Here is a 113,122-nt window from a genome sequence, read left to right as displayed (position 1 = left end):
TTCAACCCGACGGGCACGGCGAAATTCACCAGCTCCTGCGACGTTGCGACGGCGTTCCTGACCAAGAACTCGGTGCCTTATGACGTCGTGCCCGGCCCCGCCGGACAGCCGGCGACGGTGAAGGTCGGTAACGCGACCGTTTCGAGCTTCGACGCCGCTGCCGCCGGCGACAAGGCAAAGGGCATGACCGCTGCTTTCGAAAAGGGCGTCAACATCGCTCTTCACGATGCCGGTTACCCGCTGAAGCGCGGCGTCGCCAAGGTGCCGGATGCCAAGCTCGATGCCTTTATCGCCGCCAATCCGGAACTGGCGCTCAATGCCGAGGCCGTGCGCGCCGGCGAGAAGGAAACCATGCCGGCAGCCAAGTTGGTCGAAGGCAAGCTGCTGACGGCGGATGAGGCCAATGGCGTCACCGACATGGCGGTCTACAACATCGCCAACGGCGGCACCTTCGCCATGGTTGCCGACTCGGCCCGCGTCAACTGGATCGGTACGATCGCCATCCTGTTCGTCCTGGTGATCTATGTGACGATGGTCTATGGCCCGATCGCGGCCCTGCTGGTAGAGCTCTTCCCGACCCGCATCCGCTACACTGGCATGTCGCTGCCTTATCATATCGGCAACGGCTGGTTCGGCGGATTGCTGCCGGCGACGGCCTTTGCGATGAGCGCTGCGGCAGGCGATATCTATTACGGTCTCTGGTATCCGATCGTCTTTGCGGCGATCACCCTGGTGATCGGCCTGATCTTCCTGCCGGAAACGAAGAACAGGGATATCCACGCGATGGATTGATCCGCCGCAGGTGAGACGCTTGAATAAACAGCCCGGCGCTCACAAGGCGCCGGGCTTTTCTATGTCAGGGAAAAGCCGTTTTGCGATCGGCCAGCCGTCCGGAGCCTGCTTGAAGAGCAGGCCGCAGCGGGCATAGACGATCGCCGTCAGCAACGAGAACCAGCCGCCGAAGGCAAGGCCGGCGATGACATCGCTCGGATAATGGGCGCCGACCATGACGCGCGTCATGCCGAGCCAGATGGCGCAGGCGATGAACAGGACGCGGTAACGCGGGAGCAGCAGGGCGGAGGCGGCGAAGAAGGCGCCAACCGTGGTGGAATGGCCGGAGGGAAAACTTTCGAAAGCGGCATGGCCTGAAAAAGGCGTGAAGGAAAACATGCCCAAATCGTGGAAATGATCGGGACGCGCCCTGCCGATCGCCCGCTTCAGCAGATTGGCGAGGAGACCTGAGAAGACCACGGTAGTGAAGAGATAGGCGCCGATCCAGCTGACATAGAGCGCCTGAGCCCTGGAGCGTGCCGTCTTCAAAAGTTTGTAGCCGGCCCTGCCCTGAAAGAAGAGCAGGATGCTGGTGTAGATAAGCCAGGCGGAATCGCCGAATCCGGTCAGAGTCTGGCCGAGTTGTTTCACCGGCGCGGGAAATTCGCTGGCGCCGATCGGCGCATCGAAGAGCAGCATGGAAAGGATCACGGCATTGAGCGTGATGAAGAGGCAGGCCTGCCAGCGCAAAGGCGGCATGCCGACGCCGTTGCGGCGCCAGCGCCTGTCCAGGGAAGCCCAAAATGCCCGCATTCCATCGTCCGTTCGAATGTGCATGGCCGAAAATCGATGCCAGTTCTCGGTCGTGCGCTCGTGAAATCCGGCGCAAAAATACACGAGATTGTGGCCGAGGATAGTCCGCTTCGGAGAATTCGACCAAGCGGTGCGGCCGCCGACCTCAGATAAAAGGCCCTCCGCATGGAATGCGGAGGGCCGGTACTGTTTCACGTGAAATATATCAGGCGGAAAGCGTCTTGAACTCGGCAAGGATCGCATCGCCCATCTCGACGGTGCCGACCTGCCTTGCGCCCTCGGCCATGATGTCGCCGGTGCGGATGCCCTTGTCGAGCACGTTGGCGATGGCCTTTTCCAGGTCGTCGGCTTCCTTGACCAGATTGAAGGAGTAACGCAGGCACATGGCGAAGGAGGCGATCATGGCGATCGGATTGGCGATGCCCTTGCCGGCAATATCGGGGGCCGAGCCATGCACCGGCTCGTAAAGCGCCTTGCGCTTGCCGGTCTTGCCGTCCGGCGCGCCGAGCGAGGCCGACGGCAGCATGCCGAGCGAGCCGGTCAGCATCGCGGCGACGTCGGAGAGCATGTCGCCGAACAGATTGTCGGTGACGATGACGTCGAACTGCTTCGGCTGGCGCACCAGCTGCATGCCGCCGGCATCGGCGAGCATATGTTCGAGCTGGACGTCGGAATATTTCGCCTTGTGCGTCTCGGTCACCACCTGGTTCCAGAGCACGCCCGACTTCATGACATTGCGCTTTTCCATGGAGCAGACGCGGTTCTGGCGCGTGCGGGCCATTTCGAAGGCGACACCGGCGATGCGTTCGATCTCGTAGGTATCGTAGACCTGCGTGTCGATGCCGCGCTTCTGGCCGTTGCCGAGATCGATGATTTCCTTCGGCTCGCCGAAATAAACGCCGCCGGTCAACTCGCGGATGATCAGGATATCGAGGCCTTCGACCAGTTCCGGCTTCAGCGACGAGGCTGAGGCGAGCGCCGGATAGCAGATGGCGGGGCGCAGGTTGGCGAAGAGCTGCAGGTCCTTGCGCAGGCGAAGCAGACCGGCTTCCGGGCGCACCTCATAAGGCACGCTATCCCATTTCGGGCCGCCGACGGCGCCGAACAGAACGGCATCGGCGGCAAGTGCCTTCTGCATGTCGGCTTCCGAGATCGCCGCGCCATGTGCATCATAGGCGGAGCCACCGACGAGGCCTTCGTCGGTGACGAAACCGGCATTCATCGCCTCGTTCATATAGGCGATGATCTTGCGGACCTCGCCCATCGCCTCGGGACCGATGCCGTCACCCGGCAGCAGGAAAAGATTGCGCGCTGTCATGGAGCCCTCCTGGAAAAACAAGCTGCGGCTTCTTAGACCCCGGAAATGGGCATTTCAAGCGAGAGAACGGGTGAATCGGTACGCTTCGCTCTCAGCGCCGATGGTTGCTCCGACGCCTTCAACTGGAATAGAACGGTAGGCTCCAGCATTTATTTCGGGAATGTTTCCATGCCTTCAGCGCCTCTTCATCTCGACACGCCTCTGGCTCGAACAGCGCCTGATTACAGCGCCAGCGGCAAGCCGCTCTGGCTGAAGCTCGATGCACTGCAGCCCTCCGGCAGCTTCAAGCTGCGCGGCGTCGGCCGGCTTTGCCGGCACGAGGTGGACAATGGCGCGCGCGAGATCTTCTGTGCTTCCGGCGGCAATGCCGGTATTGCCGCGGCCTATGCCGGCCGGGCGCTCGGCGTGCCGGTCACGATCGTCGTGCCGGAGACGACGGCGGCCGATGTCCGGCAGACGATTGCCGCAACCGGCGCCAATGTCCTCGTGTACGGAGCCGTTTTCGACGAAGCCAATGCCCACGCGGTCGAACTCGCCCGCAGCCGCAAGGCAAGTTATGTGCATCCTTTCGACCATCCGCTTCTGTGGGATGGCCATGCGACGCTGATCGACGAAGTGGTGGCGAAGGGTGCAAAATTTGACTGTGTCGTCACCAGCGTCGGCGGCGGCGGGCTGCTTGCCGGCATTGTCGAGGGGCTGAAGCGAAACGGGCTGCCCGACGTGCCTGTGATTGCCGTCGAAACCGAAGGGGCAGCTTCGCTGCATGAGAGCCTCAAGGCAAATGAGCGCGTCGCCCTGCCCGCAATCACCTCGATCGCTACATCGCTCGGCGCGCGGCAGGTGGCCCCGCATGTCTTCGACCTGCCGAAACGGCATCCGATCGAAAGCGTTCTCGTCAGCGACGCCGACGCCATTGCCGCTTGCCTGAAATTTGCCGATGCGCAGCGCATCCTGGTCGAGCCGGCCTGCGGTGCCGCCCTTGCCGTTGCCGATGTGCATGCCGGGCTGCTTGCTCGCTTCGACAATCCGCTGATGGAAGTCTGCGGCGGCATCGGCGTGTCGCTGGAAAAGTTGAGGCTCTGGAAAGAGAAATTTCTCTGATCTCTAAAGCGCGTCGCGTTTTCTCAGATTCGCTCCTCGCGCTTTAGGTTCTGTGTTGCAGCAGGTCGTTGCCGCAAAACCGGTGGGGACTTTTGCGCGGCATGCTTTAGAGCAAAGAAAAAGCCGGGCGAAAGCCCGGCTCGATCGATCGTCATCCGTTCGGGTTTTAAGCGGCCCAGGGGTGCGAAGCGGCGTTCTTCTTTTCGAATTCGTCGATCGCCTTGCCCTTTTCCATGGTCAGGCCGATATCGTCGAGGCCGTTCAGCAGGCAGTGGCGCTTGAAAGCGTCGAGATCGAATTTGATCGAGCCGCCGTCCGGACCGGTGATTTCGAGGTTCTCCAGATCGACGGTCAGGATGGCGTTGGAGCCGCGCGACGCGTCGTCCATCAGCTTGTCGAGATCTTCCTGGCTGACCTTGATCGGCAGGATGCCGTTCTTGAAGCAGTTGTTGTAGAAAATGTCGGCGAAGCTCGTGGAGATTACGCAGCGGATGCCGAAATCGAGCAGCGCCCAGGGAGCGTGTTCGCGCGAGGAACCGCAGCCGAAATTGTCGCCGGCGACCAGGATCTTGGCATCGCGATAGGCCGGCTTGTTCAGCACGAAATCGGGATTTTCGGAGCCGTCTTCGTTATAGCGGGCTTCGGCGAAAAGGCCCTTGCCGAGGCCGGTGCGCTTGATGGTCTTCAGATAGTCTTTCGGAATGATCATGTCGGTGTCGATGTTGACGACCGGCAAGGGCGCTGCAACGCCCGTCAGCTTCACGAATTTATCCATGACCATGCTCCATTTCAGCAAACGTACTTTCCTGAATTTGCATCTAGTCCAGTTTTTCGCCGAAATGAAGGAGAATCTTTCGAAAGTGGCGGCCACGCGGCGTTTCGCGCGGCCCACCCGTTGAATGGGGCCGTTATTTGCTGGGCGCGTTCAAGCCCCAGAGGACGCCGAACGGATCGCGAAGCTGGCCGTAGCGGTCGCCCCAGAACATCAGTTCGATCGGCATGACGACTTCGGCGCCGGCCGCCACCGCGCGCTCCCACCAGAAATCGATATCGTCGATGACCAGTTGGATGGCGAAGCCTTCATGGCCTTTGAAGGGGTGTCCGTATTCGGGATAGGCATCCGCCAGCATCAAGGAGCTGCCGTTGATGTAGAGATGAATATGCATCGTCCGGCCGCTCTCATCGACCGGTACCCGATGGGCCTGTTCGGCGCCGAAGGCCCTCTTGTAGAATTCCGCGGCCTTCACCGCGCCGTCGACCGTCAGATAGGGCAGCAAGCCATTCTTGACCGGCGGCAGCTTGGCCGGATTGTTTTCCGTCGTCGTATCCATGCTCATCCTCCATCGTGTTCAAGCGCCGGCTGAATGCCTGGCTGCTTCAAAGACGTATCAAGGACGCATGATGCGACAATGTCGGTCGGTTTTTTTTAAGTGAAGCTGCTTAGAGATCGATGATCGTGCCGCGACCGTCGTTCCAGATGCGCATCTCGCGTTGGCCGTTATTTGCCTTGGCACGGACTGGAGCGGGCTTCATCTTCATCGAAAGGGCGCGGCCGACCATGAGCACGGTCAGGATGCCGCCGACAGCAAGCGTCACCGAAAAGGTGAAAAGCAGCATGGCGACAAAAACGGTGGCGCCGGCAAGCATGAAGAAGATGGAGCGAATGTTCTGCATGGGTTTGATACCTTTCTACAGAAAGGAATGTTGTCCTTCTTTTTTCTCTCTGCAAGGCAAGCATGGCTTTTTGTTGTCTTGCCGGGCTTTGCGAAGCTTGGCACTAATGATTGATGAGCCGAACAACCCCTCTCCGTTCCTTCAATCTGCGCCGCTCGGTGCTGAGCGTGCCCGCGATCAACCTGCGGGCGCTTGAAAAAAGCCATTCCCTTGATTGCGATGCGGTTATTTTCGACCTGGAGGATTCCGTGGCGCCCGAGAAAAAGGGGCAGGCGCGGGAAAATCTGCGGGCCTTTTTTGCCGGGCCGCCGCTTGAGGGCAAGGAAAGGATTATCCGCATCAATTCTTTGTCATCCGAATTCGGAGCGGCGGATCTCGATCTGGTCAAGGCGCTTTTGCCCGACGCCGTGCTGCTGCCGAAGGTGGACGAGCCTCAGGATGTCACTGACGTCAGCGATCTGCTTGCCGCTGCGGATGCGCCGGAGGAGCTGCGCATCTGGGCGATGATCGAGACGCCGCGCGGCGTGCTGAATGTCGGGTCGATCGCCGGATCCGGCCGCACGGCGGGTTCAAGGCTCGATTGTCTCGTCGTCGGGCTCAATGACCTGCGCAAGGAAACGGGCGTGCTTCCCCAGCCGGGGCGGACCTATCTCGTGCCCTGGCTGATGCAGGTCATTCTGGCGGTCAAGGCCTATGGGCTCGATGCGCTCGACAGCGTCTTCAATGATTTCCGAGATGGCGAAGGCTTCGACGCCGAATGCGGGCAGGGCCGCGCCATGGGTTTTGCCGGCAAGATGCTGATCCATCCCGCACAGATCGAAGTGGCCAACCGGCATTTCGGGCCGAGCCTGGAAGAGATTGCGGAAGCCGAGGCAATCATATCGGCCTTTGCCGATCCTGACGCCAGTGGCCTCAATGTCATCAATGTGAACGGGCGAATGATCGAACGGCTACATCTTGTCCAAGCTGAAGCTCTGGTTCATAAAGCTCGCCTGATTTCTGCAAGAAGGCCCGCCTGATGAAACTCTACCGCTTCCTGACCGGTCCCGACGACGCCTCGTTCTGCCACAAGGTCACTGCCGCCCTCAACAAGGGCTGGTTGCTGGAGGGTTCGCCGACCTATGCTTTCAATGCCGCAACCGGCGCGATGCAGTGCGGCCAGGCCGTCGTCAAGACCGTCGAAGGCAAGGATTACGATCCGGAGATGAAACTCTCCGAGCAGTGAATCCTACTTGCTTGAAAGTGATGGAGCGTCCTTAGCCCGGCCGAGGCGCGGTGCTTCAGCTCTTTGTTTTATGCATGTCATTATCCCCGACCGCTGCACACGTCCGGGCGATATGCATTAGCGCTCGGTGGCTTCCTCAGCGCTGGCCTCGATCCGCTCCATGTCCTCGTCGCTCAGCCCGAAATGGTGGCCGATCTCGTGGATCAGGACATGGGTGATGATATCGCCGAGCGTCTCGTCGTTCTCGGCCCAGTAGTCGAGGATAGGTCGCCGGTAGAGGCGGATGCGGTTCGGCATCTCGCCGGTTTCCAGCGTGAAGCGTTCGGAAATGCCCCTGCCCTCAAAAAGGCCGAGCAGGTCGAAAGGGGTTTCCAGCGCCATGTCCTCGAAAACGTCGTCATCGGGGAAATCCTCGATCTCGATCGTGAGGTTGGTCGTCAGCTGGCGGAATTCATCCGGAAGATGGCTGTAGGCCTCCATGGCCAGCGACTCGAAAGTGCTGATCGTCGGCGCATGGCGGTCCCGCCAATCATCGCTCTGGTCTATGCGGGCCATGAATATTCCTTCCTTTGCGGGCCCATATAGAACCTTTATCGCCGATTTTCGAGTGCGGAATCAAAGGCAGGAATAAATTCATAGAAAATGGTTGTTGACTCTTCTTCCGCTCTCTGGAATCCATAAGAACATAACAGGAACAAGACGGATCGGAGTAAACGCCATGGCGCAGAACGCCCTGGCGCGCGAGCGGCTTTTTGCGCTCCGCGAAACCATCGCCAGACTGGAGGGAAAGCCCGCGCCGGCACTTGCGGCGGCGGAGCAGGAAGCCTTGGCGCAAGGGCGCAAGACCCGCCAGGAACGCGTTCTGCCCCTCTTGCCGTTTGGGGTGGAGTTTGTCGATCGGGCGCTGGAAGGCGGCCTGCCCCTCGATGGGATTACCGAATTCCGCTCCGCGCTGTCTCGCGATGCCGGCGCGGCAAGCGGGCTGGCGATGGCTGTTGCCGCGCGGCTGCAGAAACAGGAATCAGCTGCCGGCAGGCTTATGCCGTTGCTCTGGATCGGCGATGCAGTCGGCACGTTGGAGGCAGGCCGTCCCTATGCTCCCGGACTTCGGGATTTCGGGTTGAGCCCGGAACGATTTCTCCATGCCGCGCCGCGCAAGCTGGACGAAGCGCTCTGGCTCGCGGAGGCGGCGGTGGAAAGCGCTGCTTTCTCGGCCGTCATCCTCGAAGTGCGGGGCAACCCTGCGCATTTCGGCCTGACCGAAAGCCGCAGGCTCAGTCTCAGGGCACATGCTGCCCGCCGTCCGCTCTTTCTTCTGCGGCAGGCCGGAATGGAGGAGGCCAGCAGTGCGGCCTTGCGCCTGCATGTCGAACCGGGACCGTCAGGTCCGCGGCCGTTGCCGGATGGATCGAAGCTTGCCGGCAGTATCGGCAATTCGATTTTCCGTCTCACGCTGGAGAAGAGCCGCAATCCGGCCCCGCTCTCCTTTCTCCTGGAGTGGAACCCTCATGAACACGAATTTTTCCCTGTCACCGAACCAAACCTCCTTCGTCCTCCAGGCGAACGGTCAGCGTATTCTGGCGCTCAGCTTCCCGCATCTGTCAACCGATCGTATCGCCCGCAGGCGATGGGGGCCCTCCTGGCGTTCGAAAGGGCGTCCTGAGGCGCCATCCATCGTCTGTTCGGGCAAGCTCAACAATGCCATGCGGCTGACGGCACTGGACGAATTGGCCGAGCGGCTGGGGCTGAAGAAGGAACAAGGCGTGGCCGAAGCGCGCGCCATGTACCCGACTCTCGATGTGGTGGAAGAGGATCCGGCGGCCGACCGCCGGCTGCTGGAAGCCATTGCCGACTGGTGCGACCGGTATACGCCTTTGGTGGCGTTCGACGGCAGGGACGGCCTGTTTCTCGACATTACCGGCTGCACGCATCTCTTCGGCGGCGAAAAGGCGCTTCTCAAGGATGTTCTGTCGCGGCTCTTTCATATGGGGATCGATGCGCGGGGCGCGATCTCATCGTCGCCGGGTCTTTCCTGGGCGGTGTCGCGCTTCGGGCAAAGCGGCGTGATCGAGAATGAGGAGACGGAGCAAGTGCTGATGTCCTTGCCGATCGCAGCTTTGCGGCTGCAGGGGCAAACCGTCGATGCGCTGAAGAAGCTCGGTCTGAAATATATCGGCGACGTCATCAATGCGCCGCGGGCGCCATTGACCCGCCGGTTCGGGCCGGAATTGCTTCTGCGTCTCGACCAGGCGCTGGGACATGAAGAGGAAGCGGTTTCGCCCCGTCGTCCCGTCGCCAGCCTTTCGGCCGAAAGCCGCCTGATCGAGCCGATCGGAACGGAAGAACAGATCCTTGCCGTCACCCGGCAGGTCGCTGTGTCGCTGCAGCCGTCGCTGGAGGCACGCGGCGCCGGCGGGCGAGTGTTCGAATTGGTGCTCTTCCGCGTCGACGGCAGGGTCTTCCGTATTTCCGTCGGCGCTTCGCAGCCGCTTCGCGAACCGAAATTTATCGCCGGGCTTTTTTCCGAGCGCCTGCAGGCGGTCTATGACGATCTCGATGCCGGTTATGGCTTCGAGATCGTGCGGCTGAATGTGGTGCGGCATGATCCCTTCAATGAAGCGCAGGCTGATTTCGAAGGCGATCGTCAGGGAGAAATCTCCCTTTCGGCTTTCGTCGACCGTGTCTCCGCCCGGCTGGGTGAGGATTGTCTGCAAAGTTTCCAACTTCGGGAGAGCCATGTGCCGGAACGCGCCGTCATCGCGGTTCCGGCGATGGACAATCTTTCCAGACGGGGGAAAGCCGAGCCGAAGGGGGTTCTTCCTTTCCGCCAAGAGCGCCCGTTGCGGCTTTTTGCAACGCCGGAGCCTGTCGAGACTGTGCTCGCCGAAGTGCCCGATGGTCCGCCGCAAATCTTTCGATGGCGGCGTATGCAGCATCAAGTGGCAAAAAGCGAAGGTCCGGAGCGGATTGCCATGGAATGGTGGATCGACGGAAGTGACGCGGAGGCGCGCGATTATTTCCGCATCGAGGACGAGAGCGGCCATCGCTTCTGGATCTATCGTCGAGGTTTCTATGGCCGGGAACTCGATCCCCGCTGGTTCATGCACGGGGTGTTCGCATGAAGGGCGAGCGCGCATTTTTCGAGATCGGCGCGAGGACGAATTTCTCGTTCCTCGAAGGCGCCTCCAGCCCGGAAGAGATGGTCTTGCAGGCCGCTTATCTCCGGCTCGGCGGTCTCGGAATCGCGGACCGGAATTCGGTTGCCGGCGTCGTGCGTGCGCAGGCGCAGGCGGAACAGATCGAGGAGAGATACAAGAACAGAGATGCGATCCTGGCCGAAGCGGAGAAGACCGGAAAAAAGGAAGGGATTTTCCATCCAATCCGGATACAGCCGGGCGCCCGTCTCGTCTTTTCCGACGACACGCCGGATATCCTCGCCTACCCATGCAATCGGCGAGGCTGGGCAAACCTCTGCCGCCTTCTCAGCGCCGGCAATCTGAAGGAGGAAGCGGTCAAGGGAAGCTGCATCCTGACGGAAGCGGAGCTCATGGAATGGGGGGACGAGATGATGCTTGCCCTCGTTGCCGATCGTACCCTTGTCGAGAGCCAGGCGGGCCAGACTGCGCTGGAGGATTATCTGGAGCGGTTTCGCAGACGTTTCCGCAAGGCTCTTTTTATGGTGCTGGCGCCGGCCTATGACGGTCGCGACAGGCAGGTGTTTGCAGTGCTTGCCATGCTTGCCGCCCGAAATCGCGTGCCGTTGATTGCGACTAACCAGCCGCTTTACCACCATCCCGAACGCCGGCCGCTTTCAGATGTCGTGATCGCGATCCGGGAGCATGTGCAGATATCACAAGCCGGATTCCTGCTGGCGCCGAATGCCGAGCGCTACCTCAAGGATTCACGTGAAATGGTCCGGATCTTCGGCGACTATCCCGATGCGGTCGAAAATACGCAGGTCTTTTTCGGCAAGCTGAGCTTTTCGCTGAAGGAGCTGCAGCACAATTACCCGTCTGAAAACGATCCCGGCGAAACGCCGCAGGAGACCCTCGAGAGGCTGACGAGGGCGGGAGCCGCAAAGCGCTATCCGCAGGGTGTCCCATCCAAGGTGGCGAAGCAGATCGATTATGAACTGAAACTCATCGGCGATAAGAACTACGCCTCCTACTTCCTGACGGTTCACAGGATCATTCAGCACGCCCGTTATGACCTCAAGGTTTTGTGCCAGGGACGCGGATCGGCGGCCAATTCGGTCATCTGCTATTGCCTTGAAATCACGGAAGTCGACCCTCAAAAGAGCACACTTCTCTTCGACCGTTTCATTTCCATGGACCGGGACGAGCCGCCGGATATCGACGTCGATTTCGAGCACGACCGGCGTGAGGAAGTCATCCAGTTCATCTACCGACGATATGGCATCGACCATGCCGGGCTGACGGCGGGAGTGACCACCTATCGCACCCGTTCGGCCGGCCGCGAGGTCGCCAAGGCTTTCGGCCTGTCGGAGGATGTTCAGTCGGCGATCAGCAGCCTCGTCTGGGGTTGGTCGGAGGACAATCTTTCCGAGAGGGATGCCAAGGCGGCCGGTCTCGACGTCAAGGATCCAGTGACCCAGAATGTGCTGCAATATGCCTCCGAGCTTCTCGGTTTCCCGCGCCACCTCACCCAGCATGTCGGCGGCTTCGTCATCACACGGGACCGGCTCGACGAGGTCGTGCCGATCATGAAGACGGCGATGCCGGATCGCTACATGATCGAATGGGACAAGGACGATCTCGACAACGTCAAGATCCTCAAAGTGGATGTGCTGGCGCTCGGCATGCTGACCTGCCTGCGGAAGGCTTTTTCGCTGCTTGAACTGCATTATGATGTCAAGAAGACGCTCGCAGACCTCGGCAACAGGGAGCATGGGGACGAGGGAAAGCCGGTCTATGAGATGATGGGCCGGGCCGATACGCTTGGCGTCTTCCAGATCGAAAGCCGGGCGCAGATGAGCATGCTGCCTCGCCTGAAGCCGAAGATATTCTACGACCTCGTCATCGAGGTGGCGATCGTCCGGCCGGGGCCGATCCAGGGCGATATGGTCCATCCCTATCTGAAACGCCGAGAACAGCGCGCCAGGAACATCCCGATCGAATATCCGAGCAAGGAGTTGGAAGCGGTCCTCGAAAGAACCCTCGGCGTGCCCCTGTTTCAGGAGCAGGCGATGCAGATCGCGATCACCGCTGCAGGCTTCAGGCCGGCAGAGGCCGACAAACTTCGCAGGGCGATGGCGACATTCAAGCGAACCGGTACGATCGGCGATTTCGAGAAGCGCTTCATCGAGGGAATGGTCTCAAAGGATTACGAACCCGAGTTCGCAAAACAATGTTTCAATCAGATCAAAGGTTTCGGTGAGTACGGCTTTCCGGAAAGCCATGCCGCGTCCTTTGCACTGCTTGTCTATGCCTCTTCATGGCTCAAGGCCTATTATCCCGATGTCTTCTGCGCGGCCATGCTGAATTCCCAGCCGATGGGATTCTACGCGCCGGCTCAGCTGGTGCGGGATGCACGCGAACATGGGGTGAGGATCCTGGCGGTCGACATCAATGAATCTGAATGGGACTGTACGTTGGAAGAGGCTGTCTTCGACCGAAAGACCGTCGATTTCCGGCATGGGCAGATGCGGGAGATCATCAAGACCCGGCATGCGGTGCGGCTGGGTTTCCGGCAGATCAAAGGTCTCTCGTCAGACGATATGAAACGGCTCGTCGGCAATCGAGGGCAAGGCTATGGTTCGGTGCGCGATCTCTGGCTGCGATCCGGCCTGCCGAAATCCGTCATCGAGCGACTGGCGGACGCGGATGCATTCCGATCCATCCATCTGTCGCGCCGCGATGCGCTTTGGGCTGTGCGGGCACTGGATGTGAAGAGTGCGGCCGAAGAACTGCCTCTTTTCGAACAGGTCCGTCATATCGACCTTCAGCCCGAACCCGCGGCGAAGTTGCCCGATATGCTACCGGGCGAACAGGTGATCGAGGACTATCGTTATCTTTCCCTGTCGCTGAAAGCGCATCCCGTCTCGTTTCTGCGGGAAGAATTGCGAAAGGCGGGCATCACCCGCAATGTCGATCTTCTCAGCGTGCCCAACGGCAAGAGGGTGACGATTGCAGGTCTGGTGCTGGTGCGGCAGCGCCCGGGTTCGGCCAAAGGCGTGATCTTCATGACGCTGGAGGACGAAACCGGCGTTGCCAATGCGATCGTCTGGAACGCAATGTTCGACAAATACCGGGCAGTCGTCATGGGAGCCAGGCTCGTGAAAATCCGCGGCAGGCTGCAAAGCCATAGCGGGGTGATCCATACCGTCGTCGAGCATATCGAGGACATGACGCCGGCGCTTGGCATCCTGCAACGCGAGGCCCGCCGTTTCGGCGCCTGCGAGCGGTCGGACGAGGTGTTGAGACCGGGAGGCGACCCGCGGCAGGCGGCAGAGGTGCGCAAAGGGGCGGGATTGGAAAAACGCATGATTGCCGAAGGCCGTCATGCGGGCGTGGCGGAAACCGCCCAGGTCATGCCGCGCGGGCGCAATTTTCATTGAACTTGTCGCGTCGATCGAAATCATGCCGCATGAGGATCATGCCCGCACGATCGGGATCATGCGAGCACGATCGGGATCGTCTGGTCATCGTTCGTGACCATACAATTCGCAACAGATTACGCCCATCGCTGCTGCCGACGGCGTCGGACTCGAATTTTTTCTTGACAGCCACCGTCTTCTTTAGCAGAAAACACGATAGTCAGTGTCATGTTTGGAATGAAGACGTGCTTGTCTGCAGCTGCAATTATATAACCGACAAGGAAATCCGGGAGGTTATCACCAACCTTCTCGACGAAGATTGTTGGCAGCTTATCGTGCCTGCAAAGGTCTACCACGCGATGGAAAAACGCGGCCGTTGCTGTGGCTGCTTCCCTAATGTGGTCGATATCATCATCCAGACGACCGAGGAATATCACGCCCGTCGCCACTCGACTGAGACGGAAATATTTGATTTCATGTCACGCTTGAAGCAGTTCCATGAGGAAAACAGGAGAGCGGACATTGAAAGGCGACAAAAAGGTCATCGAGCGGCTTAACGAGGCACTGTTCCTCGAGCTCGGGGCTGTCAATCAATATTGGGTTCATTATCGGCTGCTCGAGGATTGGGGCTACACCAAGCTCGCCAAGAAGGAACGCGCCGAATCCATCGAAGAGATGCACCATGCCGACCGGCTTGTCGCGCGCATCATCTTCCTCGAAGGTCATCCCAACCTGCAGACACTCGCGCCCCTGCGCATCGGCCAGAATGTCAAGGAAGTGCTGGAAGCCGATCTGGCCGGCGAATATGACGCCCGCACGGCCTACAAGAAGTCGCGCGATATCTGTTCCGAGGCCGGCGACTACGTTTCCATGAAACTTTTCGAAGAACTGCTGGCGGATGAGGAAGGCCATATCGACTTCCTCGAAACGCAGCTCGACCTGCTCGAGAAAATCGGCGAGAGCAAATACGGCCAGCTCAACGCCGATTCCGCCGACGAAGCCGAATAATTCGAACGGGAATGCCGGCCGCTCCGCGCGGCCGGTTTTTTCAATCTATCTTGCGGCGGCAAGCAGCCGGTCAGTCTTCCGACTGCAGCGTCGCCAGATGCCGGAACTCGCCGATTACCTGGTCATAGACGGCGCGCTTGAACGGGACGATCAGGCCCGGCAGTTCCTGCATCGGCTTCCATTCCCAGGCATCGAATTCCGGATCATGACCGCCCGGCGGCGGGTTGATGGCGATCTCGCTTTCGTCGCCCTCGAAGCGGAAGGCGAACCAGCGCTGCGTCTGGCCGCGGAATTTCCCTTTCAATCCGATGCCGATCAGCGCCGGCGGCAGATCATAGTTGATCCAGTCTCTTGCTTCCGCCAGCAGGGTCACTGTTCGGATGCCGGTTTCCTCGTAGAGCTCACGATAGGCGGCATCCAAGGGATCCTCGCCTTTGTCGATGCCGCCCTGCGGCATCTGCCACAGCTGCGGCGAGCCATCATATTCGGAATTGCCGTCCGGGATCCTCCGCCCGGCCCAGACCAGGCCATCGCGGTTCAGGATCATCACGCCGACGCAGGGACGATAGGGCAGATCCTCGGCTTTCACGGTCGCCTGGCTCATCTTCTTCTCCGTTCAGAAATTATCTCAGGGGCTTCTCGGGTCGTTGGAAAGCGCCGCGACGCCGACGATCTCGATGCCGCGCATGGACGCTTCCTCGCTCCATTTGGCGATGGCGTCGACACTTTCGTCGAAAGCCGAGGCGATGCCGATCGCCTGGCCGTTCTTGCGGGCGATGCGCTCGAGTTCGTCGAGCTTTTCCAGAATGGCATTGATATCGAGCTGGCCGTCCAGCTGCAGGTCGGCAAAGGCATAGGGCAGTTCAGCGCCCTTGGCGACCGTCGCCGTTTTCGACTGGGCCGACGTGCCGTCGTCAAGAAAGAGCAGGCCGCGCTTGCCGATATCGCGCATAACAGGTTCCATGGCGGCGGGGTCGGAGAGGAAACGGCCGCCGAGATAGTTCATGACGCCGGTATAATTGGTGATTTCCCCCATCGCCTTGTGCAGGTTCTCGATGTTGCGGGCGACCGGCTTCGACGTCAGTAGCGTCTCCGGACCCGGATCATTGGCCGGGTAATCAAATGGCTCGAGCGGCACCTGCAGCAGAATCTCGTGGCCGCCGCGGCGGGCCTCCTGCATCCAGCGCTGCAGGCTGTTGCCGCTTGCAGCAAAGGCGAGGGTGATTTCCTCCGGCAATTCGGCGATGGCGCGCTGCGTCCCCGTCTGGCTGAGCCCGAGGCCGCTGACCACGATGGCAATGCGGATGCCGCGTACGCCGGACGAGGGACGAGCATATTGGTCCATCGGCCGCCTCCCGTCGGGGCCGACGATCGGCAGCCTGCCAAACGCGGTGTCTTCGAGCAGCGCTTCATTGGGCTGGGCTGCCATGCGCGGATCCTGGCCGATCTGCATGGCATCGACCAGCACCGGTCCGCTGCCGTCGCGCGGGCGGGGACTGTATTTGGTAACGACGGAGCCATCGCCGGTGATCATCTGTTCGACATTGGCGCCCGAGCGCGGATCGGCGCGTGGCATGCCGTTCGCCGCCTGGTCGGCAGTGGCCGTCGGCGGCTTGCTGAGAGTCTGGCTTGCGGCCTGTTCGGTCGCCGGCGGTTTGGCGCGCTCCAGCCCCTCGCCCCGAAAGGCGGTATAGAGAGAAAAGCCGCCTATCGCGAAAAGGCACAGACTGGCAGCAATGCGACCGAGGCGCAGCACACCAGGACGCCGGCTGCCGGTTTTGCGGTTGCGCCCCAAAGGCGCATGCAGGTCCGTTCCCAATTTTCTCGCCCGCTCCAAAACCGGGAAACAGCAGAAAGGGTCAAGGCCGGACGACTGCCCGGCCTTGCGATGATCAATTACTTGGCGACGACGGCCTTATCGGGGTTCGGCGGAAAGGCCGGATCGGTCTTCTTGCCGCGCAGGAGGTCGAGCGCGTAGTTCAGCTGGACGTCATCCTTCGGATCCGGCGGCACATAGGCAACGGAGCCCGAACCTTCATCGGTTTCGCTCTGGCCCTTGATATGACCGCGCAGGCTGGATTCGCCTTCGGTCACCATCTTGCCCTGCAGTTCTTCCGGCAGCGGCTCTTCGACCTTGATGTCAGGCGTGATGCCGGTGCCCTGGATCGAGCGGCCCGACGGCGTGTAATAGAGCGCCGTGGTCAAGCGCAGCGCGCCGTTCTCGCCAAGCGGGATAATCGTCTGGACGGAACCCTTGCCGAAGGACCGGGTACCGAGCACGGTGGCGCGGCGCAGATCCTGAAGCGCGCCGGCTACAATTTCCGATGCGGAGGCGGAACCGCCGTTGATCAGCACGATAACAGGCTTGCCGTCGGTCAGGTCGCCCGGGCCGGCATTGAAGCGGCGGGTTTCATCCGGGTTGCGGCCACGGGTCGACACGACCTCGCCACGCTGCAGCAGCGCGTCGGAGACATTGATCGCCTGGTCGAGCAGGCCGCCCGGGTTCAGGCGCAGGTCGAGGACGTAACCCTTCAGTTTGTCGGCTGGAACGGTGTCCTTGATCTTCTTGATCGCCTTTTCCATGTCGGGATAGGTCTTCTCTGTGAAGGAGATGATGCGGAGGTAACCGACATCGTCCTCGACGCGTGATTTGACCGCCTGGACGGCGACGACGTCACGGACGATCGTCAGCTCGATCGGCTTGTCAGCGCCCTTGCGGATCAGCGTCAGCTTGATCGGCGTGTTAACGGCGCCGCGCATCTTCTCGACCGCGTCTTCCAGCTTCAGGCCGCGCACGGACTGGCCGTCGATCTCGGAGATGTAATCGCCCGCGAGAACGCCGGCCTTGGCGGCGGGCGTATCGTCGATCGGGGTGATGACCTTGACAAGCTCGTCTTCCATCGTGACTTCGATGCCGAGGCCGCCGAACTCACCCTTGGTCTGGGTGCGCATGTCCTCGGCGTCCTTCGCATTCATATAGCTCGAATGTGGATCGAGCGAGGAAAGCATGCCGTTGATGGCATTCTCGATCAGCTTGTCTTCGGCCGGCGGCGTGACGTACTGCGCACGCACGCGTTCGAAGACGTCGCCAAATACCGAGAGTTCCTTGTAGGTAGAGGATCCGGCCGCTTCTGCCGGCACACCTGCCGAGTAAATGACGCTCATCGCGGTCGCACCCATCAATGCGCCGACCAGAACAAGAGAAGCCCTACGAATCATTGCGTGCCTTTCCAGTGTCCTTGGCGGTCCACCACGGTCGGGAATCGACCGGTTTACCGTCTTTTCGAAATTCAATGTAAAGCGTTGGCCGGTCCGTTTCCAGCGCCAATGCAGTTGCGCTTGCCACTCTTTTCGCTCCCATCACGGCGAGCGGCTCGCCGGCGAAAACGAATTTTCCCTGGCGGGTATTGATCGTATCCATTCCCGAGAGAACCAGGTGATATCCATCGCCCGCGTCAAGGATGATCATCTGGCCGTAACTGCGGAAAGCGCCGGCAAAAACCACCAGGCCGTCTGCAGGCGCCGTCACCACTGTCTCCGGGTTGGTGGCGACCGTCATTCCCATGGCTTCGTGCCCGGTGCCGTCGGCATCGCCGAACTGGCGCAGGATGTCGCCTGCCACGGGCAGCTCCAATTTGGCCCTCAATTCTCCGAACGGATATGCGGGCGCAATGCGGTTTTTATCGGGCACGCCGCTGTCGGCCAGAGCCTTGGCCTGAGCTCGCTGCTCGTCGGTCAGAAGCTTGCGGTTCTCTTCGGCCTGGCGGGCGGCGGCAGCCGCTTCGCGCACCGAAGCGATCTCGGATTCCATCGAAGCGACGAGGCCTTCGAGGCTGGTCGCCTTGCCCGCCAGCTCCTCCGAACGCTTCCTTTCGGCCTGCAGTTCGGTGGCGCTGCTGCGGCTGAGCTTGTCGTTTTCGGCAAGAAGCAGGTCCATGCGCCGCTCTTCCTCGATGCTATCGGTCATCGTCGCCGTCAGGCCGGCCTTTTCGGCCGCACTTGCCGTCTGCAGCGCGGCGAGGCTTGCAAGGTCTGCGGCGAGCTTGTCGGTTTCCTTGCGGATGCCGGGCACGACGGCGCCGAGCAGGATGGCGCTGCGCACCGAAGCGAGCGCGTCATCGGGAGTGACGAGCAAGGCGGGCGGCGGGTTGCGGCCCATGCGCTGGAGTGCGGCCAACACCTCGGCCAGTAGGCCGCGGCGCTCGTGCAGCGAACGGCGGATGCCATCCTGCTTGACGCCGAGATCGGCGAGTTTCTTCTCGCTTTCGAGGATCTGCTTCTCGAGCCCCTTGCGGCGGCCGGCAGAATCGATCAGCGCCTGGCGGATGCTCTCAGTGCTTTTTTCCAGATTGGCGATGCTTTGCTGGAGTTCACTCACCTTGTCCGAGTAAAGGCTGATCGATTTCGACAAGGTTTCGAGCTCGGCGCGGGTCTGATCGCGTTTGGCGGCTAGCTCAGCGGCCGGATCGGGTGGCGGCGGCTCGGCTGCCGGCGGCGGCGTTGCAGATTGTGCCGCTTCCGGCGCGGCTTCCTGAGCGCGGACGGTGACGGTGTTTGCGGACACGACGGTGACGGCGATACCAAAACCGGCCACAAGTGCCGGCAGAATCATGCGGTGTCGCCTGGTTGGTGTCGTCGTCATGCGTGTCGGAGCACTCTCTCAAATCGCGCGGAGACTAAGCTGATTTGGCACGCTTTGCCAGAAAGTTTGCAAGCGAAGGGCGGCCACACGAAACACGGCTGCGTGACAATGCGACGCATCGCCAAGGGCATGGGTTCCACGTGGAACAGGTCAAACGCGGTGATAGGGATGGCCGGACAGGATGGTGACGGCGCGATAGAGCTGTTCGGCGATCAGCGTGCGGACGAGCTGGTGCGGCCAGGTCATTTTGCCGAGGCAAAGCGTGACGTCGGCACGATCGTAGAGCGCGGGATCGAGGCCGTCGGCGCCGCCAATCGCAATCATCAGATCGCGTTTGCCCTGGTCGCGATAGGCGCCGAGCAGATTTGCGAAGGCTTCGCTGTCGAGCGCCTTGCCGCGTTCATCGAGAAGAATGAGGACGCTGCCTTCGGCAAGCGATTTCAACAGTATCGCTGCCTCCTCGCGTTTGCGGGTCTCTGCATTGGAGGCGCGGCTTTCGGCAGTTTCGGCAATACGGGCAAGTTCGAGGCCGACCGCAGGGCCGGCCTTGGCGAAACGATCAAAATAACGAGCCGCAAGATCCTTTTCGGGGCCGGATTTCAGCCGTCCCACCGCAAAAAGACCAACTCGCATTCACCCGCTCCCGCTTATCAGGCATCTGCGACGCGCAAAGCGCGCCTACCGGCCGGTTTCGATGTTTCCCGGCCAGTCAATGCCACTTTCAGGTACCGGTCAGAATGCCGGCCCGCCTGTCAGTGCCGTGTCTCTTCATCCATGTCAGGAGCCGCCCACATCTTTTCGATGTTGTAGAACTCGCGGATTTCAGGACGGAACACATGCACGATAATGTCACCGGTGTCGATCAGGATCCAATCACCGCCCTCCTGACCTTCGACGCGGGCCGTACCGAAGCCTTCGTCCTTCAGATCGGTGAGCAGGTGGTCCGAGATCGCCATGACATGCCTGTTCGAACGACCGGAGACGACGACCATGTAGTCTCCGAGCGCCGATTTTCCGGCAATGTCGATGGTGACGATATCTTCAGCTTTGGAGTCCTCGAGGCTGGCGAGGACGGCTTCTAGGGCGCGGGCAGCGGCATCGGCGCCACGTTCTGCGCTCTTCGGGAGAACGGCGAGCGTTTTTCCCTTGGCGTGTACTGTTGTCAGTGCTTTCCCTTTCCTGGAATGACAAACCATGCACAACACGAGATCCGATCACGACCGGATCATGGTTAAGATAGGCATCAAACCATTAATGTTTCAAGACGTGCTAACGTACGGAGCGGCGGAAAATCCGATCTGGCGACCGATTTGAACACTATTGCTGCCCTCGCTGCTTGTCCGGGCGGTGTACAGTTTTCGGGCCGGAGCGTAAAGTGCCGGAAATTCCACCATCTGCAGATTCGAATGACCGATACAGCCGCAAAAACACTCGTTCCCATCTTGCGAATCAGCTTCCCGGATGAGGATCGGCTCGGACGCGGCAAGATGGAACTGCTGGAACATATCCGCACCACCGGATCGATTTCCGCAGCAGGGCGGGCGATGGACATGTCCTATCGCCGCGCATGGCTGCTGGTCAGCGAGATGAACCGGATGTTCTGCGAACAGGTGGTGGAATCACAACGCGGCGGCCAGAAGGGCGGCGGTGCGGCGCTGACGCCGTTCGGCGAGCAGTTGCTGGCGCGTTTTCGCCGGATGGAAAGCATATTGAAAGCGAGCCTTGCCGAGGATCTTGCCTGGCTTGAAGCAAAGCGCAACCCGCGGCAGGACGGGCAGGGCTGATCAGGCCTCCAGGGCAACCGTCTTGATGACGGCGAAGACGGTCTTGCCGGTTCGAAGGTCGAGGCGCTCGCAGGAGAGCGCGGTGATGCGCGAAAGGATGGCATCGCCGCCGCAGTCGAGCTGGATTTCAACCGTTCCGTCCGCATCCCGCGATAGCTGTTCGATCTTGCCTTCGACAATGTTGAGGGCACTGAGCCCCTCCGGTCTTGCCGTCGCCAGCATGACGTCGCGCGACGGGATGCGGATGCGGACCGGCGTGCCGGGCGCGAGTGCGGCGCCGGGAATATGCAGCCGGCCGGATTTGAGGGCGACGGTCGAGAGATGGTGACGCGCGTCGAAGCTTTCGACGATGCCTTGCAGCAGCGCGCCCGCCTCTTTCCGGTCGAAGGCCGCAGAGGCGCGGCTCAAAATGTCGCCGGCCGGGCCAACCGCCTCCACCCTGCCATCGCGCATGACCACCACTTTGTTTGCGAGCCGCGCCACCTCGGCGATCGAATGGCTGACATAGACAATCGGGATTTCGGTCTGATCGCGCAATCGCTCGAGATAGGGCAGGATCTCCGCCTTGCGCGCCTCGTCGAGTGCGGCCAGCGGCTCGTCCATCAACAGCAGCCGGGGCGAGCAGAGAAGGGCGCGGCCGATCGCGACCCGCTGCTTCTCGCCGCCGGAAAGTTTGGCGGGGCTGCGATCCAGCAGCATTTCGATGCCGAGCAGGTCGACGACGTGATCGAAGCTCTCGCCGCCTGCAGCTCTTGGCGCGAACCAGCGGCCATAGGAAAGATTGGCACGGACGCTGAGATGCGGGAACAGCCGCGCCTCCTGAAAGACATAACCGAAACGACGGCGGTGTTTCGGAACGAAGAGACGGGCTTTGGTTTCGGTCAGGGTTTCGCCGTCAAGGATAACGCGGCCCTCGTCCGGGCGGGCGAGGCCGGCGATGATGCGGATCAGTGAGGTCTTGCCGGAGCCGGAGCGTCCGAACAGCGCGGTCACGCCGCCGTCGGATGTGAAGGCGGCGTCGAGAAAGAACCCGCCGAGCCTCTGTTTTGCCTCGACGATCAACGTCATTCCGGATCAATCCTTCGGCCGGCGAAACGCGCGAGGAATTCGGAGGCGAGCAGGGCGGTCATGGAAATGATGATGGCGACGAACGTCAGGCGCAGCGCGCCGGCATCGCCGCCGGGCACCTGGGTAAAGGTGTAGATCGCCGACGATAAGGTCTGGGTCTCGCCGGGAATGTTGGAGACGAAAGTGATCGTCGCGCCGAATTCGCCCATCGCCTTGGCGAAGGACAGGATCATGCCGGTGATGATGCCGGGCAGCGTCAGTGGCAGCGTCACCGTCAGGAAGACCAGGATCGGGCCGGCGCCCAGGGTTCCGGCCGCCTCCTCGAGCTTGCGGTCGACCGCCTCGATCGACAGGCGGATGCTGCGCACCATCAGCGGAAAGGCCATGACGGCGCAGGCCAGTGCCGCACCCGTCCAGCGGAAGGAAAAGACAATGCCGAAATGCTGGTCGAGCAGGCTGCCGATCGGACCACGGCGGCCGAAGAGGATGAGGAGAAGAAAACCGGTCACAACAGGGGGCAGGATCAGCGGCAGGTGAACGATGCCGTTCAGCACCGACTTGCCCCAGAAGCGCCCGCGGGCAAGCAGCAGCGCGACGAGAATGCCAAGCGGCAGGCTCGCCAGCATGGCGACGACCGAGACGCGCAGGCTGAGCAGGATCGCGGTCCATTCTTCAGTGCTCAGGCCGAACATATCCAAACGCAGTTGTCTCCCTGGAAAATCCGGTGTCACCTGATGCCTGCCCCTCATCCGCCTGCCGGCACCTTCTCCCCGTAAACGGGGCGAAGGGGATATGCCGCACCCTCTCGGTCCCCACCAACGTCTCGCTGGGCACGTCCGCTCGCCCCGTTTACGGGGAGAGGGTTAGGGTGAGGGGCAGCTTCACGCTAAGCTGTCACCATCGATTCCGCAATCAATTCAGCCCATCATTTCAAGACAGTAAATCCCTGCGCCGTGAAGAAGGCGGCTGCCTTGTCCGATTTCAGGAAGTCGAGATAGGCCGTCGCATCCGGGGTCTTGCTCGCGGCAAGGATGGCGATCGGGTAGATGATCGGCGGGTGGGATTCGGCCGGGAAGGTGCCGACGATGGCGACACCCTTATCGGCGGCGGCATCCGTCTGGTAGACGATGCCATAGGGCGCTTCGCCGCGGGAGACCAGCGCAAGGGCGGCGCGCACGCTTTCAGCGCCGGCGACCTTGGTTTCGACCGATTTCCAGACGCCGAGTTTGTCGAGGGCGGCCATGGCGTATTTGCCGGCCGGAACCGATTTCGGCTCACCCATGGCCAGCTTGCCGTCACCGAGCAGACCGGCAAGATCGAAGCCCTGCTTGATCTCGACCGGTTTGGCTTTGTCCTTTTCGGCAACAAGCACGATCCGGTTTCCAAGCAGGTTGGTGCGGCTGTCGGCCTTGATCAGGTTTTTCTTGGCGACGTAATCCATCCAGTCGAGGTCGGCCGAAATGAAGATATCGGCCGGGGCCGCGTTTTCGATCTGTTTGGCGAGCGCGCCGCTTGCCGCATAAGAGGCGACGGCTTCCTTGCCGCTCTCCTTGGCCCAGGCAGCATTGGCGGCATCGAGCGCGTCCTTGAGGCTCGCCGCGGCAAAGACGGTCAGCTTTTCGGCGGCGTCGGCCGGTGTCGGCAGCGCTGCCGCGCCGAACCAGAGAGCTGCGATCGCGGCGGTTGCCAGTTTCATCCATTTGCGGCGGTTCTGCATGATTCTATCCCCGGGGTTCGAAATATTTTGACGAATATAACGAGACTGCTGTTTTGGCCAGGGATATATCCATGGAAATATAACCCTATTTGCCTGGCGATAAGCATCCACGCGTTCATGAAGCGCATGGCTGTTCCGAGAACAGGAGGTTCGGCGGTGCTGATATGCCTGGGAAAGCCGGCGACAAACCACAAGACCTGTCGTGACGATGAGCATTTTCGTTCGCCTTGCCGATAAAATCGGCAGCAGTCGAAGCCTCTCGCCTTCAGCGTTGCATCGCTGGCATTGCTGCATTGCACAAATCGATATTCACCTTCCTCAGGAATATGGTACAACACACTCATCGAAACGGCTTTCTCCTCCTCCCATAAGCCGTTCGACAGGATCGACAACACTCCTCCTCCCAGTTGTCGATCGAGTTTATAAGCCCGACGGATCTCCTCCCCCGTCGGGCTTTCTCATTTCTGAGATTTCCCTGAAAATCAGCCTATTTGACTGCGCCCGGCACAGCGCCGTTGCGGATCGCCGTCGAGCTCAGGCCGGAGCGCGGTCCGTGGATGAAGGTCCAGGCCGGCGCCGGTTTCCTCCAGAGAATGCGGGCGTCATCTTCGTCGACGCGGGCAAAATCGAAGGTCCGCGTCATCTTCGAGGAGAGATAGGAGAGTGTGGCGCCCGGGCGGTCGACCACGGCGATCGGGAAGGTGCGGGCAATCTCCTGCCACTTCTGCCATTTGTGAAAGGTCTGCAGGCTGTCGGCGCCCATGATCCAGATGAAGTGCACATGCGAATTGCGGGCTTTGATGCGGGCCAGCGTATTGGCGGTGTAGCTGACGCCGAGCGCCTGTTCGAAGGCGGTGACCTTGATGCGCGGATCGGCAGCCACACGCTCGCTTTCGGCAATGCGTTCGGCCAGCGGTGCGAGCTGGTTGCGGCTCTTCAGCGGATTGCCCGGGGTCACCATCCACCAGAGCTGGTCGAGACCGAGGCGCTTGATGGCGATCTCCGCGACAAGCGCGTGGCCCTGATGCGGCGGATTGAACGAACCGCCGAACAGCCCGACGACCATGCCGCGTTCGCTGTGCGGCATGCGGAGGTAGCGCCGATCCAGATTTTCCGTCGTCACGTCAAGGTCGTGTCTGTCCGGCACCGCGCACCCGGTATTTGAAGGAGGTGAGCTGCTCGACGCCGACGGGGCCGCGCGCATGCATCTTGCCGGTAGCGATGCCGATCTCGGCGCCCATGCCGAACTCGCCGCCATCGGCAAATTGCGTCGAGGCATTGTGCAGCAGGATCGCCGAATCGACTTCGGTGAAGAAACGCTCGACGACGGCGGGGTCCTCGGCGATCACGGCCTCGGTGTGGTTCGACGAATAGGTCTGAATATGGGCGATCGCGCCCGATATGCCGTCGACGACGGCGACCGAAATGATCGCGTCGAGATATTCGGTCGTCCAGTCCTCCTCGGTCGCCGGCTTGATGCCGGGGGCGACTTTCAGCACCGCCGCGGAGCCACGGATCTCGCAGCCGGCTTCGGTAAGGACGTCGAGCAGCGGCGTCAGATGCGTGCCGATCGCGGCACCGTCGACCAGCAGGGTTTCGGCCGCGCCGCAAATGCCGGTGCGGCGCATCTTGGCATTGACGACGATCTTCTTCGCCATTTCGATATCGGCGGAGGCATCGACATAGATGTGGCAAAGGCCTTCGAGATGGGCAAAGACCGGCACGCGGGCCTCGCTCTGCACGCGGGCCACCAGGCTCTTGCCGCCACGCGGCACGATGACGTCAATCGATCCGTCCAGGCCACGCAGCATGGCGCCGACGGCGGCGCGGTCGGTCACCGGAACAAGTTGGATAGCATGCTCTGGAAGTCGTGCCGCCTTCAGGCCGTCGACCATGCAGGCATGGATAGCCTGCGATGAACGGCGCGAATCCGAGCCGCAGCGCAGGATGACGGCATTGCCGGCCTTGAGGCAGAGGGCGCCGGCATCGGCCGTGACGTTCGGCCGGCTTTCGAAGATGACGCCGATGACGCCGAGCGGCGTGCGGACGCGCTCGATCTTCAGGCCGTTCGGCCGGTCCCAGGCGGCGATGACTTCGCCGACCGGATCGGCAAGGGCGGCAATGGCGCGGATCCCTTCGGCCATTTCGGCGATGCGTTTGTCGCTCAGGGTAAGCCGATCAATGAAGGAGGCGAGCATCTCGCTGCCTTCGACGTCCTTCAGGTCCTTGGCATTTTCGGCCAGAATATGGGCGCTGTTGGCCAGGATGGCATCGGCCATGGCGTTCAAGGCGCGGTTCTTCGCCTCGGTGGAGGCGAAGCCCAACGGTCGCGCGGCAGCCTTCGCCTTGCGGCCGATGTCGTTCATCAGCGCGTCAATGTCAGGGCTTAGCGTCACGGTATCAAGCATGGGCCGCGTCCTTCTTCTGCCTTTCCGATTTCTGTCTGAGCTGGGCGCTCATCACCATGTCGTCGCGATGGACCATAGCGGCGCGTCCGGCATAACCGAGGATGGCCTCGATCTCGGCCGACTTGCGGCCGGCGATCCGGCGAGCGTCCTCGGCATCGTAGCTCACCAGCCCGCGGGCGATCTCACGGCCTTCAGGGCCGACAATCGCCACCGTATCGCCGCGGCTGAAGAGGCCGGACACGCTGCGCACACCGGCGGGAAGCAGGCTCTTGCCGGCCCCGAGGGCGGTGACGGCGCCGTCATCGACATGCAGTTCGCCGGCCGGCTGCAGCTGTCCAGCGATCCAGATCTTGCGGGCGGTCACCGGCGTGCCCGAGGGGGCGAACCAGGAGGAGCGGGCGCCGTTCTCGATTGACGACAGCGGGCTGTCGGGCTTGCCGGAGGCGATGATCATGGCGCAGCCGGATGTCGTGGCGATCTTGCCGGCATCGATCTTCGTGCGCATGCCGCCGCGTGAGAGTTCGGAGGCGGCACCGCCGGCCATCGCTTCGATGTCAGGGGTGATTTCGGCGATCGTCTCCAGGAAGGTCGCATTCGGATCGAGATGCGGCGGCGCGGTATAAAGGCCGTCGATATCGGAAAGAAGAATGAGCAGATCGGCGCCGGTCATCGTCGCGACGCGGGCGGCCAGGCGGTCGTTGTCGCCATAGCGGATTTCGCTGGTCGCGACCGTGTCGTTTTCATTGATGATCGGTACGGCGCCGATTTTCAAAAGCTGGTTGATGGTGGCGCGCGCATTGAGATAGCGGCGGCGCTCTTCGGTATCGCCGAGCGTCAGCAGGATCTGGCCGGCGACGATCTCGTCGCGCGACAGGCTTTCCGACCAGGCACGTGCGAGCGCGATCTGGCCGACGGCCGCCGCCGCCTGGCTCTCCTCGAGCTTCAGCGCGCCGAAGGGCAGGTCGAGCACCGACCGGCCGAGCGCGATCGCGCCCGAGGAGACGACGAGCACATCGATCCCCTTCGCCTTCAGCCCGGCAATATCGGCGCACATGGCGTCGAGCCAGGCCTTTTTCAGGCCGGCCTTGCGGTCGACGAGGAGGGCCGAGCCGATCTTGATGACGATACGGCGGTAGCGGGCGAGCGGCTTACGGCTGGTCATCGGCCCCATCCTCGCCCTCGCCCTCGTCGGAGACGATCATGTCGCGATGCCTGAGCTTCGGCACCTTGGCCGGCTTTTCCTCGGCATTTTCTTCGACGATGACATCGCGCAGCGCCCGCAGGACCTCGGTCATGCCCCTGCCGGTGACGGCCGAAATCTGGAACGGCGTCTTGCCGCAGGCCTTGGCCAGCTCTTTCGTCTTCTTCTTCAGTTCGGCTTCGTCGAGCACGTCGATCTGCGACAGTGCGACGATCTCCGGCTTGTCGGTCAGATCGTTGCCATAGGCTTCGAGCTCGTGCTTGACCGTCTTATAGGCTTTGCCGACCTTTTCCTCTTGGGCGGAGACGAGATGGAGCAGCACGCGGGTGCGCTCGACATGGCCGAGGAACCGGTCGCCGATGCCGACACCTTCATGGGCGCCTTCGATCAGGCCGGGAATGTCGGCCAGGATGAATTCCCGTTCGTCGATGGTGGCGACGCCGAGATTGGGATGCAGCGTGGTGAAGGGGTAGTTGGCGATCTTCGGCCGGGCGCGGGTGACGGATGCCAGGAAGGTCGATTTGCCGGCATTGGGTAGGCCGACGAGGCCGGCATCGGCAATCAGCTTCAGGCGCAGCCAGATGGTCTTTTCCTCGCCGGGTAGGCCGGGATTGGCCCAATCCGGCGCCTGATTGGTCGAGGTCTTGAAATGGGCGTTGCCGAAGCCGCCATTGCCGCCATGGGCGAGGCAGTAACGCTGGCCTTCGACGGTGAGGTCGCAGATCAGCGTTTCCCGATCTTCCTCGAAGATCTGAGTGCCGACAGGAACTTTCAGCGTCACATCGCTGCCGTTGGCGCCGGTGCGGTTCCGGCCCATGCCATGGGTGCCGATCGTCGCCTTGAAATGCTGCTGATAGCGGAAATCAATCAGCGTGTTGAGGCCATTGACGGTTTCCACCCAGACATCGCCGCCGCGTCCGCCATCACCGCCATCGGGGCCGCCGAACTCGATGAATTTCTCGCGCCGGAAGGAAACGCTGCCCGCGCCGCCGTCTCCGGATCGGATATAGACCTTTGCTTCGTCGAGAAATTTCATTTTACTTCCAGTATCCGGTGGCAGTTGGACGGCCCGTCTTGGCCCATTCGATATAGGCGGTTCCGACGGAGGTCAAAGATTATCGTGAATTTTGCGAGCTATAACATACAGTACGGCTTCGGTCTCGACGGCAGATACGATCTCCCGCGTATTGCCCGGAGCCTCGAAGGCGCCGATGTCATCGCGCTGCAGGAGGTGACCCGCGGCTTCTCGCGCAACGGTTTTGCCGACATGGTGGCCGATATTGCAGCGCTCTTTCCCGACTATTTCTGGGTGTATGGGCCGGCCTGCGACCTGCATGTCGAGGCGCCTGAGGGTGGGCTTTCGCCAGTGCGCGGCATCCGTTTCCAGTTCGGCAATATGGTGCTGTCGCGCTGGCCGATCGCCTCGACCCGGACGCTGCTCCTGCCACGCAGCCGCACGCTCGGCAAGATCAACCCGCAGCGCGGCGCGACCGAGGCGGTCATCAATGCGCCCGGCGGCGCGATCCGCGTCTACTCCGTCCATCTCGACCACGTCTCTCCCGACGAACGCATCCGCCAGCTGCAATTTTTGAACGCGCAGATCAATGCTTTCGTCCAGGAGGGCGGGTCGCTGACGGGGGCGGCCGAATTCGATCTGCCGGAGCCGCCGTTGCCGGAGGATTACGTCATTCTGGGCGATTTCAACATGGAGCCGGAATCGCCGGAATATTGCGCGCTTGCCGGTGCTGCCGGCGGATATTACGGCCGGGTCGCCCGGATCGGCACGCCGATCGACGCCTTTGCAGCGCTCGAAGCCTACCGGCCGGAGAGCTACAGCTGGATGAATCCCGAAAATCACGGCGAACGCATGCATCTCGATTATTGCTTCGTCAGTTGCGGCCTCGTGAGCCGGTTGCAATCCGCCCGGATCGACACACAATCCCCGGGCTCCGATCATTTCCCGCTATGGGTCGAGATCGGCGATTGACGAAGACGCCGCCGGTGTCGGCGGCGTCTTCCTTCGGTTAAGCGACCTTCCGTGGCTGCAGCATGCCCGGCTGCAACACGGTTTCGATGTGCGAAACCATGGTGTTGCGGGCGAAACAATAGATTTCGCCGCAACCCGTCATGCGGAAACCGAGCTTCTCCTGCAGTCGCAGTGATGCCGGGTTGTCGGCGAAGACGCCGGAATGGACCGGCGTCTCCGGCATGCGGCGCGAGAAGCGCTCGACGATCGCCGCCACCGCCTCGCTCATATAGCCGCGCCGCCAGTAGTAGCGGTTCAGCCAGTAGCCGAGGTGCCAGCGGCCGTGGCGCAGCTCGATCGAGACGTTGCCGATATGGACATCGTCCTGACCGGTGATCGCGAGCGGCCAGTCGGGCAGGGTGCCCGAGGTGACTGGGATCAGCCAGTCCAGCGCATCCTGCCGGTCGAACGGCGCGGGAACGCGGGACAGCATGCGCGTGACCGCGAAATCGGAAAGCGATTCCGCGATCGCAGGCGCATCGCTCAGCCGGTGGGGGCGGAGCGTCAGCCGGGCGGTCGAGATGACAGGCGCGGGGCCGGGCATCATCGGCCTGGTATCCGGCCTTTGCAGCGCGGTCGTGCTCATGCGATGTTCCCCCAGCTTCTCAGCGACATCCAGGTCTTGCGGTCGAGCCTGTACCATTCCACAGGCACGTTGCTGCCGAGTGCCAGCGAGGCGGCAAGCCCCGAACCCTGGAACTGGAAGCCGCACTTCTGGATGACGCGCCGCGAGGCGACGTTCATCACCCGGCAGCGGGCGTCGATCTGGTCAACGTCCTGACGGGTCCTGAACACCATATCGACCAGCGCATGGCAGGCCTCGGTCGTATAGCCCTGGTTCCAATAGGGCTCGCCCAGCCAGTAGCCGATTTCGACGGTTCTGCCGTCGGCATGGGGTTCCACGCCGCAGCAGCCGATAAAAGCGCCGTTTTCGGCTTTGGTGATGGCATAGACGCACTTACCAATCTCGCCATTTCGCGTACGCCAAACAAAGTCGGCGGCATCATTGGCGGTATAGGGGTGCGGCATACGCGATACCATGGTGGCGACTTTGGCGTTGTTGGCGAGATGGGCAAGGGCGTCGATGTCTTCTTCGTGGGGCGCGCGCATGACGAGCCTTTCCGATAACAAGACAGGGCAATCGGTCCTTAACCGTTCCGGCCTCAGCCGTTCCATGGAAGACCGCTGGTCTTCCCGGGATGACCGTGATTGGTCAACCCTTATCAATTCGCCTTGCATGTTCAGTCCTCCTGTTTGGACAAAGAAAAAGGGGAGATGGCGCCCCATCTCCCCTGTTTTCTGGACTGAACCTGGTACGGCCAGCCGGGTCGATGAGACGCCGGCTGTTTTAGAGCGCTACCGGCTTATTCCGCTGCTTCCGCTTTCGGCATGACAGACACGTAGACGCGACCGTTGGCCTTCGTTCGGTAGTCCACATTGCCGGCGGTAAGTGCAAAGATCGTATGATCCTTGCCGAGGCCGACGTTGGAACCGGGATGCCACTGCGTACCGCGCTGACGCACGATGATGTTGCCTGCGATGACGGCTTCGCCGCCGAACTTCTTCACGCCAAGGCGCTTGGATTCGGAATCGCGACCGTTGCGCGAGGAACCGCCAGCTTTTTTGTGTGCCATTGGAGTTCTCCTTTAAACCTTGTCCCGTTGATCTTACTTGGCAGCCACGATGTCCGTGATACGGACGACCGTGTGATGCTGACGATGGCCGCGCGAACGCTTCGAATTCTGACGGCGGCGCTTCTTGAAGGCGATGACCTTCTTGCCGCGGTTCTGTTCGACGACTTCTGCCTTGACAGAGGCGCCGGTGACGAAGGGCGCACCGATCGCAGCGTCGGCGCCTTCGCCGATCACGAGCACTTCGGTGAATTCAATGGAGTCGCCTGCGGCAGCTTCGAGCTTTTCGATGGTCAGCACGTCATTGGCTGCCACTCGGTACTGTTTACCGCCGGTCTTGATGACTGCGAACATTTTTTATCCTTTCATGTTCGTTCCGGCGCTCCCCGCTATCGAGCAGGTGGCCGTCTTTTTATCAGTCGAGGTTAAGCAGGGATTTCAGGGGTCTAGCCCGGAACTCTGGTCTGCCGGTGAAACCCCGCGCGAGCGCGGGGCGGGCAAGGGGCGGATTACTCCACTCCTATTGCGGATGCGGGATACGCGAGTGACAGAAAGGTGTCAAGGCAAAAGGATGGAAAAGCTTGAGATTTCGGCTTGCCAACCCGTCATATGCTCGTTATGAGAACGCCCGCGCCGAACAAGCGCCGACCTGACCGCGGAGAGGTGGCAGAGTGGTCGAATGCACCGCACTCGAAATGCGGCATACCTGCAAGGGTATCGTGGGTTCAAATCCCACCCTCTCCGCCATTATTTAAATTGCTCGCGCCTGCTCGCAGCTTCCGATTCTTCAGGGGAATCGGCGTGCGGCTTTTCGCGTCTCTGCGAAATTCATTCCCGATCAGGGTCGGCGGTATTTAACCGCCAGCAGCGCCGCCAATTCGGTGCGGCAGTCGTTGAGCGGGCTGACTTCCTGGCGGGCCTTCGCCATTGCCATGGCGCCTGAGTAGGCGGCGACGACCAGCATTGCGGACGCCGACGTCGCGGTCGCTTTGCGGGTGGTAAGCGACCTCGACTAGTCTCGACCGAGGTTCCCAGGAGAAGCCTTCCACCAGCTGATTCCGGGTCATCGATCCCGGCTGACACTCGAATGAAATTTGTTCCCTTATTGCGGTTGATCGGCTGGTTTTGCGAACTATCATCAGGATCAAAGAGCGGCGGCGCGATCGTCGGATTAACGCCCCTCTTCAGCTTACCGTCACGCCTACCTTCCTGATTGCTCTCATATCAACCGAGGTTTCCCATGCGCATCGCCGTCGGTGGCATTCATATCGAGTGCAGCACATACAATCCGGTTCTGAACGAGGAGAGCGATTTTCGGGTGTTGCGCGGCGCGGGGCTGCTGGAGTCGCCCTACTTTGCCTTCCTCAGAGACTATGACGCGGAATTTCTGCCGACGATCCATGCCCGCGCCATTGCCGGCGGGCCGGTTTCGCGTGCCACCTATGAGGCGTTCAAGAGCGAATTCCTCGAGCGGCTGAAGCCGCTGCTGCCGCTCGACGGGCTCTATCTTGCCATGCACGGCGCCATGTATGTCGACGGCATGGAAGATGCCGAGGGCGACTGGATCGGTGCCGCCCGCGCCCTGGTCGGCGAGGATTGCATGGTTTCGGCGAGCTATGACCTGCACGGCAACGTCACTCAACGCATCATCGACGCGCTCGATATCTATTCGACCTACCGCACGGCGCCGCATATCGATGTCGAGGAGACAATGCGCCGCTCGGTCGCCATGCTGGTGAAAAGCCTGAAAACACGGGTGAGACCGCTTGTTCTCTGGGCGCCGATCCCGGTCGTGCTGCCCGGCGAACGGACCAGCACCGTCGATGAGCCGGCCAAAAGCCTTTATGCCCTGCTGCCTGAGATCGACGCGATCGACGGCGTCTGGGATGCATCGCTGATGGTCGGCTACGTCTGGGCCGACGAGCCGCGCGCTACCGCCGCCGCCATCATGACCGGTACCGATCGCGCCGTGCTCGAGCGTGAGGCCAAACGCCTCGCCCAGGCCTATTGGGATGCACGCGAGGACTTTGTCTTCGGATGCGAGACGGGCTCCGTCGCAGAATGCGTCGCGAGAGCCATCGCCAGCCCGACGGCTCCTGTCGTGCTCGCTGAATCCGGCGACAACCCGACCGGCGGCGGCGTCGGAGATCGAGCCGACGTCCTGGCCGAGCTGATGTCCAGAAACGCCACTGGCGTCGTCTTTGCCGGTATTGCCGACCGCGAAGCGACCGAGGCCTGTTATGCTGCGGGCGTCGGTCACGAGCTGGAACTCAGCGTCGGCGCTTCGCTCGATACCCAGGGCAGCAAGCCGGTCCTTGGCCGTTTCACCGTCAAGTTCCTGCACGAAACGTCCGACCCGTCAGACCGTCAGGCGGTGGTCTCGCTCGGCGGTATCGATCTGGCGCTTTCGGCCAAGCGGCGGCCTTATCACAATATAGCCGACTTCACCCGGCTCGGGCTCGACCCGCATGCGGCCAAAATCATCGTCGTCAAGTCGGGCTATCTCTCGCCGGAACTGGCCCCGATTGCCAATCCGAACCTGATGGCCCTGTCGGAGGGCGTCGTCGATCAGTTCGTCGAGCGCCTGCCGCGGCTGCGCAAGCAGCATCCGACCTATCCTTTCGACAGGGATTTTGCCTTCGAGCCGCAGGTCTTCCTCTCTGCGCGGTCACCGCAGGCTTGAGATTTCACCGACGCCGATGAGAGATGATTTCCCGAGAGAATGTTCGGCGCAGACTCCGCGACCCTCAAGGACTTGCGACTGGGCCAGGCGATCGGTCGAGAGGGCCGCTTGCGGGATGCCGCAAGACGGCAAGTATTGCCTGAGATGAGCTGTGCCGCCGCGGCGGGGCCCCCTCATTTTGCTGCACCGCTTATATGACTTATGCTAGATATTATTTCACCGATAATTGTTAACGACCAATAGCCGCCGTTTGTGTTCTCTTATCCTTGCGAATCAAAAAGGTTTGATTTGCCCGGGGGCCGGCCCTCATGTTCCAACCATGGGGGCGATGCAACAGTTGGGTAGGAGCCTATGCTGCAACGGATTGAAGATATTGATGCAGCCCTGGTCGACAGGTTGCAGTTTTCGGCATTCAAGTACTTCCTGAAATATTCCAATCCCGAGAATGGCCTGGTGGCGGATACCTCGATCGGCGGCGTGCCGGCGAGTATCGCGGCAGTCGGCTTCGCGCTTTCCTCCTATCCCGTCGGTGTCGAACGTTGCTGGATCACCCGCAAGGAAGCGGCCGAACGCACGGTCAATACGCTGCGTTTCTTTGCCGAGGCGCGCCAGGGCGAGGAGCGCCATGCGACCGGCCACCGCGGCTTCTTCTACCATTTCCTGCACATGGATACCGGCAATCGCGCCTGGAACAGCGAGCTTTCGACGATCGACACGGCGCTGCTCATTGCCGGCATTCTGACCTCAGCCCAATATTTCGATCGCCCGGACGAGATCGAGACTGAAATCCGGCAACTTGCGACCTTCATCTACGAACGGGTCGACTGGCGCTGGGCGCTGAACAAGGGCGACACCATTTCCATGGGTTGGAAGCCTTCCTCCGGCTTTTTGCGCTGGCGTTATCACGGTTTCGACGAGGCGATCATCCTTTATGCGCTGGCGCTGGCATCGCCGACGCATCCCATCCCGCAATCGTGCTACGACGCCTTCACGGCAAGCTATTCCTGGATGATGCACGGCGAACAATCCTATCTCTATGCCGGCCCGCTCTTCATCCATCTCTTCTCGCATGCCTGGATCGATTTCCGCGGCATTCGGGATAAGCCGATGGCGGAGCGCAACTGGGATTACTTCCGCAACACCCAGGTCGTCATCAACGTCCAGCGCGATTACGCTGAGCGCAATCCCGGCCAGTTTGTCGGCTATAACAGGAATATCTGGGGCTTTTCCGCCTGCGACGGCCCGCCGCCGACACGGCGCATGCGCGGCGGCCGCCAGCCGAAGGTTCTGGGTTATGCCGCCCGCGGCGCCCCGCTTGGCCCGGATGACGGCACGATCGCGCCCTGGGCGGCCCTCGCCTGCCTGCCCTATGACAAGCAGGCGGCTCTCGATGGCACCAAGGCACTTTTGACCAGCTATCCGAACCTGCTCTTGGAAGGCGGTTTTCCCGGCGGCTTCAACCCGACTGTCAAGACCAAGCGACCGGAAGGCTGGGTCGACGACCGCACCGTCGGCATCGACCAGGGTCTTGTCGTCATGACCATCGAAAACGAGCGCTCCGACTTCATCTGGAAGCTGATGCGGCAATCGCCGACCATCCGCCTTGGGCTCGAGCGCGCCGGCTTCACCGGCGGCTGGCTGGAAGGCATCGAGCCGGAAGAGCTGGTCCGCAAGGTCGGCTGAGCAATGCATGTCGCCCGGAAGTGTGCAGCGGTTCCGGGGTAACGACATGCATAAAACAAAGAACTAAAGCGCGTCGCATGCATCAAACATGCGACGCGCTTTACCGTTCGAATACATGCGCATTGCCTGAGATATCCAAGCGAACGAGATCGCCGCGCGAGGGAAGGGCGACGCTCGAGGTCTTGATCCGGATCGGCGGCAGGGCAACGCCGTCGAGCGAAACGGCAACGGTGCAGACCGCGCCGCCGAATTCCACCTCGACAACACGTCCGCCATAGCTGCGATCGCCATCGTCGGCAACGACGCGAATCTGCTCGGGCCGCAGCATGATCTCCGCCTTGCCCTGACGATTGCCCTCGACGGCGACGCGGCCGAGGGCGCAGTCGGCCAAGCCGTTTCGGATGATGGCGGGAAGCAGTACGGCATCGCCGAGGAACAGTGCCGTCTCTCGATCCTTGGGATGCAGATACAATGATTGCGGCGATCCGGCCTGGATCAGCCGCCCTTCCCTCAACACCGCCACCTGATCGGCAAAGCTCAGCGCCTCTTCCTGATCGTGCGTGACCAGAACGGCAGTGATGCCGGCCGCCTGCAGCACACGCGCCACCACTTTGCGCATGTTCTCACGCAAGCCGGTATCGAGCGCCGAGAATGGCTCGTCGAGCAGCATCAGCCGCGGCTTGCGGCCGAGCGCGCGGGCGAGCGCCACGCGCTGCTGCTGGCCGCCGGACAGCTGGTGCGGGCGGCGCGTCAGCATGCCGCGATCGAGCTCGACCATGTCGAGCAGGTCGACGATGCGCTGCTCGCGATCCACGGCCCCTTTCTCGAAACCGAAACCGATATTCTCGGCGACGCTCAGATGTGGAAACAGTGCTCCGTCCTGCGAGACGATGCCGATGCCGCGCTTGTGGGCCGGCACCGCAGCCGGACCGTCCGCCAGCACGCCGCCATCCAGGGTTACCCTGCCGATGTCGGCCTGCTCGAAACCGGCAATGATGCGCAGCAGTGTCGTTTTGCCCGAACCGGACGGCCCGACGACGGCGGTGCGGCTGCCCGCTTGCACTTCAAGCGAAATATCCTTCAGCGCCTGGACCGGGCCGTAACGCTTGCTGATGTTCTCGATCGTAAGCAGCGTCATTGGCCGGCGGTCCGTTTCGATTGCGTATAGAGCGTCAGGGTGAGCGGCAGCGACAGCACGATCATCATGAAGGCGTAAGGGGCGGCAGAGACATAATCGATTTCGCTGGTCAGCGACCAGAATTTCGTCGCCAGCGTGTCGACGCCGTTGGGCGAAAGCATCAGCGTCGCCGTGAGTTCATTGGTAATGCCGAGTGCGGCGAGCGCCACGCTGGCGGCGGCTCCGGGCGCTGCAAGCCGCATGGTGATCTGCCGCACCGCCTGGCCGGGGGTGCGGCCGAGACCCATCGCGGCGCGCTCCAGTTCCACCGGCGCCTGGGCGATGCTGGTGCGCAGCCCGACCATGGCGCGCGGCAGAAAAAGCATCACATAGGCGACGAGCAGGGTTGCGAAGGTCTGATAGAGCGGCAGCACAAGGCGCACGGTGATCGTCACCAGCGCCAGCGCGACGACGACACCCGGCAGCGAGCCGACATAATAGTGGCAGGCTTCGAGCAGGCGCTGCAAGCGCCCGGGTGCACGCACGGAGAGCCACGCCATCGGAGCCGCGGCAACCGTCGCCAGCACGCCGCCGGCAAGGGCGAGCACGATCGTCTGCACGAAGGCGCTGGCGACGTCGATACGCCAGATCTCGCTGCCGCCGAGATAGAGCCAGCGGCCAAGCGTCACCAGCGGCACGCCGAGCGTCAGCGCCGCCAGGACGACGTGCAGCGCGATGGCCGGCACCACGAACGAGCCGAGACGCCGGCGATCGGCCGGACGCGGCGAGCCGGCGCCGACGCGGGCATAACGTTCGTTGCCGCGCAGCAGCACTTCGAGGCCAAGCAGGAAAAGACAGCAGGCGACGAGCACACCGCCGAGCATGTTGGAGGCCGGACTGTTGTAGGAAGACTGGAACTGGTCGACGATCGCCGTCGCGAAAGTGTCGAAACGGATCATGACGAACAGGCCGTATTCCGAAAGCAGGTGCAGGGCGATCAGCAGAGAGCCGCCGCAGATGGCGAATCTCAGCTGCGGCAGCACGGCGCGGAAGAAGACACGCCAGGGATTGAGACCGAGCGAAGCGGCGGCATCCTCGATGGCCGGATCGAGACGGCGCAAGGCTGCGGCGACCGGCAGGTAGAGGAAGGGGTAATAAGCGATCACCGAAACGAAGACGCCGCTCTGCAGGCCGCGCATGCCGGGAAGGAGGCTGACCCAGGCATAGCTGTGCACGAAGGCCGGCACGGCAAGCGGCGCGATGGCGAGCCAGGCCCAAAGCCTGGCGAAAGGAACATCCGTGCGCTCGGTCAGCCAGGCAAGCGTCACGGCGAGCGCGATCGACAGCGGAATGGTGATCGATTCCAGGAGAATCGTATTGATGAGGAGGTCGCCGACGCGCGACCGGAAGACGAGCGCCTTCACGGTCTCCCAGCCGACATCATAGGTGATCCAGCCGATAAAGCCGAGCGGCACGAGACTGAACAGCGCGACCGCGGTTGCGAGGAGCACGACGGAGGCGTGCGGCATGCGCCCGCGCGGCAATACCATTCGCATGGTCCCCGGCGCGGCCGGCGCCTCGGTACCGGATGCGAGCAATCTGTTGTCCTGCAGCAAGGCCGATGCCTTCACACGCTGAAAAAGGAAGGCAACCGCCTTTGAAGGACGGTTGCCGGATTTCGTCATGCCCTAAGGTTTTCTTGAGCCAAAAGCAATAGTTTTGGCTGCTGCAGGCCTGCGGCAGAAGTGTCAGAGCAGGCCGGCGGCGGTCATCAGCTCCACGACCTTCTTGCTGTCCAGCGTCGAAGCCTCGACTTTCGGCGCGTTGAGATCGGCGAGCGGCGTCAGCTTGTCGTTGGAGGCTGCATCCTTGCCGACGGCATATTCATAGGACGTGCCATTCTTCAGAACCGCCTGGCCGGCCTTGCCGGTGACGAACTTCAGGAAGGCCTGGGCTTCCTTCATATGCTGCGTGGACTTCAGGACGCCGCCGCCCGAGACGCTGACGAAAGCGCCCGGATCCTGGTTCTTGAAATAGTGCAGCCCGACATTCTTGCTGTTCTCACCTGTTTTGGCCTGATCGCCGAACCAGTAATAGTGATAGATGATCGCGCCTTCGACCTCGCCCGCGTTGACCGCCTTCATGGCGACACTGTTGCCCTTGTAGGGGGTAGCGTTGTCCTTGAGGCCCTTCAGCCATGCCTTGGTGGCATCTTCGCCCTTGAGTTGCAGCAGGGAGGCGACGATGGCCTGGAAGTCGGCGCCGGCGGGCGCTGCACCCCAGCGGCCCTTCCAGGCGGGGTCGGCGAGGTCGAGCAACGACTTCGGCAGCTTGTCCTCGGTAAGCTTCGTCTTGTCATAGGCGAAAACCGTCGTGCGGGCGGCAATGCCGGTCCACATGCCGTCAGCCGGGCGATACTGATCGGGAACCTGATCCAGCGTTTCCTTTTCGACCGGTGCGAAGAGGCCTGCGCCGTCGACCAGCGCCATCGCCGGCGAATTTTCCGTCAGGAAGACATCGGCAGGAGAGGCGTCGCCTTCCTGGATGATCTGGTTGGCAAACTGCATGTCGCCACCCTGGCGCATGGTGACCTTGATGCCCGTCTCCTTGGTGAAGGCATCGATCCATTCGCGGCCCAGGCTTTCGTGCTGGGCATTATAGACGACGAGGCCTTCATCCTGCGCATTGGCGCTGCTGACGAGCGCCGTGGCGGAGAGAAGCGAAGCGGCAAGCGCCAGCAGGTGGGAGAAACGGTTAAGAGCAATAGTCAAGATGACCTCCATGGCAATGTCACCCGGGCTTCCCCGGTGGTAAGAGGCGTATATTTTTCTTGACTAGCTATTTCAAGTTTGATCGCGACGAAAAAAGCATCACAATATCTTGACTGATTATTACATATTTCCAGGGAATAAATCTCAATGCAGTGAAAAGGCGGCGCCGCGCGAACGCCGCCTTTCTCGTCACCGTGCCTATTCGACGTCGAACTTGACGCCCTGCGCAAGCGGCAGCGTGCTGCCGTAATTGATCGTGTTAGTGGCGCGGCGCATATAGGCTTTCCAGGCATCGGAGCCGGATTCACGTCCGCCGCCGGTCTCCTTCTCGCCGCCGAAGGCGCCACCGATCTCGGCGCCCGAAGGCCCGAGGTTGACGTTGGCGATGCCGCAGTCCGAGCCGCGTGCCGAGACGAAGGTTTCCGCCTCGCGCATATCGTTGGTGAAGATCGACGAGGACAGCCCCTGCGGCACGGCGTTATGCAGGGCCAGCACCGCGTCGAAATCGCTGTATTTCATCACGTAAAGAATGGGCGCGAAGGTCTCGTGCTCGACCGGTCCGGTCTGATCGGGCATTTCGACAAGCGCGGGGCGAACATAGAAGGCATCGGCCGAACCGTTGTCGACGCGACCGCCGCCGGTCACCGTGCCGCCCGCCGATTTCGCCTCGCCAAGCGCTGCCTGCATCTTCTCGAAGGCCTGGCCGTCAATCAGCGGCCCGACTAGCGTGCCCGTTTCGAGCGGATTGCCGATGGTGACGGAGCCGTAGGCCTTCTGCAGGCGCGGCACCAGCTGGTCGTAGACGCTTTCATGCACGAAAAGGCGGCGCAGCGTCGTGCAGCGCTGGCCGGCCGTGCCCATGGCGGAGAAGGCGACGCCGCGCAGCGTCAGGTCGAGATCGGCGCTCGGGCAGACGATCGCGGCATTGTTGCCGCCCAGTTCGAGGATGGCGCGGGCAAAACGCTGCGACAGGCGTGGGCCGACGGCGCGGCCCATGGCGGTCGAGCCGGTGGCGGATACGAGCGGGATCTTCGGATGATCGACCAGCACCTCGCCGACCTCACGGCTGCCGATGATCAAGGTCGACAGATTGGCAGGCGCCGTGCCGCCCTCGGCAACAAAGCGCTTCAGCGCTTTCTCGAACAGCGCCTGCACGGCAAGCGCAGTCAATGGCGTCTTTTCCGAGGGCTTCCAGACGGTGGAATTGCCGCAGACCATCGCGAGTGCTGCATTCCATGACCAGACGGCGACGGGGAAGTTGAAGGCGGAGATGATGCCGACCACGCCGAGCGGATGCCAGCTTTCCATCATCCGGTGCTCGGAGCGCTCGGTGGCGATCGTCAGGCCGTAGAGCTGGCGGGACAGGCCGACGGCGAAATCGCAGATATCGATCATCTCCTGCACCTCACCGAGGCCTTCCGAGGTGATCTTGCCGACCTCGATCGAGACGAGACGGCCGAGCGCCGTCTTGGCGGCGCGCAGTTCCTCACCGAGCAGGCGGACCAGCTCGCCGCGCTTCGGCGCCGGCACCGAACGCCATTCGAGGAAAGCCTTGTGCGCCGCTTCGATCGCCGCCTTCGTCTCGGAAACGGTGTGCTCTCTGAGTTTGCCGATTTCCTTGCCCGTCACCGGCGAGGTGACGGAAAGCGTGCCGCCGTGATAGCGGCTGGCGTCGACGCCGAGCTCGGCGAGCAGCTTGGCGGTTTCGGTGGCGAGATCGAGGACGGCGATATTCATTGTCGTGGTTCCAATCTTGTTATTCCAGAAGCGAGTTCGCTTCTCAGAAGCGCTTGTCGGTTCTCAGAAGCGGGCATCGGCGAAGTGGGCAACCTGAGCGCCGGCTTCGTACCATAATTCCTTGAGCGCCCGGAAGCTCGGTTCGGTGGGCGAGGTCAGTGGCAGCGGCAGATCGGCTTCCGAAAGCTGGCCAAGAATATGCTCGGCCAGTGTCCGGCCGAAAATCGTGCCGGGGGCAATGCCGCGGCCATTGTAACCCGAAAAGCCGATGACACCGGGGGCGAATTTATGAAAGCGCGGCAGCGCATTGTCGGTCATCCCGATCTGGCCGTACCATTCGCATTCGAATTCGACATCGCCGATTATGGGGAAGAGCCGCTTCAGGGCGCGCTTGGCCCAGCCCTTGTGCACGGCAAGCCCGGTATTGCGCAGCGCCCCGACACTGCCGAAAACGAGACGACCTGCCTGGTCCATGCGGAAGGAGGACAGAATGTCCTTGGTATCCCAGGCGCCTTCCCGTCCCGGCAGGATCGATTGACGCAGATTGTGGCCAAGCGGCACGGTGGCGAAATTGAAATAGGGCAGATAGACCTGTTCGTTGCGCACCTGCTCGAAGGGGCCGGTGCTATAGGCATCGGTCGCGACGATGATCCAGTCCGCGCTGACCGCGCCGTTTTCCGTCTTCACGGTCCAGCAGCTGCCGCTGCGCTCGGTTGCGATGACGGGGCTCGACGTATGGATGGCGACACCCGCCCTGACGGCAGCATGGGCAAGGCCGCGCGCATAGGCCAGCGGCTGCAGCGTTCCGGCGCGCAAGTCGAGCAGCGCACCGGTATAGGCGTCGCTGCCGATGCGTCTGGCCGTCTCCGTCGCATCGAGCAGCGTCACGGGCGCGCCGCGTGCGGCCCATTGCGCCGCACGCGCCTCGATTTCCTTCAGCCCGTCGGCGCCGACCGCGCAGTGCAGCGTGCCGGCGCGTTCGAGTTCGCAGGCAATGCCGTGCCGGTCGATCAGTTCCATGACGAGCTTCGGCGCATTGCCGAGCAGCTCGAGCAGGCGTTCGCCGTGCAGCGGGCCGAGCACGCCGGGCAGGTCGTCGGGCATCACCCACATGCCGGCATTGATCAGACCGACATTGCGCCCTGCGCCGCCGAAACCGATTTCCTTCGCCTCCAGCAGCACCACCTTCGAGCCGGCTTCGGCAAGATGCAGGGCAGAGGAAAGGCCGGTATAGCCGCCACCGACGATGACGACGTCGGCCGATACCGCGCCTGCGAGAGGCGAGGTAGCAGGCGGTTCGGCTGCGGTCTTTTCCCAGAGGCCATGGGAGCGCGGATCATTCAGCATGGTTCAGTCCGATCGGAACGAAATCGCGGTAGTTTAGCGGATATGACGAAGGGTTGAAGCGCGCATTTCACGCAACGGTCTTCAACGGCACTCCCGCGAGGCCGAGCGCTTCCATCGCTGCATCCAGCGATGCGGCCTGGCGCTCGGCATAAAGCACCAGCTCGTCCTGAACGGTAGCGCCGAGTGCTGCCTCGAAGGCGTCGCGGTTCGAGCGCGTCGCATAATTCTGCTGCTGATCGGTGCCGAGATTCGACTGGAAGATGCCGGCCGCGCTGACGGGCAAGAAGTCCTCGTAGACGATCGGCGAGAAGGCAAGGTGACCCTTGGCGATCAGCGCTTCCGGATCGCCAGGCAGCGTGCCGTTGACCGCGGCGGCAATGCCTGCCGGCGTGGCGGCATAACGGAAGAAGGCGAGATCTTGTCTGCGCAGCTCGTCCCAGCTGTCCGGCAGCGCCTTGAAACGCTCGGCAAGTTCCCGATCGTAGGCGCCGGCCTTGGCGCCGCCGGCGCCGACCTGCACCTCGCCGCGAACCCAGGCGAGCAGCCTATCATAGAGCGTCCGGCCCTTGGCCGTCAGCGCCACGCCGCGCTGTTCGATCTCGCCGAAACGGGCGGTATGCGTGCCTTGGACTGCTTCCGCCTCACCGGCAAAGACGATCGCTTCCTCCAGCGCCTTGAAGCTCGTCTGCCGCAGCAGGATATCGCAATGACGGCGCGGCGGCCCTTCGATGACGGCCTTCGGTGTGATGCCGCGTTCCGGCATGCGGGCCTGGACCGCGTCGATATCGAGCGTGCGCGGCGTCAGATGATTGATGTGCGGGCCTTTGAAGCTGACGACGTCGGCGATCAGCCGATGCGCGTCGTGCAGGCGCTTGTAGGTTTCGGCACTGACCGTCGCCTCGCCGTGCCAGCGGAAGGTTTCAAGCGCCTCGGCGACGAATTCCGCCGCTTCGGCTTCGGTCAGACCGCCATTCTGCTCGTGACGCTCGATCAGTGCTACCGTGCGCGGTGTATAGATGCGCCGCTTTGCCAAAATTGCCTCGGCTTCGCTGCGTAGGCCTTCGTCCTCAATCAGCTCCAGGCGCAGCAGCGAGGTGAAGACGCGGAACGGATTGACGTTGAGTGCCGCCTCGTCGATCGGCCGGAAGCAGGTGGAATGAACCGGCACGCCGGCAACCGAAAGATCATAATAGCCGACCGCCTGCATGCCCATGACGGCGAACAGCCGGCGGATGGTGAAAAGTTCATCCGCCGTGCCCAGGCGGATGGCGCCGTGGCGCTCGACATCGATGCGCTCGAGCTCGCCGGCGCGGGCCAGGCGCTCGCGCAGAGCCGGATCGCGTTCGAGGCAGCCGGCATTCACATCGGCGACCAGTTCGATCAGCGTGCCGTATTGCGGCACCTCCGTCCGGTACATCTGCGACATCGCCTCGGTGAAAAGCGAACGGATGCGGTCAGTGGAAACGAAGGTTTGCGGCATCTTGAAAACTCCGGATCATTCCGTTTTTGCAGGATGAAACTCTTTACAATCGCTGCGCAGCCGGAAATATCGCTATTTCGGAAATAGCTCATTCTGAAATGGAATGATCATGCTTGGCTCGAGACGTTTTCTGCCGTCGATTTCACATCTCGCCGCCTTCGAGGCGGTCGCCCGCACCGGCAGCGTCACGGCGGCCGCACGCGAGCTCGATCTGACGCAAAGCGCCGTCAGCCGCCAGGTGAGCGCGCTGGAAGAGCAGCTTGGCGTCGAGCTCTTCCTGCGCGAACGCCAGACCATGCGGCTGACGCTGGCCGGCGACAGCTACGCCCGCGAAATCCGCGAGGCGCTGCGTCGCATCTCCAGCGCCTCCTTGAACCTGCGTGCCAATCCGCATGGCGGCACGCTCAATCTCGCCATCCTGCCGACCTTCGGCACGCGCTGGCTGGCGCCGCGCCTCGGGCGCTTCCTCGCTGCCAATCCCGGCGTAACCATCAATCTGGCGACCCGGCTCTCGCCCTTCGATTTCCGCCTCGATTCGATCGATGCGGCGATCCATTTCGGCCACCCACACTGGCCGGGGGCGGAACTGACCTTGCTGATGTCGGAGCGCACCGTGCCGGCCTGCAGCCCTGACTTTCTCGAGCGACACACGATCACCGGGCCGCAGGATCTGTTGTCCGTTCCGCTTCTGCATCTGACGACGCGCCCTGATGCCTGGGAGCAGTGGTTCGCCGGCAACGGCGTTTCCTTCGAAAGCGTGCATGGCATGCTCTTCGACCAGTTCGCCACCGCCGCCCAGGCGGCAATCGCCGGTCTCGGCGTCGCGCTGCTGCCAACATTCCTGATGCAGGAGGAACTCAAGCGCGGCGATCTTGTCGCCGCCGTCGATCGGGAGATGGAGAGCCGTGAGCGCTATTATCTCGCCTTTCCGCGCGAGCGTGCCGACTATGCGCCGCTTGCCGCTTTTCGCGACTGGATCGTCGCGGAAGCCGCCGCAGACCCGGCTGCGTGAGGAACGGCTTGCATCGGCATGGCGCTTTCGACCATTATATCAGCCAAACAAACTCTGCAGGAAATCTCATGAAGCCGATCTTCATCCAGCTCCAATGCGCCCCCGGCAAAACCTATGAGGTTGCCGACGCCATCTACCAGACCGAACTGGTTTCGGAGCTCTATTCCACCAGCGGCGACTACGATCTGCTGCTGAAGGTCTACATTGAGGAAGGCCAGGACATCGGCAAGTTCATCAATGACAACATCGCCAATATTCCCGGCATTGTCCGATCGCTAACGACGCTGACCTTTAAGGCGTTCTGAGCTCCGTCAGACGCGGTTAACCCTTTTCGCGAAGAATCGCCTGTCCGAACGTCGCTGAAACTGCGGCTTAACGCCAGAGATATCTCATCGTTGCTATAAGAAAGCCGCCTCGACAGGAGGCGGCGTGCACAGCGATAGGTGGGAAATGGCGATCGTCGAGGCAGGCAGGGTGCACGCGAGGCCGCAGCTGGACACGGGGCCGCTGATCGTCCATGTCGTGCGGCAGTTCCTGCCCAATCGCGGCGGCCTGGAAGATGTGGTCGCCAATCTCGCCCGCCAGACCGTCCGGCGCGGTTATCGCGTTCGCGTCGTCACACTCGATTCGCTGTTCACCGCACCGAAGGATAAACTGCCGGCGCGCGAAGACATCGACGGCATCGAGGTGGTGCGCATTCCCTGGTGCGGCAGCAGCCGCTACCCGCTGGCGCCGGAGGTTTTCCGCCATCTCGCCGATGCCGATCTCGTGCATGTCCATGCCATCGACTTCTTCTTCGATGCGCTCGCCTGGGGCCGGCTGCTGCATCGCAAGCCGATGATCGTCACCACCCATGGCGGCTTCTTCCACACCCGCAAATACGCCGCGATCAAGAAGATCTGGTTCCGCACGCTGACCCGCGCTTCGGCGCTGGCCTACCGACGCGTCGTCTGCTGCAGCGCCTCCGATCTCAAGCAGTTTTCCGCCATCGTCCCGGACAGCCTGCTGATCGAAAACGGCGCCGATATCGGCAAATTCGCCGATAGTGCCTCGCAGCGGCCAAGGCGCCGCATCGTCACCATCGGCCGCTTCTCGGTGAACAAGCGGCTCGACCATCTGCTCGACGCGATGGTGGTATTAAAGGATCGTGATCCGAAATGGCATCTTGATATTGTCGGCGCCGAATCCGACCTGAACCGGGTTGATATCGAAGCCGCCATCGAAGGCCGCAATCTTTCCGGCCGCGTCACCCTGCACGTCTCGCCCGACAACGGCGCCATCCGGCGCATTCTCGCCGAGACCTCGCTGTTTGCCTCCGCCTCGGAATATGAAGGTTTCGGCCTGGTGGCGCTGGAGGCGATGAGCGCCGGCCTGCTGCCGGTGCTGAATGCCAATGACGCTTTTACGACGCTTGCCGGCCGGCATCCCGTCATCAGGCTAGCCGATTTCACCCATCCGGCGAGCGCCGCGACAATGATCGAAGCGGCCCATGAAACGCTCGCGCGCCAACCGGATGTCGTTCGCGCCGAGCTGGTCGACGCCGCGCGCGGCTATTCCTGGGATATCGTCGCCCGGCGTTATATCGATCTCTATCGGTCGCTGAACGTCGTCTCTGCTGACCGGATCTAATCCTGCCAGCCTGAAATCCCGTCATGCTTTGGCGAGACGAATGATCTCATCGAGCACGAACCGGCGTGATTGCGGCGGCGTCAAATTATGATCGGCATCCGGCAGCATCAGCAGCCGCACGTTCGGATAGCGGGACAGCTTGGCGCCACGCGGTCCAAAGTGGAAATAGACGTGATCGAGGCCGACATCGCCTTCGCTGTAGATCAGCGTCAACGGCACCTTGCGCCTGCCGAACTGGGCAAAGGAATGCCGGACCTCGCGGGCGATGTGGCGCCGGTCGGGCAGCAGCTCGAGCAGCGGCGCGACCCACGGGGACAGGCGGCGGCCGGCAGCGATGACCATATTCTGCAACGCCGAGACGACATCCACCTGGCCGCGCAGCAGCCGTTTTAGCGTATCGAGCCGCGCCAGGCGCTGGCCGTAATCATCGAGGCTGCGGGGAACGGAAACGACATGTTCCTTACGCACCGGTATCTCAGGATCCCAGTAATAGACGAAGGGATTGATCGACACGACGGCCTTCAGCCGCTCGTCGGCGACGCCGGCGCGGAAGGCGACATAGCCGCCACTGCACCGGCCGGCCACCATCACAGGGCCGGCGGTGATGGCTTCGAGCAGATCGAGCGAGGCGACTGCATCGGCGGTTTGTGTATCGGAATAGAGCACCTGCTCCGGCGCATCAGGCCGCGGCGGACTGTCGCCGACATTGGCGGAATCGAAGCGCAGCGAAACCACGCCCTGGCGCGCAAGCTCGCGTGCCATATCAACCGTCGTCCGCCCCCAGCCGGCATGCCGGTCATAGGCCGTCGACAGGAAGAGCACGGCACTGCCCTTGATCTCGCCGGGCGGCCGGCTGACGACGCCGACTAAGTGATCGTGGCTTCCGAAACGGACCGGTATTTCGACAAACCCATCGCCGGCCAGCGTCGGGTTCTCGATTTCTGCCGGCGAAGGGGCGGCTGATGTCTCCACCGTGGCTCCTTCCAGCCACGTCGTCAGCTGCGCGACGACAGCCATCGGCGTCTGGGCGAAGAGCGGATTGGTGACGAGTTCATCATAACCTTCGAAAGCCCTCTGCTCGACCTCGGCGCCAAGCGCCGTCAGCGTATCGGCAAAACCGGTATCGTCGGCCTTGGCGGGACGTTCGAGGATCAGATAGCGGGACGCCGCCAACCCTCGCGGCGAGGCGATGTTGAGCTTGCCGAGCTCGCCGGCGATCTCCTCGGGCATGACGAGCCCGGCGATCTGCACCTTGGCGGTCTGGACATGCTCCTTGCCGAGGCCGAGATCGGCATCGATGATCTTCGACCACATGTTGAGTTCGCGCAGATAGGCCCGGCCGCTCAGCACCGGCGCCAGCATGACGAGGCTGTCGACGCCGTCGATCGAGGCGCCGATGCGCTGAGCAAGTGTTGCGCCGAGGCCCTGTCCGATGAGGACGATACGGTCGCAGCCGGAGAGTATCTTCAGCTTGGCGGCCGCCGCGCGGATCGAGTTTTCCCAGGTTTCCAGCCTTGCCGGCAGCGCGTCGAAATCCAGCGCATCGCCGGTGCCGCGATAGTCGAAGCGCAGGCTCGGCACGCCGATATCGGAGAAATGCTCGGCCGCAACGCGGAAAAACTTGCGGCTGCACATCTCCTCGAAACCCCAGGGGCTGACGAAGAGCACGGCGGCCGAACGCTTCTTCACCCGTGCATTTTCAGGCATGAACAGGCCGATCGTACCGTCGAAGACGACAGGCAGGGCAGCGCTGCGCCCAGCCCCCTCAGCCGGTTCGAGCGAGAATTCGCCGGGGGCGACCTTGGCGCGATCGGGATCACCGGGAAGCGCCGGCGCAATGAAATTGATGGCGTGCCCGACCGGCTTGCGCAGCATGGACGGCATCTTGTCGAGAATGGAGCGCACGACATCGACATCTTCGGCCGGTACGGCGCGCAGCACCCGCAGCGCTGCGAAATAGCACAACGTGCCGGCGACGATCGCACCGACGAGTCCGGCCGGACCCTGGACAAATTCCAGCGCGGAAATGGCTCCGCAGGCGCATAACACGGAGGCGAGCGTCACCTTCGTGAGGCTTCTGTAGAGACCCGAAAGCTGAGATCCGAATCCTGTCTGTCTGATCATCATCACCGACATTGCAACGAAGACGAGGATGCGCACCAGCGCGGCGCCCTCGGCGGCAAGCCTAGGTACGATCAGTAAACAACCGGCTACCATCACGAGGCCACCTATCACACTGATTTTCAGGCGGGCGCGGGCCCTGTCCATCGATAGGAGGTAGAGGCTGAGGATCTGCATGAAGGTATAGGCGGGCGCCACCAGCGCCAGCAGCGCCACCACCGTGCCGCTGCGGCCGAACGCCTCGCCGAACACGACCCGCACCAGCTCGCTGGAGATGGCAGCAAGCCCGAGGCTCATCGGCAGGACGATATAGGCCATGCTGCGGGTGACGGCGGCGAAGACCTCGACCGGCAAGGTCGAATCGTCGCTGTTGTGCCGCCGCTCGGAGTAGTAGGGCAGCAGGCTGCCGGTCATCTGGATCGGCAGTTGCAATGCGATATTGGCGATCGACAGGCCGACCGCATAATAGCCGACCATCTCCACCGACCAGAACTGCTGCAGAAACAGCAGTTCGAGCCGGTTGAGGAAGATGGAATCGATGATGAACTGGAGCGAGAGGATGACCGAGGAGGAGGCCAGGTATTTCAGCGACACCCCGCACCAGTCGCGGCGTGCAAGCAGGATCGGCAGCGTGGCGAAAAACAGGACGAGCTGGCCGAGCGCGTAACCGATCAGAACACCCTGGACCCCATAGAGGACGGCGCCGACAGCGACGCCGGCAAGCTGGACGATCGAGACGACGACGGTCAGCCGGAAGAAGGCGCCGAGCTTCTTCTCTCCGATCAGGTAGAATTTGACGAAGGAGCCGATCGCCTGGACGAAGAACAGAACGCCGGTGACCAGAGCGACGGACGGCGCGGTTTCGGCCCAGTGCATCTCCTCCGAGGTCAGGAAAAACAGCGCGTAGAGGGCCAGCAGCACGACGGTCGAAAACATCATGAAGCTGACGAGGATGGCGGCAAAACCGCGTCGGCGGCGCGCGTCGTAACCTTCCGCCGACAGCTGCGGCAGCGTCTTCAGGAGCGTGATGCTGGAGCCGAGCTCGGCGATCGAGGCGCCGGTCACCACCAGCCAGAGCGAGAAAGCGACGATGCCGTTGGCTTCCGGTCCCAGCAGCCGCGCGGTTATGATCGACGAAACGAATCCCGTCAGCAACAGCAGCATGCCCGCCGCCGCATTCACCACCGAATTTGCGATAATACCCTTCGACATCTGTCCATCCGTCAGGATCGGCCGTTGCACGGTTCTGCGTGACATGCCGTAATCCGCATACCCGCCATCTCTAATGCGAAAATGTTAAAATAAAGCGGAGTGGCGACCTCAGCTTAGCCGGTTTGCAGCTCCGCCAGCCTGTGAAGTGCCTTCTCGTAGCTGTTCTCGGCGAGATAGCGCAGCAGGAATTCCCGTGCTTTCTCCGCCTTCGCGCGCGCCCGCTCCGGCGCAAGGAGGATTCCCCTGAGATGCGCGGCCGCGGTCTGAGGAGAAGGATCCGCCCAGACCGCATTTCCGAGCCCGGCAAATTCAGGATGGGTGTCGACAACCGGAATGAGCGCAGCGTCAACCAGCCACGTATTGTGCGGATCGCAGAAATCCGCCGTGCCCGACCATGCGGTGGAAATGACGGGCGTGAGCTGCATGATCGCTTCGGCAACGGTCAGCCCGAAGCCTTCCGAACGATGCAGCGAAAGATAGGCGTCGGACGATCGGATGAGGCCGTTGATCTCGGAATTCGACAGCTTGTCGGTGACGATCCTGATCCGGCTGTCGTCCTTGACCAAAGCGACCAGGTCGCGCAGGCCCTCGTCCCTTGCGATATCGCCACTGGCTTTCATCAACAGGACGGCGCGTGGGGCTTCGGCGGCAAATATCCTGAAGGCCTCGACGACGGCCTGCGGATTCTTCCGGTTGATCGAAGAACCGGCACTGAAGATGAAGCTGACGAGAAAGGCGTCCTTGTCGATGCCGAATTTCTCGCGCATGCCGTCCGCGGCCGGCTTCTCGGTGACGGGATGCGGAACGACGATAACGGGCGCGCGGGTCAGCGGCGCAATCGCCCGGCGGGTGAATTCCGAAGGCACGAAGACGGCGTTCATGTAACGCATCGCGTTGCGCCACTCCGCCGGCACGGTTTCGAGCTCCCAGGCGAAATAGCCGATATTGAAGGCCCGGGAGAAATTCGCCACGCCCTTCTTCAGAATGGCGCGCGGCAGCATCGGTGGATTTAGATGCCAGATGCGGCTTCCCGGTGTTTCAGCGGAGGGAGACAACGGCCTCCATCCGGCAAAGGACGTTTCGTCGGGATGGGTGCTGACGTCCGAAAGCGATATCGCCCGGCCTGCTGCGGCGAGCGCGTCGGCGCACAGCCTTGCCGACTCGCCGACGCCGACGGCCATCGAGAGATAGCCGGCGATTTCCACCGGCTTGCGCGGATTGAAGGCGACACGTGAGCGTGGAATCAGCCGCTGCAGGGCATGGGCACGCAGAAATCGGTATAGCGTTCTCAAATCACGGATCTCTTTCAATGCATCGGCATTGTTGTTGGCGGGGTCAGCTTTGGAGCATGAGGCGATGTGAACTGCCGAGATGTCTGATTTCGCCGGACGGCGGACTATCGGTCTCCGTGCCGGGCAGCCTTTGGAGCCGCACGCGCCGCGCCGCGCCGGGAGCGAGATGAAACCAGTCATCCTCGGCCCGATAGCCTTCGACGTCGATATGCACCGATTGCGCCAGCCGGTCGGTCCTGAGATCGACGAACCAATCGTCGCCGACCTTGCCGAGCGACGCCTCGATGCCCGCATCGTGAAGCGCTTTGCCGCGTCCCGAGGGGAAGTGGAAGCTCTCGGCAAGAATGGCGCCGTCAGCGAGTGAGCGCAGTCGCGCCACGTTCACATCATGCGCTGGCGGGCCGAAGCGGAAGGCGTAGGTCGTATCGAAGAAGGCGCCAAACAGCGCGGTGGAGGCAAACCGTTCCACGCTCCGTGCCGCCAGCTTGAAGCCCGTGTTGCCGCTGACGACCTGCTGCTTGCCGTCGCGCAGGCAGAAGACTTCGAGCTCGACGTCGAGTGCGGCGTCGGTCTCGTTGACGACATGCACATCGAGGCCGTTGGTTCCTTCATCGAGAAAGACGGTCTGAACCGGCCGGAAGGCACGGCGCATGGCATACCAGACCGGCTTTGGCTCGCCGGTCGAATCGATCACGCCCCAGCCGGGGCCGGGCAACAGGTCCTGCAGCGTCCAGATGAGCGCGCCGCTGCAGCTCGAGCCCTTGCGCCGCCATTCGGCAAAGGTTTCCTCGAGCACCTCGCCGGTGACGGCGCGGGAGAGATCGAGATAACGTTCCGGATCTTCGCGGCGCAACCGGGCCGGATCGAACCCGTAAAGGAGCTCCAGATAGAAGTCGCGAACGTCCTCGAAGTCCCACGATGCGCTGCGGTCGCGCGGCACGCGCGCCTTCCAGAGCGGGCTGTGGACGGCCGGCACGTCGAGATGACGATGCAGCGTCCTATGCTGCGGCACATGCGCGAAGGCGAGGCTTTCGGAGGCAAACCGCACCTCGGCGCGGCGGGCATCGGCAATCGGCCGCATATAGGCGCCGACGCCGTAATAATGCGCGACACCGGCGTTCGGCGAAAAAGGCAGTGCGCCGCCATAGGGCGAGTTCGGGACATAGGGCACGTCGGGACGCATGCGCGCGATGACGGCCGGGATGATCTCATCGGTGATCGGCCCGCTCCAAAATTCCATCGACAGGCCGAGCATGGCCGCTTGCTGGTGGATCTCGCTGCCGCCGCAGAGCACCGCGAGCGAAGGCGATGCTTGAACGCTGTGCAGCATTTCCTCGATCTCGGCGTGCACGTGACCGAGAAAGGTCTTGTCATTGCGTGGATAATCAAAATTGGCGAACATGAAGTCCTGCCACACGAGCAGGCCGAGTTCGTCGCAGAGCGCAAAGAAATCCGGCGTCTCATAGGTCATCGTGCCGCCGATACGGATCATGTTCATGCCGGCGTCAGTGGCAAGACGCAGGAACGGCTCGTAGTCCGCTCGTCCACCCGGCAAGCGCGCGATATCCGCTGTCGTCCACACCGCGCCGCGGCAAAAGACACGCTCGCCATTGACGAGCAGTGCGAAGTCATCGCCGTGATCGCCGCGGTCGACCTCGATACGCCGGAAGCCGGTGTTGCCCAGCGAGTACTCGGTGCCATCCGAAACCAGCGTCAGCTCGTAGAGACGGGGAGCGCCATGTGTGTGCGGCCACCAGGGCTCGATGTCGGCAAGCTTGAGGATAGAAGAGTAATGATTGTCGCCGACCTTTTCGAACGGCTGTTCCATCCCGCCGCAGCGCAGCAGCATCGAAGGGTTCTCGGCCTTGTTGTGCAGGGAAACGCTGAGCCGGCCGACGCCGCTCTCCTCCAAAACAGCGCGGATCGAGACATTGTCGAGCGATAGGGGGTTGCGCCGCACCAGCGAAATCGGCCGCCACGGGCCGACCGCATGAACATCGGGGCACCAGCCCGGCATATGGCCGAGCAGCGTCGTGCGGAAATTTTTCAAGCCCGGCGGCGTGATCATCTGTGGCCGCCAGCGGGCGCGCGGGCCGGGCTCCGACAGACGGGGGCCGAGCGCCCGGAAACAGAGCGCCAGCTCGTCGCCGCCCGAAAGTGTCACCGGAATCTCGTGCGCCGTAAACATGCTTTCGGAAAAGAGGATTTCCTGGCCGTTCAGGAACACATGGCACAGCGTCGCCAGCCCCTCGAAACGCAGGATCGCGTCGCCGGGCTCGGCATCGAAGAGGCGGCAGAGATACCAGGCGTCTTTGGTGTTCAGCGGTTCCGGATTTTCCCGGTCGAAGAGACCGGCTCTTTCGAGTGCGGCGGCTACGGTGCCGGGAACAGGTGCGGGAATGAACTGCGCGGAGAGCGGAATGTCGTGCGGCACCGCACAGGCATCCGGTTCCGTCAGGACCAGGTTCCAGCCTTCGGAAAGCACGCTTTCCTCGGCTCCGATGCTTGCCAAACGCCCCCGCATGGTCTGATCTCCGGCCTCAGATTCGCTCTGCAAGCGATGCCATCATCAAATCCCACGCATCGGCGGCCGGATCAAGGGCTGCCTGCAGCGGCTCGAACTTCCGGCGGGCGACGGCGCGGGCAAGCTGGAACTGCACGGATTTCGCGGCGTCCGAAATGCGCCGCGCATGGTCGGCGGCGTCTGCGAATTCATCCGCGGAGAGCCACGCCAGATGATCGGCCGCCAGTTCAAAATTGGCGCCGACCTGGCGAAGCGTATTAAAGGCATATTTGTGAAAGAAGCCGAACGGCCGTTCAGCCACCGCTTCTACCTGTTGCGGAAAGACGGCGGCGAAGGCGCGGATCGGATTGTCGCTGGGCCGCCTGTTGAAATGAACCCCGGCAAGCCGCCGCGCGGTCGCGCGCAGATGCGCTTCGTCGGCGGGCTTTTCCGGGAATCGTGCAAATTCCGCATAAGGCAGGAAGGGCAGGTCGTTCTCGGTCAGCTGCAGCTGGAACAGCCCGTCGAAATCCTCGCCTTCGAGGCTGAAATAGCCGGCATTGTGGAAATACTCGACGCGTTTTGCCGCAACGTCCAGCCGATTGACGGCAACCGTCGTCTTGCCGTGCTCCTGCCGGTAGGCGGTGCCGCGCGTATCCGGCATATAGAAGGAATCCATCTCGATCAGGCAGAGACGGCCCCGCGCGATCTGCACGTCAACATGCCGCTCGACCCGGTCATAGATGGCAAGTTCGGTCGCGCGGATGCCATAAAGCGTCTCGAGATCCTCGAGCGGCACCTTGAAGAAGGTGAACTGGTCGCCTTCGAAATCCTGCGCCAGGGTGAAGCCGAGCATTGCCTCGGGCGCAACACCCGATGTCGCCAGCACCTCAATCCACAGATCGACGTAACAGTTGGTTTCCGGCCAGGCACGCTCGCCGGAATGCAGCGCATGCTGCCGATAGGTTTCCGGGCTGATCCCCGGGAATACCGATGTCATCGCGTAGCTCAGCCCCACAGTGCTTTCCGCACATTGGCCGGCCATGTCTTCACGTCGAGCCCGTGATGGTGGAACAGGGCAAGTGCGATGCGCTCGAGCCCGAAGCCGACACAGGCCGTGTGCGCAACGCTGCCGTCTTCGAGGTTGAGGCCCCATTTCGTGCCGAAGGCGTCCTGATGATAGTTAAAGCTCATGCAGGCGGTCGGATTGGCGGCCGAGGTGATCGGGATCAGCAGTTCGAACTTCAGGTTCTGGTCGCGCTGATTGTTGGCGAGCATCTTGCCGGCGCGGCCGAAGAACGGATCGTTGGCGATATCGATCGTCACCTCGAGGCCGACGGCCTTCATCATCTCGACGCCGCGATCCATCCAGCGCTGGCGGAAATCGGTGACGTGCTCTTCGGTGCCCATGCAGACATATTCGCGCATGCGAAACAGCTGCTGGCGGGCCGGATCTTTCGACGGCTCGTGGCGGAAGCAGTAGGACTGCAGATCGAAGAGGCCGCCGGTCTTCGGCAGATTGCCGCGCTTGGCGACTGTCGGATAGAGCGGATAGCAGGCCGCCGGCGTCAGCACGATGTCGGTCGCTTCCTGCCCCTTGGTCCAGTCCTCGCCGACTTCCATGCATTGCAGCAGGCTGACATGGTCGAGTTCGCTGCCGCAGAAGCTGTGCACGGTTCCGGCCAGCTGCGGGAAGCTCTTCATGTAGCCGCTTTTTTCGAAGAAAGCACGGTTCATGCCGGGCGGAAAGCGCATGGCTTCCGCACCATCGGCGCCGCCGACCTTGTCGATCAGGCGCTCGAAGGCAGCGATCACCTCTTCAAACTGGCCGCTGCGGCCATAGAGCCCGTCGATGCCCGTATCGATCAGCAGCCCGGCTTCGAAAAGCCGGTCGAGAAACGAGGTCTGCATATCCATGACTGTTACCCCAGTAGGCTAGTGTCCTGCTTATGGACAAGAAGCATGCTCGACGTATTGCCGAGGATGCGGTCGTTCGAGATCATGAGCTGTGCGGAATGGGCGTCGCGCAGATGGCGTCCGAGGCTGAAGGGTGTGCCGTTCTTGTAGCCCATGATGCCGCAGATCAGCATGGCATGGTTGACGATCTCCAGGATCGTCTCGGAAGAGGCGATCTTGACGTTGTTCATCGCCACGGCAAAGCCCATCGACGACAGCCTGTCGGGATCGGCCTTGGCATGTTCATAGGCCTTCAGACCGGCAACCACGTTGGATTTGACCATCTGCAGCAGGTTCGAAACCTCGGCGAGGCGAAGCGCGCCGGGCGGCTGGGCATCAGGCGCCTTGCGGGCGGCGGCGCGCACGAAGGCCTGGGCCCGCGCGACGGCGTCGACTGCGATGCCATACCAGACGCCGCTCCACAACAGATGCGAAGAGGCGAGCATGGATTGCGCCGCAATCTCTGCGAAAGGCTTCGGCAGGATCTGCTGGGCCGGTGCCCGCCCCTTGAAGAGGAAGCCATCGGAGCAGGTGCCGCGCATGCCGAGCGTGTTCCAGGCGTGCGTCTTTTCGAGCGTGTACTGGTCCTTGAGGAAGGCCGTCAGCACCTGATCGGAAGAAGCCGCCTGCGCGTGGGCGCGCGAAGTGATGAGAATGGCGTCGGCATGCGAGCCGTAGGAAATGACGGTCGCATCCTTTTCGAGGCGGCAGGTATCGCCATCGACCTCGATTGCGCAGATGCTGTTGCGCAGGTTCCCGCCGATGCCGCCCTCGGTCGTCGCCGATGCGATCAGCAGCTGGTCGGCAGCAATGCTATGCATGAAACTGCGGTGCCAGTCGCTGTCGGCGCCATGTTCGACGAGGCTCGACAGCTTGATGTGGTGCATGGCGAAGACCATGGCGCTTGCCGCGCAGGCCTGGCCGAGCATCGAGCACAATTCGGCGATTTCGGTGATCGAGGCGGATTCGCCGCCGAGATGGCGCGGGACCTGGATGCCGAGCAGCCGTTCGGCCTTCATCGCATCGACGGCTTCCCGGGGAAAGCGGCCTTCGGCATCGACGGCATCGGCGTGTTTGGCCGCGATTTCGGCGACACGGGCGACCCTTGCGGCAAGACCGTCCTGATTGATCTTGACGGGGAAGTTCATCAGGCGACCTTCCGGCTGTCCTGGATGATATCGACCGTCTTGGCAATCGCCGAGATGCTCGCGAACGACTTGCGGTTCAGGAGATTGTCGGGAAATTCGATGTCGAACGCCTCTTCAATGCCGAGCATCAGCTGCACCGAGGCAAAGGACGTCAGACCCGCTGCATAAAGATCGGCGTCGTCGGCGACCTGGTCGATCGACACGGGCAACTTGCCGAATTTGGCTACGAGGTCGCGGATTGTCTTATTCATCCCATCACTCCAAGATTCTCATGATCCCGAACCGGCGTTCATCGCCTTGTCATGAGCGTTCTTTTAGTGCGGAAAACAGAACATTCCGCTAATTTGTTGGGTTAAATATGATTAGCACTCACAGTTAGGATTTTAGCGATCGGCCCGGCTGGAGTAAAAATAACAATTCTACATTAATAATTTAATAGAGTTTCGACGACGAAACTTGCGGCGTCTCTCAGACGCGACGAGTACAGAAATGACACGCAAAGCGCCATTTTGCGTCAACCGGCGGGGGGATAGGAATGTTCGCCGCCGCGATAGTCCGAGACGGAATAACATCCGTCCCCTGTCGCCCGGATAACGCTTTCGCCGATGACGGCCTTGCCGTGACCGCCCGGGATATCGAGGATATAGGCCGGCTGGCAAAGCCCGGAAATCCGTCCGCGCAGCGCCGCGACGATCCGCTGCCCCTCGTCGATCGTCAATCTGAAGTGGCCGGTGCCGGGTGCCAGATCCGGATGGTGCAGGTAATAGGGCTTGACGCGGATCTCGACGAAGGCCTTCATCAGCTCGGCAAGCACGTCGGGATCGTCATTGACGCCCTTCAACAGCACCGACTGGCTGATCATTGCGATGCCGGCGTCGACCAGGCGAGCACAAGCCGCGCGCGCTTCCCTTGTCAGTTCCCTCGGATGATTGGCGTGCAGCGCCACGTAGACCGTCTTGCCGCTCGCCTTCAGGGCAGCGATCAGCGCCGCATCGATCTTTTCGGGATCGACCACGGGAACGCGGGTGTGGAAGCGCACGATCTTTACATGCGCGATTGCCGCCAGCGCCTCCATGATATCGCGGAGCCGGCGCGGGGAAAGCACCAGCGGGTCGCCGCCGGTGAGGATGACCTCCCAGATCTTCTGGTGGTCGGCTATGTAATCGAAGGCTGCCTGCATTGCGGCGGCATCGAGCGTGCCGAGGCCCTGCGGCCCGACCATTTCGCGCCGGAAGCAGAAACGGCAATAGACCGGGCAGATATGCACGGCTTTGAGCAATACGCGATCGGGATAGCGGTGGACGATGCCTTCGACGGGGCTATGGGCATGGTCACCGATCGGATCGGCGCGTTCCCCGGTTACCACCGTCAACTCAGCTGGATCAGGCACGAATTGCCGTGCGATCGGATCATCAGGATCGGCGCGATCGATCAGCCTCGCCATCACAGGCGTCAGCGCGATCGCGTAACGTGCGGCCACCTCGTCGAGCATTGCACGATCGTCGGGCGTGGCCAGCCCCGCCTGCAGAAGATCATCGACGGTCTTGATCGGTTTTACGGCGTTCATCGCCCATACTCCGCAACCGGCGCCCAAAGCACTTGATCGATGCGCGAAGCCCCCGTCGCCAGCATCACCAGCCGATCGAAACCGAGGGCAATGCCGCTTGCCTCGGGCATCGACGAAAGGGCGGCCAGGAAATCGTCGTCGATCGGGTAGGTCTCGCCATAGACCCGCATCTTCTCAGCCATCTCGATCTCGAACCGCCGCCTTTGTTCGGCGGCGTTGGTGAGCTCGCCAAAGCCGTTGGCGAGTTCAACGCCGCAGGCATAGAGCTCGAAACGCTCGGCAACACGGGGATCGCGGGCTGATGGCCGGGCAAGGGCCGCCTCCGACACCGGATATTCGTCGAGAATGGTGATGCGGCCGAAGCCGAGATGCGGCTCGATCTTTTCCACCAGCACCCGGCTGAAAAGATCGGCCCAGCCATCGTCATCGGCAACACGAATGCCGACGCTTCTCAGCTCGGCCGCCAGATGCTCGCGATCGGTCGAGCCGTCGGCGGCGACGGAGGCGAGAAGATCGATCCCGGCGTGGCGTTCAAACGCTTCGGCGACGCTCACGCGTTCCGGTCCGGCGAAAGGATCGCACGCCGCACCGCGATAGCCAAGCTTGTCGGTCTTCACCGTCTCGGCTGCGAGCGCCAGAATCCGCACGCAATCCATCATCAGGCTATAGTAGCTTTCGCCGGCTCGATACCATTCGAGCATAGTGAATTCGGGATGATGCAGCGGCCCGCGCTCGCGGTTGCGATAGACATGGGCAAAACACGAAATGCGCTGCTCGCCTGCGGCAAGCAGCTTCTTGCAGGCGAATTCCGGCGAGGTGTGCAGATAGAAGGGCGCCTTTTGCCCGTCCGTCGTCAGCGCTTCGGTGGCGAAGGCATGCAGATGCGCCTCGTTGCCCGGCGAGATCTGCAGCACCGCTGTATCCACCTCGATGAAATCCTCGCGCGCGAAAAAACCGCGCAACGCCGCCTGGATCGCATTGCGCCCGATCAGGAACGGGCGGCGATCGGCATGCACGGACGGGGTCCACCAGGGGGACGCTTTGGCCGAAGAGTTCATTCCAAGCTTTCTTCGCCGGAGAAGCCGGTATGGGGGTGGCTATTTCCCGGATTTTAGGTTAGTTGCGCCCCCAAAGAAAAATATTTGCGTCTTCGGGGCGTCTCGACAGTCCTCTACGACGCCGAAAGCCGAGTTACAAGGAAGTCTTATGGTCAAGGTCATCGCCTCTTCGGTCCGCAAGGGCAACGTTCTCGATGTCGACGGCAAGCTCTATGTCGTTCTCACCGCCCAGAACTTTCATCCGGGCAAGGGCACGCCGGTCACCCAGGTCGACATGCGCCGCATCGTTGACGGTGTGAAGGTTTCCGAGCGCTGGCGCACCACCGAACAGGTCGAGCGCGCCTTCGTCGAAGACGTCAACTTCCAATACCTCTATGAAGACGGCGAAGGCTTCCACTTCATGAACCCGGCGAACTACGACCAGGTGGTCGTCAGCCAGGAAACCATGGGCGACCAGAAGGCTTATCTCCAGGAAGGCATGACCTGCATCCTGTCGATCCATGAAGGCATTCCGCTGGCGCTCGAGCTGCCGCGTCACGTCACGCTCGAGATCGTCGAGACCGAACCGGTCGTCAAGGGCCAGACGGCATCCTCTTCCTACAAGCCGGCCATGCTCTCCAACGGCATCCGCACATCAGTCCCGCCGCATATCGATGCCGGCACCCGCGTCGTTATTGCAACGGAAGACAATTCCTACGTCGAACGCGCCAAGGATTAATCCTGGTTTTGATCCATTCGAGAGGCCGGCTAACGCCGGCCTCTTACTAAAAGGTGGAATTTCGGGCAGAGGTCGATGTCGCATCAACTCGGGGCCCTGCGATTGTTTCGGACGGCTCATTTTGCCGGAAATATCTTCGTTCAGCTAAAGCTGCACGCAATTCCAAGGTCCGAACTCAGATTACCTTTCGGACCTCGCTCTCGAAGCTCATGACATGAGCCATTGCGATCCTTTCGGCCTCATCCGCGTCACCTCTGCATACGGCCTCAAGCATGAGAACCTGATCATGCAAGACGTCCTCAAGACGCGGTACCAGTGTCGGAAACCGCTTCATGGCGACGTACAGGATCCTCAGCGACAGATTGTGGTAGTGATCCAGCGTGTCGAACAGAAAAGGGTTCTTGGCCACTTTGTAGATGAAGCGGTGAACCCGGCGATCTAGGGCAAGGATGTCTTCCAGCGCCATCGGACCGGTTGTCTGCTTGAGCTCATCGATCAGTTGCCGCGCTTCTTGCCGCTCGAACTCGCGCAGCCTTTCCGCAGCCAGTCGAGTCGCCCAGGATTCGATCCGTGCTCGTGCCTCATAAACGGCGGTAAGATCATTGATGTCGACCTTGCTGACAAATGTGCCGCGCCGCGCGCTGACGACGACGAAACCGTCATATTGCAGACGCTGAAGCGCCTCCCGGACCGGCGTGCGTCCGACTTCCATCCGTTTCATAAGCTCGGCCTCCCGCAGAAGCGTGCCCGGAGGAAGCAGTGTCGTGATGATGTCGTCGCGCAGCCGAATGTATGTCCGCTCCGCCAGCGTCGATTCAGCCGCTTCGTACTCCGCCTCGAATACCGACATATTCAGCGCATTCCTCTCGCTCTGTGCTTTCCAAATAGCCAAACACCACTCCGCCTAAACAAGCGCTCAACGAATCTGCTTGACTTCGTATAGTGTCGGCATATCTTCAATATATCAGCAATATATAATCACAAAGAGGGGTTCAAATGAAACATGCTGAATTGACAAAAAAATCGCAGGCGAAAGCGATCATGGCCTTGGCTGTATTGGGTTTTGGATTGTTCGCGACGGCCGCGCCATCCGCTGTGACCGCCGGCGATCTGGAGCTGATGAAGCCCGGCACGCTCCTCGTCACGGTGCAGCCCTACATGCCCTACACGGCGGTCAAGGATGGGAAGCTTGTCGGGCTTGACAGCGACATCCTGACAGCCATCGCCGATGAGCTCGGCCTCAAGATCGAAATCAACGTCACCGACTTTCCGGGCATGCTGGCCTCCGTCCAGACGCAGCGGGCGGATATAACCATCGGCGGAATTGCATGGTCCGATGCTCGCCAGAAAGTCGGGCTGTTCACAGACCCGCCGTATTATTCGCCGCCGGCCATGGCCGTAAGCGGCACGGCGAGCTTTCCGGATGTTGCGAGCCTGGAAGGCAAGAACCTCGGTACGGTCACCGGGTATGTCTGGGCAAAATCCATCGCGCAGGTCCCGAAAGCGTCGCCCCATACGTTCCCGAGCGCCGATGGTGTGTTCCAGGATATTTCCGCCGGGCGCCTCGATGTCGGCTTTCTCGATCCGCTGCTGATCACCTATCAACAGCAGCAGCGCCCCGACATGAAGGTCCGCATCGAATATCTGAAGCCGCCGACCGACGAACAGGTCGCCGCGCACCCCGATTACAAATATTTTCAAGCCTATATGACCGGATTCTACCTTCCAAAGCAGTCGCCGAAGCTGGCCAGGGCTGTTTCCGATCAGATTGATGGCATGTACAAGGATGGATCGCTTGCGGCTTTGATCACGAAATGGGGCGGCGATCCCCAGCAGTTCCTGGTCCCATCGCCCGAAATGGCGGCGCAGCGGCGCGGCGTTGACCGTCCCGCCGACTGGAATCCGCCTTCCATCGCGAAGTGAGATCGAAGAATGACCGCGTTGTCATCCTTCACCGATATGTTCCAGGTTCCCTGGAACGACTATGTCGGAAACATTGCCGGGGGTCTGCTCAAGACCCTCGGCTACACCATAGCGAGCTTCGTCGGTGCAACGATCCTTGGTCTCGCACTTGCATTGATGAGGCTCAACCGGCTCCGGCTGGTCCGCGTCCCTGCGGCGCTCTATACGGAGCTTTTTAAAAACGTACCGCTGCTTGCGATCATTTTCCTCACCTACTTCGGCCTGCCTTCCGTAGGCATCAGGCTGGAGGTTTTCGAGGCTGGAGTATTGAGCCTGGTGCTCTTCTACGCGGCTTACCTCTCCGAGATCTTTCGGGCAGCTATCGCCGGCGTCCACAGAGGACAGCAGGAGGCGTCTCAAGCTCTCGGATTAGGGCGCGGCAAAACTTTCAGCCATGTCGTTCTGCCGCAGGCGGTACGGCTGGCGCTTCCGGGTACAAACACCATGTTCGTCGACCTGATCAAGTCGACCTCGCTGCTTGTGACAATCTCGGCTGCCGAGCTGATGACGCAGGCCCAGTTGATAGCCTCGGAAACCTTCCGAGCGCTGGAAGTGTATCTGGTGATCTCGGCCGTTTATTTCGTGATCTGCTACCCGGTGTCACAATGTCTGCTTCTGCTCGAGCGCAAGATCCACGCGGGTGTGCCACTGTCATTGGCCAGACGACGTCGGCTCAAATTGGCCAGGACCTATCTCGCCGAGGGGAAAGTCTGACCCATGACCACCACTCCTGCAAAAACTGCCTTCATGTCAGAGCAGCCGGTCGGTCGCCCTGCCGTTAAAATTAGCGGATTGCGCAAGTCTTTCGATGGGCGCCTGGTGCTTGACCGCGTCGACCTCGATGTTCCGGCCGGGAAAATCGTCAGCATCATTGGTCAGAGCGGTGGAGGAAAGACCACCCTCATGCGCTGCGTCAATTTGCTTGAGCGTCCCGATCAGGGAACGATCACCGTCGGCGATGAGACGATCTTCACTGACGGCAAAGTAACCTGCCGCAACCTTGCAAAGCTTCGACAACGCGTCGGCATGGTGTTTCAGCGTTTCAATCTGTTCCCGCACCTGACGGCTGTGGAAAATGTCATTCTCGCTCAGATGCAAGCCGCCGGGATTGCTGAGAGACAGGCTGTGGAACGGGCCGTGAAACTTCTGACGAGAGTAGGCCTTGCCAAACGGGCGATGGCCTATCCGGAACAGATGTCGGGCGGCGAGCAGCAGCGTGTGGCGATCGCACGCGCTCTGGCGCTGGAACCAACGGTGTTGCTGTTCGACGAGCCGACGTCGGCGCTCGATCCTGAATCGACCGGCGAAGTTCTCCGCGTCATGCGAGAACTGGCCGCCGACGGCATGACGATGATCCTGGTCACCCACGAGCTGCCCTTTGCAAAGGAAGTGTCGGACTGGGTCGTGTTCATCGACGGCGGTCTTATCATCGAGCAGGGAACGGCCAGAGATGTGCTTGACCGCCCAACGGAAGCACGCACGGCTGCCTATGTCGCGCGCTACGCTTCCCCAGGCTAGCTTTGATCGGCCTGAACGCTCCGGCAGCGCATGGCGCCGCGACAAGGTCCGGTCGGCATCAGGCCTCCTTCTCTAAGGTAAACACATATCTGATGAACAAGCTCACAACAGATATCGCCGTCATCGGCGGCGGTGTAATCGGCGTGGCAACCGCTCTGCGGCTGCGTGCCGACGGTCGCGATGTCGTGCTGATCGAACCGAACAAACCCGGTTCGGGCGCATCTTACGGCAATGCCGGAACGATCGCCGATTATGCTATCATTCCCGTCGGCACGCCGGCTGTCCTCAAAAACCTGGCCGCGCTGCTTCTCAATTCCGACAGCCCCTTATCCATCCGCAAGGCCGCATTGCCGACGTTGTTTCCATGGCTGGTGCGTTTTGCCTACGAATCCCTCCCGCACAGATACAGAGACAATGCGAGCCGCATCGCCAACCTTCTGTCCGACGCTTCATCACAGTGGCTCGAACTCGCAGCAGAGATCGGCGCATCCGATCTTTTAAGCGCGAAGGGATGCCTCTACCTCTACCAAACATCTGAGGCCTTCAAGGCGGCCGCCTCGGATGTCGAGCTTCGCCGAAACTACGGGATCGCGCAGCAGTTCCTCACCCCCGACGAGGTGCAAAGCCTGGAGCCCCGGCTGCCGCAGGTCCATGGCGGCGGGCTTTTCTTTCCGAAAGCGATAAACTTCACCGATCCCGGCGAGCTCATGAGCGTGATGGAAGCCGCCGCCAGACAAGCGGGCGTCGAGTTCGTCCGAGACTCCGTGACGACTATTTCGCGTGAACGGAATGGAGTGAGGATGCTGACTTCAGCCCACAGCATTCATGCCCGAGCAGCCGTGATCGCCGCCGGGGCACATTCCCGCGGACTGGCTCTGCAGCTGGGAGAACGGGTCCTGCTGGATACTGAGCGGGGTTATCATCTCGAATTCGATATGGAAACACCGCCGGTGGAACGACCGGTATGCCCGACGCATCATGGATTTTACTTTTGCCCGATGCGTGGCCGCTTGCGCGTGGCCGGTACCGTGGAGCTCGGGGGCATTACTGCTCCTTCGAACCCAAGGCGCCTCGAAGTGTTGCTCGCAAATGCGCGCAGGATTTTCCCAACGCTCGGTGAACCAAGTCGGGCATGGATGGGCTTCCGCCCTTCCATGCCCGATTCCGTTCCCGTTATCCGGCCTTCAAAAGGAGGAAGGGACGTCGTGTTTGCTTTTGGACACGGGCATATCGGTTTGACGCTGGCACCGCGGACTGCCCGCATGGTCAGCTCCATTCTCGCCGCTTGATCGCGTCATGTGCTTGCGACAGCGGCAGGCCTTTTATCCGCTCTCTCAGAGATGCGGGTTGCGCGGCCGGTATTTCTTGACCAGCTTCTGGTTGATCTCGGCGGCACCCGGCATGTTGGCGCTGAGATAGACCGGCGCATCGCCCGATTTGGAAAGCTCCGAGGCGACCTCGGCAAAGATCGCATTGATGACCGTCACCCCGACCGCCGTGGAGACCGGCCCGACCCGAAGCCCGGTGCCTTCCAGATCGATGACCGCGTCGCCCGGCGGCAGTCCATTGTCGAGCACGATATCGGCAACTTCTGCGAGCCGCCGGCGGCCATTGGCGATCGCGGCGGAATAGGCGATCGAGGTGATGGCGATCACCTTGGCGCCGATTTCATGCGCATAGTCGGCGGCTTCGATCGGCGCGGCGTTCACGCCGGAATTCGACGCAATGATAATGACATCGCCCGGCTGCATGCCGTAACGCTCCAGCATCGGCCGCACCAGGCCCTGGGTCCGCTCATAGACCGAGCTGATGACCGCACCCTCATGTAGCATCGCCGAGCCGACGAGCACCGGCACGGTGAAGGCAAGCCCGCCGGCACGATAGTGCACCTCTTCGGCCAGCATGTGCGAATGGCCGGTGCCGAAGACATAGACGCGCTTGTCGCCGCGGGCAGCATCGAGGATCACTGACGCTGCCTGCGCCATCGGCTCGGCAAGCGCCTGCTTCAGCGTCTCCAGCCGACCGATCAGATTGGAGAAATAGGCATCGGTGATATCAGTCATCCTACGTCTCCTTGAGGGTCAGGCCACTTCGCCGGCAAGCCAGGTGGCGGTAACAGTCAGCGCGTCGGTGAGATGGACGAGATCGGCACGCGCCCCCGGCGAGAGATGGCCGCGATCGGCAAGCCGGAGGAAACGTGCGGGATAAAGGGTCGCCATGCGCAAAGCCTCGGCGAGCGTCAGGTCGAGATAGGTGACGCCGTAACGGATCGTCGAGATCATGTCGACGTCGGAGCCGGCGAGCGTGCCGTCGGACAGCACCAGCTTCGAGCAGAAGCCGCCCCTTTCGCGCCGGACGGTGCGCCCGTTCAGCGTGAACGAATCCTTCTCAGACCCTACGAGCGACATCGCGTCGGTGACAAAGAACAGTTTGCCTTCACCGCGCTTGGCGCGCAGCGCCGTGCGCAAGGCCTTCGGATCGACGTGATGACCGTCGGCGATGATGCCGCACCAGGTGGAGGGATGATCGATCGCGGCGCCGACCAGGCCTGGCGCACGGTGCCCCAGCTGACTCATGGCGTTGAAGAGATGCGTGACGCCGCGCGCTCCGGCATCGAAACGTTCCTCCGCCGCCTCGCTGGAACAATCGGAGTGACCGATGCTGACGGTGACGCCCGCTTCCGCAAGTTCGCGCACCTGGGCTACCGTCACCTGTTCGGCGGCAATCGTGACGAGCAGCGTGCCGATCGCCTCGCGCGCCCGGATGAAGGCCTTGACGTCGCGGTCCTCGACCGGCCGCATCAGTTCGGCCAGGTGCGCGCCCTTGCGCGCGGGCGCCAGATGCGGCCCTTCGAGATGCAGGCCAGCGACACCGCGGCCCGCCTTGACTGCTTCCGTGGCGGCCTCGATCGCGGCGATGGAAGCTTCCGATGTGTCGGTGATCAGCGTCGGCAGCAGCGCGGTCGTTCCATAGGGCCGGTGGCCCTGTGCGATGATCTCCATCGAGGCGGCGGATGGTTCGTCGTTCAGCATCCGTCCGCCGCCGCCGTTGACCTGTGCATCGATGAAGCCGGCCGACAGCACGCCGCCGGCAAGCGTCTCCGTCTCGCCGTCCGGCAGATCGTTTGTCGCGACAATCGCTTCGACGCGGCCGTCGGCAACGATGAGCGCCTTGTCGTCATGAAAGCGCTCACCGTCGAAGATGCGGGCGCCGATGAAGATCTTGCGGGCCATCAGACCGTCTCCGTCACCTTGAGCAGGTTTGCCGGCTTGTCCGGATCAAAACCCTTGCGGCGGGTCACCGACTCGATCAGCCGGTAATAGACGAGCAGCGACACCAGCGGATCGATCAGGCCGTTGCCGGTTGTCGACACCCGAAGATTGATCCCGGAGAGCGGCTGCGTGGAGAAACCGACGGTGGTGGCGCCGAGTTTCTGCAGGCGCTCCAGCGCCTGGCCGTTATTGGCGAAGGCCGCATCGTCAGGCGCGAAGGCGACGATCGGAAAGCCCGGCTGCACCAGGCGCATCGGACCGTGCATCAGTTCCGCCAGCGAGAAAGCTTCGGCATGCAGGCCGGAGGTTTCCTTGGCCTTCAGCGCCGCTTCGAGCGCAATCGCGAAGGCCGGACCGCGGCCGGCCGTATAGAGCGAGGTCGCATTGAAGAGCACCTCCTCGGCTGCCGCCGTATCGATCCCCGCGGTCGCCGAAAGCGCCTCCGGCAGCTTGGCGAGAGCGGCCTGCAGCTCAGACGCGCCGCCGATCGCAGCCGTGACGCCGGCAAGGGCGGCAACGGAAGCGATGAAGGACTTCGTTGCCGCAACGCTCTTTTCCACGCCGGCGTTGAGGCCGAGAACGATATCGGCCTGTTTTGCGAGCGGGCTGTCGATGACGTTAACAACGGCGATCGTCGTTGCCCCGCCCTTCTTGGCCGCCTCCTGCAGCGCCACGATATCGGGGCTCGCACCCGACTGCGAGACGGTGAAATGCACGCCGCCCTTCAAATGGAGGGCGGCACCGTAGACGGACGCGATCGAGGGACCGACCGAGGCGACCGGAATGCCGCAGGTGATTTCGAAAAGATATTTGAAGAAGGTGGCGGCATGGTCCGAAGAACCGCGCGCCGCCGTCGTCACCACGCTCGGGCGAGTGGAGGAAATCAGCCGGGCGATCTCGGCAAAGACCGGCTTTTCCTTTTCAAGAAGCGTGGCCACCACCTCCGGTGACTGGCCGGCTTCCTGCAGCATCAGCGACTGGGTTTCACTCATAGGTCATCTCCAATTCTCAATTCGGCAACGAAATCATAGGCATCGCCGCGGTAGTGCGAGCGGGTGTATTCGACGACACGCTGGTCTTCCAGGCGCGAGACGCGTTCGATCAGAAGCGCCGGCGCGCCTGATTTGACGTTCAGGATCGCCGCCGACGATGGGTCGAGCGTGACAGCGGTCAGCCGCTGCAACGCGCGCACGGGCCGGTGGCCGCTGGCCGCCAGCGCGTCGTAGAGCGATCCTTCGCCACCCGCATCGACGCCTAAGAACTTGATCGGCACCACGGCGCGCTCGATCGCCAGTGGCAGGCCGTCGGCAAGACGCAAACGGTCGAGCCTCAGCACCGGTTCGTCGCCGCCAAGACCGAGCAGGAAGGATTCCTCCGGCGATGGCGTATTGATGGTCCGCGACAAGATCCGGGCAGCCGGCAGCCGGCCGCGTGAGCGCATATCGGCGGAGAAAGAAGAAAGCCGCCAGAGCGACTGCTCCATGCGTTCCACCTTGCTCGATACGAAAGTACCGCTTCCGTGGCGCGATTCCAGTACGCCCGCCGCCATCAGATCACGATAGGCGGTGCGCACGGTCACGCGGCCGAGCTTCAAGGCCTCGGCGAGATCACGCTCTCCCGGCAGCGCCGCGCCGGGCTTTAGCAGGCCTTCCTGAATAAGACCGGTCAGCGCCTGCGCCAGCCGCTTATAGAGCGGGCCTGTCAACGCCTCGTCCCGCAGGCCGCGGCTGCTCAGCTCCGCTATCAGACTGGTTCTATCCATAGATCCACAATAGAACCTATATAGGACCAATCGGCAAGGCGAAATCGCGCGCGGCCAAGAAAAAACCTCCCCGGCGGGCCGAAGAGGTTTCATAGCGCTCAAATTTGACAGTTGTGCGTCGACTCCCTGCGCCTCCGAAAAGACGTCAGCTCTTGGTGAAGATATAATCCGTCTCCTGGCGCAGCACTTCGCCGGGGCGCAGCACCGCATTCGGGAAACCTTGGTGATTGATGGCATCCGGCCAGACCTGCGTCTCCAGGCAAAAGCCGGCGAAGGGGCCGTATTTGCGTCCGCCGAGGCCGGGCGCCCCGGTATTGAGCTTGAAACCGGCATAGAACTGCACGCCCGGCTCGGTGCTGCGCACCTCCATCGACACACCGGAATAGAGGCTGCGGGCGAGCGCGACGCTGCGCTTGGCGGTGCGCTCGGGCGACAGGCAGAAATTATGGTCGTACAAAGCCTGTTCGCTGCCGGCGAAACGCTTCATCGGCGCCATCTCGCGGAAATCGAACTCCGTGCCGGCGACGGAACGGATCTCGCCGGTCGGCACCTGCCTCTCGTCGGTCGGCAGATAGTGGTCGGCAGCGATCATGATGTCGTGGCCGAGCGCGTCTTCGCGACCGTCGAGATTGAAATAGGCGTGCTGGCAGACATTGGCGAGCGTCGGCTGGTCGCTGGTCGATTCGTAGGTGATCGACAGTTCACCGTTGCCGTGCACCCGGAACGTCGCCTGGATGGTGCAATTGCCGGGATAGCCGGCGCGGCCATCGGGATCGACGATCTTCATCACCAGGCGGTCAACGTCATGCTCGACGATCGTCCAGTTGCGCTTGCCGATATTATCACTGCCGCCATGCAGATGCGTGACGCCGTTTTCGTTCGGCTCGAGCTGATAATCCTTGCCGTCGAGCGTGAATTTGCCGCCGCCGACACGGTTGGCGCAGCGGCCGGGTGTCGCGCCGAAATAGGCCGAATAGAGAGGGTAGCTGTCGAAATCCTCAAAGCCGAGCTGCAGCGGCGCCTCATGTCCCTCAAGGCGCAGATCCTGGATGACCGCACCCCAGGTGATGATCTTGGCCGTCAGCCCGCCGCCCTTGATAACGACGCGATAGACGGTTTCGCCTTCCTTCGTCTGCCCGAAAACTTCCCGCTCCAACTTGTCCGACATGATGACATCCGTTCCGTTCTATCCTTGGGGTCCAGGACCGGAACCTGCCCGCATTTGCTCCAAACCGCAACCGGTCGGCACAGAAAGAAATGCCGCGGCGGAGATGCCGCGGCAATGCCTTGGGGTGCGACGGGTGACGCTCAGAGATCCATGCCGATCTCTTCGACGTCGTAGGGCGTCGTCTGGTAGATTTCGTTGATCCAGTTGCCGAACAGCAGATGTGCGTGGCTGCGCCAGCGGTTCTGCGGCGCCAGCGCCGGATCGTTGTGCGGGAAGTAATTGTGCGGCATCTTGATCGGCACGCCGGCGTCGACATCACGGAAATACTCGTCCGAGAGCGAGGTGGAATCATATTCGACATGGTTGAACATGTAGAGCCGCCGGCCCCTTTTCTCATGCACGAGGCAGACGCCCATCTCGCTCGATTCCATCAGAATTTCCAGGCTGTCGGATTTCTCGATGTCAGCGCGCCGCACCTCCGTCCAGCGCGACACCGGCACCTCGAAATTATCGGAAAAGCCGTTGAGATAGATGGAGGAAGGCTTCAGGTTCCGGTGGCGGTAGACGCCGAAGGCCTTTTCCTTCAGCTCGTATTTCGGAACGCCGTGGAAATGATAGATCGCCGCCATCGCGCCCCAGCAGACGTTCATCGTCGAATGGACGTTGGTTTCCGTCCAGTCGAGAATTTCCTGCATCTCTTTCCAATAGGTGACGTCCTCATAGGGCAGGAGCTCGATCGGCGCCCCGGTGATGATGAAGCCGTCGAATTTGCGCTGTTTCACCTCTTCCCAGGTCTGATAGAAGGCGAGCAGGTGATCTTCAGAGGTGTTCTTCGCCTTGTGCCCGCCAATGCGGATCAGCGACAGCTCCACCTGCAGCGGCGAAGCGCCGACCAGGCGCGCCATCTGCAGTTCGGTCTTAATCTTGTTCGGCATCAGATTGAGCAGCCCGATCTGCAACGGGCGGATATCCTGTCGGATCGCCATCGTCTCGGTCATTACCCGCACACCTTCCTGGACCAGGGTTTCGAAAGCGGGCAGCGTATCGGGGATCTTGATGGGCATTGCGGTCACTCGATCAAAAACAAAAAACCGGCGGCGACAAAAAATCGCTACCGGTCCGCACGCGGCCCTTTAGCGACTTTTTTAACGTGGCTGCAAGCCGGCCGGCCAAATCACCACGGAGTGCCTTAATTAGTCCCAGTTGAGCCGCGAATCAACTGCCGAATGCATGCAGCGGCGACTCAGGCAAGCCTCATCACAGTTTAATGACTGATAGAATCTGTTGATAGACCGGTAACGCCACCATGTTAATAATGACAGTATGGGCGGTGTTGGAAAAGCGTGATGGCAGATAAGACCAAGGGGAGGCCGGGGACCCGGAGGCAGGATAGAGTAGGGTATGATTTCAGCCTGACTTATCGCCTCGGGGTGATGTTCTCCGCATTCTGGAATTCTCAAGTGCGCGGCAAGGTGCTGTTTCTGGCGACCGTGCTGATCCTCGTCATCCTGCTGACGGCCTATGGTCAGGTCATTCTCAACGAATGGAACGCCCCCTTCTACGATTCGCTCGAGCGCCGCGACCTCGGCGAATTCTTCCATCAGCTCGAAATCTTCGCCATGATCGCCGGTACGCTGCTGTTGCTCAACGTGCTGCAGGCCTGGCTGAACCAGATGACCGCGCTCTATATGCGCGAAGGCCTGTCGCGCGATCTCGTCGACCAGTGGCTGAAGCGCAAGCGGGCGCTGCGGCTCGCCTCCAGCGGTCTGATCGGCGTCAACCCGGATCAGCGCCTGCACGAGGATTCCCGCAACCTCGCCGAAAGCACGACCGGGCTCGTCCTTGGCCTGCTGCAATCGACCATTCTTCTGGTGAGCTTCATCGGCGTGCTCTGGGAACTGTCGAGCGGCTTCATCTTCCACATCAGCGGCCACAGTTTCTCCATTCCCGGTTACATGGTCTGGGCCGCAATCTTCTATGCCGCCTCGGCCTCGGTGCTGAGCCAGGTCGTCGGCCGCAAGCTGGTCAAGCTCAATGCCGACCGCTTCTCAAAGGAGGCCGAGCTTCGTTTCACGCTGATGCATGCCAATGAGAACATGCCGGCGATCACCGTCGCGCGCGGCGAGGAGAACGAGCGCCGGCGCATCAATACCGACATCAGCTCGGTGCTGAGGGTCGTCAAGCGGCTCGCCATGGCCAATACCAATCTCACCTGGGTTTCGGCCGGCTACGGCTGGCTGGTGATCGTCATCCCGATCATCGTCGCGGCACCCGCCTATTTCTCCGGCGGCCTGACCCTCGGCCAGCTGATGATGTCGGTTGGCGCCTTCAACCAGGTCAACACGGCGCTGCGCTGGTATGTCGCCAATTTCGGCCCGATCGCCGAATGGCGCGCCACGCTGATGCGCGTCACCGATTTCCGCCAAGCGTTGCTCGACATGGACGAGGACTACGACCTAAAGGATAGCATCGCTTACGAAAACACCGCACCCGACACATTGACGCTGAAGGATGTGGTGATCAACGCCAAGATCGGCGAAGACATCGACGAATGCGGCGGTTTCCGCCTGCGCGAAACCGATGTCGTGATCAAGGCCGGCGAGAAAGTCATGATCAACGGCGATCACAGCGTCAACCGCAAGCTGCTGTTCCAGGCCATGGCCGGCCTCTGGCCATGCGGCAGCGGCACGATGGGTCTGCCGCCGGTCGATGACATACTGTTCGTGCCGCAGATCGCCTATGTTCCCGGCGGCACGCTGCTCGAAGCGTTGGCTTTCCCCGAAAGCGCCGATGCCTACGAGAAATCAGCCGTCGAGGCGGCGCTCGAAAAAGCCGGCCTGCATTCGCTGATCACAAGGCTCGATACCCGCGCCCGCTGGGACAAGCTGCTCGACAGCGACGAACAGAAGGCGATCGGCTTCGCCCGCCTGCTGCTCGTGCGCCCGCGCTGGATCGTCTTCGACGAAGTGCTGGAAGGTATGGAGCCGGAGTGGCAGGAAACGATGTCAAAGCTGCTGACCTCCATGCCCGAAACCGGCATGATCTATATCGGCCGCTCCGAAGCCTATCTCGAGGCGCTGCAGCCGCGGGTGCTGCATCTGCAGGCGCTGCCGTCAAAATCCGAAGAGCCGCCGCCGCAGGTCGTCGAGACGGGCGCCAGCGCCAGTGTCGGCGCCGCCGCCGTCCCCGCCCCGGCGCTTTAGAGCCTCTGGCCGCCGGACTCCCGATTACGTGGATGACGCGGGTGGCTGAGCTGTGACACTCAGCCCTCCAGCTCTTCCCGCAGCATTTCGAGCTCCAGCCACTCCTCTTCCATGACAGTCAGGCCGGCACGCAGCTTCTCCATCTCGGCCGCAAGCCGGTTGAAGGCAGCCGGATCGCGCGTGAAGAGATTGGGATCGGCCATCACCTGTTCGCGCTTGGCGATCTCGGCTTCGGCTTTGGCCATCTCCTTCGGCAGGTTTTCCAGTGCGAATTTCTGCTTGAAGGAGAGCTTGCCCTTCGCGCCTGCGGCGGCCGGCGCCGTCTCCTGCACCTTCGGCTTTTCCGCCGCCTTCTCGGCCTTCCTGCGCTCCTCGAGCGCGCCCTTGCGTTGCGCAAGCATGTCCGAATAGCCGCCGGCATATTCGATCCAGCGGCCGTCTGGCGCATCCGGCACGGCGGGTGCGATCGTCGAGGTCACGGTGCGGTCGAGGAAATCGCGGTCGTGGCTGACGAGAATGACGGTGCCGGGGAAGCCGGCGACGATTTCCTGCAAGAGGTCGAGCGTCTCGATATCGAGATCGTTGGTCGGCTCGTCGAGGATCAGGAGGTTGGCCGGGCGCGACAGGATACGGGCCAGCATCAGCCGGGCGCGCTCACCGCCGGAGAGGCTCTTGATGGGCGTCCGCGCCTGTTCCGGCTGGAACAGGAACTCCTTCATGTAGCCAGTGACGTGCCGCTGCTCGCCGTTGACGATCAGGTTTTCGCCACGCCCGTCCGTCAGGTAGTTTGCAAGCGTATCCTCCGGATCGAGATCCTCGCGCTTCTGGTCGAGTGTCGCAATTTCCAGATTGGTGCCCAGCTTTATCGTGCCGCTATCCGGCGAAAGTTGTCCGGTCAGCATTGTCAACAATGTCGTCTTGCCGGCGCCGTTCGGGCCGACCAAGCCAATGCAATCGCCGCGATGCACGCGGATCGAGAAGGGCGTGACGATGGCGCGCTCGCCGAAACTCTTGGTGATCTTGTCGGCCTCGATCACCAGCTTGCCGGATTCCTGCGCGTCGGAGACCGACGCCTGCACCGTGCCCTGAGGGCCCTTGTGGCCGCGATACTGCGAACGCATCGTCTGCAGTTCACCGAGGCGGCGCATGTTGCGCTTGCGCCGCGCCGTGACGCCGTAGCGCAGCCAATGCTCCTCGCGCTCGATCGCCTTTCCGAGCTTGTGCTGTTCCAGCTCCTCGGCCTCCAGAACCTGGTCGCGCCAGGCTTCGAAATGCGCAAACCCCCTGTCGAGCCGGCGCGAGGTGCCGCGGTCGAGCCAGACGGTTGCAGTCGAAACCTTTTCCAGGAAACGCCGGTCGTGCGAGATCAGCACCAGGGCGCTGCGCGTCTTCTGCAACTCACCTTCCAGCCATTCGATCGTCGGCAGATCGAGATGGTTGGTCGGCTCGTCGAGCAGGAGAATATCGGGCTCGGGCGCCAGCACGCGGGAGAGGGCGGCCCGGCGCGATTCGCCGCCGGAAAGAGTGTTCGGATCTTCCTCCCCGGTCAGCCCGAGATGCGACAGCAGATAGGTGACGCGATAGGGGTCGTCACCCGGTCCGAGTCCGGCTTCCGCATAGGCCTGCACAGTGCTGAAGCCGGCAAAATCCGGCGCCTGTTCGAGATAACGCACCGTCGACGAGGGATGGCGGAAGACCTCGCCCGACTGCGCTTCGACCAAGCCGGCGGCAATCTTCAGCAGCGTCGATTTTCCCGAGCCGTTGCGGCCGACGAGACAGATCTTGTCCCCGGGCTCGACCTGCAGCGAAGCACCCGCCAGAAGCGGCGCGCCGCCGAAGCTCAGGAAAATATCGTCGAGTTTCAGAATGGGAGGTGCCAAAAATCAGACTCCGGAAAGATCATAAGGCCGGGCAAGCACGATCGCCCGGCCGCTGCTGAGCGAAAAACGAACCTTGCCTTCCGCCACGTTGGAAATGGTGCGCGACGAGCCGAAGGGCAGGTGGAAATCTGTGAGCGGATAACGCGCATTCTCAATCGAAAGGCCGGCCAGCGGGCCGAATCCGGGCACGGAAAACAGGCTGCCTTTGGGAAGATCGAGCTCGATGGTGCCTGATATCAGCGGCACCGCTTCCTCTTTGCCCGAAGTCAGCAGCACATCGAAACCCGCTTCCGCCAGGCCGACGGCCGACAGCAGATGCTGAAGGGCATGGTCGGAGCGTTCGCCGCCGAGCGCGCCGGCGAGGATCAGCCGCCGCGCGCCGCGGGCGATCGCTTCCGATACGGCGATTTCGCCGTCCGTTGCCGCCTTTGCCGCCGGGTAGGGCTGTCTCGGCACATTGGGAAACGCCCCGTCGAGATCGGCCGGCGTCGAATCGAAATCGCCGACCCAGAGCTCGGGTGTCACGCCGAGCGCTGCCGCATGCCGCATGCCGCCATCGGCTGCAATGAAGCGGCTGCCGCCGACCGCCTGGCGCAGGCGCTCCGTCAGGCTGAGTTCGCCGCCGAGCAGAATGGTGAAGGTGGATTGGCTCATGGGCATTGCCCTTAGCGCAAACGGGGGGGCGAGGGGAAGGGGCGCGCCGGCGGATCGGCGGCCTTCGCCTCAACCGGGCGTATCTTTGTCGCGAGACAGGAAGATTGCTTCGTAGCCACCGATGAACCGTTCGAACAGGGTCGCGAAACGCTCGATATCCTCACCTGGCCAGTCGGAGACGATCTCCGAGATAATTGCGAGTTTCTGCGCGTGGATCTCGGCAAGCAAGGCTTGGCCGGCGTCGGTGATGACGACGACGATCCGCCGCGCATCGGCCTGCGAGGCCTCGCGGCGCAGCACGTTGCGCCCGACCATTTCGGCCACGACTCGGCTGGCGCGTGACGGATCGATGCGCAGCATCTCGGCGATCGTGCCGACAGTCACCTCGCCGGCAGGCTCGGCCCGCCGCACGGCATCCAGCACGTCGAGATGAGAAAGTTCAAGACCCGGCGCCGCACTCTGGATTGCTAACCGGCCGATCAGCCGCCGCCCGGTCATCAAACGCATGCGCGCCATGCTCCGGCCAATGCGAGGCAGATTCACGTCCGGATCGGTCGGGCTGGTGGACAGGATCTTGGTCAGAGTTTCATTCATCACGGAATCATAACAGAGCCATCGCGAAAATTGAATATGCCGATGTCATTCATGTGCCATTGACAATTGCATGCTGAAAGCACATAAATTTGCACGAACCCGGAAATCCACCTCATGGACATGCAACTCGCGCCTGCGCCGCTCGTGACGGATCCTCGTCGCCGGCTAATCCTCTTCTTCTTTCTGATGACCGCCATGTTCATGGCGACTCTTGATAATCAGATCGTCTCCACGGCGCTGCCGACCATTGTCGGTGAATTCGGCCATCTCGAACGGTTCGGCTGGATCGGTTCGGCCTATCTTCTGGCGCTCAGCGCCGTCATGCCGCTCTATGGCAAGCTCGGCGATCTGTTCGGCCGCAAATATGTGATGATGACGGCGATCGCAATCTTCACCGTCGGCTCTGCGGTCTGCGGCCTCGCCGTCTCGATGGATACGCTGATTGCCGCCCGCGTGCTGCAGGGCCTTGGCGGCGGCGGCATCATGGTGTCGATCTTTGCCGTCAACGCCGATCTGTTCGAGCCACGCGAGCGGGCGCGCTATCAAAGCTATTCCAGCCTCGTGCTGATGGCGTCGGGCGCGATAGGTCCGGTGCTCGGCGGCACGATGAGCGACCTCTTCGGCTGGCGTTCGATCTTCCTCGTCAACGTGCCGATCGGCTTCATCGCGCTGACGGGCCTGGCCTTCATGCTGCCGTACCGCAAACCGCATCGCCGCCCCAAGATCGATTATGCCGGCGCGCTGCTGCTTGCGCTGACGACGACGAGCGTCGTGCTTGCCACCGATAGCAGCGAATTGTTCGGCGCATTGATTTCGCCTGAGAGTATCGGCGTCGTCGCCTTCGGCGTGGTTTGCGCCGTCGCCTGGGTTTTCATCGAACGCCGCGCACCCGAGCCGATCGTGCCGCTGCAGCTCTTCCGCAATTCGACCTTCAGCCTTCTCCTGATCATGTCGATCATGGGCGGCGCAATTGCCATCGGCATGGTCAATTACTTCGCCCTCTTCCTGCAGACGACGACGGGTCTTTCGCCATCCGCCGCCGGCCTTTTCTTCATCCTCCTCACAGGCGGTCTCGTCTGCGGATCGCTGTCGGCAGGCCGCATCATCTCCAGGACAGGACGCTACAAACCCTTCGCCATCGCAAGCCTCACCTGCAGCGCCGTCGCCTTCGCGCTTATGTCGCAGGTCCAGGCCGGAACGCCGATTGCCTTCATCGGCGCGATCATGCTGCTGCACGGAATCGGCATCGGCCTTGCCCAGCAAGTTCCCGTTATCGGCGTGCAGAATGCCGCACCGGCCCGCGACGTCGGCGCCGCGACCGGTTCGGTGACGCTCTCGCGCATGGGCGGCGCCTCGATCGCCATCTCCATTTACGGCGCCATCATCGCTTCCGGTCTCGGCAAGTCCGGTGTTCCCATTGCCGGCGTTGCCGATATCGAACAGCTGACGCCGAAGATGATGGCCACCCTTCCCGAAGCCAGCCGCCAGGCCGTCGCGGATATCTACGCCGCCGCCTTCTCGTCGCTGTTCATGACCTCCTGCGCCATTGCCCTGATCGGCCTTGCCGCCGCCGTGATGCTGAAGCCGGTACAACTGCCGCGCGCCGGCGAGGCGAAGCAACTGCAAGCAACGGCGGAAGCGGCGGAATAACCTGATCATAAAATTGGAATGCGTCGCATCAGGCGCTCCCTGCACAGAAATACGATCAGCAGTCGCTTTTTTCGCCTGTTGTTGCTGCTTCTGCAGGGATTGCCTCAATCACTCCGTTCTTTTTCCGCGCCGCCGGCAAATCTGCGCCGCGTGACGGAACTTTCGCCATAATTTCATCCGAGCGAAGGGAGGCCTCAACGACTGAGCATTGCCAAAATGCAACGGCGCCACATTTAAACAGAGTCTCGCTATGCAACCGATGCGAAAATCAGCTACAGCAACGACTTGTATCGGCCTAGTGTGCAGCGCGAGATCAGGGGTGCGCACCTGTTAAGTTCCCCTTGCCAAGGCCGGTCCCGATCTGCGGCAAACCGGCAAAGCAGCGACATGATGCGGAGAACCAGACTGGACAGCTTGACGACGTGGAAATCGCCCGCGCTTTCCAGTGATGCCATCTCCGCGCCGCGCCGTTTCGCGCGTCGCCTCATGCTGCTTTCAGCCATCGCAATGGCGCTGAACGGATGTCAATCGCTGATCGAACAATCCTATCAGCCGAGCATCTCGCCGTCTTCCAATCCGCAGATCGTCGACGAGGTGCAGAAGAACGACCCGCGTGCGGCGATGGGCGCCCGCGAACATCCACGCATCGTGGCAAGCTACGGCGGTGAATACAAGGATGCCAAGACCGAGCGTCTCGTCGCCCGCATCGCCGGCGCGCTGACGGCGGTGTCGGAAAATCCGAGCCAGTCCTACCGCATCACCATTCTGAACTCGCCCGCCATCAACGCCTTTGCGCTGCCGGGCGGTTACCTCTACGTCACCCGCGGCCTGCTCGCCCTTGCCAACGACGCCTCGGAGGTCGCCGCCGTGCTGTCGCACGAAATGGGCCACGTGACGGCGAACCACGGCATCGAGCGGCAGAAGCGCGAAGAGGCGGAAGTCATCGCCAGCCGCGTCGTCGCCGAAGTGCTCTCCAGCGATATCGCCGGCAAACAGGCTCTGGCCCGCGGCAAGCTGCGGCTCGCCGCCTTCTCCCGCCAGCAGGAGCTGCAGGCTGATGTCATCGGCGTGCGCATGCTCGGCGAAGCAGGTTACGATCCCTATGCCGCCGCCCGCTTCCTCGATTCCATGGCGGCGTACAGCCGCTTCATGTCGGTCGATCCGGAAGCCGACCAGAGCCTCGACTTCCTTTCGAGCCACCCGAATTCCGCCCAGCGCATCGATCTCGCCCGCACCCATGCGCGGGCCTTCGGCCAGGAAGGTTCGGTCGGCGACAAGGGCCGCGATTACTATCTCGACGGCATAGACGGTCTGCTCTACGGCGACAGCCCGGAGGAAGGCTATGTGCGCGGCCAGACCTTCCTGCATGGCGGTCTCGGCATCCGCTTCGACGTGCCGCCGGACTTCCATATCGACAACAAGGTCGAGGCGGTGATGGCCACCGGCCCGAACGACATCGCCGTGCGCTTCGATGGCGTCGCCGACAACCAGAACCAGAGCCTCACCAATTATATCTCCAGCGGCTGGGTGACCGGTCTCGATCCGTCGACCATCCAGCAGATTACCGTCAATGGCATGGAAGCTGCTACCGCGCGCGCCAGCGCCGACCGCTGGGATTTCGATGTCACCGTGATCCGCAACAATGCGCAGATCTTCCGTTTCTTGACCGCGGTGCCGAAGGGCAGCGACGCCCTTGAGCCGACGGCCGATGTTCTGCGCGCGAGTTTCCGGCGCATGACCCCGGCGGAAGCCGCCTCGCTGAAGCCGTTGCGCATCCGCGTTGTCACGGTGCGGCCGGGCGAGAACATCTCGACGCTTGCCGCCCGCATGATGGGCACCGACCGCAAGCTCGATCTTTTCAAGCTCATCAATGCCCTGCCGATGGGCGCGGCCGTTTCGCCCGGCGATCGCGTCAAGATCATTGCCGAGTAAAAAAAGCCCGGCTCACGCCGGGCCAGTCAGTGCTGCTGGAGGGGAAAGTTTCAAGCGTAGGCCGCCATGTGCGGGTCGGCGCTGACCAGCGCGGTGCGAAGTTTTTCCATCGCCCGGCTTTCGATCTGGCGCACGCGCTCCTTGGAAATGCCGAGATCGGCGCCGAGTTCTTCGAGCGTGGCGCCGTCTTCGGCGAGGCGGCGGGCGCTGATGATTTTCATTTCACGTTCATTGAGATGTTTCAGCGCCGAGGCGAGCCAGATGCGGCGGCGCTCGCCGTCGATCATGTTGGAAACCTGCTCGTCGGGGAGAGGATCGTCGCTGACGAGAAAATCCATCTTCTCCGCGCTCTCGGCGTCGCCGGAGACGGAAGGCGCCTGCAAAGAAGCATCGTTGCCGGAAAGCCTGGCATCCATGGTCTGAACGTCGGCAAGGCTGACGCCAAGGGCGGCGGCGATTTCCTGATGAATGGATTGCAGCGTCAGTTGCGTATCGCCCTTGGCGAGCTTGGCGCGCAATCGGCGCAGATTGAAGAACAGCGCCTTCTGCGCCGAACTCGTGCCGCCGCGCACGATCGACCAGTTGCGCAGGATATAGTCCTGGATCGACGCCCGGATCCACCAGCTGGCATAGGTCGAAAAGCGCACGTCGCGTTCCGGTTCGAAACGCGCGGCCGCCTCCAGCAGGCCGACATAACCCTCCTGCACGAGGTCGCTCATCGGCAGGCCGAAATTGCGGAACTTGCCGGCCATGGAGATTACCAAGCGCATATGCGCCATGGCGATCTGGTTGCGCGCACCGCGATCGTCGTGGTCCTTCCAGCGAGTGGCGAGATCGTGCTCTTCCTGGCGGGCGAGATAGGGGGCGGCCATCGCGATTTTGATCATGCGCCGATCTGCAGACATGTTCTTCATTTCGATCTCCCTAAACAGGCCTTCGCCCTCAAAATGAACAATAAAACTCACCTTCCGGAACATCGCTGTCCGGACTGAATGGAGTTCCGAATGCATGAAGGCCTCACCCCTGGACTTTTCAGGGGGAGGCCCTAATTTTCATCATGAGCCGCTAAGACGGCCGGGCTGGACCTGTTTCTTCATGTTGCCGAACGGGCAATATTGAAAAGGCATAATCAGCTCCTCACCGAACATTGACGGAATAGCGGTGAGCCCGACGAGCCAGCGGCTCGACGAGCAGTCCGCAATTACGTTTGATAAACGCGGCAGTCGGGAAAAAGTTCCAATAAAAAACCCGGCACGAAGGCCGGGTTTTTTCACAGGAAAAATTAACCGCCTTTATGCGGCTTCATCCTGCGAATCGTCTTCCTCGATGGCCTTGCCGCGCTTCGGGCCCTTGTTGAGGTTGGTCTCAACAAGGCGGACAGCCTCGGTTTCCGACATCTTGTTGACAGCGGCGATTTCGCGCGCCATGCGGTCGAGCGCGGCCTCGTAGAGCTGGCGCTCGGAATAGGACTGCTCGGGCTGGTTTTCCGCACGATAAAGATCACGCACGACTTCAGCGATGGAAATGAGATCGCCGGAATTGATCTTGGCATCATATTCCTGGGCGCGGCGGGACCACATGGTGCGCTTGACGCGCGCCTTGCCCTGCACAACCTTCAATGCACGATCGACGAAATCCGTTTCCGAAAGCTTGCGCATGCCGATGCTCATCGCCTTCGCGACCGGAACCTTCAGGCGCATCTTGTCCTTCTCGAAATCGATAACGAAAAGTTCGAGCTTCATGCCGGCAACTTCTTGCTCTTCAATAGCGGTGATGGTACCGACGCCGTGAGCGGGGTAGACGATCGATTCACCGGTCTTGAAGCCGTGACGTGCTGTAGAAGGTTTTTTCTGCTGAGTCGTCATTCTATTCAAAAACTCCCTGTTACGCATCCGGCGGCGGCCGGAGCCGGGTCAGTCAGGCCCGGTTGAGACGGTAGCATCCGTCGGGTGACTTCACTCTGGTCCCATCAGTCAAAAGCAAGGACTTCTTGCGCGCGATCTGGGGGACCCGGCGCTCAAAGCGTTGATATGTCACGGAAACCGCGTACGGATTTGTTTTGCTTTCGTGATGGTTTTGGGCATGCGTCATGCCACAAATGGAACAGTAGGCGAAACCTATCATAAAAATATGAGGAAATCAATAATTTGCTTCGCCTGAGTCATGCGGGCAACACACATCACCCATATCAGAGACGCAGGATTTAAAACGTTTCATCGTGGAAACGCCCGAATCCGGCAGCCAAATCTGGCAGCCGTATCAATCGCCGGAACCGGGTTTTTCGGAGAAATATTTCTCGAATTTACCGGTCTGGCCGTCCATCTCCTTGGCCTCCGGCAGCGGATCCTTCTTGACCGTGATATTCGGCCAGATGCTGGCATATTCGGTGTTGATCTTCAGCCATTTGTCGAGACCCGGCTCGGTATCCGGCTTGATCGCCTCGGCGGGACATTCTGGCTCGCAGACGCCGCAATCGATGCATTCGTCGGGATGGATGACGAGGAAATTCTCGCCTTCATAGAAGCAGTCGACGGGGCAGACTTCCACGCAATCGGTGTATTTGCACTTGATGCAATTGTCGGTCACGACATAGGTCATGAAGAACTCCAGGATTTTCCATGCAGATGGGACCGGGCAACCTGGAACGTCGCGCCTATCCCCGTGCCGGACGAAGCGTGGACAGGCTTGGGAGGCAAGCACGCTTCCGGCAGGTTGTCAGTGACCTATCGGCTTTATCGCCGGATTTCAAGGATAAACGATCTGCAAAAGCCGCCGCTGCTGACAGAGTTTTCTAATCCTCGTCCGACATCAGCCTGTCGATCGCGCGTCTTTCCTTTTTGGTCGGACGGCCGGTGCCGGTCGCGCGGATCGCCTGCTCGTAAGGGGTGAGGCGTTTTGCCTCATCCGGCGGCGGGGATTGGTCATCATAGAGCAGGCGGGCCTCCTCATAGGGACCCCGCCGCTCGCCAGCGAGACGGACGATGAGAACGATGTCACGCCGTTCCAGCGTCAACTCGATGCGGTCGCCCGGCTTGACCATCTGGCTCGGTTGGCTGCAGCGCTCGCCGTTGATGCGCACGTGCCCCGACTGGACATGGCTCTGCGCCAGCGAACGCGACTTTACCATGCGCGTGAAGAACAGCCACTTGTCGATGCGCTGGCGCGAACCGCTTCCTGGCTGTGTCTCCCCGCCCATGACTACTTCTTCATCTGTTCCTTGAGAGCGGCGAGCTTGGCGAAGGGCGAATCCGGATCGATGGGCTTCTCCTTGCGTGGCGGCTTGGCCTCGAAGCGCAGCGGCTGTGCGCCTCGGTTGTTGTTGCGATCGTTGCGGTCATTGCGCTCACCGCGATCCTTGCGCTCGCCACGGTCCTGCCGGTCGCCGCGCGGCTGGTCCTTGCGCTCACCGCCCCTTGCCTGCTGCGGCCGGCCATCGCGACCGCCGTCCTTGCCGCGGTTGTTGCGGTTGTTGTCGCGTCCGTCGCCGCCGCGATTGCCCTCGCCGCCTTCGCCGCCGCCCGAACGGCGATTGCGCTCGCCGCGGTCCTGGTTCTGGCCTCGATCATGGCCCTGGCCGGCGCGGCGTTCGCCATGGCCGCCACGCGCCTGGCGATGATTATCGTTGCGGCCGCCGAGGCGCCACAGCAGAACCGGCTTCGGCTCCGCCGGTTCGCCGGCTTCTTCGGAAGCAGCGGCTGTTTCGCCGGCAGCCGAAACCTCTGCCGAGGCTTCGGTCGCAGGATTGCCTTGAACCGCTTCTGCCGCAGGCGCGTCGGCCGCGGTCGCCTCGGCTGAGGATGGCTCGGAAACAGCCTCCTCCGCCGCCGCGTCGGCGTCGTCGTGATCGGCCTTTTCCACCGTTTCTTCCTGAGATGCCTCTGCGGAGGCTGCGGGCGCCGGAGCGGCGTCCTGCGCGGCAAGATGAGCCGACGCCTCTTCCGCCTTCACGGCATCGGCGCGATAGCCGAGACCCTTGAGGATTTCTTCCATGTCCTCGAGCGTCGCGCCGAGGATTGACAGCATCGCCGTCGTCGTCGTGAAGCGGCGGCCGTCATAGGCGCCTTCCGGACGATTGTTCTGGCCGGGTTTCCATTGCAGCAGCGGACGGATGATATCGGCAAGCCGCTCGAGAATGTCGATGCGCACGGCGCGTTTGCCGAGGAAACGAAAACCGGCGAGCTTGTAGAACATCCGCTCGAAGCTTGGATCGGTCACGACGGAGGTGCGGCCGGCGGCCAACACGGGAATGAGGTCACCGTAACCCGGCTTGTCCAAACCGTCGTTCTTCAACGCCCAGAGCAGCGTGATCAGTTCGGCCGGCGCCGGCTTCAGAAGGGCCGGGACGAAAATATGATAGGCGCCGAAACGCACGCCGTAGCGGCGCATGGAGGCGCGGGCCTCCTGGTCCAGCGACTTCACCTCCTCGGTCACGTCACGTCGGAAGAGCACGCCGAGATTCTCGACGAGCTGGAAGGCAAGCCCCTTGGCGAGACCCTGCAGGTCTTCGGCGCGCGACAGATCGTCGAGCGGCTTCAGCACCGTGCTGATATGATGGTTGACGAAGCGCTCGATGCGGGCGGCGACGTGATCGCGGGCATTGCCGGTCAACTGCTCGTCGGCGAGCAGAATCACCCGCGGGCGCATGACGTGATCGCTGCCCGAAAGCCGCGCCACCGGATCGCCGAGCCAGCGGATCAACCCGTCCGAGCCGATCGCCAGATCGCTATTGCCGGCGGCATGCATCCGCGCCGCTCTGGCTTCGAATTCGAGCGCGAGCGCTTTTTGCGACGCAGCCTGAACCGCCTTGGCATCCGGTCCGTCCGCTCCCGCCACCGGCGTGAAACGGAACCCGCTCAACTGCCCTACATGATGTCCTTCAACGAAGACATCGCCATTCACACTGATTTCAGCTTCCAGCATCGCATTCTCTCTCAGGCGCTTCATGAGCACAGATGTCCTGCGATCAACAAAGCGTTTCGTCAACCTTTCATGTAACGCATCGGACAATCGATCTTCGATTTCCCGCGTCTTTTCCTGCCAATGTGTCGGATTGGTCAGCCAGCCGGGCCGATTCGAAACATAGGTCCAGGTCCTTATCTGCGCGATTCGCGCCGAAAGCGTGTCAATTTCCCCATCTGTCCGATCGGAGCGATGAACCTGCTCCGCCAGGAATTGCTCGTTCACCGTGCCATAGCGGACGAGATCGGAAAAGAGGGTCGCGATCAGATCGGCATGTTGTGCCGGAGTGATACGCCTGTAGTCGGGAAGTGCGCAAGCCTCCCAGAGTTTTTCGACGCGAGCCGGCCGATCGGCGAGATCGATGACCTCGGGATAGCGCGAAAGCTGCTCCAGCGCCTGCTGGTCGACGGCGGGCAGCGCCCGCGTCAGTCCGGCGACGCGCGGCCCGGCCTCGAGACTGGCGCGCAGCGACTGGATCGAGGAGAAGTCCATCTCAGTCGTGCGCCACTGCAAGACTTTGACATTGTCGAATTCATGGCCTTCGATGCGCTGGACCAGCTCCTCGTCGAAGGGCGAGACCTGGCCGGTGACGCCGAAGGTCCCGTCGCGCACGTGCCGCCCGGCGCGGCCGGCGATCTGGCCGAGTTCACCCGGATTGAGGTTGCGGAACTGGTAGCCGTCGAATTTTCTGTCTTGGGCGAAGGCGACGTGATCGACATCGAGATTGAGGCCCATGCCGATTGCGTCGGTCGCCACCAGATATTCGACGTCGCCCGCCTGATAAAGCGCGACCTGCGCATTGCGCGTGCGCGGGCTGAGTGCCCCCAGCACGACCGCCGCGCCGCCGCGCTGCCGGCGGATGAGCTCGGCGATGGCATAGACCTCGTCGGCCGAAAAAGCGACGATGGCGGAGCGCTGCGGCAGCCGGGTGATCTTCTTCTGCCCGGCATAAAAAAGATGCGAAAGCCGCGGCCGCTCGACGATGGTGATACCGGGCAGCAGCAGCTGCAGGATCGGCCGCATCGTCGCGGCGCCGAGCAGCAGCGTTTCCTCGCGGCCGCGAAGGTGCAGGATGCGGTCGGTGAAGATATGGCCGCGCTCGAGATCGCCGGCGAGCTGCACCTCGTCGATCGCCACGAAGGCGGCCTTCGTCTCGCGGGGCATCGCTTCAACGGTACAGACCGAAAAACGTGCATTGGCCGGCGAAATCTTTTCCTCACCGGTGACCAGCGCCACGTTCTGCACACCGACCTTCTCCACCACCCGCGTATAGACCTCGCGCGCCAGCAGCCGCAGCGGCAGGCCGATCACGCCGGTCCCGTGTGCGACCATGCGCTCGATGGCATAATGGGTCTTGCCGGTATTGGTTGGTCCGAGCATCGCGGTCACACCGCGCCCGCTCAGAATCATCGGCTGCGAAGTCAGAGTCATGGTCCATGCAAATGAGGCAGGCGGCCTCAGGAAAACTGTCGCCTCTCGACGGAGGCACAGAACACATGGACAGCTGCCGCCGCAAACGCAAGGGCAGATTTTAAAATGCAGCGAGGATTGCGACCTTTGCGAGTCATCCGGGACGCCTGAATTGCAGATTCGGAACAGCCTGAGAACGAATCAGCGACGAATCGCTGACTCCCGCTGATTCAGCTTTTGTTCACGGCTAAGTATTGATTTTGAATCACTTTTTTCCACTAGATGCTGAATCGGGAGACTCTCTCCCGTTCACATTTCCATCAGCTTGCCGAGGTCGGCCATGCACTTTGCCAAGCGGAAATTCCACCGTAAATTAACCGCTCGACCAAATCCGGAACGAATCGGAGACGAATCGCCGACTGAGGCGTTTTCACCTTTCGTTCACGGCAATATCTGGTGCCACCGCCAGCCTCCGTCGCTAGATGCAGGCAGGTGACAGAACCTCGCGTCAGACGTCTCAAGCAGGAATTAACCTTTGACGACGAAATCACCCAACCTTAAGCCGGGAATCACTTTGCACGAGCGGATTGATCAAAAACGGAACGAATCACCGACGAATCGGCGACATGATGATCTTCCCGATATGTTCGCCGCAACATATTGTATTTGAATGATTTTTTAACCATAGCAGCATTTTGCCGAGCGAGACCGATCACAAACCATGAATCGTGCCGCATCACAATTCGCCCGCCTAACCGGGAACAAAAATCGCCAATGCGTGTTTCTTGTCCATTCAGATTGCGGATGAAAATGAAGGAAACACACCATGCTTGGCACGATACTTCTCGTTATCCTCATTCTGCTCTTGATCGGAGCCTTGCCGAATTGGGGTTATAGCCGTGGCTGGGGCTATGGACCTTCCGGCGGTTTGGGGCTAGTTCTCGTGATTATCATTATCCTTGTACTAATGGGGCGCATCTAAAGCCCGACAACCTGGGGAGTTACGACATGATGAAGAAGATTGTTCTCATTGGCGCGCTCGTGGGCGCCCTCGCATCCTGCACGGCGACCGAGCAGGGCACTGCGATTGGCGCCGGTACCGGTGCGATCATCGGCGGCGCCGTCACCAACAGCTGGGGTGGTGCCGCAGTCGGCGCCGTTGCCGGCGGTCTGACCGGCGCGCTCATCGGCCAGTCGGTCGAACGCCGCGGCTACTGCATCTATCGCGACCGCTACGGCCGCCGCTACGAGGCCCGCTGCCGCTACTGACCGGCAGAATCATATCGGACTCCCAACGGGCGCTTTGGCGCCCGTTTTTCTTTGTTGCCTTTCCGTGTCAACGCGACGTTGACGATCGGTATCAAAAGTCAAGTCTACCGGCGTCGTCCCGAGAACCGCATATTCCTTCTCAAGCGCAGTAGGCAGGCAAAGCCGCCTACGCATTGAAGAGGAACGCTTCCATGGCTCAAATTTTCATGAATTCCGCCGTCGCCGTTCTCATCGCCTTGGCCTTCGTGACAAGCGCGGTCTCAGCCCTTCGCAGCGAAGTCGGCGCGGCGCGAAAAGCGCCAGTCCGGATTGCCGCCCGCGGACATCGCAACCCCCGCGACCTCTCCTGATGTCCCGAAGCGGACATCCGAGCCGCACACAAAAGCGACAGCGCAGCCGGCAGGCAGACGCTGTCGCTCAAGCCGATCTGGCTCGTCGACCCGGCTAAACGAAGAACTGCCCGCCATTGGCCGTCAGCGTCGAACCGGTGATGAAGCCGGCATCGTCGGAGACGAGGAAAGTGACGCAGCGTGCGATCTCTTCCGGCTCGCCGAGACGGCCGACGGGAATCTGGGGAATGATGCGCTCGTTCAGCACCTTCTCCGGCACGGCAAGCACCATTTCCGTTCCGATGTAACCGGGGCAGATGGCGTTGACCGTGATATTTTTAGCCGCCCCTTCCTGGGCAAGCGCCTTGGTGAAGCCGAGATCGCCGGCCTTGGCGGCCGAATAGTTCGCCTGGCCCATCTGGCCCTTCTGGCCGTTGATCGAGGAGATGTTGACGATGCGTCCGAAGCTGCGGTCGCGCATGCCGGTCCAGACCTGATGCGTCATGTTGAACAGGCCGGTGAGATTGGTGTTGATCACCTCGTGCCACTGCTGCGGCGTCATCTTGTGGAACATGGCATCGCGAGTGATGCCGGCATTGTTGACGAGAATCTCGACCGGTCCGATCTCGCTTTCAACCCTGGCGATCCCTTCCCCGCAGGCAGCGTAATCCGAAACATCCCACTTGAATACGGCAACGCCGGTGACGTCGTGGAAGGCCTTGGCCTTCTCGTCATTGCCGGCATAAGTCGCCGCAACCTTGTATCCGGCTTTTTTCAGTGCCGTGGATATTGCTGCGCCGATGCCGCGTGTACCGCCGGTGACCAGAGCCACTCTGCTCATGTTCCGCTCCCCTTGTGTTTTCGCCCGCGCGTGGCGGGATTTCAATCAATGACGGATCGTATCGTATGCTATTAGAGTGCTTCGAAGCACATGGCGACACCCATGCCGCCGCCGATGCAAAGCGTGGCCAGGCCTTTCTTCGCGCCACGGCGCTTCATCTCGAACAGCAAAGTGTTGAGAACTCGCGCGCCGGAAGCGCCGATCGGATGGCCGATGGCAATTGCCCCGCCATTGACATTGACGATGGCAGGATCCCAACCGAGATCCTTGGTGACGGCGCAGGCTTGCGCGGCAAAAGCCTCGTTGGCTTCGACGAGATCGAGATCGCCGACCGACCAGCCGGCCTTTTCGAGCGCCTTGCGGGACGCCGGGATCGGGCCGGTGCCCATGATTGAAGGATCGACGCCCGCCGTTGCCCAGGAAACGATGCGGGCGAGCGGCTGGATGCCGCGGCGGACCGCTTCCGCTTCGCTCATCAGCACTGCTGCTGCGGCGCCGTCATTCAGGCCGGACGCATTTGCAGCGGTCACCGAGCCGTCCTTGTCGAAGGCCGGGCGCAGCTTGGCCATCGCCTCCAGCGTGGCGCCGTGGCGGATATATTCATCGGCATCGACCGTAACATCACCCTTACGCGTCTGGATGACATAGGGGATGATCTCATCGGTAAAGCGGCCGGCTTTCTGGGCGGCCTCGGCCTTGTTCTGCGAAGCGACGGCGAACTGATCCTGTTCGTCGCGCGAAAGCTGCCACTGTCGCGCAATATTCTCGGCGGTGATGCCCATGTGATAACCATGGAAGGCATCGGTCAGGCCGTCCTTGATCATCGTGTCGACCATCTTCGCGTCGCCCATCTTGACGCCGCCGCGCAAGTGCACGGCATGCGGCGCCATCGACATGGATTCCTGACCGCCGGCAACGATGATCTTGGCATCGCCGGTGGCAATCTGCTGCATGCCGAGCGCGACTGCGCGCAGGCCGGAGCCGCAGAGCTGGTTGACGCCCCAGGCGGTCGCTTCCTTCGGAATGCCGGCCTTGATTGCCGCCTGGCGGGCGGGGTTCTGGCCTTCGCCTGCGGCCAGCACCTGGCCGAGGATCACCTCATCCACTTCGCCGGCATCGACGCCGGCGCGCGCGAGCGCGCCCTTAATGACCGCCGCGCCGAGTTCATGGGCGGGGACCGTTGCGAAAGCGCCGTTGAACGAACCGACTGCTGTTCGACCTGCGCTGGCGATGACGACGGATGAATTGCTCATGGGGAGGCTCCTCGTTTTTCGTCCCACTTACATAAGGGGAAACTGGCAAAGCTTTGAGCACAAGTCAAACGCGAAGACCGGCCGCCGGCATTTTTCGGCGGCGGCCCGCAAAGCCGATTCGCATGATCTGTTAAAGGTTTGCCGCATCGCACAAAGAGATTGTCACCAGCCTTCTTTTGCGTTTACAGTCTGAAGTGGAGGAACATCCATAAATCAGACGGGGGTTCAGGAGACTGATATGGCGAAGAATGAGGGTCAGATTGTCATCAAGAAATACGCCAATCGCCGCCTGTACAATACAGGCACCAGCACCTATGTGACGCTGGAAGATCTGGCGGAGATGGTGAAGAAAGGCGAAGATTTTATCGTCCAGGATGCAAAAAGCGGAGATGACATCACCCATTCGGTGCTGACCCAGATCATCTTCGAACAGGAATCGAAGACCGGCAACACGCTGCTTCCGATCTCTTTCCTGCGCCAACTCATCACCTATTACGGCGACCAGATGCAGATGGTCGTGCCGAGCTTTCTCGAACATTCGATGCGCGCCTTCACCGAGCAGCAGGCGCAGATGCGCGAGCAGGTGAACCGCGCCTTCGGCGAGACGCCGCTCGGCAAGAACCTGCAATTGCCGATGCAGATGGTCGAGGACCAGGTCCGCCGCAACACCGAGCTGTTTCAGCAGGCCATGCAGATGTTCTCGCCCTTCATGACCCCGCCCGCGGCCAAGGAAAGCCGCAAGGCCGAGGCCAAGGATATCGACGAGCTGAAGGAACAGCTCCGCGCCCTTCAGAACAAGCTCGACAACCTATAAGCCGATTGAGACATCCCGCCCGGCGCTTCGGATCGAAACGGCAAAACCGCCGATCACATCGATCAGTGCGATCGTCATCAGAATGAAGAACACCTGCGTCGCAGCATCCTGGACGAGCAGAAACTCGACCAGGAAGGCGATGAACACCAGCATCGACAAGATGTGGTTCAAAAGGTTGCCGGGACCGGTTCTGGTCGCTTTCAGGATTTCGAAGAACAACACGACAAGCGCTACGACGATAAAGAGATCGCCGAGCGCCATGCTCCAGATCGCGCCTGAGAGCATCGACAGCACGATGACATCATGCTGCAGCACTGCAATGCCGCCATCGCCCATCAGGCCGAGCATCGCCAGATTGTAAAGAATAAACGGGATAATCATCAGCGGCATTGCGGCTATCATCGGCAAATCTCCTGGCGCTAAGAGAATACTGCCGTAAACCGCCGTCTCACTTCAAGCCGCTGCAAATATTATATTTACAGATCACCGCGCCACCGGGAAATGCAAAAAGGCCGGCGTGACACCGGCCTTGAAAACCTTCGATCGGACGAGCCGGATCGAAAAATTATGCGCTTTCCTTCGGCGTCAGAACCTGGCGGCCACGATACATGCCGGTCTTCAGGTCGATGTGATGCGGGCGGCGCAGTTCGCCGGAATTCTTGTCTTCGACATAGGTCGGAGCCTTCAGCGCATCAGCCGAACGGCGCATGCCGCGCTTGGACGGGCTCGTTTTTCTCTTCGGTACAGCCATTTCTCTTACTCCACTTGCGGGCAAAACATTCCCACGGCCAGACTGGCGGCCGAAACGGACATGTCGCGATTTCGGAAATTTTGCGCGCTTATACATGCAAGGGGCGGTCTTGACCAGTCCCCGTGAATTTTTTTTGCGAGACGATGATTCCTCACTCAGACTTCGTCTTCCGCCACGATCCAACGCTCGGCACGGGCCGCGTCTTCCCATTTCCGCCAGGCCGGATGCGCCTTCATGGTCCTCATATAAGCGAGCGTGTCGTCTCGATGGACAAGATCATAAATGTCGAACCGATTGACGACAGGCGCAAACATCGCATCCGCGGCCCCGAAGGCGCCGAAGAGAAACGGTCCGCCGGATTTCTCCAGGAGGTCGCGCCAGATCGTCTCGATGCGGCGGACATCGGCATCGACACCATCCGGCAAGACGATCCTGGCCCTCGGCCGGCGGATGTTCATCGGGCAGGCGCCGCGCAGGGCCCGGAAACCCGACAGCATTTCCATCGAAACCGAACGGGCGAGCGCCCGCGCAGCGCGATCCCTCGGCAAAAGGCAAGCTTCGGGATAAAGCTCGGCGGCATATTCGATGATCGCCAGCGATTCCCAGATCTTCAATGCGCCGTGCTGCAGGACCGGCACATTGCCGCTTGGCGAGATGGCCTTGATGTCGCAATTGCCGCCAGGGTAGTCGAAGGGGATCAGCACCTCCTCGAAATCGATGCCGACGCCCGTCAGCGCGATCCATGGCCGGAACGACCAGGAGGAATAGTTCTTGTTGGCGATGTAGAGCGTCGGTCTCTCCATGAGTTTCTCCCGTTCAGGCGTCGAAATCGAAGATCAGCAATTCGTGGAAATGGTTCATGTCCTCGAAGACGCAGAAGGCCGGTGGCGTCAGCTCGAAAACGGGCGTCTTGCGGCGGATCTCGTCGGCCACGTCGTCGAGCATCGCCTGCCAACGCGGCAAGGCCTCGTCAGCCAGCCGTTCGATCGGATAGGCGAAGGTCACGTGGAACTTATAGTCCTCATGGTTCGGCTGGCGATAGCCGAGAAGATCGGCAAAGGCATTGCGCCAGGCGCGCATGACCCTGCGGTCCTTCTCGGTTGCCCCGTCGACGAGCAGCCCCGACGGGCGAGCTTCGACGATGGCCACCTTGAAGGGCTCGGCCATCGAGAATCCTTCAAGCCGGGCCGCCATCAGCGCGGTCATGTCGTCGATCGGCGTCTCGATAGGGAGATCGACCGGCCAACAATCCTGCCGGCGCCGGGTCTCGATGAGCCCTTCGAAAAGCGTCATGTGAAGGCTGGAGATCGGCGTGAAGAGGAACTGCGCGGCCTCGGGCATCGCCAGATATGTCTCACGCGCCTCGATCAGCGCCGTCTGCGTCTGCGAACCCTTCTCGATATGGCAGACGATGGTATTGCCGGCTTCCGGCAGAAAACCGCCGACCTTGCGGTAGCGGCTGCCGAGATGGGCAGGCGGGGTTGGATTGTGGGTCTTCGAGTAGGCGAGAAGCTCGGGCGAAAAGGTCGTGGTGGTCATGGGCGACTCGAGGGGCTCTGGTTTCACTGCACCGCCCATATGGCAGAACCAAGAATGTCAGATGACGCTTGGTCCTTCTAACGACAAGTTCTGATCTCACTCATAGATGCACTTGATGTATTCGCCCGAGCCCTGCGCCCGCCTCTCGATGACGCCGGCCAGCCGGCGAAGGCCGCGTCCCGGCTTGCCGGCATTGCGGTCGATCGGGTTCGGGAGCGAGACGGCCAGCAGCGATGCCTGCCGCCGCGTCAGCTTCGAGGCCGGTACCTTGAAATGATGCTGGGCTGCCGCCTCGACGCCGTAGATACCGGGACCCCATTCGGCGATATTGAGGTAGATTTCCATCAGCCGCCGTTTCGACAGGACGAAATCTGTGGAGACGGCGAGCGGAAGCTCCATCGCTTTGCGCACGAAGGAGCGGCTGTTCCAGAGAAACAGGTTCTTGGCCGTCTGCATCGGGATGGTGCTGCCGCCGCGCGTTGCCTGACCTTTCAGCGTATCCTCGACCAGCATGCGCATCTCGGCCCAGTCGACGCCGCCATGAAAACAATATTGCCCGTCCTCGGACATCATCACTGACTGCACCAGCGCCGGAGAGATCTGATCCAGCGATACCCATCTGCGGTCATAACCGCGCAACAGCACGAGGTCGCGCAGCATCAGCGTCGAGACCGGATGGATGAAAGGCAGCAGATAGAAAAAGATCAGCACGTAGGGAAGGATGACCAGCGCCAGCACGGCAAGCACGATGCGCTTCAGCATAGGCCGATTTTCGAACCAACGCCGACGGGCCGGCATGTCGGCGATATCCTCTGTCTCCGGCGCTATATCCAAAATGTCCCCAGTCCACTTCGCTCCCTGTCGTTCTCATAACGCCTGTGAGGCGCTTATGCCAGAGCACATGGGAAATCTTGCGCCGGCCATCGACAATTCCGTTGCAAGCCCTCTTGCCCCATGCCAAACAGCGCCGATGGACGCGAACCGGGACACTTTCGAGACGAGGCTGAAGAACAACGCCCGCGAGATCGAGGCGCTGCTCGACGCATTGCTGTTGCCGAACGCCCTTTCCGACGAAATCGCCAGGCCCGAGACCCTGCGCGGCGCCATGCACTATGCCGTCCTGAACGGCGGCAAGCGGCTGCGCCCATTCCTGGTGGTCGAAAGCGCCGCGCTTCTCGGCGGCGATGCGCAGGCCGCCCTTCGTATCGGCGCCGCGCTCGAATGCGTGCATTGTTACTCCCTCGTGCATGACGATCTGCCGGCCATGGACGATGACGACATACGCCGCGGCAAACCGACGGTGCACGTCAAGTTCGATGAAGCCACCGCGATCCTCGCTGGCGATAGCCTGCTGACCTACGCTTTTGACATCGTGGCAGCACCGGAAACTGCGCTTCCCGATACCAGCAAGGCATCGCTGGTGCTGGCTCTTGCGCGCGCCGCCGGTCTCGGCGGCATGGCCGGCGGCCAGGCGCTCGATCTCGCGGCGGAAAAACAGGCGCCAGACGAGGCCGGCATCATCCGGCTACAGGCGATGAAAACGGGCGCGCTGATCCGCTTTGCCTGCGAGGCCGGCGCCATCCTCGCGGGAAGCCCCCAGGACGATCGCCAGCGTTTGCGCGCCTTCGGCGAAAAGATCGGTCTTGCCTTCCAGCTCGCCGATGACATTCTCGACCTGACCTCGGATGCCGCAACCATGGGCAAGGCGACCGGCAAGGATGCGGCCCGCGGCAAGGGAACGCTCGTGGCACTGCACGGGATGGAATGGGCCGAGACCGAACTCCGCCGGCATGTCGCCGACGCCGAGGCGCTGCTGGCTCCCTACGGCGTGCGTGCATCGACCCTCATTGCCGCGGCGCATTTCATCGCCGACCGGAAGAGTTAGATCAGGCGGCCAATATGTCTTTGAGAGCGGACACCAGACGGGCGCATTCCTCGTCTGTGCCGATGCTGATGCGCAGGAATTCCGAAATACGCGGCTTGGCGAAATGTCGGACGAGCACGCCGCGCTCCCGCAGCGCGGCTTGAAGTGCGGCGCCCGGCCGGCTTTCATGCCTTGCGAAAATGAAATTCGCCTGAGACGGCAGCACCTCGAAATCCAATGTTTCGAGGTCCCTGACAAGAGCGTCCCGGCTGGCAACAAGCTTCCTCCGGCACGTCTCGAACCACGCCTCATCCTTGATCGCGGCCGTCGCGGCGGCCTGCGCCAGACGATCGAGCGGATAGGAGTTGAAGCTGTCCTTGACGCGCACCAGCGCCTCGATCAGATGCCGCTGCCCTAGCGCAAACCCGACGCGCAGACCCGCAAGCGAGCGGGATTTCGACAAGGTCTGGATGACCAGCAGATTGGGATATTCGGAAATGAGCGGGACAGCGCTTTCAGCCCCGAAATCGACATAGGCCTCGTCTATCGCAACGACTGCATCCGGATGCGTGGTGACAAGCGTCTCTATCTCGGCAAGCGGCAGGCCGATGCCGGTCGGCGCATTCGGATTGGGAATGAGGATCGCGCCGCACGGCCTGTCGTAATCCGCCAACAGGATCCGGAACCTGTCATCGACAGGCACTTCGACCGTCTCGACGTCGTATAGCAGGCTATAGGCTGGATAGAAAGGATAGCTGACGTCCGGATAGAGAAGCGGCAGCTCATGTTTCAGCAGCGCCTGAAACGAATGGGCGAGCACCTCGTCGGAGCCGTTGCCGACGAACACTTCATCTGCCGCCAAACCGAAACGGTGGGCGATCGTCTCGCGCAATTCCGTGGCAGTCGGATCGGGATAGAGCCGCAGACGATCGTCCGCCGCTTGCCCGATCGCTTCGAGCGCCCTGGGAGACGGCCCGTAGGGATTCTCATTGGTGTTGAGCTTGATCAGGCCGGGAATACGGGGCTGTTCCCCCGCGACATAGGGCCGAAGCTTGCTGACGATGGGCGACCAGTACCGGCTCATCTAACCCCGCCGGTCTTCATTCCGCCGCGGTCCGCTGGCCGAAGCGCTTCTCGATATAATCGACGACAAGTGCTTCGAAATCAGCGGCAATGTTGGGGCCGCGCAGCGTCAGCGCCTTCTTGCCGTCGATGAAAACCGGTGCTGCGGGCGTCTCGCCGGTGCCGGGAAGCGAAATGCCGATATCGGCGTGCTTGCTTTCACCCGGTCCGTTGACGATACAGCCCATGACGGCGACATTCAGCGCCTCGACACCCGGATATTTCTCGCGCCAGACCGGCATATTCTTGCGGATATCGTTCTGGATGTTCTGGGCCAGTTCCTGGAACACCGTCGACGTCGTGCGGCCGCAGCCGGGACAGGCGGCAACGACAGGCACGAACTGACGGAAGCCCATGACCTGGAGGATTTCCTGCGCCACCTGGACTTCGCGCGTACGGTCGCCGTTCGGCTCGGGCGTCAGCGAGACGCGGATGGTATCGCCGATGCCATGCTGCAGCACGAAGCCCATCGCCGCCGACGAAGCAACGATGCCCTTGCTGCCCATACCGGCTTCGGTCAGACCGAGATGCAGCGCATGGTTCGAGCGTTCGGCGAGCATGGAGTTGACGGCGATCAGATCCTGCACCTGGCTGACCTTGGCCGAGAGGATGATGCGGTTGCGCGGCAGGCCGATTTCCTCGGCAAGCGCTGCCGAAAGCAGCGCCGACTGGACGATCGCCTCGCGCGTTACCTGGCGGGCCGAGAGCGGTGAGCCGGCGGCGGCATTTTGATCCATCAGCGCCGTCAGCAGATCCTGATCGAGCGAACCCCAGTTGACGCCGATGCGCACCGGCTTGTCGTAGCGGATCGCCATCTCGATGATCTCGGCGAACTGCTTGTCCTTCTTGTCCTTGAAGCCGACATTGCCGGGATTGATGCGGTATTTCGCCAGCGCTGCGGCACAATCGGGATGATCGGCGAGCAGCTTGTGGCCGATATAATGGAAGTCGCCGATCAGCGGCACGTCCATGCCGAGCCGCAGCAGCCGCTCGCGGATCTTCGGCACGGCAGCCGCACTCTCGTCGCGGTCGACGGTGATGCGCACCAGCTCCGAGCCTGCGCGGTGGAGGGCCGCGACCTGGGCGACGGTCGAGTCGATATCGGCGGTATCGGTGTTCGTCATGGATTGCACGACGATCGGCGCGCCGCCGCCGACGACGACGCCGCCGACATCGACGGCAATGGAAGCGCGGCGCGGTTTCGGATCAAAATCGGCGGCTGAAGACATAAAGAGTTTTTGCACCCCTAAAACATGTCGCGCAACAATCTGCAGCGGTCTGCGGTGACGACATGCGTAAAACAAAGACCTAAAGCGCGAAGCCTTATCTGAAAGACTGCCCGCGCTCTAGAAACAGTGCCTTTCAGGTGGATCAAGCCCAGCGGCTTGTCAACCGCCCCCTGTATCACTTTTGTTTGGAAGCGGCTCAGTGGCCGCCTCCGGAGACGCCGTCGGCATAATGGGCGAGCTTGGAGAACAGGAGGACGACGAGCAGCAGCACCGGCAGCGCCATGAAAACGATCGCAAAACCGACATGCTCGGCGACGAAGCCGATCACCGACGGCGCGACCAGCATGCCGGAATAGCCCATGGTCGTGACGACCGAAATGCCGATGCCGGGCTTCAGGCCGGGGATGTTGCCGGCTGCCGAGAAGGCGATCGGCACCATGTTGGAAATGCCGATGCCGCACAGCGCAAAGCCCAGAATGGCTATCTCGGCGTCCGGCGCGAAACTCGCAAGCAGCATGCCGGCAATGGCAAACAGCGTGCAGACCCGCAGCGTCTTGACGCCGCCCAAACGGTCGCGCACCAGATCGCCGGCAAAGCGCATGATCGCCATGGTCGCCGAGAAGGCTGCAAAACCAAGGCCTGATAGGGCCACGGATGCATTCATTTCCTGGCGAAGGTAGAGCGCGCCCCAGTCGAGAACCGCACCTTCCGGCACCATCGAGAACAGCGCCATCAAGCCGAGCAGCCATGGCAGCGGCACCATCGGCAGTCTGGTTTTTTCCTTCTTGGCGTCGGGATGCGGCGGATCCGCAAGGATAATCGGCCAGGCGAGGGCAAGGAAGATCGCCGCCAGCACGGTCGCCAGCTGCGCATGGCCGAGAATGCCGAGCTTGGCGATCACGATGCCGCCGAGGCCGGAGCCGATCAGGCCGCCGAGGCTCCAGAAGGCGTGGCAGGAGGACATGATGGCGCGGCGCATCGATTGTTCGACCGAGACCGCGTTGGCGTTCATCGCCACATCCATCGCGCCGATGAAGCCGCCGAACAGAAAGAGCGCGATTGCGCCAGTGATGACGTTCGGCGCGAGCGTCAGCGCCAGAAGCAACGGCAACACGCAGACAGCCGTCGCCCGGACAACGACACGCGAGCCATGTCTGGCGATCTGGGCGCCGGCGATCGGCATCATGACCAGCGAGCCGACGCCGAAGACGATGATCATCAGCCCGAGCTCGAACTTGGAGAGCCCGAGACGCTCGGCGAAATCAGGGATCTTCGGTGCCCAGCAGCCGACGACAAAGCCGTTCATGAGAAAGAGCAGGGAAACCGCCGCCCTGCTTCTGGTAAGGAAGCCCCTGCGGACCCCCGACGGCGCATTCACATGACTGTCCATTTTCAGTCTTTCCTCGTTATCGGGTCTTGGGAGCACCCGTTTTCTAAACTCCGCTTGGGCGGCTTCAGTTCGTTTTCTCGGCGATGACGGTCCGGCAGCCGCGCTCGCGGTAGCCGGCGAGGACGGCTGGATCAGCGTCGTGCTCGACGACCAGGCATTCGCAATGCGCAACCGGCAGGATGCTGTGAGGGGCGGCGGTGCCGAACTTCTCCGAGGTTACGGCCGCCAGAACCTTTCTGCTTCTCGACGTGGCGAACCGTTTGAACTCCGCATCCTCGAAGCTGAAGGCGGTGATGCCGGCCTCAAGATCGACGCCGCAGGCGCCGAGGATGCAGAGATCGGGCGAAATTTGCTCCATATCCCGCAGGGCCTTGGCGCCGAGCGCGCCGCCGGTTTGCCGGTCCATCATGCCGCCGATCAGGATGACGCTGACGGCGGGTTTGTCGATCAGCGCCGCGGCAATCGCCGGCGCATTGGTCGCAGCCGTCAGTTCGAGTTCGGCCGGCAAGGCATTGGCAATCGCCAGATTGGTGCTGCCGGCATCGAAGAACACCGTCAGGCCGGCGGCGATCTGTTTTGCTGCGGCCCGCGCCAGTGCCTGCTTCCGGTCGGCGGCAATGCCGATGCGCTGCGTCAGGCTGCCATGCGCCGGCGAGACCGGCAAGGCGCCGCCATAGACCCGCTCGCAGAGTCCCGCCGCCGCCATCTCGCGAAGGTCGCGCCGCACCGTATCTTCGGAGACGCCGAATTCGAGCGCAAGCTCCGCCGCCAGCACGCGGCCGTTCAGCCGCAGCCGCTCGGAAATCACCCCTTGGCGCTCTCGCAACAGAAAATCTTGCATGTTCCTACCGGGTCATGTGTTTAAGTGGTGAAAACATGCATAAACGTTTATGACCGTGCAGACAACATGCACGGCTACACGTTTTCTGAAGCGATGAAACAAGGCGTCCCATGGGCGCTGGGGGCTGAGAAAAATATTTTGCAGTTTCTGCATTTATTCGCAGTTTTCTACGCTTCCGGCGCCCTAGTTTTCTGCAAACTATGCCGGATCCGATCACAACCTCCCAAGGATGGATAAAACAATGAACTGGTTGAAAACCGCCGCCGCCGCTGTCCTCATTCAGGCTGCAGCCCTCTTGCCCGCCCATGCCGGCGAAAACCTTGCCGCCATCAAATCGGCGGGCGTCTTCAAGATCGGCACCGAAGGCACCTATGCGCCCTTCACCTATCATGATGAAAGCGGCAAGCTCGTCGGCTTCGACGTCGAGATCGGCGAAGCCATCGCTGCCAAGCTGGGCGTCAAGGCCGAATTCGTTGAAGGCAAGTGGGATGGACTGATCGCCGGCCTCGACGCCAAGCGCTACGACACCGTCATCAACCAGGTCGGCATCACCGAAGCCCGCAAGCAGAAATATGACTTCTCCGAACCCTATATCGCGTCCAAGGCCGTGCTGATTGTCCGCGAAGGCGACGACAGCATCAAGACCTTCGCCGATCTGAAGGGCAAGAAATCCGCCCAGTCGCTGACCAGCAACTTCGGCAAGCTCGCGACCGAAGCTGGCGCAGAACTCGTCGGCACTGACGGTTTCGACCAGTCGATCCAGCTCGTGCTGACGAAGCGCGCCGATGCGACGATCAACGACAGCCTCTCCTTCCTCGATTTCAAGAAGCATAAGCCGGATGCGCCGGTGAAGATTGCCGCCCAGCAGGAAAATGCTGACTACTCCGGCATCATCATCCGCAAGAACGAGCCGGAGCTTCTCGCCGAAATCAACAAGGCGCTTGCCGACATCAAGGCCGACGGTACGTACAAGAAGATCGCCGACAAATATTTCGGCCAGGACGTTTCGAAGTAAGTTTCTGGAATAAAGTCCCCTCCCCACAAAGGGGAGGGGCTTAACAGCCAACCGCGACATCTCAAACAAAACGATTTCGGCCAGCGGTTCGGTTGCTGTTTTGTGCGGAGCGAAAGACTTGATAAGTCCCTCCCCCTTGTGGGGAGGGGTTGGGGAGAGGTATTCGAGATATCGCCATCCAACCGACGAGAGGGAATTCCTTGCAGCACTGGCTTCAACTGATGGCGGAATCGCTCCCCTCGCTCCTCTGGGCGGGGCTGGTCTTCACCATCCCCCTCACGTTGCTGTCCTTCACCTTCGGTCTGATCCTCGGCCTGGTCACAGCGATCGCCCGCCTCTTCGGTCCCGCGCCGGTCGTGGTCGTCGCCCGTTTCTATGTCTGGGTCATCCGCGGCACACCGCTCCTCGTGCAGCTCTTCGTGATCTTTTACGGCCTGCCGAGCATCGGCATTCTGCTCGATGCCTTTCCCGCCGCCCTCATCGGCTTTACCCTGAATATCGGCGCTTACAGTTCCGAGATCATCCGCGCCGTCATCTCCTCCGTGCCCAAGGGCCAGTGGGAAGCAGCCTATTCGATCGGCATGAGCTGGCGCCAGGCGATGAGCCGCACCATCCTGCCGCAGGCCGGCCGCGTCGCCGTGCCACCGCTGTCGAATACCTTCATCTCGCTGGTGAAGGACACGTCGCTTGCCGCCGCCATCACCGTGCCGGAACTCTTCCAGGCAGCTCAGCGCATCGTCGCCACCACCTATGAGCCACTGATCCTCTATATCGAGGCGGCGCTGATCTATCTGGTCCTGAGCTCCATCCTCTCGCAGCTGCAGGTGCGGCTGGAACGCCGCTTCGCGCGTTATGGCGGCATGCTGGAGGCAAACGCATGATCGAGCTTTCCAACATCGAAAAGCGCTTCGGCGATGCCATCATCCTGAAGGACATCAGCATTCGCATCCCCGAAGGCAGCGTCACGGCGCTGGTCGGGCCCTCAGGCGGCGGCAAAAGCACGCTGCTGCGCTGTATCAACCTGCTCGAAATCCCGACATCAGGTGCAATCCGCCTCGGCGAGGCAGAGCTTTCCTTCGCGCCCGGCAAACGCATCGGCTGGCAGGCGATTCAGAAAATCCGCCGCCAGACCGGCATGGTCTTCCAGAACTTCCAGCTCTTCCCGCATCAAACCGCGATCGAAAACGTCATGGAAGGTCTGGTCACGGTGCTGAAATGGCCTAAGGAGAAAGCCCGCGAACGCGCCACCGAACTCCTGACCAAGGTTGGCATGGCGCACAAGGCCGATGCCTGGCCCTCGACACTATCGGGCGGCCAGCAACAGCGCGTGGCAATCGCTCGGGCGCTCGCGCCGTCGCCGCGCGTGCTTCTGTGTGACGAGCCGACCTCGGCGCTCGATCCGGAACTCTCGGCGGAAGTGGTCGATGTGCTGGGCCAGTTGGCCCGTGAAGGCACGACCATGGTCATGGCGACCCATGATCTGCGTCTCGCCTCCAAGATCGCCAATGACGTCGTCTTCCTGGAAGCCGGCAGCGTGGTGGAAACGGGCAGCGCCAGAGCTATCTTCACGGCGCCGCAGCGCGAACGCACCAAGCGGTTCATCTCGACGATCAACGCGGCGCATAGCTACGATATTTAAGACGGTGCCGGGCTGTCACCCGGCACCGCCGGCATTCCGATCAAGCGGCCGTCACGACGGCGCGCGCGGCCTTCAAGGCGTTGCCCCACCAGGTCAGCTGATCGAGCATGTTCTTGGCGGCTTCGTTGAGATGCGCATAGTCCCCAAGCTGCTTGCCGTCCTTGAGAACGGCAAGATATTCGCTGAAGGCAATATGAACGCCCGTTTTGACCGAAGCTGCACTCATTTCGACGAAAATCAGGCGAAGCTGCTCGACGGCGCGCGCCCCGCCAACGCCGCCATAGCCGACGAAGCCGACCGGCTTCTGGATGAATTCGCCGAGATCGATGGCATTTTTCAGAACCGCCGTCGGCGCATGATTGTACTCGGCGACGGTGAAAATGAAGCCGTCGAATTCGCGCAGCTTCTTCTTCCAGCGCTCGGCGGCTTCGCTTTCCGCTGTCGTTGCGCGCTCTTCGCCGAAGAAATGCATGGGATAGTCGAGAAGATCGAGAACCTCGACTTCGAGATCGGAGCGCTGGCCGACGAGCCCGGCGATCCACTTGGCCGGATGTTCGGCGAAACGGCCAATACGCGTGCTGCCGACGATGACGGCAAACTTCAACTTGCTCATGGAGAGAATGTCCTGGTTGGTCTTGGGGCGGATATACGACTTCAAGTCTATGAGAAAGCCTCCTCGCCAGGCAAGGCGAGGAGGCCGTAAACGCTTCGAAAAATCGTGCTTCCGACAGCCCGATCACACACAATCAGGTGATTGGTGAGGCAGCCAGCCAACTGAACAAGCCTCTCGGCTAGGCTCAAGCGGCATAGACGACAAGCAGGTCCTTGGCATCGATCTGATCGCCGGCCTTGACGAGGATTTCGGCAATCGTTCCATCCTTTTCCGCATGGATCGCCGTTTCCATCTTCATCGCTTCGATGGAGACGAGCACATCACCGGCGCTGACGGCTTGGCCGGATGAGGCGAAGACGCGGCTGATGACGCCGGGCATCGGCGCACCGACATGAGCACCATTTCCGGGCTCGGCCTTGCGGCGCACGGCCGCACCCGTCGCCCCATGGGCCCGGTCCGGCACCTTGATGCGGCGCGGCTGGCCGTTGAGCTCGAAGAAGACGGTGACCATGCCCTGGCTGTCGGTGGCGCTCATCGCCTGGTTGACGATGACGAGCGTCTTGCCTCGTTCGATATCGGCAAACAGCTCCTCGCCGTCGGCCAGCCCGTAGAAATAGGCAGGCGTCGGCAGCACCGAGACCGGGCCATAGGTATCGGAGGCGAGCGCAAAGTCGGTGAAGACCTTCGGATACATCAGGTAGGAAGCGAATTCGAAGTCGCTGACCTCGCGCTCCAGCTTGGTCTCGATGACCTTGCGCTCGGCATCGAGATCGGCTTCCTTCAGCAGCGAGCCGGGACGCACCGTATAGGGCTTTTCGCCCTTTAGTGCCTTCTTCTGCAGTGCTGCAGGCCATCCCGACGGCGGCTGGCCGAGATCGCCCTTCAGCATCGACACCACCGATTCCGGGAAGGAGACTTCGCGCTCGGGGCTGACGACGTCGGCGACCGTCAGGTCCTGGCTCACCATCATCAGGGCCATGTCGCCGACCACCTTGGAGGAGGGCGTCACCTTGACGATATCGCCGAACATCTGGTTGGCGTCGGCGTAGGCCTGCGCCACCTGGTGCCAGCGGGTCTCGAGTCCCAGCGAGCGGGCCTGTTCCTTGAGGTTGGTGAACTGGCCGCCCGGCATTTCATGCAGATAGACTTCCGAGGCTGGGCCCTTGAGGTCGCTTTCAAAGGCGGCATACTGGTTGCGCACCGCTTCCCAATAGAAGGAGATGCGGCGGATCCATTCCGGATCGAGGCCCGGATCGCGTTCGGAGCCGGAGAGCGCCTCGACGATCGAGCCGAGACAGGGCTGCGAGGTATTGCCGGAAAGCGCATCCATCGCCGCATCGACGGCGTCGACACCGGCTTCGACGGCTGCCAGAACGGTCGCGGCCGCAATGCCCGACGTGTCATGCGTGTGGAAGTGGATCGGCAGGCCGGTCGCCTCGCGCAGCGCCTTGAACAGCACCTTCGCCGCCGCCGGCTTCAACAGACCCGCCATATCCTTGACTGCGATGATATGGGCGCCCGCCTTCTCGAGCTCGACCGCGAGGTCGGTATAATATTTCAGGTCGTATTTCGGGCGGGCGGATTTCAGGATATCGCCGGTGTAGCAGATCGCCGCCTCGCAGAGCTTGTTCTCCTCGGCAATCGCATCCATCGACACCCGCATGTTCTCAACCCAGTTCAGGCAGTCGAAGACGCGGAAAAGATCGATTCCGCCTCTGGCCGCCTGGCGGACGAAATATTTGACGACATTGTCGGGATAGTTGGTGTAGCCGACGCCGTTGGCGCCGCGCAGCAGCATCTGCAGGAGCAGGTTCGGCGCGCCCTCGCGGATCAGCGCCAGCCGCTCCCACGGATCTTCGGTCAGGAAGCGCATGGAGACGTCGAAGGTGGCGCCACCCCAGCATTCCAGCGACAAGAGGTTCGGCAGCGCGTGCGCATAGGTGCCGGCGATCCTGGCGATGTCATAGGTACGCATGCGGGTGGCGAGCAGCGACTGGTGGCCGTCGCGCATCGTCGTATCGGTCAGAAGCACGCGCTTCTCATTGCGCATCCATTCGCCGAACCTCTTCGGCCCGAGCGTGTCGAGCAGCTGCTTCGTGCCGTCCTTCACCCCGTTGCCATTGGCATAGGGCACCACCGGCTTGGCGGCGTTTTCCAAGGGCTTCGGTCTGTCCTTGGCCTCGGGATGGCCGTTGACGGTGACATCGGCGAGATAGGTCAGGAGCTTCGTCGCGCGGTCCTGGCGCTTGACCTGCTGGAACAGCTCCGGCGTCGTGTCGATGAAGCGGGTGGTGTAGCTGTTGTCGCGGAATTTCGGGTGGCCGATGATCGCTTCGAGGAAGGTCAGGTTGGTGGCGACGCCGCGGATGCGGAATTCGCGCAGCGCCCGGTCCATACGGGAAATCGCTTCGGACGGGTTCGGCGCCCAGGCCGTGACCTTGACGAGCAGCGGATCATAATAACGGGTAATGATGGCGCCGGAATAGGAGGTGCCGCCGTCAAGCCGGATGCCGAAGCCGGAAGCCGAGCGATAGGCGGTGATGCGGCCGTAGTCCGGAATGAAATTGTGTTCGGGATCTTCGGTGGTGATGCGGCACTGCAGCGCATGGCCGTTCAGGCGGATATCGGCCTGAGCGGGAACGCCCGATTCCGGCGTGCCGATCGCGGCGCCGTCGAGGATATGGATCTGCGCCTTGACGATGTCGATGCCGGTGACGACTTCGGTCACCGTGTGCTCGACCTGGATGCGCGGATTGACCTCGATGAAGTAGAATTTGCCGGTATCGGCGTCCATCAGATATTCGACGGTACCGGCGCCGATATAGTTGGTCGCCGCTGCGATCTTCAGCGAATAGGCAGCCAGTTCCTGGCGCTGCGACTCCGAGAGGTAGGGTGCGGGCGCGCGCTCGACGACCTTCTGGTTGCGGCGCTGGATCGAGCAGTCGCGCTCGAAGAGATGCACGACATTGCCGTGTGTGTCGCCGAGGATCTGGCTTTCGACGTGGCGGGCGCGCTCGACCAGCTTTTCCAGATAGACCTCGTCCTTGCCGAAGGCGGCCATCGCCTCGCGCTTGGCCTCCGTCACCTCGCGGGCGAGATCGGCTTCGGCGCGGATGACGCGCATGCCGCGGCCGCCGCCGCCCCAGGAGGCCTTCAGCATGACGGGATAGCCGATTGCTGCCGCCATCTTCGCCACTTCGGCCATATCGTCCGGCAGCGGCTCGGTCGCCGGCACGACGGGCACGCCGACCGAGATCGCCAGATTGCGCGCCGCGACCTTGTTGCCGAGCTGGCGCATCGTATCGGCCTTCGGGCCGATGAAGATGATCCCGGCCTTGTTGCAGGCATCGACGAATTCCGGGCTTTCCGACAAGAGGCCGTAACCGGGGTGAATGGCGTCGGCACCCGAAAGCTTGGCGACCCGGATCACCTCGTCGATCGACAGATAGCTTTCGATCGGCCCGAGATCGCGGGCCAGATGCGGCCCGCGGCCGACCTGATAACTCTCATCCGCCTTGAAGCGGTGCAGCGCCAGCTTGTCCTCTTCCGCCCAGATCGCCACCGTTTTTATTCCAAGCTCGTTGGCCGCGCGGAACACGCGGATGGCTATTTCAGAGCGATTGGCAACGAGTATCTTGGAAATGGGCAAAACTGTCTCCTCCGTCGTTCAGACGCGGGCATGCTGCACCCGCGAAGAAAATTCTTAACTTCTTGTCACAGGAAGTTCAATTTGTCTTGCGACTGCGAAACGCACTTTCTCGCCATGCGAAGACATGTCGACTGGCAGTATGCAGCGATTTGGGCGAAATGGATAAGAAAAGCTCAGCTTATCAGGCCATGGCGGAAAGCGAGCGCCACCGCCTGTTGCCGGTTCTTCGCCTTCAGCTTGCCCTGCAGGCCATTCATATACCAATCGACGGTGTGGTTCGAGATCTTCAGCATCTTGCTGATCTCCATCGACGTCATGCCTTCGGCGAGATAGTGCAGGATTTCCATCTCGCGCCGCGTCAGCGGCGTCTCAGCCGGCAGCACCGTCTCCAGCGCCTCGGCCTCGCCGGTCAGCTCGAGCAACCGCCAGAAGGTTTTGCGCGCCACAGCCTCGAGCAAGGCGATTTCCACCGGCGACAATTCGATCGGTCTGCCGCCGAGACTGAGGCTGCCCAGAATGCCGTTGCGCCCATGGATCGGAAAGAGATAGCCGTCCTCCAATCCGTGGCCGAAGGCATCGACCATCATCTGCTCCATACGGCGCCGATGCGCGTCGCTGTTGAATGCCGCCATGCTCTCCCGCCAGCGGAAAGGCCGCTGCGCATGGGTGAGATAGCGCACCATCGGATCGATCCGGATATATTTTTTTGCGGCATATATCTGCAGCCATCGTTCGGGCCAGCGGCCGGCCAGCGGTGCAGCCCGCAGTTCCGAGTTCTGCTGGGCCGGTGTCTGCTGCAAATGGCGTAGCAGACCGTAATACTCGAAGCCGGAACCATGCAGGACCTGCTCGAGCTCGTTGACGACGGCATCCGGATTTGGGCACTCTTCCAGAATTACAAGCACTTGAATTAACGAATTAATATTCACAAAACGCCCCTTGTCCGGACCTTAAGTCCGCATCCAGGCCGCTGGCGGCTTTTCAATTTGGTCGCGAAACGGTCTTCAACATGCAGTCTTTAATTTCAATGCTGTGCTAAACATTTATTAAAATGCAAGCGCAAATTGTCGTGGCATATATTCCGCCAGAAATTCGGTTGCCAGACCCTGATGCTGAAAAATATGAGCGATCTTCACGCAATCTGCTGTTCTATGCTACTGATGCGGCTCCGATTTCTCCGCAGAAAGCGATAGAGCCTTCGGCTTAATTCCTCCCGCGGCTGGACCCTGAATACTCCGTTAATCGCCGGTTCAGGTAGCCTTTTGTAGCATCCCACCATTCCCGTTTTCGCAGATGCACAAGAGGTTAGACGTGTCGCTATTCAAGGTCTATGCAAGAGCTCTGCGCTATCTTGGCGCCTACAAGCTCCGCGTATCCCTGGTCGTTATCGCCAATATTGTTCTGGCGACCATCACCATTGCGGAACCGATCCTGTTCGGTCGCATCATCGATGCGATCTCGGGCAAGGGTGAAGTCAAGCCCATCCTGTTCATGTGGGCGGCCTTCGCCGTGTTCAACACCATCGCCTTCGTCCTGGTATCGCGCGAGGCCGACCGGCTTGCTCATGGCCGGCGGGCCACGTTGCTGACGGAGGCTTTCGGCCGCATCATTTCCATGCCGCTCGCCTGGCATCACCAGCGCGGCACCTCCAACGCGCTGCACACGCTGCTGCGCGCCTGCGAGACGCTGTTCGGCCTTTGGCTGGAATTCATGCGCAACCACCTGTCGACGGTCATCGCGCTTGCCCTTCTGGTGCCGACCGCAATGTCGATGGACCTGCGCCTGTCGGCCGTCCTCATCGTGCTCGGCATTGCCTACTGGCTGATCGGCCGCGTGGTCATGAGCCGCACCAAGGATGGCCAGGCGTCGGTTGAGAACCACTACCATACCGTCTTCTCGCATGTCAGCGACTCGATCAGCAACGTGTCGGTTCTGCATAGCTACAACCGCATCGAGGCCGAAACCAAGGCATTGAAGTCCTTTGCCGACCGGCTGCTCGAAGCGCAGTATCCGGTGCTCGACTGGTGGGCGATCGCCAGCGCGCTGAACCGCATGGCTTCGACGATCGCGATGATGGTCGTCCTGATCATCGGCACGATGCTCGTCCAGTCCGGCCAGCTGCGTGTCGGTGACGTCATTGCCTTCATCGGCTTTGCCAACCTGCTGATTGCCCGCCTCGACCTGATGCGTCAATTCGCCACGCAGATCTTCGAGGCGCGTTCCAAGCTCGAGGACTTCTACACGCTCGAAGATTCGGTGCGTGAACGTGAAGAACCGGCCGGCAACGGCGAGATCAAGAACGTCAAGGGGGCGGTCGAATTCCGCGACGTCTCCTTCGGCTTCGGCAACAGTTCGCAGGGTCTGCACAATGTCTCCTTCTCGGTGAAGGCCGGCCAGACGGTTGCGATCGTCGGCCCGACCGGCGCCGGCAAGACGACGCTCGTCAACCTGCTGCAGCGCGTCTACGATCCGCAGGGCGGCCAGATCCTCGTCGACGGTACCGATATCACCAAGGTGACCCGCAAATCGCTGCGTCGCCATATCGCCACGGTCTTCCAGGATGCGGGCCTGCTGAACCGCTCGATCAGCGACAATATCCGTCTCGGCCGCGAGGGTGCCAGCGAAGAGGACATGCGCCGGGCGGCCGAAGCTGCCGCCGCCGCCGACTTCATCGAGACCCGCGAGGACCGTTACGACACGCATGTCGGCGAACGCGGCAACAAGCTCTCGGGCGGCGAGCGCCAGCGCATCGCGATTGCCCGCGCCATCCTCAAAGACGCGCCGATCCTGGTGCTCGACGAGGCGACCTCGGCGCTCGACGTCGAGACCGAAGCCCGCGTCAAGTCGGCGATCGACAATCTGCGTGAGAACCGCACTACCTTCATCATCGCCCACCGCCTCTCGACGGTCCGCGAAGCCGATATGGTGCTCTTCCTGGACGACGGCCGCGTCGCCGAGCAGGGCAGCTTCGACGAGCTCAGCCACAGCAACGGCCGCTTCGCCGCTCTGTTGCGCGCCAGCGGTATCCTGACGGACGACGAAGTCCGCAAGGCCCACGCCACCGAAGCCGCCTGATCGGTCGGGTTTCAAAATAAAGGCCGGAAGGTAGCTCTGAACTGACCCCCGAAAGTTGGACATCCACCTTCGGGGGTTTTGCATGTCCAAATACAGCCTGGCTTTCAAGCAGTCTGTTGTTGAGTGTTACGGGAATGGCGAGCGTAGCTATCAAGAGGTGAGCACGCGGTTTGCCATTGATCCTGCGACCGTTCGCAAATGGGTAGCGAGCCATGCTGCGCATGGTTCGGCTGGATTGGTGAAGAAATTCAGCCATTATAATGCTGACTTCAAGCTATCGGTCCTACAGCGGATGTGGGAGGATGGGTTGTCCTATCGCCAGACGGCTGCGATCTTCGACGTTCGCAATGCCAGCTGCCTTCCGGATTGGGAGAGGCGATATGAACGGGGTGGGATCGAAGCCTTGGCCCCGCGCCGCAGAGGAAGACCTCGATCGATGCCCAAGTCGCCTATCATAGCCAGTGGACCAGATGCTCCACACAGTGACGATGCCAAGAGCCGTGAAGATCTGTTGGCGGAGCTGAACTATCTGCGCATGGAGAATGCCTACTTAAAAAAACTGGAGGCCTTAACGCAGCAACGAGCGCCGAAAAAGCGCAAGTCGTCGAAGCGTTAAGGCCGTTCCATCCGCTTGACGGGTTGCTTGCGCTTTCGGGCCTGGCGCGCAGCACGTTCTATTATCAGCAAAAGGCATTGTCCCGGCCCGACCGGCACGGAGTTCTCAAGGAGAGGATCAAATCGATCTTCGACACCCACAAGGGCCGCTACGGCTATCGCCGGGTGACGGCGGCGCTGCGCGGCTTGGGAGAGACGGTCAATCACAAGACGGTTCAGCGCCTGATGGTCGAGAGCGGCTTGAAGTCTAAGGTCAGGCCGAAGAAGTATCGATCCTACAGGGGCGAGGAGGGACGCGTGGCTCCCGATCTCCTCAAGCGGCAGTTCACCGCCGAGCGCGCCAATCAGAAATGGGTGACCGATGTGACGGAATTTAACGTGGCCGGCGAAAAGCTCTATCTCTCGCCGATCATGGACTTGTTCAATGGGGAAATCATTGCGTTCGAAACCGCTAGACGGCCGGTGTTCAAACTCGTCGAAAACATGCTCACCAAGGCCGTGAGCCGTTTGCAAGACGATGACCGGCCGATCCTGCATTCCGACCAGGGATGGCACTACCAGATGCCGGCCTGGCAGCGCATGCTTCAGAAACGTCACATCAATCAGAGCATGTCACGCAAGGGCAACTGTCTCGACAATGCTGCCATCGAAAGCTTCTTTGCCATTCTCAAATCCGAGTTCTTCCACCCCAACGACTTTGACAGCGTCAAGAGCCTGCAAGATGGGGTGGCAGACTACATCAACTACTATAATCATCAGCGTATCAAACTGAAACTCAAAGGGCTGAGCCCTGTACAATACAGGACCCAGCCCCTAAATCTCCCCAGCCTTTAGACCGTCCAACTTTTGGGGGTCAGTTCACTCCTTCCGGCCTTTTTGTTTGGCTGGGTAAGGCCAGTCCAATTCCGACGACATACTTCAGGGCTTGGTTTCCTTCCAAGACCGTTGCTGACGTCACACAGTAACCGTGGACCATGGGGCCGCCCCCTCTGCCCTGCCGGGCATCTCCCCCACCGGTGGGGAGATCGGTTGGGTGCGATGGTTTCTTCAGCCAACAACGAACATGTATTCCGCCCGGCGACGGAAAGGGACCAGGTTGCAACCACTGGCCAATCTCCCTCCTTATCGGGGAGATACCCCGCAGGGCAGAGGGGTGCCGCACGCTGCTACGCCGCCATTCCAAAGCCAACCCCGATTGACCACCCTGCCGATCTTCCTACCTTCCGCATTGTCCAAGCATCGGAAGGAAAGCCCATGAAGGTCCTGCGCATCGTCGCCAATATTGCAGCACCCGACATCACGTCGGCGCGGCGGTTCTATCAGGATGTCCTCGGTCTCGACGTCATCATGGATCACGGCTGGATCACCACCTTCGGCGCCGCGAGACCCATGAACGTTCAGGTGAGCGTCGCCAGCGAGGGCGGCTCCGGCACGCCGGTGCCGGACCTTTCGATCGAGGTCGACGATCTCGACGCTGCTTTCACGGCGATGTCGGCCGCCGGTTTTTCGATCGAATACGGCCCGGCGGACGAGCCCTGGGGCGTCAGGCGCTTTTATGTCCGCGATCCCCTGGGCAGGCTGGTGAACATCCTCGCTCACAAAAATTGAGCCGGCGGGCAGGGGCCGCCGGCTCCTCTATCTCAAGGCAAAGCTGGCAGCTATTTCCGATTGGTGCGACGATAGGTGTTTGCCGCTCCGCCGATCCGCACGGGCACCGGTACGGCGGCAACCTCGGTGACGAGCTTACTCTTGACCTTGCCCTGCTGACGCTTGTGCTCGAGATAGTAGGCATAGGCGAATTGCGTCGCGATGCCGGCGATGACAAAGATCGGGCCGACCAGCGGATCCTTGTTGGTGATGTAGAGCACCACTTGGCCGACCATGGCGAGGATCGTGCCGGCAACAAAGATGTTGAGCGAATGGCGGCCGAGGATCGTCAGGGGGTGATCCGCGGGACGCCGCAGGATGCGGGAGAATGCGGGGATGCTGATGATCAGGTAGGTCAGCGCCAGCACATGCAGCAGCCGCGGCAACGACAGGAAGGTCTTGTCGAAACCTGTTATAACCGGCGGCAGGCCAAGCGCTGCCAGCGAGTTGCCGAAAATCCAGAGATGACCTGTCACCCAGACGAAGGACAGCACGACGTAAGCGGCGGCGACCGCAAGCAATAGCGGATGCCGCGGGATTCGGCCGCCGCGCTTGATATGCAGGATCGAGATGATACCGATCGAAAATAGGAACTGCCAGGAGAGCGGATTGAGGAACCAATAGCCTTCGATCAGCATATTGTGCGGCGCCACCTGATAAATGCCGGCGAGCAGCCAGACCGTGCCCGAGACGGCAAGCGCCAGCAGCGAGCTTCGCTCGTTGAGGAGCAGGAGGATGGGCACCATCAGCAGCAACGCCCCGTACATGGGCAGGATATTGTTGTAGCCGATCTGGTGGCCGAGCAGGAGCAGCGCGGGGATACCGTCCTTGAGGTTCATCAGAACCGCCAGAATATTGATTTCGACAAGCAGTCCGGGCCGGTGGAACAGCCAGGCGCCGCAGATGAACAGCGCCAGTGTCATGAAGGTCGTAATCATATGGGCGAGATAGAGGGTGAAGGCCCGCTTTGCCGCCTTGATCGCCATTCTGATCCGGTTGCCCGGCTGGAAACGGGTTCCGTAAGCAAGGCCGACGGCAATGCCGGATATCAGCACGAAGGCCTCCGCGGCATCGGAGAAGCCGAAATTCTTCGTCGTGACATATTCGAAGAACTGCCCGGGAACATGATTGATGAAGATCATGATCAGGGCGAGGCCCCGCAGCACGTCAAGCCTTGTATCGCGCCCTGGCGCAGCTACGGATCGGGAACTGCGCTCGGTGCCGATGGCTTCGGTCCGCGTGCTTGCCATAGGGTGTCTCCTGTTATCCGATTTGCAAACGCGACGACGGCCAAAAGGGTTCCCTTTTGGCCGTTCGCGAATCGCCGTGATGTCTGCGTGGAGAAACGCTTTATCCGAGCGGATATCCCTCTTCGGGATCGGCGACTTCGCTGCCGTTGATCGACAGAGTGTAGCCGCTGGCGTTGGACGCTTTTGAGACCGAAATGCGGTATTTGCCGTCGCCCCGCTCGACCTCCGCCGCAAAACCGTCCCATTCCGACGGGAGCGACGGACGCACGTAAAGCCGGCCATCTTTCAACCGGATACCGAGAATGCCCTCGACGGCAGCCCGGTAGAGCCAGCCGGCCGAGCCTGTGTACCAGGTCCAGCCGCCGCGCGAGGTATAGGGCTCATGTCCATAGACGTCGGCAGCCACGACATAAGGTTCGACCCGGTATTGCTCGGC

General features: G+C 61.7%; 105 protein-coding genes, 1 tRNA gene, 1 pseudogene and 1 riboswitch (2 of these 108 running past the window's edge). Of the genes and pseudogenes, 36 read left to right on the top strand and 71 right to left on the bottom strand.

Translation table 11 applies throughout. The annotated features are described in order from the left end of the window. Positions 1 to 792 carry the final stretch of an MFS transporter gene (locus tag AMC88_RS21535; protein ID WP_012485656.1) on the top strand. The gene continues 1,095 nt to the left of window position 1, outside the view, so 792 of the gene's 1,887 nt are visible here — the last part of the coding sequence; its start codon lies off the left edge, out of view; it ends in the stop codon at positions 790 to 792. 39 nt (positions 793 to 831) lie between these two features. Here the strand turns inward: AMC88_RS21535 and lpxE are convergent, their stop codons facing one another. Then, on the bottom strand, positions 832 to 1,584 hold the full coding sequence (lpxE, locus tag AMC88_RS21530; protein WP_029531860.1) for a lipid A 1-phosphatase LpxE: 753 nt from the start codon (positions 1,582 to 1,584) through the stop codon (positions 832 to 834). A 205-nt stretch (positions 1,585 to 1,789) separates the two neighbouring features. Beyond that, positions 1,790 to 2,902, bottom strand: coding sequence for a 3-isopropylmalate dehydrogenase (gene leuB / locus AMC88_RS21525; protein ID WP_010024973.1), 1,113 nt, complete (start codon positions 2,900 to 2,902; stop codon positions 1,790 to 1,792). 168 nt (positions 2,903 to 3,070) lie between these two features. Between leuB and AMC88_RS21520 the strand changes: the two genes are divergently transcribed. Then, entirely contained in the window at positions 3,071 to 4,003 is a 933-nt protein-coding gene (locus AMC88_RS21520) for a pyridoxal-phosphate dependent enzyme (RefSeq protein WP_012485654.1), read from the top strand. Positions 4,004 to 4,169: 166 nt separating this feature from the next. Here AMC88_RS21520 and leuD read toward each other — a convergent pair whose 3' ends face one another. The 3 genes from leuD to AMC88_RS21505 form a co-directional block, all read right to left on the bottom strand. Next, complete coding sequence (leuD, locus tag AMC88_RS21515) at positions 4,170 to 4,778, bottom strand: 3-isopropylmalate dehydratase small subunit (protein WP_010009214.1); 609 nt, start codon at positions 4,776 to 4,778, stop codon at positions 4,170 to 4,172. Between the two features lie 133 nt (positions 4,779 to 4,911). Beyond that, positions 4,912 to 5,334, bottom strand: coding sequence for a VOC family protein (locus AMC88_RS21510; RefSeq protein WP_064825774.1), 423 nt, complete (start codon positions 5,332 to 5,334; stop codon positions 4,912 to 4,914). A gap of 109 nt (positions 5,335 to 5,443) precedes the next feature. Continuing rightward, positions 5,444 to 5,677 (bottom strand): hypothetical protein, encoded by a 234-nt coding sequence (locus tag AMC88_RS21505; RefSeq protein ID WP_003589579.1) that lies wholly within the window; start codon positions 5,675 to 5,677, stop codon positions 5,444 to 5,446. Between the two features lie 113 nt (positions 5,678 to 5,790). On the opposite strand from AMC88_RS21505, the gene AMC88_RS21500 reads away from it, so the two are divergent. Further along, positions 5,791 to 6,696: an HpcH/HpaI aldolase/citrate lyase family protein gene (locus tag AMC88_RS21500; RefSeq protein WP_012485652.1), complete on the top strand. Its 906-nt coding sequence runs from the start codon at positions 5,791 to 5,793 to the stop codon at positions 6,694 to 6,696. Then, positions 6,696 to 6,902, top strand: a complete 207-nt coding sequence (locus AMC88_RS21495) for a DUF1737 domain-containing protein (RefSeq protein WP_010023100.1) — start codon at positions 6,696 to 6,698, stop codon at positions 6,900 to 6,902. The genes AMC88_RS21500 and AMC88_RS21495 overlap by 1 nt, the downstream gene beginning before the upstream one ends. Before the next feature lie 117 nt (positions 6,903 to 7,019). Here AMC88_RS21495 and AMC88_RS21490 read toward each other — a convergent pair whose 3' ends face one another. Further along, a complete protein-coding gene (locus AMC88_RS21490) occupies positions 7,020 to 7,457 on the bottom strand; it encodes a metallopeptidase family protein (RefSeq protein ID WP_004675276.1) in 438 nt (145 codons plus the stop codon). A gap of 163 nt (positions 7,458 to 7,620) precedes the next feature. Here AMC88_RS21490 and AMC88_RS34105 point away from each other — a divergent pair, with 163 nt between their 5' ends. The 5 genes from AMC88_RS34105 (at position 7,621) to bfr (ending at position 14,466) form a co-directional block, all read left to right on the top strand. Then, the gene (locus AMC88_RS34105; RefSeq protein ID WP_012485651.1) at positions 7,621 to 8,565 is read left to right on the top strand and encodes an ImuA family protein; all 945 of its coding nucleotides are present in this window, start codon (positions 7,621 to 7,623) and stop codon (positions 8,563 to 8,565) included. Between the two features lie 40 nt (positions 8,566 to 8,605). Beyond that, the gene (locus tag AMC88_RS21480) at positions 8,606 to 10,024 is read left to right on the top strand and encodes a Y-family DNA polymerase (protein ID WP_012485650.1); all 1,419 of its coding nucleotides are present in this window, start codon (positions 8,606 to 8,608) and stop codon (positions 10,022 to 10,024) included. After that, positions 10,021 to 13,479 carry an error-prone DNA polymerase gene (locus AMC88_RS21475; protein WP_064830069.1) on the top strand — a complete coding sequence of 1,153 codons (3,459 nt, stop codon included), beginning with the start codon at positions 10,021 to 10,023 and terminating at the stop codon, positions 13,477 to 13,479. The genes AMC88_RS21480 and AMC88_RS21475 overlap by 4 nt, the downstream gene beginning before the upstream one ends. 161 nt (positions 13,480 to 13,640) lie before the next feature. Further along, positions 13,641 to 14,015 carry a (2Fe-2S)-binding protein gene (locus AMC88_RS32230; RefSeq protein WP_012485648.1) on the top strand — a complete coding sequence of 125 codons (375 nt, stop codon included), beginning with the start codon at positions 13,641 to 13,643 and terminating at the stop codon, positions 14,013 to 14,015. Continuing rightward, a complete protein-coding gene (bfr, locus tag AMC88_RS21465; protein WP_041683812.1) occupies positions 13,981 to 14,466 on the top strand; it encodes a bacterioferritin in 486 nt (161 codons plus the stop codon). Before AMC88_RS32230 ends, bfr begins: the two co-directional genes overlap by 35 nt. Positions 14,467 to 14,536: 70 nt before the next feature. On the opposite strand, the gene AMC88_RS21460 is transcribed toward bfr, so the two are convergent. From AMC88_RS21460 to rsfS, 6 genes are all read right to left on the bottom strand, one after another. Further along, positions 14,537 to 15,070 (bottom strand): RNA pyrophosphohydrolase, encoded by a 534-nt coding sequence (locus AMC88_RS21460; protein ID WP_010020785.1) that lies wholly within the window; start codon positions 15,068 to 15,070, stop codon positions 14,537 to 14,539. Between the two features lie 24 nt (positions 15,071 to 15,094). Further along, a complete protein-coding gene (locus AMC88_RS21455; RefSeq protein WP_041683811.1) occupies positions 15,095 to 16,285 on the bottom strand; it encodes a divergent polysaccharide deacetylase family protein in 1,191 nt (396 codons plus the stop codon). Between the two features lie 77 nt (positions 16,286 to 16,362). Next, positions 16,363 to 17,685: a S41 family peptidase gene (locus AMC88_RS21450; RefSeq protein WP_003543943.1), complete on the bottom strand. Its 1,323-nt coding sequence runs from the start codon at positions 17,683 to 17,685 to the stop codon at positions 16,363 to 16,365. Then, the gene (locus tag AMC88_RS21445; protein ID WP_064825772.1) at positions 17,675 to 19,078 is read right to left on the bottom strand and encodes a murein hydrolase activator EnvC family protein; all 1,404 of its coding nucleotides are present in this window, start codon (positions 19,076 to 19,078) and stop codon (positions 17,675 to 17,677) included. The genes AMC88_RS21450 and AMC88_RS21445 overlap by 11 nt, the downstream gene beginning before the upstream one ends. 180 nt (positions 19,079 to 19,258) lie before the next feature. Then, complete coding sequence (gene rlmH, locus AMC88_RS21440; RefSeq protein WP_012485644.1) at positions 19,259 to 19,741, bottom strand: 23S rRNA (pseudouridine(1915)-N(3))-methyltransferase RlmH; 483 nt, start codon at positions 19,739 to 19,741, stop codon at positions 19,259 to 19,261. A 119-nt stretch (positions 19,742 to 19,860) separates the two neighbouring features. Continuing rightward, positions 19,861 to 20,304: a ribosome silencing factor gene (rsfS, locus tag AMC88_RS21435; protein ID WP_064823008.1), complete on the bottom strand. Its 444-nt coding sequence runs from the start codon at positions 20,302 to 20,304 to the stop codon at positions 19,861 to 19,863. A gap of 210 nt (positions 20,305 to 20,514) precedes the next feature. Here rsfS and AMC88_RS21430 point away from each other — a divergent pair, with 210 nt between their 5' ends. Next, on the top strand, positions 20,515 to 20,892 hold the full coding sequence (locus AMC88_RS21430) for a winged helix-turn-helix domain-containing protein (RefSeq protein ID WP_012485642.1): 378 nt from the start codon (positions 20,515 to 20,517) through the stop codon (positions 20,890 to 20,892). On the opposite strand, the gene modC is transcribed toward AMC88_RS21430, so the two are convergent. The 8 genes from modC to obgE all read right to left on the bottom strand — a co-directional run bounded on the left by modC (position 20,893) and on the right by obgE (position 28,322). Next, positions 20,893 to 21,960: a molybdenum ABC transporter ATP-binding protein gene (gene modC, locus AMC88_RS21425; RefSeq protein WP_012485641.1), complete on the bottom strand. Its 1,068-nt coding sequence runs from the start codon at positions 21,958 to 21,960 to the stop codon at positions 20,893 to 20,895. Then, positions 21,957 to 22,658 (bottom strand): molybdate ABC transporter permease subunit, encoded by a 702-nt coding sequence (gene modB / locus AMC88_RS21420; RefSeq protein ID WP_029531864.1) that lies wholly within the window; start codon positions 22,656 to 22,658, stop codon positions 21,957 to 21,959. The genes modC and modB overlap by 4 nt, the downstream gene beginning before the upstream one ends. 227 nt (positions 22,659 to 22,885) lie before the next feature. Beyond that, complete coding sequence (gene modA / locus AMC88_RS21415; RefSeq protein ID WP_010022642.1) at positions 22,886 to 23,677, bottom strand: molybdate ABC transporter substrate-binding protein; 792 nt, start codon at positions 23,675 to 23,677, stop codon at positions 22,886 to 22,888. Further along, on the bottom strand, positions 23,653 to 24,069 hold the full coding sequence (locus tag AMC88_RS33240) for a hypothetical protein (protein ID WP_139052565.1): 417 nt from the start codon (positions 24,067 to 24,069) through the stop codon (positions 23,653 to 23,655). The genes modA and AMC88_RS33240 overlap by 25 nt, the downstream gene beginning before the upstream one ends. Positions 24,070 to 24,164: 95 nt before the next feature. Further along, positions 24,165 to 24,764, bottom strand: a complete 600-nt coding sequence (locus AMC88_RS21410) for a nicotinate-nucleotide adenylyltransferase (RefSeq protein WP_225880729.1) — start codon at positions 24,762 to 24,764, stop codon at positions 24,165 to 24,167. 37 nt (positions 24,765 to 24,801) lie between these two features. Then, a complete protein-coding gene (locus tag AMC88_RS21405; RefSeq protein WP_012485637.1) occupies positions 24,802 to 26,085 on the bottom strand; it encodes a glutamate-5-semialdehyde dehydrogenase in 1,284 nt (427 codons plus the stop codon). Next, complete coding sequence (gene proB / locus AMC88_RS21400; protein ID WP_064825875.1) at positions 26,078 to 27,247, bottom strand: glutamate 5-kinase; 1,170 nt, start codon at positions 27,245 to 27,247, stop codon at positions 26,078 to 26,080. The genes AMC88_RS21405 and proB overlap by 8 nt, the downstream gene beginning before the upstream one ends. Continuing rightward, entirely contained in the window at positions 27,234 to 28,322 is a 1,089-nt protein-coding gene (gene obgE / locus AMC88_RS21395; RefSeq protein WP_012485635.1) for a GTPase ObgE, read from the bottom strand. The genes proB and obgE overlap by 14 nt, the downstream gene beginning before the upstream one ends. 84 nt (positions 28,323 to 28,406) lie before the next feature. On the opposite strand from obgE, the gene AMC88_RS21390 reads away from it, so the two are divergent. Then, positions 28,407 to 29,273, top strand: a complete 867-nt coding sequence (locus AMC88_RS21390; protein ID WP_012485634.1) for an endonuclease/exonuclease/phosphatase family protein — start codon at positions 28,407 to 28,409, stop codon at positions 29,271 to 29,273. Positions 29,274 to 29,310: 37 nt separating this feature from the next. Here the strand turns inward: AMC88_RS21390 and AMC88_RS21385 are convergent, their stop codons facing one another. From AMC88_RS21385 to rplU, 4 genes are all read right to left on the bottom strand, one after another. Then, the gene (locus AMC88_RS21385; RefSeq protein WP_012485633.1) at positions 29,311 to 29,898 is read right to left on the bottom strand and encodes a GNAT family N-acetyltransferase; all 588 of its coding nucleotides are present in this window, start codon (positions 29,896 to 29,898) and stop codon (positions 29,311 to 29,313) included. Continuing rightward, positions 29,895 to 30,551, bottom strand: a complete 657-nt coding sequence (locus AMC88_RS21380; RefSeq protein ID WP_012485632.1) for a GNAT family N-acetyltransferase — start codon at positions 30,549 to 30,551, stop codon at positions 29,895 to 29,897. The genes AMC88_RS21385 and AMC88_RS21380 overlap by 4 nt, the downstream gene beginning before the upstream one ends. A 125-nt stretch (positions 30,552 to 30,676) precedes the next feature. Next, positions 30,677 to 30,946, bottom strand: a complete 270-nt coding sequence (rpmA, locus tag AMC88_RS21375; protein WP_004676172.1) for a 50S ribosomal protein L27 — start codon at positions 30,944 to 30,946, stop codon at positions 30,677 to 30,679. 33 nt (positions 30,947 to 30,979) lie between these two features. Beyond that, on the bottom strand, positions 30,980 to 31,297 hold the full coding sequence (gene rplU / locus AMC88_RS21370) for a 50S ribosomal protein L21 (RefSeq protein ID WP_004676173.1): 318 nt from the start codon (positions 31,295 to 31,297) through the stop codon (positions 30,980 to 30,982). A 303-nt stretch (positions 31,298 to 31,600) separates the two neighbouring features. Here rplU and AMC88_RS21365 point away from each other — a divergent pair. Then, a tRNA-Ser gene (locus AMC88_RS21365) sits at positions 31,601 to 31,690 on the top strand. Between the two features lie 91 nt (positions 31,691 to 31,781). Here the strand turns inward: AMC88_RS21365 and AMC88_RS34525 are convergent. Then, complete coding sequence (locus AMC88_RS34525) at positions 31,782 to 31,907, bottom strand: hypothetical protein (RefSeq protein WP_257784657.1); 126 nt, start codon at positions 31,905 to 31,907, stop codon at positions 31,782 to 31,784. A gap of 276 nt (positions 31,908 to 32,183) precedes the next feature. On the opposite strand from AMC88_RS34525, the gene AMC88_RS21360 reads away from it, so the two are divergent. Both AMC88_RS21360 and AMC88_RS21355 read left to right on the top strand, forming a co-directional pair. After that, complete coding sequence (locus tag AMC88_RS21360; protein ID WP_064825770.1) at positions 32,184 to 33,626, top strand: M81 family metallopeptidase; 1,443 nt, start codon at positions 32,184 to 32,186, stop codon at positions 33,624 to 33,626. 351 nt (positions 33,627 to 33,977) lie between these two features. Beyond that, positions 33,978 to 35,309 carry a glucoamylase family protein gene (locus AMC88_RS21355; protein WP_064825769.1) on the top strand — a complete coding sequence of 444 codons (1,332 nt, stop codon included), beginning with the start codon at positions 33,978 to 33,980 and terminating at the stop codon, positions 35,307 to 35,309. A gap of 100 nt (positions 35,310 to 35,409) precedes the next feature. Here the strand turns inward: AMC88_RS21355 and AMC88_RS21350 are convergent, their stop codons facing one another. From AMC88_RS21350 to hglS, 6 genes are all read right to left on the bottom strand, one after another. Continuing rightward, positions 35,410 to 36,447 carry an ABC transporter ATP-binding protein gene (locus AMC88_RS21350; RefSeq protein ID WP_010018133.1) on the bottom strand — a complete coding sequence of 346 codons (1,038 nt, stop codon included), beginning with the start codon at positions 36,445 to 36,447 and terminating at the stop codon, positions 35,410 to 35,412. Beyond that, complete coding sequence (locus tag AMC88_RS21345; protein WP_064825768.1) at positions 36,444 to 38,111, bottom strand: ABC transporter permease; 1,668 nt, start codon at positions 38,109 to 38,111, stop codon at positions 36,444 to 36,446. The genes AMC88_RS21350 and AMC88_RS21345 overlap by 4 nt, the downstream gene beginning before the upstream one ends. Before the next feature lie 63 nt (positions 38,112 to 38,174). After that, positions 38,175 to 39,197, bottom strand: coding sequence for an iron ABC transporter substrate-binding protein (locus tag AMC88_RS21340; RefSeq protein WP_097541008.1), 1,023 nt, complete (start codon positions 39,195 to 39,197; stop codon positions 38,175 to 38,177). A 198-nt stretch (positions 39,198 to 39,395) separates the two neighbouring features. After that, positions 39,396 to 40,934, bottom strand: coding sequence for an L-piperidine-6-carboxylate dehydrogenase (gene amaB / locus AMC88_RS21335; protein ID WP_064825767.1), 1,539 nt, complete (start codon positions 40,932 to 40,934; stop codon positions 39,396 to 39,398). Between the two features lie 63 nt (positions 40,935 to 40,997). After that, entirely contained in the window at positions 40,998 to 42,281 is a 1,284-nt protein-coding gene (locus tag AMC88_RS21330) for an NAD(P)/FAD-dependent oxidoreductase (RefSeq protein WP_064825766.1), read from the bottom strand. 67 nt (positions 42,282 to 42,348) lie between these two features. Next, a complete protein-coding gene (gene hglS, locus AMC88_RS21325) occupies positions 42,349 to 43,761 on the bottom strand; it encodes a 2-oxoadipate dioxygenase/decarboxylase HglS (RefSeq protein ID WP_064825765.1) in 1,413 nt (470 codons plus the stop codon). A 103-nt stretch (positions 43,762 to 43,864) separates the two neighbouring features. Between hglS and AMC88_RS21320 the strand changes: the two genes are divergently transcribed. The 3 genes from AMC88_RS21320 to AMC88_RS21310 all read left to right on the top strand — a co-directional run bounded on the left by AMC88_RS21320 (position 43,865) and on the right by AMC88_RS21310 (position 46,402). Continuing rightward, positions 43,865 to 44,773, top strand: coding sequence for a LysR family transcriptional regulator (locus AMC88_RS21320; protein WP_064825764.1), 909 nt, complete (start codon positions 43,865 to 43,867; stop codon positions 44,771 to 44,773). A gap of 68 nt (positions 44,774 to 44,841) precedes the next feature. Next, positions 44,842 to 45,078 carry an Lrp/AsnC ligand binding domain-containing protein gene (locus tag AMC88_RS21315; protein ID WP_064822996.1) on the top strand — a complete coding sequence of 79 codons (237 nt, stop codon included), beginning with the start codon at positions 44,842 to 44,844 and terminating at the stop codon, positions 45,076 to 45,078. Between the two features lie 145 nt (positions 45,079 to 45,223). Then, the gene (locus tag AMC88_RS21310; RefSeq protein WP_064822995.1) at positions 45,224 to 46,402 is read left to right on the top strand and encodes a glycosyltransferase family 4 protein; all 1,179 of its coding nucleotides are present in this window, start codon (positions 45,224 to 45,226) and stop codon (positions 46,400 to 46,402) included. A 21-nt stretch (positions 46,403 to 46,423) separates the two neighbouring features. Here the strand turns inward: AMC88_RS21310 and AMC88_RS21305 are convergent, their stop codons facing one another. The 9 genes from AMC88_RS21305 to epmA all read right to left on the bottom strand — a co-directional run bounded on the left by AMC88_RS21305 (position 46,424) and on the right by epmA (position 59,259). Then, on the bottom strand, positions 46,424 to 49,735 hold the full coding sequence (locus AMC88_RS21305; RefSeq protein WP_064825874.1) for an oligosaccharide flippase family protein: 3,312 nt from the start codon (positions 49,733 to 49,735) through the stop codon (positions 46,424 to 46,426). 113 nt (positions 49,736 to 49,848) lie between these two features. Continuing rightward, positions 49,849 to 51,027 carry a glycosyltransferase family 4 protein gene (locus tag AMC88_RS21300; protein ID WP_064830068.1) on the bottom strand — a complete coding sequence of 393 codons (1,179 nt, stop codon included), beginning with the start codon at positions 51,025 to 51,027 and terminating at the stop codon, positions 49,849 to 49,851. Positions 51,028 to 51,070: 43 nt separating this feature from the next. Continuing rightward, entirely contained in the window at positions 51,071 to 53,551 is a 2,481-nt protein-coding gene (locus AMC88_RS21295) for a glycoside hydrolase family 2 protein (protein WP_064830067.1), read from the bottom strand. Between the two features lie 16 nt (positions 53,552 to 53,567). After that, entirely contained in the window at positions 53,568 to 54,530 is a 963-nt protein-coding gene (locus tag AMC88_RS21290; protein WP_039752100.1) for a DUF1839 family protein, read from the bottom strand. Positions 54,531 to 54,538: 8 nt separating this feature from the next. Then, positions 54,539 to 55,447, bottom strand: coding sequence for an amino acid--[acyl-carrier-protein] ligase (locus tag AMC88_RS21285; protein WP_041683952.1), 909 nt, complete (start codon positions 55,445 to 55,447; stop codon positions 54,539 to 54,541). A gap of 5 nt (positions 55,448 to 55,452) precedes the next feature. Beyond that, complete coding sequence (locus tag AMC88_RS21280; protein WP_064825761.1) at positions 55,453 to 56,634, bottom strand: acyl-CoA dehydrogenase family protein; 1,182 nt, start codon at positions 56,632 to 56,634, stop codon at positions 55,453 to 55,455. After that, positions 56,634 to 56,885 (bottom strand): acyl carrier protein, encoded by a 252-nt coding sequence (locus AMC88_RS21275; protein WP_010023709.1) that lies wholly within the window; start codon positions 56,883 to 56,885, stop codon positions 56,634 to 56,636. The genes AMC88_RS21280 and AMC88_RS21275 overlap by 1 nt, the downstream gene beginning before the upstream one ends. Positions 56,886 to 57,148: 263 nt before the next feature. After that, complete coding sequence (locus AMC88_RS21270; RefSeq protein ID WP_064825760.1) at positions 57,149 to 58,201, bottom strand: lysine-2,3-aminomutase-like protein; 1,053 nt, start codon at positions 58,199 to 58,201, stop codon at positions 57,149 to 57,151. Continuing rightward, complete coding sequence (gene epmA, locus AMC88_RS21265) at positions 58,198 to 59,259, bottom strand: EF-P lysine aminoacylase EpmA (protein WP_064825759.1); 1,062 nt, start codon at positions 59,257 to 59,259, stop codon at positions 58,198 to 58,200. Before epmA ends, AMC88_RS21270 begins: the two co-directional genes overlap by 4 nt. Positions 59,260 to 59,407: 148 nt before the next feature. Here epmA and efp point away from each other — a divergent pair, with 148 nt between their 5' ends. Beyond that, a complete protein-coding gene (gene efp / locus AMC88_RS21260) occupies positions 59,408 to 59,977 on the top strand; it encodes an elongation factor P (protein WP_008528334.1) in 570 nt (189 codons plus the stop codon). A 175-nt stretch (positions 59,978 to 60,152) separates the two neighbouring features. Here efp and AMC88_RS21255 read toward each other — a convergent pair whose 3' ends face one another. Beyond that, entirely contained in the window at positions 60,153 to 60,827 is a 675-nt protein-coding gene (locus AMC88_RS21255; protein WP_064825758.1) for a GntR family transcriptional regulator, read from the bottom strand. A 146-nt stretch (positions 60,828 to 60,973) separates the two neighbouring features. Here AMC88_RS21255 and AMC88_RS21250 point away from each other — a divergent pair, with 146 nt between their 5' ends. From AMC88_RS21250 to AMC88_RS21235, 4 genes are all read left to right on the top strand, one after another. Next, complete coding sequence (locus tag AMC88_RS21250; protein WP_064830066.1) at positions 60,974 to 61,900, top strand: substrate-binding periplasmic protein; 927 nt, start codon at positions 60,974 to 60,976, stop codon at positions 61,898 to 61,900. A 9-nt stretch (positions 61,901 to 61,909) separates the two neighbouring features. Then, a complete protein-coding gene (locus AMC88_RS21245) occupies positions 61,910 to 62,653 on the top strand; it encodes an amino acid ABC transporter permease (protein WP_064825756.1) in 744 nt (247 codons plus the stop codon). 3 nt (positions 62,654 to 62,656) lie between these two features. Continuing rightward, complete coding sequence (locus AMC88_RS21240; protein ID WP_064825755.1) at positions 62,657 to 63,457, top strand: amino acid ABC transporter ATP-binding protein; 801 nt, start codon at positions 62,657 to 62,659, stop codon at positions 63,455 to 63,457. A gap of 92 nt (positions 63,458 to 63,549) precedes the next feature. Further along, positions 63,550 to 64,746, top strand: a complete 1,197-nt coding sequence (locus AMC88_RS21235; RefSeq protein WP_064825873.1) for an NAD(P)/FAD-dependent oxidoreductase — start codon at positions 63,550 to 63,552, stop codon at positions 64,744 to 64,746. Between the two features lie 45 nt (positions 64,747 to 64,791). Here the strand turns inward: AMC88_RS21235 and AMC88_RS21230 are convergent, their stop codons facing one another. The 6 genes from AMC88_RS21230 to metA all read right to left on the bottom strand — a co-directional run bounded on the left by AMC88_RS21230 (position 64,792) and on the right by metA (position 70,723). Further along, positions 64,792 to 65,520, bottom strand: a complete 729-nt coding sequence (locus AMC88_RS21230; protein ID WP_064825754.1) for an SIS domain-containing protein — start codon at positions 65,518 to 65,520, stop codon at positions 64,792 to 64,794. Positions 65,521 to 65,538: 18 nt separating this feature from the next. Next, the gene (nagA, locus tag AMC88_RS21225; protein WP_064825753.1) at positions 65,539 to 66,690 is read right to left on the bottom strand and encodes an N-acetylglucosamine-6-phosphate deacetylase; all 1,152 of its coding nucleotides are present in this window, start codon (positions 66,688 to 66,690) and stop codon (positions 65,539 to 65,541) included. After that, positions 66,690 to 67,721 carry an SIS domain-containing protein gene (locus tag AMC88_RS21220; protein ID WP_064825752.1) on the bottom strand — a complete coding sequence of 344 codons (1,032 nt, stop codon included), beginning with the start codon at positions 67,719 to 67,721 and terminating at the stop codon, positions 66,690 to 66,692. Before AMC88_RS21220 ends, nagA begins: the two co-directional genes overlap by 1 nt. After that, entirely contained in the window at positions 67,718 to 68,491 is a 774-nt protein-coding gene (locus AMC88_RS21215) for a GntR family transcriptional regulator (protein ID WP_064825751.1), read from the bottom strand. Before AMC88_RS21215 ends, AMC88_RS21220 begins: the two co-directional genes overlap by 4 nt. Before the next feature lie 145 nt (positions 68,492 to 68,636). Then, the gene (locus AMC88_RS21210) at positions 68,637 to 69,659 is read right to left on the bottom strand and encodes an aldose epimerase family protein (RefSeq protein WP_064825750.1); all 1,023 of its coding nucleotides are present in this window, start codon (positions 69,657 to 69,659) and stop codon (positions 68,637 to 68,639) included. Positions 69,660 to 69,799: 140 nt separating this feature from the next. Further along, positions 69,800 to 70,723 carry a homoserine O-acetyltransferase MetA gene (metA, locus tag AMC88_RS21205; protein WP_004674197.1) on the bottom strand — a complete coding sequence of 308 codons (924 nt, stop codon included), beginning with the start codon at positions 70,721 to 70,723 and terminating at the stop codon, positions 69,800 to 69,802. Positions 70,724 to 70,772: 49 nt separating this feature from the next. After that, a riboswitch (SAM riboswitch) is annotated at positions 70,773 to 70,850 on the bottom strand. A gap of 155 nt (positions 70,851 to 71,005) precedes the next feature. Between metA and AMC88_RS21200 the strand changes: the two genes are divergently transcribed. Next, positions 71,006 to 72,862 carry an ABC transporter ATP-binding protein/permease gene (locus AMC88_RS21200; protein ID WP_064825749.1) on the top strand — a complete coding sequence of 619 codons (1,857 nt, stop codon included), beginning with the start codon at positions 71,006 to 71,008 and terminating at the stop codon, positions 72,860 to 72,862. 59 nt (positions 72,863 to 72,921) lie between these two features. On the opposite strand, the gene AMC88_RS21195 is transcribed toward AMC88_RS21200, so the two are convergent. From AMC88_RS21195 to AMC88_RS21185, 3 genes are all read right to left on the bottom strand, one after another. Next, positions 72,922 to 74,742 (bottom strand): ABC-F family ATP-binding cassette domain-containing protein, encoded by a 1,821-nt coding sequence (locus AMC88_RS21195; protein ID WP_064822983.1) that lies wholly within the window; start codon positions 74,740 to 74,742, stop codon positions 72,922 to 72,924. A gap of 3 nt (positions 74,743 to 74,745) precedes the next feature. Further along, entirely contained in the window at positions 74,746 to 75,402 is a 657-nt protein-coding gene (locus AMC88_RS21190) for a thiamine diphosphokinase (protein ID WP_170960051.1), read from the bottom strand. A gap of 63 nt (positions 75,403 to 75,465) precedes the next feature. Continuing rightward, positions 75,466 to 75,990 carry a MarR family winged helix-turn-helix transcriptional regulator gene (locus AMC88_RS21185; protein WP_064825748.1) on the bottom strand — a complete coding sequence of 175 codons (525 nt, stop codon included), beginning with the start codon at positions 75,988 to 75,990 and terminating at the stop codon, positions 75,466 to 75,468. A gap of 114 nt (positions 75,991 to 76,104) precedes the next feature. On the opposite strand from AMC88_RS21185, the gene AMC88_RS21180 reads away from it, so the two are divergent. Both AMC88_RS21180 and AMC88_RS21175 read left to right on the top strand, forming a co-directional pair. Continuing rightward, positions 76,105 to 77,640, top strand: a complete 1,536-nt coding sequence (locus AMC88_RS21180) for an MDR family MFS transporter (protein WP_064825747.1) — start codon at positions 76,105 to 76,107, stop codon at positions 77,638 to 77,640. A gap of 387 nt (positions 77,641 to 78,027) precedes the next feature. Continuing rightward, positions 78,028 to 79,572: a M48 family metalloprotease gene (locus tag AMC88_RS21175; RefSeq protein WP_037142206.1), complete on the top strand. Its 1,545-nt coding sequence runs from the start codon at positions 78,028 to 78,030 to the stop codon at positions 79,570 to 79,572. Between the two features lie 50 nt (positions 79,573 to 79,622). Here AMC88_RS21175 and AMC88_RS21170 read toward each other — a convergent pair whose 3' ends face one another. The 5 genes from AMC88_RS21170 to AMC88_RS21150 all read right to left on the bottom strand — a co-directional run bounded on the left by AMC88_RS21170 (position 79,623) and on the right by AMC88_RS21150 (position 85,962). Beyond that, the gene (locus AMC88_RS21170; protein WP_012485599.1) at positions 79,623 to 80,486 is read right to left on the bottom strand and encodes an RNA polymerase factor sigma-32; all 864 of its coding nucleotides are present in this window, start codon (positions 80,484 to 80,486) and stop codon (positions 79,623 to 79,625) included. Between the two features lie 378 nt (positions 80,487 to 80,864). Then, positions 80,865 to 81,437 (bottom strand): CarD family transcriptional regulator, encoded by a 573-nt coding sequence (locus AMC88_RS21165; RefSeq protein ID WP_011427211.1) that lies wholly within the window; start codon positions 81,435 to 81,437, stop codon positions 80,865 to 80,867. A 394-nt stretch (positions 81,438 to 81,831) separates the two neighbouring features. After that, positions 81,832 to 82,170: a ferredoxin FdxA gene (fdxA, locus tag AMC88_RS21160; RefSeq protein WP_011427210.1), complete on the bottom strand. Its 339-nt coding sequence runs from the start codon at positions 82,168 to 82,170 to the stop codon at positions 81,832 to 81,834. A gap of 193 nt (positions 82,171 to 82,363) precedes the next feature. Beyond that, positions 82,364 to 82,768, bottom strand: coding sequence for an RNA-binding S4 domain-containing protein (locus AMC88_RS21155; RefSeq protein WP_010002647.1), 405 nt, complete (start codon positions 82,766 to 82,768; stop codon positions 82,364 to 82,366). 2 nt (positions 82,769 to 82,770) lie between these two features. Beyond that, positions 82,771 to 85,962, bottom strand: a complete 3,192-nt coding sequence (locus tag AMC88_RS21150) for a helicase-related protein (RefSeq protein ID WP_041683806.1) — start codon at positions 85,960 to 85,962, stop codon at positions 82,771 to 82,773. An 805-nt stretch (positions 85,963 to 86,767) separates the two neighbouring features. Here AMC88_RS21150 and AMC88_RS21145 point away from each other — a divergent pair. From AMC88_RS21145 to AMC88_RS33725, 3 genes are all read left to right on the top strand, one after another. Next, on the top strand, positions 86,768 to 86,923 hold the full coding sequence (locus AMC88_RS21145) for a DUF3309 family protein (protein WP_003543790.1): 156 nt from the start codon (positions 86,768 to 86,770) through the stop codon (positions 86,921 to 86,923). Between the two features lie 26 nt (positions 86,924 to 86,949). Further along, positions 86,950 to 87,210: a YMGG-like glycine zipper-containing protein gene (locus AMC88_RS21140; RefSeq protein WP_004674249.1), complete on the top strand. Its 261-nt coding sequence runs from the start codon at positions 86,950 to 86,952 to the stop codon at positions 87,208 to 87,210. 191 nt (positions 87,211 to 87,401) lie between these two features. Then, positions 87,402 to 87,560, top strand: coding sequence for a hypothetical protein (locus AMC88_RS33725; protein WP_167355294.1), 159 nt, complete (start codon positions 87,402 to 87,404; stop codon positions 87,558 to 87,560). 94 nt (positions 87,561 to 87,654) lie between these two features. Here the strand turns inward: AMC88_RS33725 and phbB are convergent, their stop codons facing one another. Both phbB and AMC88_RS21130 read right to left on the bottom strand, forming a co-directional pair. Beyond that, complete coding sequence (gene phbB / locus AMC88_RS21135; protein ID WP_004674255.1) at positions 87,655 to 88,380, bottom strand: beta-ketoacyl-ACP reductase; 726 nt, start codon at positions 88,378 to 88,380, stop codon at positions 87,655 to 87,657. A gap of 71 nt (positions 88,381 to 88,451) precedes the next feature. Further along, positions 88,452 to 89,633, bottom strand: a complete 1,182-nt coding sequence (locus AMC88_RS21130; RefSeq protein ID WP_012485594.1) for an acetyl-CoA C-acetyltransferase — start codon at positions 89,631 to 89,633, stop codon at positions 88,452 to 88,454. Positions 89,634 to 89,871: 238 nt separating this feature from the next. Here AMC88_RS21130 and phaR point away from each other — a divergent pair, with 238 nt between their 5' ends. Continuing rightward, positions 89,872 to 90,447 carry a polyhydroxyalkanoate synthesis repressor PhaR gene (gene phaR, locus AMC88_RS21125; protein WP_004674265.1) on the top strand — a complete coding sequence of 192 codons (576 nt, stop codon included), beginning with the start codon at positions 89,872 to 89,874 and terminating at the stop codon, positions 90,445 to 90,447. On the opposite strand, the gene AMC88_RS21120 is transcribed toward phaR, so the two are convergent. The 5 genes from AMC88_RS21120 to mtgA form a co-directional block, all read right to left on the bottom strand. Further along, entirely contained in the window at positions 90,442 to 90,849 is a 408-nt protein-coding gene (locus AMC88_RS21120) for a hypothetical protein (RefSeq protein ID WP_004674268.1), read from the bottom strand. The genes phaR and AMC88_RS21120 overlap by 6 nt on opposite strands. A 163-nt stretch (positions 90,850 to 91,012) precedes the next feature. Then, positions 91,013 to 91,198: a 50S ribosomal protein L32 gene (gene rpmF / locus AMC88_RS21115; RefSeq protein ID WP_003543812.1), complete on the bottom strand. Its 186-nt coding sequence runs from the start codon at positions 91,196 to 91,198 to the stop codon at positions 91,013 to 91,015. 155 nt (positions 91,199 to 91,353) lie between these two features. Beyond that, the gene (locus AMC88_RS21110) at positions 91,354 to 92,001 is read right to left on the bottom strand and encodes a glutathione S-transferase family protein (protein ID WP_010025518.1); all 648 of its coding nucleotides are present in this window, start codon (positions 91,999 to 92,001) and stop codon (positions 91,354 to 91,356) included. A gap of 13 nt (positions 92,002 to 92,014) precedes the next feature. Next, positions 92,015 to 92,737 carry a DUF1868 domain-containing protein gene (locus tag AMC88_RS21105; RefSeq protein WP_010025517.1) on the bottom strand — a complete coding sequence of 241 codons (723 nt, stop codon included), beginning with the start codon at positions 92,735 to 92,737 and terminating at the stop codon, positions 92,015 to 92,017. Between the two features lie 96 nt (positions 92,738 to 92,833). After that, positions 92,834 to 93,571 carry a monofunctional biosynthetic peptidoglycan transglycosylase gene (gene mtgA, locus AMC88_RS21100; protein WP_016736291.1) on the bottom strand — a complete coding sequence of 246 codons (738 nt, stop codon included), beginning with the start codon at positions 93,569 to 93,571 and terminating at the stop codon, positions 92,834 to 92,836. Between the two features lie 136 nt (positions 93,572 to 93,707). Between mtgA and AMC88_RS21095 the strand changes: the two genes are divergently transcribed. Next, the gene (locus tag AMC88_RS21095; protein ID WP_029531871.1) at positions 93,708 to 94,622 is read left to right on the top strand and encodes a polyprenyl synthetase family protein; all 915 of its coding nucleotides are present in this window, start codon (positions 93,708 to 93,710) and stop codon (positions 94,620 to 94,622) included. Position 94,623: 1 nt separating this feature from the next. Here AMC88_RS21095 and hisC read toward each other — a convergent pair whose 3' ends face one another. The 4 genes from hisC to AMC88_RS21075 all read right to left on the bottom strand — a co-directional run bounded on the left by hisC (position 94,624) and on the right by AMC88_RS21075 (position 99,183). Next, entirely contained in the window at positions 94,624 to 95,685 is a 1,062-nt protein-coding gene (gene hisC, locus AMC88_RS21090; protein WP_016736292.1) for a histidinol-phosphate transaminase, read from the bottom strand. 16 nt (positions 95,686 to 95,701) lie between these two features. Beyond that, positions 95,702 to 96,952 (bottom strand): flavodoxin-dependent (E)-4-hydroxy-3-methylbut-2-enyl-diphosphate synthase, encoded by a 1,251-nt coding sequence (gene ispG, locus AMC88_RS21085; protein WP_064822980.1) that lies wholly within the window; start codon positions 96,950 to 96,952, stop codon positions 95,702 to 95,704. A gap of 196 nt (positions 96,953 to 97,148) precedes the next feature. Beyond that, positions 97,149 to 98,342 carry an MFS transporter gene (locus AMC88_RS21080; protein ID WP_064822979.1) on the bottom strand — a complete coding sequence of 398 codons (1,194 nt, stop codon included), beginning with the start codon at positions 98,340 to 98,342 and terminating at the stop codon, positions 97,149 to 97,151. 64 nt (positions 98,343 to 98,406) lie between these two features. After that, complete coding sequence (locus AMC88_RS21075) at positions 98,407 to 99,183, bottom strand: DeoR/GlpR family DNA-binding transcription regulator (protein ID WP_037115523.1); 777 nt, start codon at positions 99,181 to 99,183, stop codon at positions 98,407 to 98,409. A gap of 241 nt (positions 99,184 to 99,424) precedes the next feature. Here AMC88_RS21075 and AMC88_RS21070 point away from each other — a divergent pair, with 241 nt between their 5' ends. The 3 genes from AMC88_RS21070 to AMC88_RS21060 all read left to right on the top strand — a co-directional run bounded on the left by AMC88_RS21070 (position 99,425) and on the right by AMC88_RS21060 (position 101,837). Beyond that, complete coding sequence (locus AMC88_RS21070) at positions 99,425 to 100,198, top strand: amino acid ABC transporter substrate-binding protein (RefSeq protein ID WP_010017259.1); 774 nt, start codon at positions 99,425 to 99,427, stop codon at positions 100,196 to 100,198. 200 nt (positions 100,199 to 100,398) lie between these two features. Next, positions 100,399 to 101,079 carry an amino acid ABC transporter permease gene (locus tag AMC88_RS21065; protein ID WP_004674295.1) on the top strand — a complete coding sequence of 227 codons (681 nt, stop codon included), beginning with the start codon at positions 100,399 to 100,401 and terminating at the stop codon, positions 101,077 to 101,079. Beyond that, positions 101,076 to 101,837, top strand: coding sequence for an amino acid ABC transporter ATP-binding protein (locus tag AMC88_RS21060; protein ID WP_004674297.1), 762 nt, complete (start codon positions 101,076 to 101,078; stop codon positions 101,835 to 101,837). Before AMC88_RS21065 ends, AMC88_RS21060 begins: the two co-directional genes overlap by 4 nt. A gap of 40 nt (positions 101,838 to 101,877) precedes the next feature. Here AMC88_RS21060 and AMC88_RS21055 read toward each other — a convergent pair whose 3' ends face one another. The 3 genes from AMC88_RS21055 to AMC88_RS21045 form a co-directional block, all read right to left on the bottom strand. Continuing rightward, positions 101,878 to 102,450, bottom strand: a complete 573-nt coding sequence (locus tag AMC88_RS21055; RefSeq protein ID WP_064825872.1) for an NADPH-dependent FMN reductase — start codon at positions 102,448 to 102,450, stop codon at positions 101,878 to 101,880. Between the two features lie 184 nt (positions 102,451 to 102,634). Beyond that, a complete protein-coding gene (gene pyc, locus AMC88_RS21050; RefSeq protein ID WP_004674717.1) occupies positions 102,635 to 106,099 on the bottom strand; it encodes a pyruvate carboxylase in 3,465 nt (1,154 codons plus the stop codon). A 173-nt stretch (positions 106,100 to 106,272) separates the two neighbouring features. Further along, positions 106,273 to 107,028: a helix-turn-helix transcriptional regulator gene (locus AMC88_RS21045; RefSeq protein ID WP_012485581.1), complete on the bottom strand. Its 756-nt coding sequence runs from the start codon at positions 107,026 to 107,028 to the stop codon at positions 106,273 to 106,275. Positions 107,029 to 107,410: 382 nt separating this feature from the next. On the opposite strand from AMC88_RS21045, the gene AMC88_RS21040 reads away from it, so the two are divergent. From AMC88_RS21040 to AMC88_RS21025, 3 genes and pseudogenes are all read left to right on the top strand, one after another. Further along, positions 107,411 to 109,174: a glucan ABC transporter ATP-binding protein/ permease gene (locus AMC88_RS21040; RefSeq protein WP_037115735.1), complete on the top strand. Its 1,764-nt coding sequence runs from the start codon at positions 107,411 to 107,413 to the stop codon at positions 109,172 to 109,174. An 82-nt stretch (positions 109,175 to 109,256) separates the two neighbouring features. Then, positions 109,257 to 110,623, top strand: a pseudogene (locus tag AMC88_RS33230) (IS3 family transposase). 420 nt (positions 110,624 to 111,043) lie between these two features. Further along, positions 111,044 to 111,397 carry a VOC family protein gene (locus AMC88_RS21025; RefSeq protein WP_010014750.1) on the top strand — a complete coding sequence of 118 codons (354 nt, stop codon included), beginning with the start codon at positions 111,044 to 111,046 and terminating at the stop codon, positions 111,395 to 111,397. Between the two features lie 50 nt (positions 111,398 to 111,447). Here AMC88_RS21025 and AMC88_RS21020 read toward each other — a convergent pair whose 3' ends face one another. Together AMC88_RS21020 and AMC88_RS21015 are read right to left on the bottom strand one after the other, a co-directional pair. After that, the gene (locus AMC88_RS21020; RefSeq protein WP_037116791.1) at positions 111,448 to 112,686 is read right to left on the bottom strand and encodes an OpgC family protein; all 1,239 of its coding nucleotides are present in this window, start codon (positions 112,684 to 112,686) and stop codon (positions 111,448 to 111,450) included. 100 nt (positions 112,687 to 112,786) lie between these two features. After that, positions 112,787 to 113,122 carry the final stretch of a glycoside hydrolase family 94 protein gene (locus AMC88_RS21015; RefSeq protein ID WP_064825746.1) on the bottom strand. Its footprint extends 8,184 nt past the window's final position, so only the last 336 of its 8,520 coding nucleotides appear in the window; its start codon lies off the right edge, out of view; it ends in the stop codon at positions 112,787 to 112,789.

Origin of the sequence: Rhizobium phaseoli, from assembly GCF_001664385.1 — a bacterium.
GTDB classification, from domain to species: domain Bacteria; phylum Pseudomonadota; class Alphaproteobacteria; order Rhizobiales; family Rhizobiaceae; genus Rhizobium; species Rhizobium phaseoli.
This window is presented reverse-complemented; position numbering and strand designations above follow the sequence as displayed.

Excerpts from the sequence above, each read along its gene's own strand:
- AMC88_RS21250 (WP_064830066.1), top strand. The coding sequence starts at position 60,974 with ATGAAACATGCTGAATTGACAAAAAAATCGCAGGCGAAAGCGATCATG.
- AMC88_RS21410 (WP_225880729.1), bottom strand. The coding sequence starts at position 24,764 with ATGCCGCACAGCGAACGCGGCATGGTCGTCGGGCTGTTCGGCGGTTCG.
- rpmF (WP_003543812.1), bottom strand. The coding sequence starts at position 91,198 with ATGGCTGTACCGAAGAGAAAAACGAGCCCGTCCAAGCGCGGCATGCGC.
- phaR (WP_004674265.1), top strand. The coding sequence starts at position 89,872 with ATGGCGAAGAATGAGGGTCAGATTGTCATCAAGAAATACGCCAATCGC.
- AMC88_RS21480 (WP_012485650.1), top strand. The coding sequence starts at position 8,606 with ATGCGGCTGACGGCACTGGACGAATTGGCCGAGCGGCTGGGGCTGAAG.
- AMC88_RS21220 (WP_064825752.1), bottom strand. The coding sequence starts at position 67,721 with ATGAGTGAAACCCAGTCGCTGATGCTGCAGGAAGCCGGCCAGTCACCG.
- AMC88_RS21350 (WP_010018133.1), bottom strand. The coding sequence starts at position 36,447 with ATGACGCTGCTTACGATCGAGAACATCAGCAAGCGTTACGGCCCGGTC.
- AMC88_RS21155 (WP_010002647.1), bottom strand. The coding sequence starts at position 82,768 with ATGGGCGGGGAGACACAGCCAGGAAGCGGTTCGCGCCAGCGCATCGAC.
- AMC88_RS21190 (WP_170960051.1), bottom strand. The coding sequence starts at position 75,402 with ATGCCCATGAGCCAATCCACCTTCACCATTCTGCTCGGCGGCGAACTC.
- AMC88_RS21170 (WP_012485599.1), bottom strand. The coding sequence starts at position 80,486 with ATGAAGAACATGTCTGCAGATCGGCGCATGATCAAAATCGCGATGGCC.
- modC (WP_012485641.1), bottom strand. The coding sequence starts at position 21,960 with ATGACGTTGATCGTCGAGGCAAAACAGAGGCTCGGCGGGTTCTTTCTC.
- AMC88_RS21095 (WP_029531871.1), top strand. The coding sequence starts at position 93,708 with ATGGACGCGAACCGGGACACTTTCGAGACGAGGCTGAAGAACAACGCC.
- AMC88_RS21215 (WP_064825751.1), bottom strand. The coding sequence starts at position 68,491 with ATGGATAGAACCAGTCTGATAGCGGAGCTGAGCAGCCGCGGCCTGCGG.
- leuB (WP_010024973.1), bottom strand. The coding sequence starts at position 2,902 with ATGACAGCGCGCAATCTTTTCCTGCTGCCGGGTGACGGCATCGGTCCC.
- AMC88_RS21280 (WP_064825761.1), bottom strand. The coding sequence starts at position 56,634 with ATGAACTTCCCCGTCAAGATCAATCAGGACGGTCTTGCCGCAAGGGTC.
- AMC88_RS21075 (WP_037115523.1), bottom strand. The coding sequence starts at position 99,183 with ATGCAAGATTTTCTGTTGCGAGAGCGCCAAGGGGTGATTTCCGAGCGG.
- AMC88_RS21020 (WP_037116791.1), bottom strand. The coding sequence starts at position 112,686 with ATGGCAAGCACGCGGACCGAAGCCATCGGCACCGAGCGCAGTTCCCGA.
- obgE (WP_012485635.1), bottom strand. The coding sequence starts at position 28,322 with ATGAAATTTCTCGACGAAGCAAAGGTCTATATCCGATCCGGAGACGGC.
- AMC88_RS21080 (WP_064822979.1), bottom strand. The coding sequence starts at position 98,342 with ATGGACAGTCATGTGAATGCGCCGTCGGGGGTCCGCAGGGGCTTCCTT.
- AMC88_RS21450 (WP_003543943.1), bottom strand. The coding sequence starts at position 17,685 with ATGATTCGTAGGGCTTCTCTTGTTCTGGTCGGCGCATTGATGGGTGCG.
- AMC88_RS33725 (WP_167355294.1), top strand. The coding sequence starts at position 87,402 with ATGGCTCAAATTTTCATGAATTCCGCCGTCGCCGTTCTCATCGCCTTG.
- rsfS (WP_064823008.1), bottom strand. The coding sequence starts at position 20,304 with ATGGTTTGTCATTCCAGGAAAGGGAAAGCACTGACAACAGTACACGCC.
- AMC88_RS21520 (WP_012485654.1), top strand. The coding sequence starts at position 3,071 with ATGCCTTCAGCGCCTCTTCATCTCGACACGCCTCTGGCTCGAACAGCG.
- AMC88_RS21510 (WP_064825774.1), bottom strand. The coding sequence starts at position 5,334 with ATGGATACGACGACGGAAAACAATCCGGCCAAGCTGCCGCCGGTCAAG.
- AMC88_RS21330 (WP_064825766.1), bottom strand. The coding sequence starts at position 42,281 with ATGCTGAATGATCCGCGCTCCCATGGCCTCTGGGAAAAGACCGCAGCC.
- AMC88_RS21380 (WP_012485632.1), bottom strand. The coding sequence starts at position 30,551 with ATGCAAGGCGAATTGATAAGGGTTGACCAATCACGGTCATCCCGGGAA.
- lpxE (WP_029531860.1), bottom strand. The coding sequence starts at position 1,584 with ATGCGGGCATTTTGGGCTTCCCTGGACAGGCGCTGGCGCCGCAACGGC.
- AMC88_RS21475 (WP_064830069.1), top strand. The coding sequence starts at position 10,021 with ATGAAGGGCGAGCGCGCATTTTTCGAGATCGGCGCGAGGACGAATTTC.
- AMC88_RS21460 (WP_010020785.1), bottom strand. The coding sequence starts at position 15,070 with ATGAGCCAGGCGACCGTGAAAGCCGAGGATCTGCCCTATCGTCCCTGC.
- AMC88_RS21105 (WP_010025517.1), bottom strand. The coding sequence starts at position 92,737 with ATGACCACCACGACCTTTTCGCCCGAGCTTCTCGCCTACTCGAAGACC.
- AMC88_RS21295 (WP_064830067.1), bottom strand. The coding sequence starts at position 53,551 with ATGCGGGGGCGTTTGGCAAGCATCGGAGCCGAGGAAAGCGTGCTTTCC.
- AMC88_RS21140 (WP_004674249.1), top strand. The coding sequence starts at position 86,950 with ATGATGAAGAAGATTGTTCTCATTGGCGCGCTCGTGGGCGCCCTCGCA.
- AMC88_RS21270 (WP_064825760.1), bottom strand. The coding sequence starts at position 58,201 with ATGAACGCCGTAAAACCGATCAAGACCGTCGATGATCTTCTGCAGGCG.
- proB (WP_064825875.1), bottom strand. The coding sequence starts at position 27,247 with ATGACCAGCCGTAAGCCGCTCGCCCGCTACCGCCGTATCGTCATCAAG.
- AMC88_RS21275 (WP_010023709.1), bottom strand. The coding sequence starts at position 56,885 with ATGAATAAGACAATCCGCGACCTCGTAGCCAAATTCGGCAAGTTGCCC.
- phbB (WP_004674255.1), bottom strand. The coding sequence starts at position 88,380 with ATGAGCAGAGTGGCTCTGGTCACCGGCGGTACACGCGGCATCGGCGCA.
- rplU (WP_004676173.1), bottom strand. The coding sequence starts at position 31,297 with ATGTTCGCAGTCATCAAGACCGGCGGTAAACAGTACCGAGTGGCAGCC.
- epmA (WP_064825759.1), bottom strand. The coding sequence starts at position 59,259 with ATGAACTCTTCGGCCAAAGCGTCCCCCTGGTGGACCCCGTCCGTGCAT.
- AMC88_RS21490 (WP_004675276.1), bottom strand. The coding sequence starts at position 7,457 with ATGGCCCGCATAGACCAGAGCGATGATTGGCGGGACCGCCATGCGCCG.
- AMC88_RS21355 (WP_064825769.1), top strand. The coding sequence starts at position 33,978 with ATGCTGCAACGGATTGAAGATATTGATGCAGCCCTGGTCGACAGGTTG.
- AMC88_RS21070 (WP_010017259.1), top strand. The coding sequence starts at position 99,425 with ATGAACTGGTTGAAAACCGCCGCCGCCGCTGTCCTCATTCAGGCTGCA.
- AMC88_RS21495 (WP_010023100.1), top strand. The coding sequence starts at position 6,696 with ATGAAACTCTACCGCTTCCTGACCGGTCCCGACGACGCCTCGTTCTGC.
- AMC88_RS21285 (WP_041683952.1), bottom strand. The coding sequence starts at position 55,447 with ATGGATATGCAGACCTCGTTTCTCGACCGGCTTTTCGAAGCCGGGCTG.
- AMC88_RS21345 (WP_064825768.1), bottom strand. The coding sequence starts at position 38,111 with ATGACGAAATCCGGCAACCGTCCTTCAAAGGCGGTTGCCTTCCTTTTT.
- AMC88_RS21025 (WP_010014750.1), top strand. The coding sequence starts at position 111,044 with ATGAAGGTCCTGCGCATCGTCGCCAATATTGCAGCACCCGACATCACG.
- AMC88_RS21320 (WP_064825764.1), top strand. The coding sequence starts at position 43,865 with ATGATCATGCTTGGCTCGAGACGTTTTCTGCCGTCGATTTCACATCTC.
- AMC88_RS21055 (WP_064825872.1), bottom strand. The coding sequence starts at position 102,450 with ATGAGCAAGTTGAAGTTTGCCGTCATCGTCGGCAGCACGCGTATTGGC.
- fdxA (WP_011427210.1), bottom strand. The coding sequence starts at position 82,170 with ATGACCTATGTCGTGACCGACAATTGCATCAAGTGCAAATACACCGAT.
- AMC88_RS34105 (WP_012485651.1), top strand. The coding sequence starts at position 7,621 with ATGGCGCAGAACGCCCTGGCGCGCGAGCGGCTTTTTGCGCTCCGCGAA.
- efp (WP_008528334.1), top strand. The coding sequence starts at position 59,408 with ATGGTCAAGGTCATCGCCTCTTCGGTCCGCAAGGGCAACGTTCTCGAT.
- rlmH (WP_012485644.1), bottom strand. The coding sequence starts at position 19,741 with ATGCGAGTTGGTCTTTTTGCGGTGGGACGGCTGAAATCCGGCCCCGAA.
- AMC88_RS21110 (WP_010025518.1), bottom strand. The coding sequence starts at position 92,001 with ATGGAGAGACCGACGCTCTACATCGCCAACAAGAACTATTCCTCCTGG.
- AMC88_RS34525 (WP_257784657.1), bottom strand. The coding sequence starts at position 31,907 with ATGCTGGTCGTCGCCGCCTACTCAGGCGCCATGGCAATGGCGAAGGCC.
- AMC88_RS21315 (WP_064822996.1), top strand. The coding sequence starts at position 44,842 with ATGAAGCCGATCTTCATCCAGCTCCAATGCGCCCCCGGCAAAACCTAT.
- amaB (WP_064825767.1), bottom strand. The coding sequence starts at position 40,934 with ATGAATATCGCCGTCCTCGATCTCGCCACCGAAACCGCCAAGCTGCTC.
- AMC88_RS21145 (WP_003543790.1), top strand. The coding sequence starts at position 86,768 with ATGCTTGGCACGATACTTCTCGTTATCCTCATTCTGCTCTTGATCGGA.
- AMC88_RS21230 (WP_064825754.1), bottom strand. The coding sequence starts at position 65,520 with ATGACTGATATCACCGATGCCTATTTCTCCAATCTGATCGGTCGGCTG.
- AMC88_RS21240 (WP_064825755.1), top strand. The coding sequence starts at position 62,657 with ATGACCACCACTCCTGCAAAAACTGCCTTCATGTCAGAGCAGCCGGTC.
- AMC88_RS21405 (WP_012485637.1), bottom strand. The coding sequence starts at position 26,085 with ATGCTTGATACCGTGACGCTAAGCCCTGACATTGACGCGCTGATGAAC.
- AMC88_RS21185 (WP_064825748.1), bottom strand. The coding sequence starts at position 75,990 with ATGAATGAAACTCTGACCAAGATCCTGTCCACCAGCCCGACCGATCCG.
- AMC88_RS21180 (WP_064825747.1), top strand. The coding sequence starts at position 76,105 with ATGGACATGCAACTCGCGCCTGCGCCGCTCGTGACGGATCCTCGTCGC.
- AMC88_RS21060 (WP_004674297.1), top strand. The coding sequence starts at position 101,076 with ATGATCGAGCTTTCCAACATCGAAAAGCGCTTCGGCGATGCCATCATC.
- AMC88_RS21245 (WP_064825756.1), top strand. The coding sequence starts at position 61,910 with ATGACCGCGTTGTCATCCTTCACCGATATGTTCCAGGTTCCCTGGAAC.
- AMC88_RS21385 (WP_012485633.1), bottom strand. The coding sequence starts at position 29,898 with ATGAGCACGACCGCGCTGCAAAGGCCGGATACCAGGCCGATGATGCCC.
- AMC88_RS21360 (WP_064825770.1), top strand. The coding sequence starts at position 32,184 with ATGCGCATCGCCGTCGGTGGCATTCATATCGAGTGCAGCACATACAAT.
- nagA (WP_064825753.1), bottom strand. The coding sequence starts at position 66,690 with ATGGCCCGCAAGATCTTCATCGGCGCCCGCATCTTCGACGGTGAGCGC.
- AMC88_RS21505 (WP_003589579.1), bottom strand. The coding sequence starts at position 5,677 with ATGCAGAACATTCGCTCCATCTTCTTCATGCTTGCCGGCGCCACCGTT.
- leuD (WP_010009214.1), bottom strand. The coding sequence starts at position 4,778 with ATGGATAAATTCGTGAAGCTGACGGGCGTTGCAGCGCCCTTGCCGGTC.
- AMC88_RS21305 (WP_064825874.1), bottom strand. The coding sequence starts at position 49,735 with ATGTCGAAGGGTATTATCGCAAATTCGGTGGTGAATGCGGCGGCGGGC.
- AMC88_RS21445 (WP_064825772.1), bottom strand. The coding sequence starts at position 19,078 with ATGATTCTGCCGGCACTTGTGGCCGGTTTTGGTATCGCCGTCACCGTC.
- metA (WP_004674197.1), bottom strand. The coding sequence starts at position 70,723 with ATGCCCATCAAGATCCCCGATACGCTGCCCGCTTTCGAAACCCTGGTC.
- AMC88_RS21210 (WP_064825750.1), bottom strand. The coding sequence starts at position 69,659 with ATGTCGGACAAGTTGGAGCGGGAAGTTTTCGGGCAGACGAAGGAAGGC.
- hglS (WP_064825765.1), bottom strand. The coding sequence starts at position 43,761 with ATGCCGCAAACCTTCGTTTCCACTGACCGCATCCGTTCGCTTTTCACC.
- AMC88_RS21120 (WP_004674268.1), bottom strand. The coding sequence starts at position 90,849 with ATGATAGCCGCAATGCCGCTGATGATTATCCCGTTTATTCTTTACAAT.
- AMC88_RS21255 (WP_064825758.1), bottom strand. The coding sequence starts at position 60,827 with ATGTCGGTATTCGAGGCGGAGTACGAAGCGGCTGAATCGACGCTGGCG.
- AMC88_RS21165 (WP_011427211.1), bottom strand. The coding sequence starts at position 81,437 with ATGACGACTCAGCAGAAAAAACCTTCTACAGCACGTCACGGCTTCAAG.
- rpmA (WP_004676172.1), bottom strand. The coding sequence starts at position 30,946 with ATGGCACACAAAAAAGCTGGCGGTTCCTCGCGCAACGGTCGCGATTCC.
- AMC88_RS21430 (WP_012485642.1), top strand. The coding sequence starts at position 20,515 with ATGACCGATACAGCCGCAAAAACACTCGTTCCCATCTTGCGAATCAGC.
- AMC88_RS21500 (WP_012485652.1), top strand. The coding sequence starts at position 5,791 with ATGAGCCGAACAACCCCTCTCCGTTCCTTCAATCTGCGCCGCTCGGTG.
- ispG (WP_064822980.1), bottom strand. The coding sequence starts at position 96,952 with ATGTCTTCAGCCGCCGATTTTGATCCGAAACCGCGCCGCGCTTCCATT.
- AMC88_RS21290 (WP_039752100.1), bottom strand. The coding sequence starts at position 54,530 with ATGACATCGGTATTCCCGGGGATCAGCCCGGAAACCTATCGGCAGCAT.
- modA (WP_010022642.1), bottom strand. The coding sequence starts at position 23,677 with ATGCAGAACCGCCGCAAATGGATGAAACTGGCAACCGCCGCGATCGCA.
- AMC88_RS21175 (WP_037142206.1), top strand. The coding sequence starts at position 78,028 with ATGATGCGGAGAACCAGACTGGACAGCTTGACGACGTGGAAATCGCCC.
- AMC88_RS21310 (WP_064822995.1), top strand. The coding sequence starts at position 45,224 with ATGGCGATCGTCGAGGCAGGCAGGGTGCACGCGAGGCCGCAGCTGGAC.
- AMC88_RS21200 (WP_064825749.1), top strand. The coding sequence starts at position 71,006 with ATGGCAGATAAGACCAAGGGGAGGCCGGGGACCCGGAGGCAGGATAGA.
- AMC88_RS21235 (WP_064825873.1), top strand. The coding sequence starts at position 63,550 with ATGAACAAGCTCACAACAGATATCGCCGTCATCGGCGGCGGTGTAATC.
- hisC (WP_016736292.1), bottom strand. The coding sequence starts at position 95,685 with ATGAGCCGGTACTGGTCGCCCATCGTCAGCAAGCTTCGGCCCTATGTC.
- AMC88_RS21150 (WP_041683806.1), bottom strand. The coding sequence starts at position 85,962 with ATGACTCTGACTTCGCAGCCGATGATTCTGAGCGGGCGCGGTGTGACC.
- AMC88_RS21130 (WP_012485594.1), bottom strand. The coding sequence starts at position 89,633 with ATGAGCAATTCATCCGTCGTCATCGCCAGCGCAGGTCGAACAGCAGTC.